The following is a 115,343-nucleotide window of genomic DNA, read 5'->3' as shown; positions in this document are numbered from 1 at the left end:
ACTCTAAAAGACATTGAAAGTCAGGACTCAAGGGAAAGGTTTTTAGCCTCTCTTCCTAAATGGCTCTTTGGTACTATAGGCTCCAATACATCCTGTGTTGAGGTTGAAACCGATGACGGTGAGCACCTTATTTTTGATGCAGGAACAGGAATAAGGGAGTTAGGAATCGATTTGATGAAGAGGCCGGACTACGGAAAAAATACGACCTACCATTTGTTTTTTTCTCATTTTCATTGGGATCATATTCAAGGTCTTCCTTTTTTTAATCCCGCCTATGACCCCAAAAACAAGATAATTGTTTACAGTACCCGAAAAAAAGCAAAAGAATTTTTAGAAGATCAAATGAAATACCCGTATTTTCCTATTTCGATGTTAGGCGAAGACGGCTTCGGCGCTTCTTTTGAGTTTAAATATATCGAGCCCGATCAAAAATATGTTGAGATAGGCGATACTAAGATAGGCTGGCACCGAGTACGCCATCCGGGAGGATGTACAGCCTATTCGGTAATCGAAAAAGGAAAAAAAATAATTTATTCTACAGACACGGAGCTTCGTCCTAGGGATTTTGAAAGGAATGAACAAAATGCCGAATTTTATACCGATGCCGAGATGCTGATAATTGATGCCCAATACACCCTTACCGATTCAATTTTAAAAGAAGGGTGGGGGCATTCGACTTTTTCTGTAGCCATAGACTTTGCAGCCGGCTGGAATATAAAAAGCATTGCTCTTTTTCATCATGAGCCTACATATCATGATAAAAAAGTATTTTCGCTCAAACAAACAGCCGACTGGTACAGGGATTGTTCCCGTTCTCCCGACATAGAAATTTTTATTGCTCAAGAAGGCAGGTCATTTTTAATATGAGTGAAACCGAATCAGTATCATACTTGTTTTCCGATAACGAATTAAAACAACTGGCTTTGTACCTCAGAAAAAATGCCGACTCGCTTCCCAGAGTTTTAGAACCACTATCCGATTTTGCGGAATCGTACGTTTATGGGAGGATGACTATAGGAGAAGCAGAGGCTTTTTTTGAACAAGCCGCCTTATAAGAAAAAAGGAATTTTTTACATGAAAAATAAATCAAAGATTGTCATAATAATATTGTGTATAGCCGGTATTCTTGTCGGTACTACATTTTTTGTTTTATCGCTTAATAATCCCCCTTTAGAATTTTCAGAGCCGATTGTAACATTTAAAATACCGCGCGGTACTGCTGCAAAAACGGTTATCGGCGATTTGAAGGCTAAAAATCTTATACGTTCAGAGCTTTATGCTTATGCCTATCTTAGGCTTAAAAAACTTAATTTAAAAGCCGGAACCTATCAAATAAAGCCCGAAATGACCACCCATGATATTTTACATAAACTTACCCAAGGTTCTCAAGCTCTTAAAAAACTTACAATCCCTGAAGGCTTAACTTTAAAAAAGACAGCTCAAATTTTTGAAAATGTCGGTCTTATAAAAGCTGAAGACTTTATTGCAATAACGTCAGATTCCGAATTTTTAGAAAAAAACGGAATTAAGGCAAAAACAGCCGAGGGCTTTTTATATCCCGATACCTATTTTTTCGGTGAGGAGGATACTCCTGAGATGATGGTAAAAATGATCATAAAAACTTTTTTTGAAAAAACTTCATCTATTCCGAATTTTTCTAAAGATTTTAACGAAATTTATAAAAAGGTGATTTTGGCCAGCATTATTGAAAGGGAGTATCAGCTTCCTGAAGAAGCTCCTATAATTTCAAGCGTTTTTACTAACCGGCTTAAAATAAATATGGGACTTCAATCATGTGCAACCGTTGAATACATAATTACCGAAATCAAAAATAAAAAGCATCCTACCAGACTTTTTTATGAAGACTTGGAAATTCAAAGTCCTTACAATACCTACATCCATGAAGGTCTTCCGCCGGGGCCTATTTCTAACCCCGGATTTACGGCCTTAAATGCTGCCTGTAATCCCGCAAATACGGATTATTTTTATTTTAGACTGATAGATCCGGATACGGGAAAACATGTGTTTACAAAAACCATAAGTGAGCATAATAAGGCCGGAGAAAGTCTTTTATTAAAAAAAGCTGCGGGCCAATAAAATAGGTACTTGTAGAATAAAATTCTCATTTGTGATATAATATTTCTGGTTCGGAGGAATTTGTTTTGAAAATTGGAGTAGATGCATTCGGATGTGATCACGGCCGCTCGGGCATAGGCTCTTATATACTGTCTATTGTAAAAAATTTGCCTAAAAATGATTACGAATTCGAGCTTTTCGGTCCCGAACTTGATAAGTATACATATACATCCGACATAGATTATGTTTCTTTTACAGGTATAGATATTTCCGATACAAAACTTTCGGAAAAAATTTGGCATTTTAAAAACTTAAACTCTTTTATAAAAAAACAAAGATATGATGCCGTAATTTACCCTGCAGGAGTAGAGCTTTTACCTCCTATTTTTACAGTGCCTTCTATTTTGGTTATTCAAAGTCTTTTGTCTGCAGACCTTGGAACTATTGCAAAGATGGGTTTAAAGCGTACGCTTAAAAATGCCTCAGGCCTTATAAGTCCTACAAAATATATTCAAAACGATTTATCACAGTTTGGGGTAAACTCATCCGATATAAAAGTAATATATAACGGTATTGACTGTTCTCTTTTTAAGCCTATTACAAATGATGAAGACAGGGTTTTAATACAGCCCTTTGCAATTCAAAGACCTTATATAATTTATGCCTCCCGAATGACTCATGAACAAAAATGCCATGTAGAATTAATAAAGGCTTTTGCCCTATTTAAAAAGCAAACAGGTTCTCCTCATCGTCTTGTTATTGCAGGTTCTGACGGAAATAATTCCGAAGCTGTTCATAATGCGGTAATACAATCGGGCTTTTCTTCGGATATTTTGCTTACAGGTTATTTTCCTCATGAAAGTCTTCCTCAACTTTATTCATCGGCAGACCTTTGCGTCTTTCCTTCGATGATAGAAGGAGTAGGCTTACCGGTTATTGAAGCCATGGCCTGCGGTGTTCCTGTTGCTTGCGCAAGGGCCGGAGCGCTTCCTGAAGTTGCAGGGGATTCGGCTCTGTTTTTTAATTCAAAAAAACCGGAGGAGATTGCAGAAGCTATTTCTTCTTTAGTCGATTGCGATAAAAATACGGCAAAAAGAAAAGAAATTATAGAAAAAGGTTTTGGCTGGGTAAAACAATATAATTGGGAGACCACAGCTCATCAAACTATCGAATACATAGATTCTTTGCTAAAAAAATAAAATAAAAAATATATTGAAAAATATGCCGTAAAATGATATAATCTTCTAATATCACGAGGATTTTATGAAAGAATTTTTAAATTACAATACGGTAAGAGACAACGGACTCATTCTCGCCAGAAAGATGTATGATGAAGGATACGTTCCCGATGTTATTTATGCCTCTATGAGAGGGGGTGCTTATCTGGCAAATGTAATAAGTGAATTTTTTAAAATAGCTTATAAAAATGAAAAGAAAATTCTGTATTCAACAGTTGTCGCACACTCTTATTCCGGAGTTCATAATAACTCGGAAATAGTATTGGACGGTTGGACCCTCCATCCAAGCAAACTGCCGACCGATGCTTCGGTTTTATTGGTCGATGATATTTTTGATTCCGGTGCTACAATAAATTATCTTGTCGATGAGTTAATTAAACAAGGATTAAAAAGAGAAAACATAAAAATTGCCGTTCATGATTATAAATATTTTCATGATAAAAAAGAACAATATGAGCATCATCCGGATTATTGGTGCCGAAAGCATGATATTTATACCGAAAAAGATAATTTATGGATTCATTATATGAGCCATGAATTAGTCGGTCTTTCTAATGAAGAACTCGAAGAAAACTATTATTCAAAAAATCCTGCTTTAAGAAATGTTTTTAAAGGAATACTAAATTGAAAAAACTTAAGATTTATAGCATTTTTAAAATAGGTTTCATTATAGCTGCTTTTAGCTTGTTTGCTTTGGATTTAAATTGCTATGAATTGGATGAACTCGAAATAAAACAAGATTACAAAAAAGACGGTGTAAATCTTGATATAAAATATCCTGAAAGCGAAGAGGATTTCGTTTTTTATAGATCTTTTAATCCCAATACTAATCTGTATAAAAGCGGTAAACTAAAAAAAGGAGAAAAGCCGTTTTTTAATTTTGGAACGGAGCTTTGTGTTTGGGTACAAACCTCATCTGGAAAGTTAAGTAAACCGGCTCATCTAATTGTTGAGCCCTTGGAAGAAAAAAAACTTTTAAATGTTTTAAGTCCTCAAGAGGGTACTTGGAATGATATACAAAAACTTATAATTCAACATCCTCCTAAAACACAAATTATATATTCCGTTGATGGAAGCGATCCATTGGACTTCGGTCTTTTATATACGGAACCTATCAACCTTGAAAAAGAAGGAAAAATAGAGCTTAGAATAAAAGCCGTACCCGAATCGGGGAATATTACAGAGAAGATAATAAACTATGAAGTATCTCCCTCAGGTCTTCCTTCCCCTAAAATACCTGAGACCGCTTTAAATGAAGAGCCCGATAAAGATTTAGAGTACAATATTTTAAATTGGTATTTTTTGGAATTTAATTCCGATGTGCCTGTTTATTATTTGACAAAAAAAACAAATGATAATTCAACAACCGATGCTTCCCAACTTTTAAATATTTATGACGGGCCGGTTTTTATTGATAGAACTCAAGATACCGTATTTTACTGGGTAAAAGCAAAAGAAGAAAATGTAAATAAAATATTTTTACCTAAAAAACCTGTTTTATCATCGGTACCCAAAACAGCAGTAAATAGAAATATTGAGCTTAAATTTGATGATGAGCGTTATACTTATTTTTTTGAAACAGGTGACGGTAATACTTATATTTATCCCGATAAAAATTCTTCCCAATTTAAAAAAGATGCATCCCATATATTCGATGTGGGGATAAAAGAAGAACGTTTTTTTGATGTTAAAATAAGAGCTTTCTATGAAGACCTTTTTCATGGCGAGTTTAAAACATCATTTACAATAGATAAGCTGCCTCCCGAAAAACCTGAAGTTTCTTTCACCCCGCCGGTATCGCCTACAAATTCGGATGTAAAAATAAAAATTAAATCGCTTTCAGCTGAGACAGTAGTTGAAATCGAACCTCCTATTTTTACTTCATCTTCAAAAGACGAAATTGTTTTAACCGGAGCTATGGGTGAAAAAACTATTTATTCCGTAAATATTTATAATAAGGATGAAGCAGGTAATAAGAGTGCAAATGTCAATAAGGAATTTATAATAGATAAAAATGCCGTATATGTAGATAATAATTATAAGATTAAAAATTCCGATGGAAATCCATCAAAACCTTTTTCCTCTATTTATGAAGCTGTTGATTATATAAATAAGGTATCTCTATTACAACAAAATAAGGTAAGTTCCGAAAAATGGAAAATATATGTAAGAGGGGATTGTATTTTAAATGAAGCCGTGCTTATTACAAGAAATATAAAAATTACCTCTGCAGGTCAAAAGGCCTCAATTCATTTTTCTAAAAATTCGGGTTTTGTTGTAATCGGTTCAAATTTCGAAATTGAAAACTTTAAGATTTTTAGAAGGGACAGAGCTGAAGAACCGCGTGAGGTTCCGATAATTTATGCAGATAAGGCAAGTATAAAACTTAATAATGTAAGCCTTCAAGCTTTTGAAGGCGGGCCTGTTTTAAGTTCTTTTTATTCTCATTTGGATATATCCGATACTAAGGTAATTTCGGAACAGACAAAGCACTGCCTTATATTTAACCTAAATAACTCTTCAGCCGTTTTTCAAAATACTGATTTTACAGGAAAAGGATTTTCGGTTGCAGCGATTTCCGCCTCAAATTCGATTATTGAGCTTGATAATCTAAATGCCTTTCTTAGTCCGAATTTTACTGCAAGGTTTTTGGAGGCTTGGAATTCCGAAATATCTTTAGGAAAACTTAACCTTATCCGTTTACCTGAATCGGCACAAAATAAAGATACCGCTGTTTGGTATAATAAGAATTCAAGAATGGATATTAAATTCAAACCCATTGTCAGAGGGTTTTTAAATTCAATTGAGAGAGAACCATAATGTTATGCGGTATAGATGAGGCGGGAAGAGGCCCCCTTGCAGGTCCTGTTACGGCAGCAGCCGTTATCCTTCCAAGCGGCTTTGATTTTTCAATTTTAAAAGATTCAAAAAAACTAAGCGAAAAAAAAAGAGAAGAAGTGCGTAAAACCATATATGCCGACCCAAATGTTCTTTGGTCTATCGGCTGGGCATCCAATTACGAAATAGATGAGATAAATATCTTGCAGGCAACTTTTTTGGCAATGGAAAGAGCTTATGAAAGCCTTTGTTTAAAACTTCAAGAATTCTGTAAATTAAACAATAATAAATTTATAGAACCGGATATTATTGTTGACGGTAACTTTATTCCCAATATTAAAAATTGTTCTTCGATTAAGGCTCTCGTAAAGGCTGATGATTCCGTTTATGAGGTTATGGCGGCTTCTATTTTAGCAAAGACTGCAAGGGATAAAATGATGATACGCTACTCTTGGATTTATCCGGAATACGGATATGAAAAACACAAGGGGTACGGAACCAAAAAACATATAGAGGCAATTAGATTTAACGGCTATAGTCCGATTCAGCGCAGATCTTTTTTTGTAAAAAATTTGTAAAAATATTTATAAATAGCTTACTTGTATTATTTATAAAAAAATGTTAATCTATTAATGGTATTATATAAAAAGTATTTGTGAGGAGTAACAAATTGAATCCTTTTGATATTATGAAAAATGCAAAAGAAATCCAAGCAAAAATTGCTAATATTAAATCCGACCTTGATCAAGAAGTTGTTGAAGGTGTATCAGGCGGAGGCCTTGTAAAAATCCGTTTAAAAGGCAGTTTTGAAGTTGAATCTATCTTCCTCGATCCTATAGCTGTAGATAATCGTGATGTTCCTATGCTTCAGGATTTAATCAGGGCTGCTCATAATGATGCAGTGGCAAAACTAAAAGAACTTTTACAAAATAAACTTGGGCCCCTTGCAAGTCTTGCAGGCGGTTTACCTTTTTAAAAAGAGGTATTAAATTAGTGAATGCTATTGATTCCGTTATAGATTCATTTTCCCGTCTTCCGGGGATCGGTCATAAGAGTGCTGCCCGCATCGCCTATCATCTTCTAAAACAGGGACCTGCGGATGCCTTGCGTTTAGCGGAAGCCGTTTCTACCTTACACGAAAAAATTCATCCTTGTACTATATGCGGTTCTTATACCGAAGATGAGATTTGTTCTATTTGTGCGGATGAAACAAGGGATAGAGCAACTATCTGTGTAGTAGGGTTTCCTCAGGATGTGAACACGATTTCTTCAATCCCCGAATATAGAGGTTTGTTCCATGTTCTGGGCGGACTTATAGCTCCTCTTGAAGGTATCGGTCCCGATCAATTACATATAAGCGAGCTTATCAGACGTATTCATGAAGGCGGAATTACCGAGGTTATTCTTGCAACCAACCCTACGATTGAAGGCGATACCACAGCCCTATACATTCAAAAAATATTGCAGGACTTGCCTGTTAATATAACGAGGCTTGCCTCAGGCTTACCTGTCGGAGGCGATTTGGAATATGCCGATCGTTTAACCCTTGCAAGGAGTTTAAACGGCCGCATTAAATTTTAATTTTTATGGGAGAATAAAAATGAATGAATCCACAATGCAGAGATTGCGCTATAATTACGAACCGAAAATCCCAAAAGTATTTGCGGAACCTTTGAGTTTGATTAAGCCGGAAATAGGAGAGGCTACACATGCACAATCTAATCAGGCGGAATTAAAAGAAATATTCCCACATACTTACGGAATGCCCATTATCAGATTTGTAAAGGGAAAATCGGAAGTAGAGCATAAGCCCTTAAAATTCGGTGTAATTCTTTCAGGGGGACAGGCTCCCGGAGGTCACAACGTAATTTCCGGTCTTTTTGATGCTCTAAAAAAAGGTAATGCAAATTCCAAACTTTACGGATTTTTAAGAGGCCCTGAAGGTTTGGTAAAAGGGCGTTATGTCGAAATAAAAAAAGCCTTAATCGATAAGTACAGAAATACGGGCGGCTTTGACATAATCGGCTCCGGAAGAACAAAGATCGAAACTGAGGAACAGGTTGCTAGTTCGATTCAAAACGTAAAAAAATTAAAGCTGGATGCCCTTATCATAATCGGAGGAGATGATTCTAATACAAATGCGGCTTTTTTGGCAAAATACTTTATTCAGGCAAAATTAGATACCAAGGTTATAGGCGTTCCAAAAACAATAGACGGCGACTTAAAAAATCAATACATCGAAACATCCTTCGGGTTTGATACTGCAACAAAACTCTATTCGGAGTTAATCGGAAACATTTGCCGAGACGTAAATTCCGCACGTAAATATTGGCATTTTATAAAACTCATGGGCCGTTCTGCAAGCCACATAGCCCTTGAATGTGCTTTAAAAACTCAGCCCAATGTCTGCTTAATCGGTGAAGAACTGGCCGAAAAAAAAGTTACCTTGAAGCAGGTTACGGATTACATTGTGGATATAATTGTAAAAAGATCTCAAAAAGGCGAAAACTTCGGGGTTGTTTTGGTTCCGGAAGGAATTATAGAATTTATTCCTGAAATGGATGAATTGATTGAAGAAATAAATGATATTATGGCTGAAAAGACTTCAGCCTTTTCAAAGCTAAAAACCTTTGCAGGAAAAAAATCTTGGCTTCAAAAACACTTGTCCAAAAAAGCTTTTGCTCTTTTTGACAGTCTCCCTGAAAACATTTCTTTACAGCTTTTAATGGATCGAGACCCCCACGGAAACGTTCAAGTTTCCCGCATTGAAACTGAAAAACTCTTAATAGATTTGGTCACCAGAAAAATAACCGAGATGAAAAAGGAAGGTACATATAACGGAAAATTCAGTACCTATGCTCATTTTTTCGGATATGAGGGGCGCTCTGCCTTTCCTTCAAACTTTGATTCGGACTATTGTTATACCTTGGGCTTTACAGCCTTTTTATTGGCACTTAACGGCTTTTCAGGCTATATAGCTTCGGTTAAAAATCTGACTGATGATGTAGAACATTGGCTTCCTTGCGGCGTGCCTCTTTCTATGATGATGAATATGGAAAGAAGAAAGGGTAAGATGACTCCGGTTATAAAAAAATCCGTAGTCGATCTAAAAGGCAAACCTTTTAAAACCTACGAAAAAAATAGGGATAAGTGGGCTGTCGAAACCCTTTACCGGTTCCCCGGAGCAATTCAATATTTCGGAGACCTTGAAGTATGCGACATACCGACTAAAACCCTCTTACTCGAAAAAGGAAATCTAAAAGAAAAGAGGAAGAAAAAATAAATATATAATTTTTTTTATTAAAATGTTGACAAATCAAAATCTGCATGCTAGAATTACTAAAGACTTGTTATTAAGTGCACATAGGAGGTGTATAATGAAAAAGTTTTTTGGTGTTTTTTTGATGGTGGTACTTTTATCATTCATCATTTCTTGCGGAGGAGGAGAAGCTGACCTTAGGTCACAGACATTGATTGTTGCTATGTCGAGTGATGCTATAACAATGGATCCAAGTGCCCAAAACGACGCATATTCCGCAAATGCAATGATGCAGATGTATGAAGGTTTAATAGCTATTACTCCTGATAATGAGGTTGTTCCGGCCTTGGCTGAAAAGTACGATATTTCCTCTGACGGAATGGAGTATACATTCTATTTGAAAAAGGGTGTAAAATTCCATAATGGAGAAGAACTTAAAGCCGGTGATGTAGTATTCAGCTATTTAAGAGCTTGTGCTTCTCCCGCTGTAGCCCATATATTTTCAGATATAGATCCCGATACCATCAAAGCTGTCGATGATTATACGGTAAAATTTAGAATGAAAGCTCCTTATGCTGGTATTTTGACCGCTTTATGTCATTCTTCAGCTCATATTGTAAACAAAAAAGCTGTTGAAGCAGCGGGTGATCAATATGCCAGAAACCCTATAGGAACCGGCCCTTATAAGTTTGTAAGCCATACAAAATCGGACAAAATAAAATTTGAAAGATATGAAGAATATCAAGGTAAAAAGCCTTATTACAAATACCTTGAATTCCGAATTATCCCCGAACCCACTAACCGCATTATTGAGCTAGAATCAGGCGGAGCGGATATTGTGTATGATGTTTCACCCAACGATTTGGACAGATTTACCGGAAACAATGAAATCAAACTTATCAGAAGTTTTGATTATTTAACCCAATACATGGGAATGAATTGCGGTAAACCTCCTCTTGACGATATCAGAGTAAGACAGGCTATAGCTTGTGCCGTTGATACCGATCAAATAGTAAAAGCCGTTTGGAAAGGTTTAGGACGCACTGCTTCCGGTCCTTATGCTCCGGCCATCCGCTATTCGATTGCAAATAAGTTAAAACCGATTCCCCGTGATGTTGAAAAGGCAAAAAAACTTTTAAAAGAAGCCGGATATGAAAGCGGATTAAAGATTAGGCTTTCTACAAATGAAAGAACCGAACGAATTGATATGGCTGTTATAATGAAAGAACAATTTAAGGATGTAGGTATTGATCTTTCTATCGAAGTTCTTGAATGGTCAAAATACATTGAAATGCTGGAAAAAGGAGAACAGCAGTTATTCGAAATAGGCTGGTCATCAGATACACCCGATCCCGATATGGTCGTTTATCCTTGTTTCCATTCAATTTCGAGAGGCCCGGGCGGAAACTATGTTTTCTTAAGCGACCCTGAACTTGACGAACTTATCATTAAAGGCCGCCGTGTTTTAGACGGTCCGGAAAGAGCTAATGTTTATGAGCAGATTCAAGAAAGAATTATGTATTTAACACCTGCTATTTTCCAATATAACGGTGAACAGGCCGCAGGAATCAGGAGCAATATCACAGGTTTACGTTTATCTCCATTAGGTCATCACTTTTTGGGAAATATCAAACCAGTCGATAAATAAATAAAAACATAAATGCCGGACTTCAAAATTTAATTTAAAGTCCGGCTTGTTTTGCTCTAAATGAAAAAATAGTTTTGAGCCAAGAGTATGTGATTCTTTTGCCTCAATTTTATCAGTGAGGTTGTAGTATGCTTAAATACATAATAAGGCGAATTCTTTTGTTGATTCCCGTAATGTTTGGGGTATCGGTTATAGTATTCTCGCTTTTATATTTTACACCGGGCGATCCTGTAAGAAATAAATTAGGAACAAATGCGTCGCCTGAGGAAGTTTTAAAGCTCAGAGAAAAAATGGGCTTAAACGATCCGTTTTTAGTCCAGTTCGGACGCTATTTAAAAAATATTGTTTTTAGAGGAAGTTTAGGAGATTCTTATATTACCGAACAGCCTGTAGTTTTGGAGATCGGATCCCGTGTCGGATCTACTATACGGCTTGCAATTTCTTCAACCATAGTTGCAATTTGTCTCGGCATACCCCTAGGTATTATATCTGCAATAAAACAATATTCGGTTTTTGATCATATCACAATGGTTTTTGCCTTAATCGGCTTATCGATGCCTGTTTTTTGGCTTGGACTTTTGATGATTCTTTTATTTTCCGTAAAATTGGGCTGGTTTCCCTCATCCGGATTTTCAGGCTTTAAACATATGGTCTTGCCGGCTTTGGCTTTGGGGGCTCAATCCGTTGCAGTCTTAACGCGAATGACCCGCTCAAGTATGCTTGAAACAATCCGTCAAGATTATATAAGAACGGCCAGAGCAAAGGGGCAAAAAGAGAAGATAGTTATTTTTAAACATGCCCTCGGTAATTCTCTTATACCTGTAATCACTGTAGTAGGTATTCAATTCGGACAGTTAATGGGCGGCGCAGTTATGACCGAAATTATCTTTTCAATTCCCGGAATAGGTCGTCTTATGATTGATTCCATTAAATTAAGAGATGCCCCTGTAGTTTTAGGCTGTGTTTTATTTGTTGCCGTAACCTTTGCCATCGTAAACTTAATTGTCGATATACTTTATACGTATGTCGATCCGAGAATTAAAACTCAGTATACATAGGAGATCGGCAAAATGAAAACAATAAAAGACAGAAAAAAACTAAACGGTTTTAGAGGCGTTTTTCATAGAATGAGTAAAAATAGGCTGGCAATGCTCGGCTTGTTTATAATTATAGTTTTGGTGTTAATGGCTGTGTTTGCAGACTTTGTAGCTCCATATACCTTTGACGGAACCGATTTGGCAAATCAATTTGCAGGCCCCAGTGCGGCTCATCCGTTTGGACAGGATGAATTCGGACGCGATATTTTAAGCCGAGTTATTTACGGTGCCAGAATTTCACTAAAGGTAGGTTTTATTTCCGTAGGTATAGCCCTTATAGTAGGTTCATTTATCGGAGCCGTTACAGGCTATTTTGGAGGAAGGGTAGATACGGCATTAATGCGCTTTATTGATGTTTTGCAGGCTATTCCTGACATTCTTCTTGCCATAGCCATCGTTGCTTCTTTAGGCCCCGGCCTTGGGAATCTGATGATTGCAGTAGGTATTGCAGGAATTCCCGGCTATGCTAAAATAGTCCGCTCGGCAGTTATGTCCATAGTAGATATGGAATTTATCGAAGCGGCTAGGGCAGGGGGCTCTTCCGATTTTAGAATTATCTTTAAACATATAATTCCCAACTGTATGGCCCCCATAATTGTTCAAGCAACCTTGGGCGTTGCCTATGCAATATTAAATGCTGCCGGTTTGAGCTTTATAGGTTTAGGCCTTGAACCTCCGACTCCAGAATGGGGGGCTATGCTTTCAGGCGGAAGAGCTTATATAAGAAGCTATTCTCATCTAACATTGTTCCCTGGGCTCGCCATCGTTATTACAATCTTTGCCCTAAACGTTTTGGGTGACGGTTTGCGCGATGCTCTTGATCCAAAACTAAAACGATAAGGACGGCTTTTATGGAAGAATTATTAAACATTGAAGATTTAAGTATTTACTATATCACTGAAGCAGGGGAAACAAAAGCCGTAAACAATTTAAACTTAAAACTGGGAAAAGGTGAAACTCTAGGCTTCGTAGGCGAAACCGGTGCCGGAAAAACTACTACGGCTCTTGGAATTATGCGGCTTGTACCTAACCCTCCGGGAAAAATAGTCAGCGGTAAAATTTCTTTTGATGGAGAAGATATCTTAAGCAAAACCGAAAAAGAAATGCAGGAAATACGCGGAAACAAAATTTCGATGATATTTCAGGATCCGATGACTTCTTTAAACCCTGTTATGACCGTAGGTGAGCAGATTGGCGAAGTTTTAGCTCTTCATCAAAATCTAAAAAAAGAAGAGCTAAAAGAAAAAACCGCTCAAATGCTTGAAACTGTAGGAATTAAGCGGGAAAGAATTAACGATTACCCTCACCAATTTTCAGGCGGAATGAAGCAGAGGGTAGTAATAGCTATGGCCCTTGCCTGCAATCCTATGTTAATCATAGCAGATGAGCCTACAACGGCTTTGGACGTTACAATTCAAGCTCAGGTTTTGGAACTTATGATTGAGCTTCAAAACAAGTACAATACCTCGATGATTATGATAACCCACGATTTGGGAATTGTTGCCGAAATCTGCGACCATGTTGCAATTATGTATGCAGGTTCGGTTATCGAATACGGTACCGTTGAAAAACTTTACACCGATCCGAAACATCCTTATACCAAGGGCTTGTTCGCTTCAATTCCGACACTGGATGCAGATGAAGAGAGCTTACATGTTATCAAGGGAACGCCTCCCAATCCGGTAGACCTTCCTACGGGCTGCAAATTTCATCCCAGATGCGAGTTTGCAACCGAAAGATGTAAATGTGAAGTTCCCAAGATGATCGATTTGGATGATTCCCATTGCGTTTCATGCTTTTTATTTGACAAAGGGGGTGAAAAATGAGCGGTACGATTCTTGAAGTTAAAAACTTAAAAAAATATTTTACCACAAAAAAGGGCCTCCTTCATGCTGTAGACGATATAAGTTTCAGTATAAACAAGGGAGAAACCTTAGGTCTCGTAGGCGAGTCAGGCTGCGGAAAATCTACGGCGGGCAGGGCAATCTTACGATTGCATGAGCCTACCTCAGGAGAGGTAATATTTGAAGGCAATAATACCCTTGAATATAAGAGCCGAAAGGATAAGAGGGCTATGAGACAGGATATGCAGATTGTTTTTCAAGACCCTTATTCTTCTTTAAACCCTCGCTTAAACACATTTGAGCTCATTGCAGACTACCTTTATGTAAACAAGGCCTATAAAACAAAGGCTGAAGTACAAAAAAGGGTAAAAGAAGTTATGAATATTGTAGGATTGGAAGAAAGGCTTGAGGATTCCTATCCTCATGAATTGGACGGAGGAAGAAGACAGCGTATCGGTATTGCCCGAGCTCTTTCTTTAAAACCTAAATTCATCGTTATGGACGAGCCTGTTTCAGCCTTAGATGTAAGTATTCAGGCTCAAATTTTGAACCTTTTAGCTGAGCTTCAAAAAGAATTGGGACTAACTTATTTGTTTATATCCCACAATTTGAGTGTAGTTAAACACATAAGCGACAGGATTGCCGTTATGTATTTGGGAAAAATAGTCGAAATAACCGATTATAAATCGATATTTTCAAATCCTATCCATCCTTACACAAAGGCTCTGCTTTCGGCAATCCCTATTCCGAAATACGGATTAAAGAGGGAAAGAATAATTCTCCCCGGAGATGTTCCAAGCCCGATTGATCCGCCAAAAGGCTGCGTATTTTGCGGAAGATGTGCCCACAAGATGCCCATCTGTACCGAAACTCGTCCCGACCTCGAAGATCGAGGAAACGGCCATTTTGTAGCATGTCATTTAAAATAAATTGATTTTAAAAAAAGCACCGATTAAAAACCGGTGCTTTTTTAATTTAAAAGTTTTTACTTAAAAAACATTCCGATAAAATCTTTTTTTTCCAGATTTCCGAAGTAGGGTGTTAGATCAGTGTTTCTAAGTTTTTCTGTTAAAACATTTTCGGAATACTCGCAGCCGTTTAAAAGTTCTTCCAGTTCTGCCTTATCGGCTGTACCGAAAAAATCCCCGTGAATTTTTAAAGAATTTATTTTCATATTTTCGACATTAAAAAATACTTCGATACTGCCTATTGGAAAACGCTCGTAGTGAGAATATTCTGCCTTTGGAGAGGCTCCGTAATTCCATTCTTTACGGGAAAATCTTTCCTCATAAATTTTCATAACGCCTTTAAGTTCTTCTTCCGAAAGTTTATACTCTACGGGCTCTTGGTTTTCAACTTCAAAGATTGCTTTTAAAAGTTCGTCTTTAAATTGGTCAACTGTAATATCCCGTTTTAAATATGGTTTTATATTTGTTACCCTTGAGCGGACACTTTTTACGCCTTTAGATTCCAGTTTTTCTTTTCGGACAGTCAAGGCTTTGGAAAGGGCTTCCATTTCCACATTAAAAAGAATGGATCCGTCACTTAAAACCCGTCCCTGCCAAACTGATTGAGAGGCACCGATACATTTTTGTCCTTCAATCGTAACATCGTTTCTGCCTGAAAGCTCTGCATCAACTCCAATTTTTTTTAAAGCATTTACAATCGGAATATAATATTTTTTAAAATCAATCTTTTCGTTTCCCTTTGTTTTTGTAACAAAAGAAAAGTTTAAGTTTTCGAGGTCTTGATAGATGGCTCCTCCGCCCGTAATGCGTCTGACAACCTTTATACCGTTTTTATTTATATATTTTTCGTTTATTTCCTGATAGGTATTTTGATTTTTACCTAAAAGAATAGTGGGGCTGTTACTCCATAAAAAAACATATTCCTCATTTTCCAAAGGAAGGTTTCTGAAGCAATACTCTTCAAAAGCCATATTATATTCCGGGTCATGCGAATTGTTAACTATGTATTTCATGGAAAGGTATTATAATAAAAAAATAATTTTATGCAAGAGCTTGACAACGAAATGTGATGTATGGTAAAGTTTAAATGTAGACCATTGATAAGACGGGTACTGATATGGCTATTTTAATTTTAGTATTATGTGTATTTTTAAATTTTCTTATATTAATAGGAATTTTTATAGTATCCAAGGTTCAAGTTTTTTATCAAAAAAGAATACCAGGATTAGATTACGATTCTCTTGTAGAAACAGCTTTTTTAGAAGGACATTATTACGGTAAATATTGGAATCATGAAAATAATAAAGGGAATTGGACATGGCTAATGCCTAATTCATACATTAAGAAAAAAACTTTGGAATTTAAGAAAGATGATAGCGAGAAGATAATACGATATAGAAAGAGACTTGTCAAAGCTTTGAATGTTGAAACATCATTACTTGTGATGATGGGTTTTGTGCAGGTAATTGCTTTCTTTATCTCGCTTATTTGTTTGACTTAAACTAAAAGATTTTTATATGATATTGGTATAGTAAATATAGGGTTATATTATATGATGAATGGCTTAGGCATGGAATGCCTGAAAAATATACATTTTTATTTTCAAAATAAATGTTTTGTAAAAAAGACCAGAATAATATGAAAAATGAAAACTAAAGGTGTATCGGGTCAAAAATCATAATAAAATTGAGGAGTAAGATTATGAAAAAATTTGGAATATGTATTATAATATTGACTATAATATTCACAATTTTGCTTAGAATAGATAAATATTGTGATTGTGAGAATTTCATTTTTAATACTACAATGATTATGAATGGTAATTATTATTTAGTTACTAAGGAAGATATGAAAATTGTTGAGGTGTCTGCTTTACAGTGGTATTATACAAATTTTATATCTTCTATTTCGTTAGTATTATGGGTTTTAACGGGGTTATTATTTTTATATGTAATGGGCCGACATGTATTGCCTTATTTTTGGTATAAAAAATACGATCATATGTTTGATGAAACTTGATTTTTGTGTGCTTTTAGAATAAACAGTTTGGCTATATATTATTGTAAATGATGGATGGAAAAGGGAATGCACAAGTTGAAGAGAATCTTAAAGATTTCCAGTAATACCAGTAAAATAGGTGGGGTGTATGCTTAAACTTGATATTGCAATTGTAGTAAGACATCCGATACTGCCTGCTCGTGATATAACACTTATTTTTGATATTAAAGCAGCTGCTGAACACTCTGTTAATGAAGTACGAGTTTCAGCCTCCGGTAAAAAATGCGGAATTTTCAGGGAATCTTATGTTCGCTATGATGTTGTTCCTGAAATACTAAAGGGGAATAATCATGATATTATCATTCATGATTTGAATACATATTTTAAATCGAAAGTGAAGGATAGACAAAAACTTGAATCATTTTTGCAAAGCGGCGGGAATATAACCTATGAAGTTTATCTGGATAAAATACATGATGAAAATATATTTGAATTGTCTCCATGGATTTTAGATGAATGTGCTGATTTAGGTATACCATTATGTTTGAGTATGTTGATGGCGAGTGAAAATATAGTCTCTAAAAATACAGATTATAAGGCTCTGGATTTTATAACCGTTTCCATTGAACAGCCAATACCAAATAATGGGGTAGTTTATTATGCACATGAGTTCCTTTTAACTGAGGATACTTATTTAGAGAATGAAATTAATATGGCTATTAGTTTTTATAAAAGACATATTGTTGCTATGTGTCTATCTATAAAAGAAAAGGTATGGTGTAAAATAACATTATGTCTAAAGACTTATTATCATTACGCTTTTGAACTTTCTTCCGAGATATGTAAGATGTGTGCTGAGTTGAATATTGGAGTCATGGTATGTTTTTAATTAATTTATGCAACAGGGAAAGCGGTATTAACTACCTGCGGAGAACTATGGACTTCTAAGTTAGAAAGTTGTGTGCTGTTTTGCCGACACTTGCTTATTTTTATATTTTATGCAATAATAAAAACTATAAGAAAGCTTCGGGATTCTTAAGGGCAAGGTGCTTGCTCCGCCCTTTTAAACAGCAGTTTTGAAGATATTGATAAAAGAGGAGATATGGGATGAATATTGATAAAAAATATATAATACTATGTCTAAATTTTTTTTTATTTATTTCGTGTATAAAAAAAGATATTGATATAGAACAATTACAATTTAACTCAGATATATATAAGTCATTAAAAGCTAAAATAATGAGTAACCATATTTTATTTTCAGATAATAAAGTAGTTGCATATGGTTTTAGAGAAAAAAAAGAATATATAGCAGATGCACAAAATATGGAAATATGTATAAACTCAAAATCTTGGTCGTATGATGAATTGAATGCCTTAGAAAGGAAACGTATTTTATTTAGACTGTATATAAATACTGATATGCTATCTCCCTTTTATGGTAAAATAATTGAAGTTGGATTAACGAGCAGTATTACTGCAGATTATCAAACTTCTGATTTTTTTTGTATAGGAGAATTTTCTTCTAGAAATATTTTAAAAAATCAATATAATTATCATTATGTAGGATGCGAATTTATATTTGGTGAAAAAGAATATATTGGGTTTGTGTTTATTGAAGGGGCTATATATTTAGAGAATGTAAATAAACTTGATGCTAGGCTAGGTGATATAACTTTTTACGATAAAATAAAAAGTTATCGGTAATGAAGAGTAAAATATAAATCATGTATTGGAAGATAAATTAATATAAAACTATGAAAACAGAACCTTATTTTTACCCACAGCCTAACCATCTCACCCCCCGGACAGCGATTGCAAGGGATAGCGATAGCGGAGCCCTGAAAAGCGCGGTGTTCAATTTTGTTTTCTTCGTAATGCTAAAAAACAAATTTGAACAGTCCGCCAAAACAAAACTATTACTAAATTTTTGGTATAAAAAATATGATCATATGTTTGATGAAACGTAATTTTTGTGTGCTGTTAGAATAAACAGTTTGGCTATGGTGCCGACACTTGTTTTTTTTTATATTTTATGCAATAATAAAAACTATAAGAAAGCTTATGAATTCTTAAGGGCAAGGTGCTTGCTCCGCCCTTTTAAACAGCAGCTTTGAAGATAGGAGGGGCATAGGGAAGGGTAACAACCAACAATGTTTCGTGGTAAAGAAAGTTTTATCTGGCAAAAGAACTTTTCCTTCCTTTATTTTTCGGGTTTTTAGGTCTGCACTTTTATGATAACGGTTCAGATTTAAAAGGGGCAAAATCAGAGCCTGTAGAAGGTTTTACAGAAAATGTTACACGATACAAGAAGAATGAAAAGTATATTGATATAGATTTTGATGGAAATATTATTTCGTTCGGATTATTGGAGTAGAAAGATGGCATTAGTTCATGATTTTTTTGTTATTGCAAATTTAAATGATGTTATTGACATTAATAATCAAATTGATTTAAATAAAATACATCAATATAGGCATGTTTCAATTAATGACAGTATAATTACATTCATTTCGAAAACATTGAAATGGATTATATCGAAAAACCATACAAGAACAAAAACTATTGATGGCCTTTTTTATTATGGTATCAGTTTAATAGAATCTAATAATTTAGATATCTTTTTAAATATAATTATTTTGTGGAAAAAATTATTTGAATTAGCTTCTGAAAGAAATATAATATCAGAATTTGACTATGATAAAAAATATATTTTGCAACAAATAGAAGATTTGATTCAAGTTTTAGAATATGCAATTGAAAATGATAAAATTGTTTTACACTGTGGAATTTGAAAAAACATTAAAAATATGATAAATAAACACATAATACTAGATATAAATATTTTTCTTTTTCGGACAGCGATTGCAAGGGACAGCGGAGCCCTGAAAAGCGCGGTGTCGGTATTTGTGTACTTTTATATTGTATTGATGGTACACAAGTGTCAGCAGTCCGCCGCTCAAAGCTGCTTAGGCACCTTTGAGCTTCGAGTTTTGCCATTCGGCAAAACATCGGGGACTAAACTTTTAAATTTACTAAACCGCCCCACTGACAGGACTTTTGAAAATAGGCGGAGCAGATACAAGGAGTTAGGCAAAAAAGTACCGCAGGCGTATCGGGTATACGTCGAGGAAACTTTTTTGCCGTGCGACGCAGGAGATGCCCGTATATTTTCAAAAGAGGAAGATGTATACGGAATAGATTACGGCTTCGGCCTTGACGCACCTAAAGAAACGGAACAGGCAAACCCGCAAGACCTTTTTGCGTATAGAAGAAATTATACCTGGAATGAACGGAACCTTTTAACAAAATCAAGCGACCGAAACTTTACCGTACACTACCGCTACGGAGACGACGGACAGCGAGCTCTCAAATATACCGACGAGGGCAGAAGTGAAACGCTTTATTTTAATAACTTTTTCACGATACATATCCCGACGCAAGACCAAAACAACCCGCAAGGACTACGAGTGCACAAACACATATTCGTAGGGAATTCAAGATTAGTAACCGCAATGACGCATACCGACAACTACGGCGACAACGAAGAGCAAAAAGTTAAAAGATATTATTACCACAGTGATCACCTCGGCAGTGCACAATTCGTAACCGACTGGAAAGGCAGACAGTACGAGCATATAGAATACACACCCTACGGAGAACTGTGGACTTACAAGTCAAAAACTGCTATGCTGTTTTTGACGACGTATAATAATTTCCTTGCAAAGCAGCCCGCAGGGCTGATTGAAGAAGTTGCTGCGGGATTGGACAAACTGCCGTTCAGGTTTACGGGAAAGGAGCTTGATGAAGAGACGGGACTGTATTATTATGGAGCTAGATACCTTGACCCGAAATACAGTAGATGGTTATCGGGAGACCCGGCATTAGGTGAGTACATTCCGCAAGCACCGGTAAATGATGAGGCTAAGAAGCATAATGAAAACCTGCCGGGTATGGGAGGAGTATTTAATACTGTCAATTTGCACGTGTATCATTATGCCGGGAATAATCCGGTGAAGTATACCGACCCAGATGGGAATTTTATTGCATCTTATTTTGCAAACACTAAATTCAATAATGCTTTTAATTTTTTTATTGAGAAATATCAAAAAAAATTAGATACAATAAATAGAGCCAGTCAACTTTATCAGCAAATATATGATATACCCAAAAACACAGCTTTGGAAGATGCCATCGTATTTGATAAAGAACAAGCTTACGATTATATTCTTACTACAGCCGGAATAAATGCAGAGCAGATGGGATATGAAAAGAATTCTGAAGAATATAATAATTATGTAAAACAAGAAACAAAATTATATTCAAAACTTCAAGAACTTAGAAAGCAAAAATATACTGATGGTACTTATAAAAATGGACTTGTAGATAAGATATTAAATACGGCTTTGAATCTATACAATAATAAATACCAAGAATGCATTTCGGAAGGCTTATCAGATATTGAAGCCATGAAACATGCGGACAGTGTCGCAAATGAGTATCTAAATAAAACTTTAGAGGATAATGAATTATGATAAAAAGATATATTTGTTTATTATTTATGTTGTTTCTCTTAACATCTGTATTTTCAGATAATGAATCAACAGTTTCATCCAGCTTTCCCATAAATAAATATAAATACGCTGATAGAAATTTTAAATTTGATAATATTATGTCTTTAGCTATAAGTTATTGGATAAAAGAAAATCCTTTTCCGAATTTGGATTATTCCGAATCGTATATTGAGTTTAATGAGGAATTTATCTTTCTTTCCGATTCTAAATTTCTTGTGATTGAAACTATGTGGACTGCATCATATTTAGAAACAATAAATGAATATATATTTGATCATAGTTTAAGCGGACTGTTTGGAGAATACTCTTATGAGCTAAATGAACAAGGAAATATAGAAAATAAATTTTATGTAATAAGGCTCAAAGATAATAAATTATTGGTATATAATAAAATAAAGGAAAAAGAAACAGTGTATGTATGTAGAAATAAAACTTTTTTCTAGACAATGTGGTATACCCCCGAACTATCGCTCATGATTTTGTTATGAATATTTTTTTAAGATTAAAAGGAGAGATTAAATGAAAAATTTATCCACTTTTTACCTCTTTCGGATAGCGATTGAAAGGGACAGCATAGCCCTGAAAAGCGCGGTGTTGACAGTTGTGTACTTTTACATAGTTATAATAGTACACAACTGTCAACAGGCCGCCAAAATAAAGTTATTATTAAACAAAAACAGCTTACTAGAGGTTTTTCCGCTTACGATAGGAAGCGGAAAAACAATTGCTTTTGAAAATAGGTGGAGCAGATACAGGAGCCTAGTAAAAATAAAGCGGAGGCGTATCGGGTATACGTCGAGCTCATTTTACGTAGCGACGCAGGAGGTGCCCGCCATTTCAAAAGAAATGACGCACACCGATAACCAAGGCGACAACGAAGAACAAAAAGCAAAGCGGTATTACTACCATAGTGACCACTTAGGCAGTGCACAGTTTGTAACCGACTGGAAAGGCAGACAGTACGAGAACATTGAATACACACCGTACGGAGAACTGTGGACTTACAAGTCAAAAACTGCTATAAGGTGCAAATGCAAGAGATAGAAAACAAATGGATTCAGTTTCAAAGAAATATAAAATAGATAGGCGTAAATTTGGAGACTTTATTGAGAATTGGAAGGATGATAATGGTTTAGGGCCTTCTGATACCATTCCATATAAGGATCTAGAAAAATTAGCTGAAGAATTTAAAGAACTATGAGGAGTTGAGAGATTATGTCTGTAAAAATATTGTTAAGATTTATTTATGAAAATGAGAAAAAATTTGATATTGCATCGTTAGAAGAAGCACTTCCTTTTTGCAGAATCTCTCAAAATATAAAAGGAACGTATTTATTGAAAGGTTTTAATTATGCCGTAAAAAAAAGTAATTTATGTATTTCTGATATTATAAAACGCGCTGAAATATATGATGAGGATAAAATTAAAGACTGTGTTAGGAAGGTTTTTAATTTTATTGATAAAAATGATGCAGAACTAAATAAAGAATTTTGTATAAGTTTTGTTTCCGATAATGATCAATTTGGCTTGAATGTTTCAAATGATTTGCTTAATTTTCTAAGCGGATATAATTTTGCAATAAGAATAAGCGGTGTTTTTGTATGATCCGTTATATTTTGTATGTTAAACAGTTAATCAATCTATCTTTCCGGGGTAAAGTATGGTTAAGAGTAAAGGATTTCTGGAGTTTATAATCATATGAAATATTTTACTAAAGAGTATATTAATGCAGAACTATCTGATGACGAATTTTATAAAAGAAATTTTGCCTATAAAAAAGAATTACTAAAGGTATTAAACATAGCATTACCCACTGTAAAAGAATTTATAGAGGGGGTTAATCTTCATGATGGAAAAATTAACAGTATAGAGAGTATAAAAGAAAAAATAGAAATCTTTTTTGAATATGGTGATAATCAAACCGGACATTATAGAATAGTTGTACAATTTTTTGATGCTGCCAGTGATTACAATCATAATATAAAATTACCATTTGAAATTTTATATTATGAATATTCTTATAATGAAAAATACTCTTTAAAATTTATTGATAAAAACTGTGTAGAATGGATGATACGGTTTTCAAATATAAATATTATTAGAATTTGGCAGAACTATTAAGAATAAAGTACTATGAAAACAAAACTTTACATTTATTCACAATCTAACCATCTCTTATTTCGGACAGCGATTGAAGCAGAAATTCTTTTTGCGGTGTGTTTAAGCAAAAAGCAAGCTCTGACCGGAGGGAAGAGCCTTGCCCGTGAAGATAAATACAGCAAAAAGATTGGAGCGGTATTGGTGCAGCAAGCCGATAGGCGCAGCTTCAAAGCAAGCGAGGGTCACACTTGTTTATTTTTATATTTTGTGCAATAATAAAAACTATAAGAAGGCTTATGAATTCTTAAGGGCAAGATGCTTGCTCTGCCCTTTTAAACAGCGGTTTTGAAGACAGGAGAGATAGGGAAGGGTAACAACCAACAACGTTTTGAGGTAAAGAAAGTTTTATCTGACAAAAGTGTCTTTCCTCCCTAACTATTTACGCCAACTATAGATAAATTTAAATTTTCACAGGAGTAAAAATGAAATGATTTCTAATATTTTGACTGTAATTATGTTTATTTATTTCATAGTTTCTGCAATCATATATGCAGTTCCGACATATAGATTTTGGAAACGTTCGTATGCTGAAATGCTGGAGTATTTATATTCAAAAAATATGGTAGAAGAGATAAAAATAATTGAAGATTGTGTATACGGTATATCTAGTCCTGCAACACATGAAACTTTAAATAATTTTTATGAAAAAATAACGCAGGATGAAGTTTTAAATAGTTTAAAACAAAAACATTTAAACGGAAAAAAATTGGGTATTAAAAGATTTATTGGATTCTGTATCTTCTTATTTATTAGTGTTATAATATTTACCGTTATTTTGTTTTTATTAGAGAAATTTAAGTAGGAATGCATATAGAGATTTTTAGAATTTTTTATAATAATTCTGCAAGTATCAAGTTAATAAACTGCGTATATACATAAAGATATAAGGAGAGAAAGATAAAATGATTGACCCTATAGTTTTAAAAAAACAGATTTTATTTTTAATTTTTACGGGTGTATTGTGCTTGATAAGTTGTAAAACAACTGATAGCCATGCACAAAACGAAATTAAGGTGGAAAAACTTTCTACACAACTTGAGGCGCTAACTCCGGAACGATTGATTGAATTAGGGAAAAAATATCGCGAAGATGGAGATAGTCTAAAGGCTTTGGATTGTTTTAATACCGCTATAAAAATAAATTCCTCTTATGCACCGGCCTATACGTATAGAGGAATGCTCTATATAAGAATAAAAGCATATACTAAGGCATTGGGAGATTTGGAAAAAGCAGTAAAATTAACCCCTGAGCCTAATCCCAGAAAGTCTGAAGATATGATGGCATATGTTCTGTACGGTTTTTGCCATTATGAGCTCGGTAACTATGAGCAGGTAATATTCGTTTTTTCACAAGCAATAGAAATAAACCCATATTATGCAGACGCTTATAATTTTTTGGGACTTGCCTATTTTAATCTGAGACAATACGAGCAAGCATTGAAAGAATATACATCAGCAATACATTTTGGTAAGATCGTGCAGGGATCGCAAGACGCATATTATCTTAATAGAGGTCGTACATATGGTGTTATGGGGGATTATGAAAAGGCAATTGATGACTTTACAAAATCTATAGAACTTAAAGCTGACATTGCCGAAGTGTATGCTGAACGAGGTAATGCCTATAATCTTTTAGAGAAATATGATAAAGCGCTCAATGATTTTACTCAGGCGTTAATATTGGAAAGTCGTCTTACAGCTGCATATATTGGCTGTGGGATGGTGTATTACAATATGGGAAAATATGAAGAATCGGTTTTTTCGTTTACAAAAGCCGAAAAAATATATCCGTCCGTTTATATCTATGTGGGACGTGGTATGGCATTAACTTACTTAGCAAAATATGAAGCAGCAATACAGGATTTTAATCAGGCATTAAAATTAAAACCGATGGATGAGAAGATCCATAAAATGCGTGGGATAGCGTATTTAAATTGGGGAAAATATCGAGAAGCGATAAATGATTTTGATGAAAGCATAAAATTAGAACCTAATGATTTGCAGACGCGGCAAGGCAGAGACGAAGCGTATAAGGCATTAAATTCAAATATGACAGACTATACATTTATCATGCCTCCGAGGAAATTGCATGAGAATCCGATTCAGCAAACTGTCAAGAATGCAAAAAAATTAGAAGGAAATGAAAAGTAGTTATTGTAGTGTACAGCCCAACTATCTCACCCTATGGACAGCGATTTAAAGGGATAGCGGAACTCTGAAAAATTAAACAAAATGATAAAACCTATTGAATATGTTATAAGTAGTTTTACTGATAAACTGTTACATAGTTTTTTCGATAAAATGTTAGGAGAATGATATATGGTTGTACAAGTTAATCCGTTTCTTGGAATTTCAATATTTATATATTTCATATCGGGCGCGATAATGAGATTTTATTTGCAGATAAAAGGAGGACGGCTGATCTCAAAAAAATTAAATTGCTTGGAATCCTTAGGCATCGATAAAATTTTATTGTTTATACCTGAATTCGTCCCTTTGTCGGTATTAAAACCAATATATGAAGGGCTTTCAATTTTCGATACCGAAAAATATGAATTGGAAGACTATATAAAAATGTTAAAAATATACCGCAGAATATATGTTGTACCGTGTTTTATAGGCGGTAGTATTACTTTGTTATATACGTTCATAAGAGCATTTTCATAGGAGGATTATGAATTACGAAAAAGTTAATGCGAAGGCTTGTCTTATTGCCTCCGTTTTCCTTGGAATAGTTTATGTTTTGATTTTTTATTTTTTCCCTTCCGCAAAAGAAAATATGAAATATAAGAATATTGATTTTTCGGAATTAGTTCATGCTTTAAAAATTCTTTACTTATGTTTATTTGGTTTGGGAGTTTCTTTTTATAAGTTCAGTTTTAAACTTTTAAGAACAAAAATTGAGAATATATATCCTAAACTTATAAAATTTTTACTGACGGTCTTTAAAATATTGCTTTATATAACTTCTTTTCTTTTATCAAAAACATATATTTCTATTTTTGATCCTAAACCAAAATGTATTTTTTTTGTTATTCATATTTTATTTTTAATTGTGGGTATTGTGCAAAATATTATAACGGAAGCTGTTTTTGATTTCCATTCGGATAACTATAATCATCCATATTTGCAGTTAATTTTAGGAAAATTTATTTTTATATTATGTGCTTTGCCTCTTTATGTTGACTTTCTTGGAGGTGTTTATTTATTATTATCTTTATTTTAAATTATTATGAATAGTTGGTGTGCTAAAGAAAAATTATGTTAGATTATAAATATAAACAGTTGTATATATACATCTTCTCGGACAGCGATTGAAGTGTTACATGCAGTGAGGCAAAGCCGAACTTCCAGCCAAATCATTTTTGCGGTGTGTTTAAGCAAAAAGCAAGCTCTGACCGGAGGGAAGAGCCTTGCCCGTGAAGACAAATGCAGCAAAAAGATTGGAGCGGTATTGGTGCAGCAAGCCGATAGGCGCAGCTTCAAAGCAAGCGCGGTGCCGATACTTGCTTATTTTTATATTTTGTGCAATAATAAAAACTACAAGAAAGCTTCGGAATTCTTAAGGGCAAGGTGCTATGAAAGAACAGGTTTTGATGAATTACAGTAGGAAAATAATTAAAATGAAGATTAGTTATTATTGTTTACAGAACATTAATTTCTTAATGGTGGCAAGATAGTTGCAGGTGCTGTAATAAACCCTAATGAGATAGTTCAAGGCAAGAATATCTTGATGATTTCAAAGATATAGGAATAGGAGAGATGGACAATAAGCATATATATCATCATAGAGGAATGCCGCTTGGAATCGATGAAATAGGATTAACTTATGAAAAAGAAAATGATTAGAATTATTTTATTATTATTTTTATTACCCTTCTCATGTACATTTTATTTTTTGGAATATAAAATATATCATACTATTGGAAATACTGCATTTACATTTTGGAATGTGCCAACCGGTTATTGCTATATTATACCCTATAAATATAAAAGAATATTATTACCTAAAAAAGATTATATTAGAGTGCGTATGGGAGATATAGTTAGTGTATTTGTTGGAGATGATACCGTGTATGTTTTTTCACATCATGTTAATATATTTCCGCATAACTATCTTAGTTCAGATGAAAGCAAATATAAAGTATTTGGCGATAAATCTCCTGATAATAATGGATAATGGCAGGGCCGAAGCCTGGGAATATTGTAAAAAGATGAACTATCCGAATATTGTAATAAATACATATGATATAAATACTTCTGAGATGAACTCAGATAAAATTGATTTTTAGTAATTATGGAATGATAAATGAAGAAGAAAATAGTTTTTAGAATTATTGGTTTACTATTGATTTTATTACCTTTCTCATGTACTTTTTATCTTTTGGAGTATAAATTTTATTATACAGTTGAAGATGTTACTTTTACATTTTGGAATACATCTAATGGTTGTTATATTATGCCATATAAGTATACAGGTTTATTATTTCCTAAAGATAACTATTTGATAGTATCTCCATTAGATTATATTGATATATTTGTCGGAGATGATATTATCTATGTTTTTTCACAAGATTCTTCTCACAACAGGAGCTATTTGACCTTTAGTTCAGATGAAGGCAAATATAAAGTATTTGCTGATAGTAATACTGATAATGATAGATTTGCAGCTTGGGAATACTGTAAAAAAATGAAATATCCGAATATTCAAATCTATATATTCGGAATGCGTATTAAAAATGATAAACCGGCTGAATTTGATTTTAATTTTTGTATTAGTTTTTTACAATTGCCGTTACATTTTTTTATTATAAGTATGAGAAAACCCAAAGTTTTTTTTGATTGGTTAATTATATCATATATTTTTTTTGGAAGAACCTTATTAGGCTATGTAAAACAAAACTATGAAAGCAAAACTTTACTTTTACCCACAACCCAACTATCTCCCCCGGACAGCGATTGAAAGGGAGCAAAAGCAATTTATAAAAATTGCTTTTGCTGTACATCTTTCCGCAGTAATTCCTGCGGAAAGATACCGAAGCGATAGCGGAGCCCTGAAAAGCACGGTGCCGATACTTGCTTATTTGTATATTTTGTGCAATAATAAAAGCTATGATAAAGCTTCGGAATTCTTAATGGCAAGATGTCTAAAATTATATGGAAGATTTTATGGGTAATTTTATATTATTTATGTTTATTTTTGTTATGGTGAATTTAGGATCGATTGCAAAATCGGCGCTTTTGCATAATGAATCTTGGAATGAAATAATAAGGACAAATATAATTCTAAGTATAATTATGATTTTATGGTATTGGCCTGCCGTATATGACATAGAACTGAATATTTTCTTATTTTTATTTTCTTGCTTTGTATTTGGTGTAATGATGATAGTACTATGTATTATTAAGAAAAAATATGAAAAACACCGAGAAGGAGTGAATGAAGATCTTTTTTTAGTTGGCGGTGTATTTATCTTTACAATTGTAAAGTATATATTTAAAATAAAATTAGTTGATTGTTTTTAATAAATATATTGTAAGTGGAATCATAAATGACTAGATGTATTAGATATTTTGATAAAATTTCTGAAGAATATGTAGGTATGTTAAGTAAATTTTTAAAGATAATATATTACCAAATCCTATTATTGAGGCTTGGTATAATGCTAGTGAAAAAACTGAGTCGATTAATGATTATGCAGCAAATCAGATAGAGCATTATTATAAAACAGGAGAAATTGAGTAAAAATGAAAAATTTTTTTTTAATTTTGTTTTTTATTTTAATAATTATGGAAGTTAATGCAATGTTTTCTGGAATTATTTTTTGGGATATATCTATTAAAGATTCTGATATTAAAAAATTAGATAAGAATGATATTGTTATGTGTTTAAAAGAGAAAATAAATATAATTTATGCAATAGAGGAATCAAAAATATTATCATATTTTTATGATAAGCATTGCATAGAAGTTAATTGTGATGTTAACCTCGAAGATTTGAAAGCTAATATGAAGGGATTTAATGACTTATTATTTTCATTTGTTGTTGATGATATGATTGTTTTTACTGGTATAAATAGAATTGGAAGACCACCATTAGCTGCAAAAAATATGTATGATGATGAATTTATTAAGTTATTTGAAGTTAGATATATAAATAAATATTATTTAGTTTTTTCTAATACTCCATATTCAGTATTATATAGTATTAAAAGTGTAGCTGATTCTGATAATGGTAAAATTAAAAAAGAATATGCTATATTATATAATTTCTTTATTAAGAGAAAAAAATTAAGAATGCATTTTTCGGAAAATTAGTGCTAAAGTAAAAAATTCTATTATTCAAATTTTATCTCAGAGTTTTTCTTAGGCAAAACTATACCTCAACAAGTTCACGAATTGAATGTTGCCCGGTTTCCATTTGAGTTTTAGAATGTTCCAAAGCTTTTATATTTTTTTCCGAATAAAAAGAATTATCTTGAACAATTTCAAATGGAATTTTACGCTGTATTAAAGTTTGTTTTAAAAATATACGTATCGCAGTTGTCGTATCCATTCCTATTGATTCAAAAAAAGCATCTGCATCCTGTTTTAGAGTTTTATCTACACGTGTCTGTAAAACTGCTGTTTTCATATTTACCTCTTATTATTAATATACTACAAAAGCAATAAAAAAGCAATACTTTTGCATAAATATTTTTCATTAAAAAGTATAAAGAAATTTACTGTGATACAGTGAGACTAATTATAATACCTAGACTTTTTTATAGTTTTAACCTATAATCAATAAAAATACATAAATTAAATACTATATGTACCAGCGGCAAATGTCCCAGTGAGGTATTTTTATGACGAGAAAAAAAATTGTTTTTTGTGTATTATGTTTGTATTGTCTTTTTACTTCTTTGACCTGCAAGAAAGAAGAAAAGCCTAAAACCATTCATGAACTTCAGAAATTAGATTTAAGCCCCAAAAAAAAAGATGAGGACTATGAATTCTTTTGGGGTTTTATAAAAGAAGGCTTTCCATTTACTGAAGTCTTGGAACGCAATGGGGTTGATTTAAAAAAAATAAAAGAAAAGTGGTATCCAAAATTAAAAGACATAGAAACCAAATCCCAATACTTAACATTTTATGACGAACTCTGTGCCGAAATAACTCAAAATAAACCTGTAGGGCATTTATGGGGAATTGCATACGAACAATATAATTCAGTATATAAAAAATTTTATCCATGTGTTAATGAAGACGGTAAAGAAAATGAACTCATTAAAAATTTTTATATGGCGAGACCAACTGGAGCATGGGTTCCTTACATTTGGCAAGATGTCCACGTTATTGATGGTATAATCACAAACATAATCGAGGAAGGTAAAATAGCCTGTCTTAGAATTGATTCATTTTCGATTACCGGTCAAAAAATCTTAAATGATGTAAAAGTTTTTTTAGAAAAAACAAAAGATTATAAGCATTTAATTATTGACATTACAAGAAACGGCGGCGGAAATAGCTATTTTTGGATGTACATTGCCGGTCTTCTTTTAAAAGATGATGCAGCGTTTTATCAGTATGGTTTGTATACCGAAAACAAATACACAAAAGAATTGCTCGAATACGCATTTAAGACCTATAATATAGAAATAATAAATAAAGATAAAATTCCAAATGTGAAAAATGCAAATACTACACATAAAAATGCCTGCAAAAGATGTGAAACTATAAAAAAAGTAGATGGCATTACTAATTCTATAGATGAACGAAAAATATGGCTTTTAGTAAGCAGTAAATCGCATTCTGCGGCAGATCAGTTTGCAGGCTTTTGCCGTCAAACCGGTTTTGCAACGGTGGTAGGAGAAAATACCGCAGGTGCAGGAATGTCTGTAATTGGTCCACTACCGATACCGCTTCCAAAAAGCGGAGCTTTAATTTTATTTGATTCCACTTATGCGCTTAATACGGAAGGAATGTCAAATGCAGAATTTGGTACGGCACCTGATATTCATGTCAAAGACGGACAGGTTCCTATGCAGGCGTGTATGGAAGCAATTCGAGAGTATGATGCGAAAGAAAAAAATTAGTAACATATTAGTAACATATATGGTAGATAAAATTTTAACCGCCTAGACTTTTTTATGATTTTAACCTATAATCAATAAAATTATGAATTTTAAGGCTGGGTTTATGACTTGTAATCAAAGAAAACCTGATTGGTTAAAAATAAAACTTCCTACCGGAGAACTTTCACAAGAAGTGTCGAATACAATAAAAATACATAAATTAAATACTATATGTACCAGCGGCAAATGTCCCAATCAGGGAGAATGTTGGAAGTGCGGAACTGCAACATTTATGATTTGCGGAAATATTTGTACGCGGGCATGTAAATTCTGCAATGTGCCTACCGGTTGCCCCTTGCCCTTAAATCCTAATGAGCCGATGGAAATAGCTCAATCGGTTGAAGCTTTAAAATTAAAACATGTAGTTTTAACCTCGGTAGATAGGGACGATATAAAAGATTTCGGAGCTTCCCACTGGGTAAAGGTTATAAGAGCCGTAAAACAAAAAACACCGAATGTTACTATGGAAGTTTTGATTCCCGATTTTCAAGGCCATGAAGATTTGGTATCGATGATTATCGAAGCAAAACCGGAGGTAATTTCTCATAATCTTGAAACGGTACGCAGGCTTTCTCCCCATGTCAGAAGCAGGGCTACATATAACACCTCTCTCAAAGTTTTAAAACAAATTGCAGACTCCGGCTTGGTATGCAAATCAGGTATTATGTTGGGGCTGGGTGAAACAAGGGCTGAAATTTTAGAAACGATGGACGATTTACGCAAAATAAACTGCAAAGTTATGACCATAGGCCAATACCTCAGACCCTCTGTAAAAAATATTGAGGTTAAAGAATATGTAAGGCCTGAAGTCTTTGAAGAATATAAACAAATAGGCTTGGAAAAAGGCTTTTCTTTTGTGGAAAGCGGCCCCCTTGTTCGTTCCAGTTATCATGCCGAAAAACATGTGTTGAGCTAAATATGACTTACTTTTTTGAAACATACGGCTGTCAGATGAATCAGGCTGAATCCTCATCAATGGAACAGATTCTGCTCGAAAAGGGGTGGACGAATTCATCCGATGCCGAACACTGCGATTTACTCATCATAAATACTTGTTCAGTACGCATAACTGCCGAAAACAGGGTTCTCGGAAGGCTGGGGCATTTTTCAGGCTTGAAAAAAAAGCGGAAATTTTTTGTGCTTTTAATAGGCTGTATGGCTGAAAGGCTTTATACAGAAATACAAAAAGAATTCCCGCTCATCGATTATGTTGTCGGAATGTTTGAACGCAATCTTCTTCCTCAAATTTTTGATGAAATTAAAGCCCGCCTTAAAGATGATAATTATATGGCGGAGTTTACTCATAACAATATCGAAGAAAAACCCGTATCTGGTTATTATTTCGCGCCTCTTTCTCATTCGCCCAAGTCCTTTCAAAGCTATGTGCCCATTATGAACGGATGCAATAATTTTTGCACTTATTGTATTGTGCCCTATGTTCGGGGCAGGGAAGTTTCGCGTCCCGTAAATGAAATATTGCAAGAAATTACCGAGCTTTCATCAAGGGGGGTAAGGGAAATTACCTTGCTCGGCCAAAATGTAAATTCCTATAAAGGAGAAGACGGGGAGGGGAGGGTAATCGATTTTCCAAAACTTTTAAGTCTTATAGCGAAAGAAGCGGATAAAACCGATATTATAAGATGGATACGCTTTATGTCGAGTCATCCTAAGGATATGTCCGATGCCTTAATCGACACAATCGCTGCCGAAAAAAGACTTTGCAAACTTGTTCATCTTCCGGTTCAGCACGGCTCCGATACAATTTTAAAAAGAATGAACAGGGTTTACACGGTTGAACATTATAAGAACAGAATAAAACGTCTAAAAGAAACCATACCCGATATAGCCTTGAGTACCGATATTCTGATGGGCTTCCCCGGTGAAACCGAAGATGATGTAAAGGCTACATTGGATTTGATGCAGGAAATAGAATTCGATTCGGCCTTTATGTATCATTATAATCCGCGTGAAGGAACAAAGGCTTTTAATTATCCTGACAGGATTCCTGAAGAAATAAAAATAGAAAGATTGGGCCGTGTAATCGACTTACAGCTAAAAATTACGGCAAAAAAAATGAAGGCTAAGCTCGGCAAAAAGGTAGACATCTTGGTTGAATCCCATTCGAGAAATGAAAAGTCTGAACTTTTCGGGCACACCGAACAAGGAGAGATGACCGTAATTCAGGGCAATCCTCCCGAATCCTTAATCGGAAATTTTGCCCATGCAGAACTAAAAGAACTAAAAGGAAAAACATTTAGAGCAAATCTTAGATAAAAAAAAGCATGGAGGTTAAATATGCGTAAATATTTTATATCGATTTTTTTTATTTTTTGTGTTTTTGGAATTTATTCTCAAAATTATTCTTTTGAAGTAGGAGATGACATAGTTACTTTTACACAAAAAAATCCGCCGGGATATTTTATCAGTAGAGTTCAACTTATAAAAATGCCTGACGGTTTTCAAGAAATGATCGGCTATAAGGAAGTTATAACAAAAGAAGATACGAAATTTTTGGTATCGGGAAATAAGTTGGTAGGTGTTACCCAATATGTAAACGGAAAAGAAATCTGCCTATATGATATGGTAGGTGACGGAAAAATAGATATTATTTCTCCTTATCCAATTGTACCGGCTTGGTTAATCACGGATTCGGAATACAATAAAAAAAGTTCTAAAAATAACATTGATAAATATTTGGAAGAATTTTATAAGCTTTTTAACGGTAACGAAAACCCATACACAAGTAAAAAGCTAAACAAATTAATCGATAAAACAATGCAAGCAAGTACAGATATAAAAAATGAAAACAGGGATCTTATTTACGGAATATTTTTGTATTATGGACTTCAATCAATAAAAAATCCCTTTCTGGATTTTGCAAATATGAATATGGTTGAAAACACATATAAAGAACGCTTTAATAAGGGAGTGCATCCCTTAATCTACTTATGGATGATAGAAGCTTTGATAAATGTTGGAGCCAATAAAAAAGACTTAGAACCGCTGCTTAATGATATCGTAAATTCATATCCTGATTTTATTCCTTTTCAAGTATATTCTTGGCAGCTGGAAAAGGATAAAAAAGTAAAAGAGAACAAATATAAAAACTTAAAAAATAAATATCCAAAGCATTGGATTGTAAAACAACTATAGAATTTTTATAAACTTGTATACATTTTTATACTAAATTATTAAATAGTGTAGAAATAATAATACATCTTAATAAAAAATATGGCTAACTCTCGACTAAATGGACTCTCACAAAACACCTCTATAAAACTTCCTATAATGTATGTTCTGTCTACTTATTCGAGGGTTTAATTGGAATTAGTATGGTTTTTAAACGTTTCATCTCCTCTTTTCTTTATCTTAAAATTTTGATATACTTTCTCATTATAAGCCCCTTTTTCATTAAAAGGAAAAATTGGAATTTTTATTATGAAGAAAAAGCTTTTATTTTTTTTGATTTTTATAAGTGTACTGCTCTCCGTCTTTATTGCTTCTTGCAGCAATAATAAAGAAAAAGAAATCGTTTATGAAAAAATAAAACCTAAAAGGATTATAAAAAATAATATCCTCATTGTTCTTGGAAAAGATTATTATGAGCGGAAAGATATTTTAAAATATCTTGAAGATGAATATGCTCTTGGGAGTTCCGATTCTCATGTTCAAGTTTTACCCTATTCCGATATGGTAAAAGCGGCTAAACAGCCCCGTCTTAGAATGATTAACGAAAAGATTGAAGAACAAAAAACCACAATACTTATTTCCATAGGTATACCTGAAGGCGGAGGCCGTTACCTGATTCAGGCTGCGGAGAATAATCCTAATATTTCAATAATAAGCCTTTTGCCCATGGACGAAATTCTCCCACTGGAGGCATCCTCGGATATTGTAGTTGATTTTCAAATTCCTAAAGAGATAATGAATGATGAAAAGGATTTTTTGATAAGCGATAATGAGGTTATGCTCTTACTTGTATCGGCAATTTTTGCCGGTGAGGATATAAACGCTCATAACAAAAACATAAAGATTTTTCCGATAGAGGAATTTCAACAGGCTTTTTTTACGGCACAAACAATTTTGGGCAAGGAGCTTTTTCCTAATCATTATACAATTAAACCGTATACTGATTCCGATACGGGACTTCAATCCCATAGATACCTTTTAATTTATAAGGATTTTGATGAAAGTCAGGAAACGGCGGAGGATGAAGAAAACTCAGGAGAAAATGAAACGGAGAATGACGGCATTATAAATCCGGATAAGCTTGAGGGAGGTGCTTAACCGGTGAATTCTTTGGAGTACTTTAATAAAGGGATTTTTGCATCTCCTGAAGCTCTTGAAAAACTAAAATCCGCCGAAAAAGCACGCCTTATTTTAATTTCGGACACACACGGTAATGTAGATACGATAATCGATATTTTAGGCCGCGAGGGAAAAAAATCCGATGCCGTTTTATTTTCGGGAGACGGCCTTGCAGATTTTTTAAATTATATAACGATTTCACAATATGAAAAAGAGCTGATGGAATGTATGCCTCCTGTAGCAGCCCTCGTTATGGGAAATTGCGATTCAAAAAAATATGTTCTAAATTTAGATGCCGGAAAAACGGGAGCGGATTTCGGCTTTAAAAAAAATCCCGAACAATATTTGGAATTTTTTGAATTTATCTTTTTAGAGGCTTGCCATAAAAAGATTCTTTTAACTCACGGGCATGAGTTCTATGTAGATTTTGAATTAAACACCCTTTTAAATTTTGCACGGCAGCAAGAGTGTTCACTTGCAGTTTTCGGCCATACTCATGTACCATTAACTAAAGAAGCAAACGGGATATTTTTGGTAAACCCCGGTTCTGCCACAAGACCGCGAATGGGCTCAAATAAAAGCTATGGAATTTTGACAATGAGCAAAAATGCAAAACCGTCAATGGAATTTAAAAATTTATAAAGCCGATATTTTTTCTTCTTCCAATTGTTTTAAGATTTTTTCATCCAGTTTTATGGAAAGATTTTTTTCATTGGCCGGAAGAACGGTTCCTTTGGGGGCGTTTTTTGCTCTGCGTAAATGTTTTACCTGAGTGGTATACAAATCTGCTTGTCCGTTTTTTCTCGCCTTTGAATAAAAGACTGCGAGGTTTCCGGCCTTAATCAAAACAGACAAAGGTATACTCTTCCCTGCTCTAGCCTTTATAAAAACATATCCGCCTGCATAATCCCTTGTGTGAAGCCAAAGGTCAGCCCCCTTAACAAAATGACGCAAAAGCTCATCATTTTCGGCTGCCGTTCGGCCTACTAAAATAGTCCAACCTTCCGAAAAGAATTTTAAGCCCGGAGCGGTTTTCGTATTTTTCGCTTTTTGTTGTACCGGAATTTTTTCCTTTTGAAGAATTTTTTGAATTAAATAAGGGTTTTCTTCCGTTTTAATTTTTTCTATCTTTTCTTTTAGTTTTTCTATTTCTTTTTCGGCCGATATAATATCTTCTTCCAAGGCCTCTAAACCAGAAACGGCTTTTTTATATTTTTCGTAATAGAGATTTGCATTTTCTTGGGGTGTTTTTAGAGGATCCAAAGTAATATTTATTTTTGCACCGTTTTTTGTGTAATCTTCAAGTTCTATAAATTTCATTCCCTTTTTTATCAGATGAAGGTTTGAAAAAAGCAAATCCCCTGCATTTTTTAAACTTTGAGCATTTAAAAATTCTTCCCTTTTTGTTTTAAGTTTTGATAGAGCTTTTTCGATTTTTAATATTTTAGTTCCGTAAAGGTTTTCGGCTTCGTCCAGCAGGGCTTCTTTTGAAACCTTTGGAGCATTATTAATATACCATTCTTCGACAGCCTCATTAAAAGTTTTTGCTTTGTCATACTCGCGAACACAATAATCTTGTTTTTTTATTTTTTGAGGTTCGGGAGTCACCCAAGTTCCGCCTGAGATTTCGCCCTTCTTGGGTCGGCGATAAAAAGCATCGATTATAAGGTTGTTTTCATCGGTTAAAACTATGTTTGCTGCCCCGCTCCACAGCCTTAAATATAAAAAAAAGCCCCCTGCTCCGCTTGCAATATGAAGTCGTATAATTCTGTCTTCGTTGAGTTGTTCCGCTTTTAGGATTTTCCCGCCCTTGATTCTGGATTTTAAAAGCTCCATAAAGCGCATAGGCTTATCGAATTTAGGAATTTTTTCATGTGTAGAATGAAGCCGGCATACTCCGGCATCAAGAGAAATAAAAAGAGTAAGAGGCTTATCCTTATATAAATAAAAGACCAAGGCTGTATAAGAGGGCTGAATTATTTTTTGAATAAAATAGCCCTCTAATTTTAGCTCTTCAAGAATCAGATCTATTTCTTTATTGTTTAAGGACATTAAAATCCGAATCCTTTTAAAAGATCTTTTACCTTGTTTTCTGCCTCTTTTTGCGCTTCTTTTATTTTTCCTGCGGCAATATCTTTTATACGTTTTTCGGCTTCAGCTTTCTTCTTATCCAATATTTTTTCGTAATTTTTTACGTCATTAAGAAGTTTTTTAGCCTTATTTGCTGCCGACATAAAGGTGTCAATTTCTTTTTTATAAGTTTCTTTTTGTTCATCAAGCCATTTTTGTCCTTGCTTTAAAAGCTCTGCTTTTACTTTTTCAACCTGACGGGCGAATTCTTTTTTTAAGGCTGCCGCTATTTGATTATCTACATCCGTATCTACATCAAGGCTAAACCTTTCTCCCTTATTGATTGTAAGAGTTGTTTTTACGTTTATCTTTTTTATATCGGATAAAATGTTTTGATAGATTTCAAAAACAAAGGCCGGTTCAAATTTTTGAACGGTAAGAACGCTTTTCATGATTTCCATATTTGCATTTATAACTACATCCTTATCTTTAGAAACCTTTACACCGCCTCCGGTTTTTAAGATACCTGTAAGAGAAGGAACGGCATCTGCAGGCGAAGGAATATCCATATCCAAGCCTTCAAATGTAAAATCGGTATCGACGAGCTCATTGGTATAAGAGCGTAAATCGATTATACCCTCTGCTGTTTCTTTTAATTTTCCGTGGGCTGCATTTAAATTAATTGTAAGAGGAATACCGAGTTTATCGTAATCATTAGTTATCGCCTTAGCTCTTCCTCCGATTTCAAAAACATCCTTTTCGGGATGATGACCTGAAAGCGAAATATTCCTTATCAAGAAAGTCGGAACCGAATCCTTACCGAAGATAAAGGTTTTGCCGGGAAGGCGTTCCATAGCCTTCGATTTTTGAGCCAATGTAAGTTCCTTTTCTTGTTTAGGCTGTTTTTGAGAGCTTTGTAAAAGTTCCATTCCTTGAACAAAATAAGGATAATATGTACCAAGAGTATTTACTATAAAAGTGTTTATAAGATCGGCAACCAGTTTTTTTCCGGTATCGATATTGATAGATTTTATTTGCCCTGCAATTTTGTTTAGGCGGTTTAAGTCATTTTTAATTGACTCGCCTGCTTCACGTGCCAGCCGGTCAACATCATTTATATCGTTTTGAACATCATTAAAAAGACGGTTTGCCAAATCAAAATCATCCTGCCCTGTTTTAACAACTTTTTGAATAATTTCGATTAATTCTTGAAGTTGTTTTACATCATTAATATTATTTATGTCTATGGCCATCAGTTTTTGAACAGACTCAACGGTATCTACAACCTGTTTTTCTACATCGTCCTTAGTCTTAATCCATTTTTGAGCCATCGGATCTACGGAATTTATAATTTTCTCGGTAATTTCCGGAGTTTTAAAAGCGGCTTTTTCGCGTTCAAGAATTTTTCTCGGATCTATTTGATCTTGAACGGCTTTTAAACCGCTGTCAACGGATACTTGGGATTGTACTTTTTTAAGTTCGGCATTTATAAGTTCCGTTATGGGGTTAGGCTTCTTATTGGGATCTACAGGTTTTTGTTTTTTTGGAGGCAAGGCTCCGGAAGTTGACCTTTCGGTATTCCATGTAAAACCTTCAATCGCCATATTTTCTGCAACAAATTTTCCTCGGCTTAATTCCAAAAGGTTAAAATAAAAGTCTATATTTTGGATTTCAAATAAATTGCGCATGGGCTCGTTTTTATTTGCAACCTTATATCCTTGGATTCTAAACCTAGTGTTAAACAAGTCGAAGTCTACAAGGCTTACCTCACATTTTGCACCGAAGGCAGCTTCGGAGCCTCCGACTACAATTTTTTTTGCCAATACATTTCTAAAAATATATACAAAGAATAGAACGGCAAAAATGCAGGCCAAAGCACCTAGCACTGCCGGAAAATTTACCCTTCCCTTTTGTCTGCCTATTTCCAAAGCTATTTTGTTTATTCGTTTTAATTGGGTTTTATCGTTTATCTTTGTTTTATCGAATTCGAAATACTCTTTGTTTGTTTTTTCATCAATACTTGAAACTATAAAACCTTGGATAAAATCTTTATCTGCCGGTATGAAAATCTTTTTATAGATTTTTCTATTAAGAGATCTTTTTGTATAACGCTTTTTAAAAAGTTTTTTTACCTTTTCAAGTTTTTTAGCTTCTTTAGCGGCCCTTTTGGCAGCTTTTATTTCATCTTTTTGTAATGATTCGTTATTTTTATCCGTCATATTAAAAATTGTCCTTTATATCAGATATTTTTGTTAAGTGGCGAAGAAGAGGTATCTTACCTAAAAGGCCGACACCCTTTACATTTACAGCAGGCTGCATATATTTTCTATATTTTGCTATTATAATTCTTGTTAAGATGTATACGGGAATATACAGTATAAGTCCCCAAATTATGCCTCCTAAGACCATTGTGTTTGAAAGCTTAAAAAGAGCTACAAAAGGTATGTTTTCTAAGGCGATAAAGATGGGGCGTAAAAATGATAATTGAACAGCCCAAAAACCTATATTGTTTATTAGTACATCCATAAATGGGGTTACAAACCCGAATAAAATAAAAGATATAAAAAAGGCTCCTTTATTTATGCGGATAAAAATAGACAAAAAAAACAAAAACGTAAATGTTAAATTATTTTTAGGTAATATTGCCAAAAAAAGGCCTAAGGCGACGGCATGAGCTATATCACCGGGATGAGCATTTGCATTAATGGCTCTAAAAAATGAAGTTACATATTTTATCATAGAAATACGGTTTTAAACCTCCTCCTTTTCATTTAGTCTATAACATGGAAGCTTTTTTTTCAATAGCATCGGCATATACTTTTAGATATTTTTCCGCAGCTATATTCCATCCGAATTTTTTACCCATGGCCTTGGTTCTCATCTTTTTTATGTGATCTTTTTTATTATACCAAGCATAAGCTGCCCAGCCGACCGTATCGTAAATACTTTGAGGACTTAAGTAATCGAGCACAAAACCCGTACCCTCGCCTGTTTCTTCATTATAGTTTTCTACCGTATCTGCGAGCCCTCCCGTCTTTCGGACTATGGGCAAGGTTCCATAAAGGAGGGAATACATTTGGTTTAAGCCGCATGGTTCATATCTTGAAGGCATCAAGAAAAAGTCGCTTCCGGCTTCGATTAGATGGCTTAATTCTTCATTATAGCCTATATAACATCTAAAATTAGGAAGCCTTTGTGAAAGAAAATTGAGCTCTTTTTCGCACCAAGATTCACCTGAGCCTAAAACAACCATTTGAAGCTTTATATCGGAACATATCTTAAAGGCCGAACCGTACATGGGACCGAACAGTTCTGAAATCCCCTTTTGATCAACCAATCGGCTTATCATGCCGAATACCGGAACTGAAGCATCTATTTCGAGACCGAATCTTTCCTGTAAAACAGCCTTATTTTTTTCTTTTTCTTCAAGGGTTTTAGAATTGTATCGGTAAGGAATATACTCGTCTTTTGACGGATTCCATATTGAGGTATCTACCCCGTTTAAAATTCCTGTCAGTTCTTTTTCCTTGTAACGCAAAATACCGTCCATCCTAAAGCCGAATTCGGGGCGTTTAATTTCTTCCGCATAAGAAGGTGAAACGGTTGTAAGCATATCGGAGGAAACAAGGGCTGCTTTTAAAAAGTTTATTCTATCCCAGTCTTCAAAGCCGGTAGCATAAAAATCGCTCCAATTAAGACCGGTATCGGGAAAGGTATGCTTTGAATAAACACCTTGGTAACCCATATTATGAATGGTAAAAACACTTGCCGTATTTTTAAATTCCGTATTTTTTTCTGTAAAGCGTAAAAGTACGGGTACCAAGCCCGCAGCCCAATCATGGGCATGTACAACGTCGGGAATCCATGCCTGTTTTCGGCAAACTTGAAAAGCTGCATGGGCTAAAAGAGAAAATCTTTTCGTATTATCGGAAAAATCAGGTTCAAAAGCTGAACCGTAAACGCCATCTCTGCCGAAGGCTTGTTCATGGTCTATAAAATAAACCTTTACCTTTGAAGAAGGCAGGTTCGACTCATAAACTCCTACCCAGTGTTCATAAGGACCTAGATGAATAGCCATTGCTCCCGGAATTTGTTTTAAATTTTTTCGATCAATTTTATAATAACGAGGCATTACAATCCTTACATCATGGCCTTTTTTTGCAAGAGCCATCGATAAAGCCGTAACGGCATCAGCCAAACCTCCTACCTTTGCAAAAGGAACAAGTTCGCTTGTAACCATCATTATTTTCATAATCTTCCTCCATAAAAACTTTTCCTACATATAATGATAACATAGTTTTATTGATTTTAAAAGACTATAACTAAAAAGTCGTAACTTTATAATGCAAAATTTTGTTGTTTTACTGACTTACACTTACAAAAGGTCTTTTTTGGGTTTTGTAAGTGCTTGATTTTTTTGGAGGCTTTTATGAAAGATTCTATTATTAAGGGCATAAAACTTATCGGCGTTTTATGTATCGGTTTTGTTTTATTTGGAGCATGCAGTCCTCAAGCAAGCGAAAAGCGTTTTGTAAGCGTTACAGGACGATCTTCTATTTCAAAATCTCCTGATCAGGTTTCAATTTCGTTTTCGGTTTTTTCTAAGGATAGGGACTTATCTGCAGCAAAAAAGAAAAATGATGCGGCAATTTTAAAATTAAAGGAGCTTTTTGAAAAATATAAAATCGAACAAAAAAATATAAGTATTGAACGCGTAAATATTACCCCTCGCTACAGATATAGGGACAACGGTGATGAATATTTTGACAGCTATGAGGTGGTACAAAACATAGCTATTCTTCTTACAAAGATTGAAGATTACGAAGTCTTTTTAACCGACCTTTTAAATACGGGGGTCGATAGAATCTACAATGTAGGCTTTTCGGTTGCCGATATGAGAAAACTAATGGATGAGGCAAGGGCTGAGGCCGTAAAAGCAGCTGAAGAAAAAGCTCTCCTTCTTTGTAAGGCAGCCCCCAACGGCGGAAAACCACTTTCTTTAGGAAAAATAATCAGCATAAGCGAGGAACCTACAGGTATGTTCCAACGAAACTATTATAATTATGCTGCCCAAAATATGAAAGAAGCCGCCGATTATGAGGCAGCAGGCGGAAATTTTTTTCCCATGGGACAGATTGAAGTTTCTGCGGAAATAAGCGTTGTTTTTGAATTAGAATAGTTATATGGGGAAGCTCTGTTGGAGCACAGCTATAAAATATCATCCCATGTCGGATGTATATATTTTTCTTCCGTGCTCATAACAAAGCTTCCCGTTTTGATCGGTATTTTTAGTTTATCGCTTCAAAAACATATCGTTCTTCGTTTGTATTAAAGCTGTAATTATAAGATTTTAAGCCTTCTACAGTAATTTCCTGTTTGCTCGGACCATAGGTAGTAGTAACACTCCTATAAATAATACCGGGCCTCGTTTTAGTAAACGAAGATTCGACGATATGGGTTCCCGGTGTAACATAAAATCCGTTTGAAAGTTTTTCTGTAAAAAATAGCGGGCGCTCTCCGTCAACGCTGTTGACGGAGATTTGCCGGGCAGCACTTGCCAGATAACCGGTTACCGAACTTGTTTTACCGATATACACTTTTACGGCATTGGGATGTTCATTCAGCCAGTTTGTAACCCGTTTCTTTTCATTCTTTGTTTTAAATATTGCAAAGGCAAAATAAGTAATTAAACCTATCGGGATAATGATAAAATAATAGATATTCGAAAAACTTGCATTACTCATGATTGTGTCCATATGTTTGCTCCTTTATGGTTTTCAGCTTAGCCGTTTTATCAGCTGTTGTGTTTTTCCGTTGTATTTTCGGTATCGAGCTTGGCTACGGAATCTCCGGTAATACCTAAGTTTTCCAAAAGCTCATTAAAGTGAGAAATACCGATAAGTTCGCAATCAACCAGCACTTCCTCTTCTCCCGGTCTCGTAAGATACAGTGAACATTCCGTATCGCTTCCGGCAGAAGATCGTCCGTATGTCGAGGTAACGATTTTAGCCCTGACAGCTGTTGTCGCAATATCATATACGTCCGTTTTTTTACCTTTTTTTATGGTCAGCGTTTTATCATCAACCTCTATCGTAATGATATTATTGATAATTACAAGCCAAACATACCCTGCCAAAACGGCAATAAAAACAAGCGCTCTTACTATATTGCTCGGTATAAAAAAACCGACAATAAAGCTTACAATTACGGCAAGAGCTAATCCCATAGCAGCATTTACAAGGACTCTGTAAATCCTTGTCTTATAGGTGTGTTTCATATAAACTCCTAAAAAAAATATTTTGTAATTATAATTATTTACCGGCTTTTGTCAATCTTTTTTTTAAGATGACATCCTTATTTTTTAAAGATAAAATCTCCACAATAAAATCTCCATGCACTCTTGCATAGCTTTTGTATTTTAACTATAATATTCAATTATGGAAAAAATGCAAAGAACCGTAACCTGCGGCGGCTTAAATAAGGATTTTGCAGGAAAAACTGTTGTTTTAAACGGCTGGATTCACCGAAAAAGGGATCACGGCGGTATTACTTTTTTAAATTTACGCGACCGTTACGGTTTGACTCAGGTGGTTGTGGACGATGATGCAAGCGAAGAATTAAAGACCCTTGCAGTAAGCCTCAAGCAGGAATTCTGTATTGCCGTTGAGGGGCTTGTAAGACCCCGCCCCGATTCTATGATAAACAAGGAAATGGCAACGGGAGAAATCGAAGTTAAGGCCTTAAAGATTGAAGTGCTTTCAAAAAGTGAGGTGCTTCCTTTTCAGATTGACGAAAAAACAAATGCAAACGAAGACTTACGGCTTAAATACAGGTATTTGGATCTACGCTCAAAGGCAATGCAGGACCATATTATGTTGCGCTCCAAGTTTACCTTTGCTGTACGCGAATTTTTAACTTCAAAAGATTTTTTGGAAATTGAAACCCCGACATTTATTAAGTCCACGCCGGAAGGAGCCCGCGACTATCTGGTTCCCTCCCGACTTTATCCGGGAAAATTCTATGCCCTACCCCAATCTCCGCAGATTTATAAGCAGATTTTAATGGTATCAGGTTTTGATAAATATTTTCAGATTGCACGCTGCTACCGCGACGAGGATGCCCGAGGCGACAGACAGCCCGAGTTCACTCAAATCGACCTTGAAATGAGCTTTGCTTCACGCGAAGATGTTTTAAGCTTAACCGAAGGGATGATGCAGTATGCTTTTAAAAGGAGCATAAATGTAGATCTTCCGAAAACATTTGAACGCATAAGCTACGATGAAGCTATCGATGTTTACGGCACCGATAAGCCCGATCTTCGTTTTGAAATGAAGATGCAGGATGCCGCCTTTATGGCCGAAATCGGAAACTTTGCAGTTTTCAAAGATGCCCTTTCTTCAGGCGGAGCCGTTAAGGCCTTGGTCGTAAAAGGACAGGCTGAAGCCTATAGCCGCAAAAAAATTGAAGAGCTTGAAGCCGCAGCCAAAATATACAAGGCAAAGGGCTTGGCTTGGATTAAGGTAACGGAAGGCGGTGCAAAACTTGAAGGCGGTATTTCCAAATTCTTTGAAGGAAAGGAAGCGGAAATTTGCTCAAAACTCGGAGCCGAAAAAGGCGACTTAATTCTTTTTGTAGCCGATAAGTACAAGATTGCCTGTACGGCCTTGGGCGCCGTCAGAAGCAAACTCGGAAAGGACTTAGGCCTTTTAAACCCTGCCGAATTTAAATTTGCTTGGATTGTGGACTTCCCACTCTTTGAATGGAACGAGGAAGAAAACAAATGGGATCCGGCTCATCACATGTTCTCGGCTCCTCAAGAAAAATATCTTGCAACAATGGAAGAAAATCCTGAACCCGTAAAAGGCGATCTTTATGATCTGGTCTTAAACGGATATGAGGTAGCCTCCGGCTCCATAAGAATCCATAATCCAGAACTGCAAAAGCGTATCTTTAAGATTGTCGGCTTTGACGAAAGCGAGGCGGAAAAGAAGTTCGGCTTTTTAACGGAAGCCTTTAAATACGGTGCCCCGCCACACGGCGGCATTGCTCCGGGACTTGACCGCATAGTGATGATCATGGCAGGCGAAACCTCGATAAAAGAAGTAATTGCCTTCCCGAAAAACTCCTTTGCAGTAAGCCCCATGGACGACAGCCCCAGCGAAGTAGACCAAAAGCAGCTGGATGAACTCCATTTGGCGATTAAGGGATAATGACTTTAGATGAATAAAAAAAACTGCATCGTTTTGTTTTCTATTTTTTTTATATACCTTAATTTGCATGCAAATGCGGGTGTACCGATGATAGCTATTGTTTTTCCGGAAATGATTTTATCGCTTGTTCCGGTAATTTTAATAGAAATTGCCGTACTTATAAAGAGGTTGAAGATAAATAAACAGAAAACAGTATTAGCTGTTGTTGCAGGCAACTTGTATTCTACATTATTCGGTATTCCCTTGACATGGATAATTCTTGTTGTTATTCAAGTGATTACAGGCGGCGATAGAGGGATATACAATATCGGAATTCTACTGAGAAATATTTTGTCAGTTACATGGCAGGCACCATGGCTTATGCCGTCTAATGCTTTGTATTGGCAGATTCCGGCAGCTGCACTGTTTTTGCTTATACCGTTTTTCTTTGCTTCATGGCTTATGGAAACTTGGCTTGAAATGATTATTTTGAAAAAAGAAATTTCGGACAAAAAATATTTTAAACGCAGTATTTTCTTTGCAAACCTTTTCAGCTATTTATTTCTTGCTGCCGCCTCAGTTGCCTTTTTGATTTGGAATATAAACACAAGATATTTTACATAAAGGACTTTAAATGAAAAACATTATTTTGACCGGGGATAGACCCACAGGAAAACTTCATATAGGGCACTATGTAGGCTCCTTAAAAAACAGGGTGGCCTTGCAGAATTCGGGTAAATACGATGAAATTTATATTATGATTGCCGATGCTCAGGCTACAACCGACAATGCGGATAATCTTGAAAAAGTGCGTACAAGCGTTATCGAAGTGGCTTTGGATTATCTTGCCTGCGGAATAGACCCTCAAAAATCGACAATCCTCGTGCAGACTCAAATACCGGAACTTTGCGAGCTTACCTTTTATTATATGAATCTTGTTACCCTGGCCCGCCTCGAACGAAACCCTACGGTAAAAAATGAGATTAAGCTGAGAGGTTTTAACACAGGTGCCAACGCCGGCGGAAACACCGGTATTCCTGTAGGATTTTTAACCTACCCTATAAGTCAGGCTGCCGATATTACGGCCTTTTTGGCAAATACGGTTCCTGTAGGCGAAGACCAGATGCCGATGATTGAGCAAACGCGCGAGATAGTCCGCTCCTTTAATTCTCTTTACGGGGAAACCTTGGTAGAGCCCAAGGAGCTTTTACCTGCAAACAAAACATGCGGACGGCTTCCCGGAACCGATGGAAGGGCTAAAATGAGTAAGTCGCTCGGCAACTGTATTTATATTTCGGACAGCCCCGAAGAAATCAAAAAGAAGGTAATGGGAATGTTTACAGACCCGAATCACCTCCGTGTTGAAGATCCCGGGAAGGTTGAAGGGAATCCGGTATTTACCTATCTCGATGCCTTTGCCCGAAATGAGTACTTCTCTGAGTTTTGGAGCGATTATTCATGCTTGAATGAGGTTAAGGAGCATTACCAAAAGGGCGGTCTAGGCGATGTAAAAATTAAAAAATTTTTGAACAATATTTTACAGGAAGAACTTAGGCCAATCAGGGAAAAAAGAGAGGCTTTTCAAAAAGACCTCCCTTCCGTTTATCAAATCCTGATTGAAGGCACCAAAAAAGCAAGGGAAAAAGCCGCAGCTACAACTCATTCTGTCCGCTCTGCAATGAAAATAAACTATTTTGAAGGAATGTGACACATAAGCAAAGCTGATGACAAGTTTTAATTAAATAAAACTAAAACATCTCCATTTTCCCCTTGAATTTTATGTGTTTGTATGATAATATCTTAAACATTGGAGGAAGGAAACTATATGGCAAATGCAGGAGGCCTTAATAAAAAGGCCAAGGTCGAAAATGATGACCTTTTAAAATTAGTTACATTCCAACTCGGAGAAGAACTTTACGGTGTAGAAATCATGGATGTTGACCAAATAGTCAGGGTTCAAGATGTAAGACCTATTCCAAATGCTCCGTATTATGTTGAAGGAATTTTTAACCTACGAAGCGAAATTATTCCGGTAATAAGTCTTCACAAGAGATTTCACATAAAAAAGGCTTCTTTGGATGAAGGCGATGAGTTTTTGGGCGGCTTTATAATCATAAAGGTTGAAAACAACAAAATCGGTATTATAATCGATAGAGTAGCCCGTGTTGTTGATGTAAAAAAAGATGAAGTACAGCCTCCGCCCCAAATGATTGCAGGTATCGGGGCCGAGTACATTAACGGCGTTGTCCGCCGAGATCCCGGTTACCTAATAATCTTGGATATTCACAGGCTCTTTAATCCGAAAGAATTACAGAAAATTACGAATTTATAAAAATTATGAAAATACCCGTTTACAGTTCCACTATAAGACGCTCCGAAATGGATGCTGTTCTTACATGTATGGTCGAGGAAAAAATAGGCCCCGGCGAGATGAACCAAAAACTTATCAAGCAGGTTTGCGAGGTCTTTCAAACAGCCGGAGCCGCTGCATTTAGAAGCCCGGCCATAGCTTTAAACTATGCTTTAAAGGCCTTAAACCTTGAAAACGAAGCATCGGTTATTATCTCAAGCCTTGCACCCTCTTGGCAATATGTAGAATTAAACCGCCAAGGATATAAGCCGATTGTGCTTGATGTAGAAGCCGATTCCGTTTTTCCTTCCTTTGAGAGCATTGAAAATGCGGTTCAGGCAGGCGGAAGAGTTCTTGTCCTACATGAAACCTTGGGCTTTTTACCTGATATGGAAAAGATATTAAGCTTAAACATTCCCGTAATAGAGGATATTTCTCAAAGTGCAGGAGCTGCCTACAAGGAAAAATATGCCGGCAGTATGGGAGTCTTTTCGATTTTGGGACTGGAAGAAAAGGATATTCTGACAGGCGGAGGAGGAGCCGTATTACTTGCTCCCGAAAGGCGGAATGCAGTAGTCTTAAAAAAACTTTATGACGAATCCCCCCTTACAGACCAATTACCCGACATAAATGCGTCCTTGGCCTTTGTTCAGTTGAAGCAGATGGCAAAAAACATGGAGCAGCGAAAGGAAATGCAAGAGTCCTATATCCGCTCTTTGATGCAGGGAAAACATAAAACGATAGCTCAAAAGGAAGATACGATAAATCCTGTTTATTCTTTTCCGGTTATTTTAAATTCGGGAGTTTCGGATGTACAAAAATATGCTGCAAAAAAGGATATAGACATAGAGCTTGCTTTTAAAAATTCTACCGTCGAATACTTAAAAGAAAGTCAAGAAGGTTTTATAAATGCATCTTCTCTTTTATTAAGATGTGTGCTTTTTCCTCTTTATCCGCGATTGGGTGCAAAAAAATCGGCCGAGATTGCAAGAGTTTTAGCTACCCTGCCCTAATTTCTTTTATAAAATTAGGCCGAGCTTTTAAGGAGGAATTTTGAAAAAAGCCCTTATAGTTTTAAGTATCGAAAAACCCAATGCAAAAAAGATTTGTAAAGAAATCGAAGCTTTTTTATCGGCAAAGGGAATCGATTCTTTTGTATATAAATATGACGGCATCTCCCATTCTCCCGAATTAAATGAAGACTATGACCTTGCAATAAGCCTTGGCGGAGACGGTACGGTTTTATTTACTGCCCGTTACAGTGCGCCGCGGCACATCCCCGTTTTTCCGATAAATTTAGGACGGTTCGGTTTTATAGCAAATATTGAACCTAAAGAATGGGAAGGAGAACTTTTACATCTCTTAAATGGCGAACAAGCCTTACATAAAAGAATGCTTCTTTCAGCTTCCATAAATCGGAAAAATAAAGAAATTGTAAAATATGAGGCTTTAAACGATGCCGTTGTTTCAGGTTCGGGCATAGCAAAGCTGATAAACTTGGATATTTCCTTTAACGGAATTTCTTTCGGTGTTTTTAGAGCTGACGGGGTAATCGTTTCCACTCCTACAGGCTCAACTGCCTACTCGGCAGCTTCAGGAGGGCCGATCTTAGATCCTGATGTATCGGCCTTTGTTTTAACCCCTATTTCTCCTTTTTCTTTATCGAACCGCCCCTTGGTTCTTCCATCGTCGGGTCAAATGAAGATAAAAATTCTTCCTGCAAGAGTGAAAGATATTATAGTTTCTATTGACGGACAGGAGATGGTTTCTTTACAAGAAGATGATGAGATTATAATAAGCGAATCTCCCAATAAGGTAAAAATGGCAGGCTGTTCTCCCGATAATTTTTACAAGGCCCTGCGCTCAAAGCTTGGCTGGTCGGGTTCTTCATCGCCCAAACTGAACTGATGCAAAAATTGAATTGATTGACATTTTCTCCCCTTTATTGTATTATCGTAGCTTATGATTACAGTAAGCGATTTAAGTTTAAAGTTCGGCGACAGGCCGCTTTTTAAGGATGTCAATTTAAAATTTACAAAAGGCAACTGCTACGGAATTATCGGCGCAAACGGAGCCGGAAAGTCTACTTTTTTAAAAGTGCTTTCGGGAGAATTGGAGCATGACTCAGGTGAGTTCAGCATTACCCCCGGAGAGCGAATGGCTGTTTTAAGGCAGGATCACTTTGCCTTTGATGAATACAGTGTAAAAGACACGGTTTTTATGGGCTATCCTAAGCTCTACAATGTTAGAAATGAAAGAGAAGCCATTTATGCAAAAGAAAATTTTAGCGAAGAAGACGGAATAAAGGCTTCGGAGTTGGAGGCCGAATTTGCAGATTTAAACGGCTGGGAAGCTGAAAATCAAATAGAGCAGATTCTTTCAGGTTTAGGCCTTGATGAAAACTACCATGACAGAATGATGAGCGAACTGGATGAGGGGCAGAAGGTGCGGGTTTTGCTGGCTCAGGCTATATTCGGCACCCCCGATATTCTTCTTTTAGACGAACCGACAAACGGTTTAGACCTTGAATCCATAGCATGGCTTGAAGAATTTTTAATCGACTTTCCCAATATTATAATTGTTGTTTCTCACGACAGACATTTTTTAAATACGGTTTGTACCCACGTCTGCGACATTGACTACGGAAAAATCCGCATGTATTCCGGTAACTACGATTTCTGGTACCAGATGAGCAGGATTATGCAAAGGCAGGCTAAGGACCAACAAAAGAAGAGAGAAGAAAAGATGAAGGATTTGAGGGAGTTTATCCTACGCTTTGCCTCAAATGCTGCAAAGAGCCGTCAGGCAACCAGCCGAAAAAAAGTGTACGATAAACTGGCCTTAGAAGAAATTGAAGTTACAAGCCGTAAATTCCCTTATGTCCATTTTAAGCCCAATAGGGAAATCGGAAACAATGTTGTCCGCACCGAAAAAATTTTTTATAAGACACCCGACTCGGCGGAAGAAAAGGGCATTCAGCTTTTAAGCGATTTTTCGTTTACGGTAAACAGAACCGATAAAATAGCCTTTGTAGGTCAAGAGCATAATTCAAAAACAGCCCTCTTCGATATTTTAACCGGAAAATTAAACCCCGATTCGGGAGATGTTTACTGGGGACAGACCGTATCCCATGCCTATCTTAATAAGGACAATGCCGAGTACTTTAATAACGATTTAAATATTACCGAATGGCTTAAACAATATTCCCCCGACCAAGATGATGCCTATGTAAGAGGCTTTTTAGGCCGAATGCTTTTTTCGGGTGATGAATCCTTAAAGCCCGTAAACGTTCTATCCGGAGGCGAAAAGGTACGCTGTATATTGAGTAAGCTCATGCTTTCGGGAGCAAATGTTTTAATATTGGATGAACCGACAAACCACCTCGACCTTGAAGCTATCACAAGTTTAAACGATGCCCTTGTGGAATTCCCCGGTGTTATTCTTTTTAACTCTCACGACCATGAATTTATTTCTTCAATCGCAAACAGAATTATCGAAATTACCCCTAACGGCGTAATCGACAGGATGATGAATTTCGACGACTATATAAAAGACGAACACGTCAAAAAACTGCGTGAAGAATTATACGGAAACACCAAAAAAATGCAGATTTAAAAATCTGTGCTATAATTACGATTGAAATCTCTCGTTTATAACATAGCCCTTTCGATCCCGCTTTGGACTTCTCGGCATTTCCCATATAAAATGGTCCGTATGCAAAAGACTGTGAGCTTTATGACTGTTCGGCTTTTCAAAGAAGTTATTATATAAATTCTTTATGTCCTCATTTTCATGCGAATACCTTAATTTTAAATTACTGTCGATAAAATAAAGATTTTGGCCTCGTTCAAAGGCCAATTCAAAGCCGTCATGTATGGGCTGACCTCCGCCTCCTACACAGCCGCCGGGACAAGCCATAATTTCTACAAAATCATAATGCTTTTCTCCGGCTTCTATAGAATCTATAAGCCGCCTTGTATTGGCAAGTCCGCTAGCCACGGCAACACTCAAATTATTCTCTTTTAGTGTAAAAGAAGCTTCAATAATTCCCGTCTCTTCTTGCGAAGAATGCCTTACAACTTTAAAAGCATCCGGCGGACAATTTTCTCCCATTATGGCATAATAGGCCGTACGCAAGGCCGCTTCCATAACACCGCCTGTAGCTCCGAAAATAATTCCCGCACCTGAAGCATCATGGAACAGCTTATCAGGTTCCGTTTCTTTAAGGGTTCCAGGAAGAATATGAGCAGACTTAATCATCCTTACAAATTCCCGCGTAGTCAAAACACAGTCCATATCATGTCCTGCATACTCGCCGTAGAAAAGCTCCATGTTAATCTCGCCTTTTTTTGCAACACAGGGCATAATTGCAACGGAAAAAATATCCTCAGGTTTTTTACCGATTGATTCAGCAAAATACGACTTCATAACCGCACCGAACATTTGCATGGGAGACTTAGCGGAAGATAAATGAGAAACCAAATGAGGATATTGGCTTTTTATAAAACGAACCCACCCCGGACAACAGGAGGTAAACATCGGTTTATCTTTTAGCTCTCCTTTAGAAAAACGCTCAAGGAATTCGTAGGCTTCTTCCATTATGGTTAAGTCGGCCGAAAAACTTGTATCAAAGACATAGTCGGCACCCATTCGTTTTAGGGCATCGAATATTTTGTTTACGGAAGCATCTTTTAAATCAAGCCCTAAGTGTTCTCCCCAAGCTGTACGGATTGCCGGAGCCACTTGCACAACAACAACCTTATCAGGATCGGCAACTGCCCGCCAGAATTTTTCCGTGTCATCTCTTTCCCTCAAGGCACCCACAGGACAATGGGTAATACACTGACCGCATAGTGAGCAATCTGAATCGGCTATAGTCCTAGAGCCTGAAACATTTATTGTAGTTCTGGCACCCGTTCCTTCCAATTCCCAAATATTCAGGCTTTGAACTTTATCGCAAACCTGAATACATCGCATACATTTAATACATTTTTTTGAATCCCGTATAAGAGGAAAATTCTTATCCCATGACTGATATTCAAGCTGTTCTTCATATAATACATCTTGAATATTAAGATCATTTGCAAGAGTTTGTAAGGAACAGTTTCCGCTTCTTACACAGGTTGCACATTTACAATCATGCTGAGACAAAATCATCTGAACGGTTCTTCTTCTGTCAAGCCTTACTTTCGGGCTATTGGTATACACAACCATCCCTTCTTCAACAGTGTTGTTACAAGCGGTTATAAGTTTTTCCTTTCCTTCCAGTTCAACAACACATACCCGGCAGGCAGCAATTTCATTAATTCCCTTTAAAAAACAAAGTCTAGGTATAGGAATACCTGCCTGTGCCGCAGCTTCCATAATTGTCATATCTTTATCAACATTTATTTTTATATTATCTATTGTTAAGTTTACCATAATCGTTCTCGCCCCCCCTTAAATATTCCAAAGCCGAAGTGATCGCATTTAAGACAACGGTTCGATTCCTGACAAGCCTCTTTTTTACTCATACAGAACTCTACACCTTCAAAATCCTTAATCCTTTCTGAGGCTTCTCTTTCTCCAAGCTCAACCCTTCCGCAGGCAAGGCGGTCATCTATATTGGGAATGGGGATTTCTATATCACAGCTTATAGTGTGGCTGTAACCTAAATATTCGTCTATATTTGCAGCCATAACCTTTCCGGCGGCAATAGCCTTTATAACTGTAGAAGGTCCTGAAGCACAATCCCCTCCTGAAAATAAGCCCGGAATTCCTTTAAAACTTGCGCTGGGCATCGTAAAAAGCTTGCCCCTATCAATCGGTATACCTGACTCTTCATAATGCTGAGTTTCGATATCCTGTCCTATTGCAACGACAAGCACTTCACATGGAATAAAAATATCAGGTTCCCCTGTAGATACAACGGAGGCTCGGCCGTCTTTTATTTTGGAAATCATCTGGGGAGTAACCCAAACGCCTGTGAGTTTTCCATTCTTTACTTCGAGTTTTGAAGGAGCTTTTAGGGTCATCATTTCTACCCCTTCGGCTAAGGCTCCTTCTATTTCGGCAGGAAGAGCCGTCATATCGGCTACACGCCTTCGGTAAAGACAGGTAACTTTTTCCGATTTTAGGCGGACAGCCGTCCGCACTGCATCCATGGCAACATTTCCGCCTCCTATTATTGCAGTTTTTTTACCTGTTAAATCCATGCCTTTATCCATTCCTACATCTCTAAGGAATTGAACGGCAGAAATAACGCCTTCGGCATCTTCTCCTTCAAGGCCTAGTTTTTTGTCGGTTGAGGCTCCAATTGCTATAATAGCCGCATCATTATCTTTTATAAGCTCATTGAGTTCTATGTCGGTTCCTATTTTTTTACCGTAAACAATCTTAACTCCGGTTTCGAGAATTGCATCTATATCTTCGTCCAATCTGTCCTTAGGAAGACGGTAATTAGGTATACCGTAACGGAGCATTCCTCCTAATTTGGGCAGCATTTCATATACGGTTGTCTGATGCCCCATGAGCTGTAAATAATAAGCCGCGGTGAGCCCTGCCGGCCCTCCTCCGACTATGGCTATAGTCTTTCCTGTAGAAGGAGCGCATGGAGGAGGAGGTACCTTACCGGAAAATTCAACGGCAACTCTTTTTAGTCCGCGGATATTTATGGCACTGTCTACCATGTTTCGCCGGCACCTATGCTCGCAAGGATGTTCACAGATAAAGGCACAGGTAGAAGGAAAAGGATTGTCCTTTCTGATAAGACGGACGGCATCGGCATATCTTTCATCCCTGACAAGGGCAATATAGCCCGGAATATCCACATTTGCAGGACAGAGGGCTACACAGGGTACGGGCTGAGTTGTAATGCAGCCGCATCTTCCGTGTTTTATATGCTCTTCAAAGTCATCACGGCAATAGATTATGCTTTTATAAACCATATCGGCAGCTTCATACCCCAGTGCACAGTCTGCTGTCTCTCTTATCGACTTTGCAGTTTCTTCAATAAGTTTGATGGTTTCCATTTCAGCATTTCCGTTTAGAACATCAGTTAAAATATGCTTTAACTGTAAAAGGCCGATACGGCACGGCACACATTTTCCGCAAGTTTGGGCATGACACATTTCGATAAAGGCACGTGTTATGTAAACGGGACAAAGTCCGGGAGGACTTGCTTCAATTCGATGTTGAAGATTCTCATACAGTTCTTCAATTATAATTTGAGATCGGTTTTGTGAAAATATCTCAAGTCGACTCATTTGCATACTCCTTATGTCATATATATTAACCTAAGTTAAATCCACTTACACCTTTAATTGTACACTATGTTTATCAAAATAGCAAGTTTTAATTTGATAACTTTAGAATTTTTTCTATAAATTGTTCATTCTACAAGGCCGTATTTCATCGAATAGATTAAGACCTTTATCGAAAGGCTTTCATCCTTGAGGTATTTTTTGATTCTTTCTTCGGCGCCTCTTTCCATGGCTTTGAGAATCATTTCCATCTTGTTTTCAACAAGATAGTTGAAGGCTTCTTCAGCCGTTAAAAAAGCATTTACGGTTTCGACTGTTTTTTTGTCTGCCCCATGCATGGCAAGGTAGTAGACAAAGGCTTCCATGCGCGTGTCGGCGGTGCGGTTATGGGTATTAAAAATACCTATGGAAAGTTTAGCGAATTTACCTATGTGTCCGAGTAAGGTCATGGTTTTAAAGCCTTTAGAATAGGCATAACTTAAACTATCCCCTATATAGTTTGAAATTTTTACGGTGGGAAGGTCTATTATAGTGTTTAGTTTTTCTTTAAGGCCTTCCCCGTAGTTTCCCGGCACCAAGAGTATTTCTTTTTTTTTCGAATTTTGTAATATTCCGTCTATTTCAAGATAGATGGTTTTTTTGATGGCATCTTCGCTCATAGGATAGACTATGCCCTTTGTGCCTATAATAGAGATGCCGCCTTCAACACCGATATTTTTATTAAAGGTTTTTTTTCCGATTTCGGCTCCTTGAGGACTGAAAATTTCTACATTGAAGCCCCTTTTTGAAACCTTTAAAACTTCTTTTTCTATCATTTGACGGGGTACGGGATTAATGGCAGCCTCCCCTACTTCTCCGAAAAGACCTTTTTTGGTAATTCTTCCTATACCCTCTCCACCGTCAATTAGAACCTTACCATCATTTCTATAAGAGACCTTGGCATGGATGTAGATGCCGTCAGTGCTGTCCGGGTCATCCCCCGCATCTTTTTGAACGGCGGCCTCTCCAATAGCTATTCCGTCTTTGTTTTTATAAAAGCGGCAATGCTCTACCGGAAGGTCAAGGACAAGTCCTGCAGGCGTATCGATTTTAACCGAGGTCATAGTTTCACCGCCCAAAATCAAAGCTGCCGCCTTAGCCGCCGCCGCCGCACAGCTCCCCGTCGTATATCCGCATCTTAGCTTTTGTCCGTCTTTGTCGATATATAAATCCAGTTTCATTTTATAGATAAGATTATAGCATTAAAAATGGGTTTAGAGAAGAGTCGAATATTGAGTTATATTGAAAGTTTCCCCATAAACCCAATAATTTCACCTTCATTTCCGTTTACCGGAATTTTCTTGTATGCGTTTTCACCAAGCAGGATGGCGGTGTTGCAGACTTTGAATAAGAGCTCCAAGTCGTGGGTGATGATGAGCACGGGGACTTCTTGAGCGCAGTGTAAGATGAGCTTTGCGATTTCGTCCATGCGTTTGTAGTCGAGACCGCTGGTTGGCTCATCTAAGATGATGATGCGCCGGCCGCTTAAAAAAGCCGTTGCAAGAGCGAGCCGCTGCTTTTGTCCGCCTGAAAGTTCCTGCGGATGGTCAAGCCTCTTTTCCCAAAGGTCAATTATGTGCAGGTACTCAGCCGCTTGTTGTAAGTGGGCTGTATCTTTCAGCTTTGAAGAAGGGATAAGCTCGTTTTCTACCGTATCGAAAAAAATCTGATAGTCAACATCCTGCATCATATAATACACTGTCTTTAAGCGCTGCCGCCGCCGCTTCCCGTAACCGATCTGCCCCTTGCAAGACACAAGCCCGCCTAAGGCCTTACCGAGCGTAGTCTTTCCTATACCGTTTTTTCCGATAACGGCGGTAATCTCTCCTGCGTGTACATCAAATGAAAGATTTTTGATAAGTTCCCGCCTGCCGATAGAAATGCTCAAGTCCTCGATATGCGTAACCGCTTGTTTCGGCACCGAAGGGTTTTCGCAGACAAGACTGTCATACCGTATTGCCCTCAGTCCGTATCGCCTGCAATCCTCTGTTGTCAATTCACCTTTCAAAAAGATTTTTTCGATAGTGCCGTCCTTCATGTAGATGAGCTTATCGTACAATTCATTTAAGAAAAATAAACGGTGCTCGGCAATGATAATCGTTTTTCCCATCGCCTTTAAATCCCGTATCATCGCTTGAAATTGCACAATACCTTCATAGTCGAGATTGGAAGAAGGCTCATCGAAAAACAGCAGCTTTGTGTCATAGATGAGTGTGGAAGCGATGGCGACCTTTTGTTTTTGCCCGCCGGAAAGCTCTGAAAGTTTTGCACCTTTAAGCGATTCTATCTGCATCGTTTGAAAAGCAGCATCGGTTTTTTCGCACAGGGTTTGAAAATCCATACCGAGATTTTCTCCGGCAAAGGCAACCTCTTCCTCTGCAATGGTAGCAAAAAACTGATCACTCGGATTTTGAAACACATTGCCGATGTACTTTGCCAATTCGCCCTTTTTATAATCCAAGATGTTCTTCCCTAAAATGCGCACCTCACCGTCAAGTATTCCGCCGTAATGATAGGGAATTAAGCCGTTTAATATCCGCGTTAAGGTAGTCTTCCCGCAGCCGGAAAAACCCGTAAGCACAACGAGCTCGCCTTCTTCAATGCTCAAATCAATGGCATGGAGCGTGGGACTTTCATCATTTTCATAGGTGAAGTTTTTTATTCTTGCTTCTACTATGCCCATACGGATATCCATAGTAAAAAAACAGCTGCTAATAAACCCACCGTATCATACCAGCCGAAGTGCACCGGTCTATAACTCGTCTTTTTTCCTTCGTACTCAATCCCCTTTGCGATTATCGAAGAGGTCAGCGTTTCACTTACATGAAGACATTTATAAATAAGGGGAATAAGATAGAGTTCAAACGAACGGATAGGATGTAACAGGCTCAAACGCAAACCCCGCATCTTCATACCGTTTTTTATTTCGTTTAACCGTGCCGTCATTTCGTCCAAAAAGCGTAAGGCGGTAACCAGTCCTATCGAAAGAGATTGCGGCGCTTTTACCGCACGCAATGCGCTCATAATTTTTAAGGGACTGGTTAAAATCAATATCCTTCCGATGTTAAAGATAGGATAGAGCCTTAAAAATAAGGCTATCAATCCTATCAATGCTCCAGTTGTCATTCCTAAATCGACATATGCCAAGAGCTTTATCAGCAAAAATAGGCCGATATAGACTACAGCCCTTTTTATACCTTCCGAGTATGAAAATAAAATCAAAAAGAGAAAGCTCATACCGAGCAGCACATAATACATGGTTTGATTGACAAGAAACACCAAGAATGATGTGAGCAGTATGAGTATAAAAAGCGTTATCGGATTCATTGACCATCCTTGAGTGTTTCTTGCCGGCTTCATTATAATACGCCCTTTTTACTGCTCTTTTCAAAGAACTTTTTGTTGATATAGGTACCGAATAAGCCTGCCAAAGATTCCAAGACGATGTTGCACGCTACCGCTATTGCGATGGCTTTTCCCGTATAAAACTGAATCATCCACTGAGCCTGTTCACTTGAAATAGACGGAGCGAACTTCGTAATTCCTTCCGCACCTAATACTTTGACAAATATAATCGGGTGCATTGCAACAACAAACATTGCAGCCGAAAAAGCGATTGAAACTTTTACATTGCTTGAATAATCGCCGATGATGAGCTCGGCAAGCACTGCCGAAACCAAACAAATCGGTATCATTATCCAATAGCCCATAAGGGTATATAACAATCCGTAGATAAGCCAAAATAAAAATGCCGTCCAGCGGTGTTTTACTTTTTTAGCCGTTATCACAAAAACAGGGCCGACTGCAAAAGCGGCAAATCCTGCAGAAGCGTATAAGGCTATGGCTCCCAGTGTTCCCGTCAGCATCGAAATTGCCATTCCGATTGCAAACCCGATAACCGTCAACACAGCTATCCGTACAATGTCTTTTAACTTCATAAAAAACCTCCAATATTTTCAATTATAACATTGTTATATTTGAATCTAAAAAAAATAGATTCACTTTCTTCATTAATAATTATAAATGAGTTTTAATTCATAATTGCAATTAACCTGTGCGCATTTTTTTCCAGCCTTCATTAAAGAAGTCCGCAATTAAATAGGCATTGTGTTCGGCTTCTTCTTTTGTTTCGCAATGAACGGCAACTTCGGATAGCGCATACAGGTACGCATGGTTCAGTAAGTGAATGCCTTTTTTGGTGATTACTTGGGCAGTCTTCTTTTTCCCGTGAATCATCTCCAAGATTTTCAGGTGGTTTTCATCTTCTTTTTCTATTATTTCATCTAAAAAATGCTCATGTTTTGTTCCGTATGAACAAAACGCCAAGAGCTCGAAAATATCTTTGTTATCAAAAAAATAGGACACCATACCGACGGCTCCCTTTAGTTTTAAATCAAGAATGGATTCGATTGTTTGTTTTGTAATTACCGTTTCTTTTTTATACATTGTAAAACTTTGTTGTTTGAGCAAGCTATAATGGTACTCTATATCGGTAATGACCGGCTGTACCAATTCGGAAAAAAGAGCTTCTTTGTCTTTAAAATGACCATAAAAGGCTCCGGTCGTAACACCTGCCTGCGCACAGATTTCCCGCAGATTGGCTTTTTCAAAGCCCTTCTCTTTGAAAATCTTTTTCCCGCATTCCAGAATTTTCTTATGCGTAAGGTCAAAATCTCCGTTTCCCATTAAAAGCACCTGTCAAATATAGCTTAGTTATATTATAAGGGTTTTTAGTTTTTTGTCAATAAGGGATTCTAGATATTTTTTTAAACGAGTGAGGTTGGTTGTGGGTATGAGAGAACTTCTTTAATTATAAGTTGGGTATTCAGTTTTTTTAGAAATCACTTATCAATTCTTTGGCTCTCATAAGTATCGGCAACTCTCTATTCGCAATGAGTTTTCCTAATCGGCTGTTTGAGTATTTAGTATATTTATCTATAGCTTCTTCATAAGTTAATTTTAAAGTAGATAAATGAAAATCTTCAACTTCTGTTTGTGTCATATTCTTATCACCGAAGGACTTTACTCTGCAAAGATAATAATTATTTAGATTATGCCTGTGAATTAAATTATAGTAATCACTGACAATTCCTATTTTATAAAGAATATCAACTTCTACACCTAATTCTTCTTTAAGTTCTCTCCTAATTGCATTTTCTAAATCTTCGTGCGGTTCAACTCCGCCGCCTGCTGTCTCAATCAGTGTTACTTTACCAAAATCATCATCTCTATGAACTTTAACAAAATAATAATTTTCATAATCATCAATTACAATAGCTCTTACAATTTCTCTATCATGATCAATATAAGTGAATTCCCACTCGGTATCTTGTAATTCAATTTCAAGTATATTATTCATAAGATTTTGATTATACTTATTATTCCGGCTTTTTCAACTATTTAAACTAAATTTATTAGGAAAAAATATAAAAGCTTTGGAACATTTTTCTCACAACCTCCTCAACACCCTCTGCTGCATGATAAAGCCGATGAGTATCATTGTAAAATCAACGGCAGGTTCCGCCCACCATACGGTGAGGCTTCCGAACAAGAGCGGCAAAATCAGCATGGCGGGAACAAAGAGGATGAGCTGACGCAATAGGACAATCATTCCGGCTTTTTTGGCGTCTCCGATAGATTGGAAAAAGGTAAGCGTCATAATCATAATTCCGTATAAAATAAATGTAGAATAAAACAGTTTGAAATTGATAAGGCCTGCTGCAATTATTTCCGGGCGTACATTGAAGATTGATAAAAGGTTTTCGGAAAAAAGCATTGCCGGAACCCACGAGAGAGCCGCAAGAAGCGTTGCCCCGTACATAAAAAGCTTCATCGTTTCCCGCACTCTTTCGTATTGCTTGGCTCCGTAGTTTGCACCGATAACCGGCTGTAAGCCCTGACTCATACCCCACAGCGGAATAAACGAAAACATGTATAGCCGCATTGTAGCGGACATTAAAATCCCCCAGTTATCGCCGCCGAAGGTAAACGCCTGTTTGAACAAAACCGTTTGCTGCACTGCAAACAAAAGCTGCATGAGCATAGCCGAGCTTCCGATGCCGAACATTTCACGGTAAATTTCTTTATACTTTTTAATTTTGTGTATTTTGACAAAGGGACTTTTTTTCGCAAAATACCGCAGGGTTAAAACCGCCTGCACCATTTGCGACAGTACCGTAGCAATCGCCGCTCCCTCAATTGCGTACTCTCCCATCAAGAACATAAAAATCGGATCCAGCACGATATTGAGTAATGCCCCCGCTCCCATAATGAACATGGATTGTTTTAGAGCACCCTCGCCTCTCATGGTCATATTTCCGGCTTGAGCAAAGTTTACAAATACCGAACCTAAAAATACAATCCGCAAATACCGCGCGCCTAAATCTTTAATTGCTCCTTTTGCTCCCACCATTTCCAAAAAGTACGGAGCTGAAAGCACACCTGCCGCCGTAATCACTACCGAGAAAAGCAGCACCCAATAACAAACATTGCCGAAGATTTTATCTACCGTTTCCGTATCACCCTTGCCGATTGCCCGTGACAGGATTGAAGCACTTCCGACACCGAGCAAGGCCGACACTGCTCCGTTTATCAGCGTCAGCGACATAGAGATGCTGATTGCGGACATTGCATAATCGCCGATAATTCTTCCTGCAAATACACCGTCCATAAACGGATACAACCCGATAACCACCATTCCGATTATCCCGGGAATTGCCAGCTTAAAAAGCAGCTCCCTCGGACTTTTTGTTAATAACTGTGTTTTCATATCTTGGTTCATTGTAATTCTCCTATAATTTAATTTGTAATTCGTAATGCTTAATTAGGAATTGTTTTTAATCGTTCTAATTCCTAATTCTTAATTAAGAATTGACAACACTGTATGCTAACATTGTTATCTAAAATATGAAAAAAGTCAAGGGGATGATGTGGATTTTATATAAAAGAAGTATTTTTTTTTGCTAAAATTAATGGGAAGAGGCTTATCGATATAGAGAATATGATAATCTTCTTTTACCTTGTCTGTCTAATCATACATTTAATCGTTTCATCAATATTGAAAACCGTATCCTTTATATTTATCTCAAAAATCGATGGTTAACTTTTAGGTTCTTTGGTAGGTTTATCCAATAGAATTTTAGTAGATGATTTAATTGAATCTCTTATAAATATAACAATCATATCATTGCGAATCCTAAGCAAAACATCTATTGTTATATTTATCATATTTAAATCGATCAGTTTTTTAAACAATTTTTTATAAGAAACTTATCATCTATTTATTCACTTCCAATTATCAACAGTTCTTGAATCTTGCCTGTATTTTTAATAAACGATGCTCCAGCCGAAAGTATAGTACCAATTTTATTTGGAATTTCAACTGATTTGCTAATCGCAGGCTGTACAACATAAACTTTTACTTGTAAAAGTTTTGAGCTTTGCAGTATTTCTTTTAAGGTTCTAAATTCTCCTCTTAAAAATTTATCATTTTTAGCACCCAATACTCTATCATTAATTTTCTTAAGAAGCATCGCCTTAGATGAAACCCAAATAGAACTTTTTATAGCCTGTTGAGTTACTTCATATACATCATCGACCGATGAATTGAATGTTTTGCCTTTCATTGCTTTACAATGATACATTTCAACATATATAAAATCACCATTTTCTTCAAATGTAATAAAGTCCGCAATCTCACCAGTTCCATGGTCAAATATAATATGTGAAAATTTTAATTCTTGTTTTAAGTAGTTTCTAAGTCCATCTTGAATGGAAATCATTCCATTAATTCCAATTCCGCACTCTAAGCTTGTATCCACATTCATATCATCCCAGTTAAATGAGCAAATACGGTTTTGATCGTATTTTTCCAATTCTAAATTACCTTTTAATACTTCTTGCCCATAATAAACTGTATCATCAGTCGTCTTGAACGAAAGGGGATTATTAGAAAAATATTCAGCCAATGAATATTCTTCTTTTCCATTTTTGCAAATAAATTCTTCTTTTTCTGAATTATATTTTCCCGTTACATCACAAGTTAAAACTTCAGTTACATCAAATAACTGAACTCCAAATTTAATCTTATTTTTATTTACCTCTATAACTTTAAGCGTAATATCTGTAATTAATGCTTTCGCATCTAAATTTTCTCTATACACTATAGTACAAGGAGATATAAAGGCCTTTCTATCTAAAAAGCAAAATAGTATATCTGTTTCATATTCTAAAATCCTAACAGGTATTGGCAATTTATCATAGTTTGTATTTGTTTTTACTTTTAATTTATTATTAGAAATTTTTTCTCCAAATAAATCACACCATTTAATATATTCAGGAATATTTAAGTATGAGCTGCTCCAAAATTTTGATCCACTACTATAACCAATAGTAGATGTTGAACCATCTTTTTTAACCTTACAAAATGCATGTCCCGCAGACAGCATTTTCCCTGTTGTCTCATCAATTGATGAAGCAGTATTTGAACCTGCATAAATCCTATATGATTCTCCGCTTTCTGAATATCTATTCTGCATTCCAGTGTTAAAAAACTCGTAATCAGAAAACTCTGCCAGCACTCTATTCATCTCATCGCGTGGAATTTTATCATAATGTTCTGCAAAAGATTCTGCTATTAATTCATATACTGCTTCTGTCTTATTTTGTGAATATATAAACATTAGCTTTGTGTTTGGTTGGTAATGAACAATATATAACCCGAACTCATTATTTAATACACTATCTCCATCTAACCATAATGGTGTACTACTTATCTGTGAAATTCCTAAAATGGAATTCATTTCTTTACTTCTATATATATTTTCTCCAACTTTTAACTCTTCTGGGAAATCCCCGTATATGTTAAAATTCGAAACTTTATAAACTTTTGCATGACAATTTGGTCTGATATTGTTTAATGATATCAACTCATCTTTATTTTCAGGCTTGGTGAACTGGCTTAGAATTTCGTTAACTTCTAAGTCTCCCTCTATTTTTTCTTCTGACATACTAATTATCATATCCTGCCATGCAGCATCACTAGAATATAATTTATTATTTTCAATTTTTAGATTATCATCATTCATAGCAATAAACTTTGCAGTACCTATTTTTTCAGCATTAGTTCTTGCAAAGCGCCCAATAAATTGAAGAGTACTAGCAAGCGATTTATGCGGTTCATGTATTGCAGCAATTTTTAAATTAGGAAAATCAAAGCCCTCACCCAACATATCTACACAAATAATACCATCAAGTTTTTTTTCTTTGAGTAACTTAATAGTTTTTTCAACAGTTTTTGTCGACATAGTGCTATCAATTCGTTCCAATTTTAGTTTTGTAACATCTTTGTATAATTCTTCTAATTTCTTTGCTTTATCTTTTGTATCAGTTCTAATCATCAAAAAATGATCATATCCACTTTCTCTATCATTAAACAGGATTCTTTCTGCCTCTAAAGCAATGCGTTTGTCCTTTTCAGGACCTTCTTCTATGGGATTAAACATGATCTCCCCAAAAATTCCGTCTTTATATGCTCTAGATAATGGATAGTTATAAACAGTCTTTCCTTTTATTTCTTTTTTATCTAATCTAAATGGAGTTGCAGTAACAAGTAAAGATGGTATGTCTATCATATTTTTTATTATTCGTTGCCATGTCGGTGCAGGAACGTGATGTGCTTCATCAATAATAATATAATCAAAATTTTGTCTAATTTGTGATTCAGAAATTGATAAGGCAACCTGATGAGTAGCTATTACTACATCTGCTCTTAAAATATTCTCATTATAGTCTGTACTATATAGGTGCTTAGCTTCATATATGATTGGAGCATTAGTCTGTTTTGAAAACACACCCACATATTTTAATGTTCTTAAATATGCATAGTCATTTGCAATTTGATTCCTTACCATAGCACTAGGAGTCACAATCAAAACTTTATTTTTTTTCAAAAGGTATGGTGCCATCATAACAACAGTTGTTTTACCTGATCCTGTTGGCATAACAATAACTGCTGCATCTTTTGAATTTAGTGTTGCATAAGAAGCAACAGCATATATTGCCCCTATTTGAGCATTTCGAAGCCCGGGTTTATCTGCGTTTGTAATTGGAAATCTCACTTCATCATATAAATCACTAAAATAGCTAATAAGAACTCCCTCCTTAGATCATTTTTATTATATCACAAAAAATTCTAGTTTTAGCAAACCGACTTAATAAACAATCGTCACAGTCTAAAAACAGGTAAAAGAGTAAATTAAAATTCCGCTTCCCCCTTTTTCTCTTCATCCTCCAGCCCAAAAACCTTCCTCCAGCCGGCGGAAAAAAAATCGGCGAGGGTTTTCATTGAGTTCAAAGCGTCTTTTTTTTTGAAATTATGCAGTACGGTTTCAAATATGCAGGAAAAATATGCATGGGTCAGCATGTGGAGTTCTTTCGGCGGAAGGCGGCGGACGGTAATGCCTTTTTTTCCAAGCAGTTCGCAGGTTTTATACATATCCTTAATTTCCCGCTCTACCATCCAATCGGTAAATTCGGCATATTTTGTACCTGAGGCGCAGCAGAGAATCAGCTTAAAGGCTTCAAGATGATCAAAAATATAAGAGACAAAATCTTCAAGAGCTTCTGCCGAGACTTTCCATATTTTATCGATACCGCTGTTTTCAAGCACGGTAAAACATAGTTTTTCGGAGGCGGAATACTGTGCTTGCAATCCCTGAATTGCAGGTTCCACCAATGCGGAAAAAAGGTCGGCCTTATCCTTAAAGTGCCGGTAAAATCCGCCTGTGGTAACGCCTGAAAGCCTGCATATTTCACGCAAATTGGCACGCTCAAAGCCTTCTTTTAAAAAAAGTTCTTTACCGTTTTTGAGAATCGTTTCGTGTGTTTGTGCGTAAGTTCCGGTATTCATATTTTCCGCCTTGATAACTATGTTACCAGTATATTTAAAGAAAAAACTTTGTCAATAGGAAAAATTTTTACCACTTGATAATCATAGCACTTAACCATATACTAAAGCCTAGATATTTTACAAAAAAACTATTACCAATGCTGATTACTTTATAAGGAACAACTATGAATGTATATGATTTAATTGCAGAACATTACAGCGAACTTTTTCCGCTTGAAACGGAAAAACTTGAATTTATACAACACATTTGTCCGTTGCCGGGCAGATTGTGCGATGCAGGCTGTGCAACCGGTGAACTTGCAATGGGTTTATATCAAAAGGGATATGATATATGCGGACTCGACTTAAATGAAAAGATGATTGGAATTGCAGAAAAGAAAGCTTCGTGTATCCGCAAAACAGGTGAGCTTATGTTCTATCATGCAGATATCGCCGATATTATGCAGTTCGGTAAATGTAAGGGCGTACTGTGTTTCGGTAATACGCTTCCGCATTTGCATGATGAAGAGGCTCTCCGCCGTTTTTTCGGTTCCGTGTATCGGTCATTAGAGGAGCACGGCATCTTTATTGTTGAAGTACTCAATTATGACCGCATCCTTACCGAGAAAAAAATGGATTTTAAAGATAAAGAAACAAAAGATTTTATTTTTAAGCGGCACTATGATTTTTTACCTGACGGGGATATCAGATTTACTATAGAATTTACCGATAAGCAGCGCAGTACCGTCGGTTCGGATTTTACGGTATTACATCCACTTAAGAGGCAAATGCTTTTAGCCTTATTTAAGCAGGCAGGATTCAAATCCGTTTCAGCCTATTCTGATTACAGCTTTACGGAAAGCCGTGCAGAAGATTATGCCGTAGTATACACAGCAAATAAATAAGAGATATAATATTCTCATTTTGATAAGGAGCAGTTTATGAAAAACATAAAATATCTTTACATGGTCTTTATTTTTTTTTCGGTTATTGTAATAAAAGGCATGGCGGCAGAAAACAACAAACAGTACAAAGTACTGATAGGTATGGCCCCAGACAAAGCGGTAAATCTTAAAGGAATAAAAACACTGGTAATTGATGCGGAATTTTTTTCTAAAGAGGAGATAGCACAGCTTCACAAAAACGGAAATATTAATATATTTTCTTATTTAAACATCGGCTCTATCGAAACATTCCGCGATGATTATGAAGCATTTAAAGATATAGCTTTAGGCGACTATGAAAATTGGGATGAAGAAAAATGGATAAATGTTGCGGACAAAAGATGGCAAAAAAGAATTAAGGATAAAGCACGGCTCTTATCTCAAAAAGGCATAGACGGTTTTTTTATTGATAATGCTGATGTATATTATCATTATCAAATACCCGAAATATATCGGGGACTTATGACCCTTTTACATGAAATACATAAAGAAAATAAACCTATTATAATAAACGGCGGAGATACTTTTATAAGTCAGGCAATGAAGGAAAATGCTCTTAAAGGAATCGTAAACGGAATCAATCAGGAAAGCGTATTTACCGAAATCAATTTTAAGGATAACACCTTTGGAGTAAAACCCATAGAAGATAGAGAGTATTTTCTTGCCTATTTGGATCAATGTAAAACCTATGGATTTACCGTCTATTTACTGGAATACGGCCCAAGCAAAAAAATTGAAAAAGATATAAAGGCTTATTGTCAAAGCAACGGATTTATCTACGACATATCCCATTCATTGCAGCTCGATAAACTTTTTTAAGTTTGCACTTTGTCATTTTTATAGCAGTCTTGACATCTTGCAGTTTTTAGAGTATTGTCTTTATATGATTAGCCAATAATCAAACTGCCCTTATAAAACTTTCCGCAATTTATAGGGGCAATCGCAAAAAGCGGAAAAATTATATTTTAATGAAAATTTTATGAACAACAAAAACAATTCTGCTTCAAATAGCAGCACAGAACATATACACCCGTTTGAGCCCTTCGTTTCTAAAAACACAAAGACACTAATATTGGGTACCTTTCCGGGGAAAGATTTTACGGATCCTAATAAAGAGAATGACAAAGAAGATTGGTATTACGGCAATAAGCGTAACGAATTTTGGGAATTAATAGAATATGCTTTATGCTGTAAAGAAAATTCATTAAAGACAATAAAAGAAAAAAAAGGACTCTTGGAAAAACACAATATAGGCATAACAGACATTATCAAAAAAGCAAAACGAAAAGAAGATAATAACTCAGACAAAAATCTTAAAGTTATTGAAACTAACGATCTTAACTCCCTTCTTGATAAATATAAGGACATTGATACAATTGTACTTACTTCCAAAGACATGTACAAAAGATTTTTTAAAAAATATTATGTAAAAACTGACGATGCCATTTTAAAACAAGATAAAAACAAGAAAATAGAAACTTATGAAGAGCAAGGTAAAAAAATAAATATCTATTATTATACTTTTAAAGGAAGGCCAATCCGTGTTGTTCAATTGCACAGCCCTGCAAGAAAAAATGTATCAATAGATATAAAAAAAGCACTATATAAATATATATTAAAAAATAATAAGTAATCTTACCATGCTGAAAAATCGGACACGGATGTACATTCCCGAGCCGGCACGGATGCCGGTGGTTCCCAAATTCAAGAGTTTGCGCTTGCCGCAAACTCTAAGCTAAAAATCGGACACGGACGTCCGATTTTCAGCGAACTACTTGAATTTTTACATATTTTTAATCTCAGATTCAGGAAGTCCGGTAACATGCATAATTTTCTGAATTGAATCACCTAATTGTTTTAAGATTTTAGCTGTTTCCTTCTTAACTCTATACTCTGTTTTATCCGTAATATCCATTTCAAAAGTAGACATTAACCTGTATTCTTGCCTTGCCTGTTCATTATTTTTTACTGCTTGTATCATAGTTTCTATCTCCCTTGTAAATTCATTTTTTGCATTACCTGTTTTAAGGTATTCTAAAAATCCTTTTAATTCTTTGTCTTCAGTGTTATTAAATGCCTCTGAATTTATTATAACCTCTAAAAGGGGAAGTGACAACCCCCGTTCAGAGCGGTGGTTTTTCCCTTCCCCTTTGACCCCATCCCTTTTCCTCGCGCTGCCAAAGGTCTTGCAGCCCTTTGGAATCCCGCATTGTTATAAAGTTTCTGGCCAATTCTTTGGTTGAGTTAAAAAACAAAGGTTCTGAGCGAAATTTAAAGGTTGTCTATGCAAAGATAATTATAGGATAAGATATTAAAAGTCCGCCATGGATGGCGGTGGTTCCTGCTTCGAGAGTTTTGCACAGGCAAAACTCTTAGATTAAAAATGTACAAGGAGGTACATTTTTAATCAATAGTCTTGCAATGTTAAATCTTCAAATTTCTTAATCATTTGCTTTCTCCTAATTTTTTTCACATTTTCCCCTCCTCATTATATTTATAGAAATTATTTGAAAAAAATAGTAATTTATAAAAAAATGATTGAATTTATTAAGAATAAGAAACCGCAAGGGATGCAAAGGGTAAATTTAAGAATGTATCATTAAAACACCATTTTAAAATTCTTCGCGCTCTTTGTATCTTTGCGGTTTAAAAAACACCCCTTGAATTTTTACCGATTTTCTTTTATACTTCCCTGATTTTAACTAAGGAGATGTGATAAACAGTTCGGCAGAAATTCAGCCTCACTGTTTATCTGTCGAGTTTGCCTTTCGGCAAACATCGCATTATTGTATGCAGTTTGTAAACAAACTGCGTGAAAAAACTTTTTTCGGAAGCTGAGTCTTCCTGCAAAAAGTTTTTCTGGGAGTAGATATGGGTAAGGTAATTATGGGGGCGGAAGCTCTTGATGGGTATTTAACTGAGGACGATCTGAAGCATCTTAACGAAATGAATACTCTTTATCAGGAAGCTATTGAAAATTTTACCGTTTTAGAAAAGGAAAACGGCGAAAAAAAGAAAAAGGCCAAGGATGAGATTATAAGGCTTTATACCGAGATGGGGCATCTTATGCAAAATATATGCAAAGAAATACCTCAACTTAAAGTTTTCTCTTTTGATACCGAACATGAAAATCATGCCGAAGCTTCAAGGGTTATTGCAAAACTACGCTCCATAAAAACCGAGCACAGCGAATTCTTATACTATACCCAGCGTTCTTTTGAAATGCTTTTTAAACTTGCTTATAAAGGACACCAAAAAGACAAGAAAAACTATCTTGTAGTAAAAACTCCGGTAAAGGTTCCTGTTCAAAACTATGCGGTTCACAAGATAACCGACATTGACCATAAAATTGAAAATACCGTTATGTGTGTTATGTTGAGAGGAGCCCTCCTCCCCTCTATGATTCTTTCAAAAGAAATTGAAGAGTATTCTTCACATGGCTATGTAACACCCTTTGCCCTCTTTAAGATTAAAAGAGATGATTCCCGCAAGGAAGACGATATGCAGTACATCCTTGATTTGGATAAGTCTTATTTTAACCTAAAAGATTTGGACGGAAAGGACCTTATCTTTGCCGACCCTATGAATGCGACCGGAGGAAGCCTCGTAACCGTTGTAAAACACCTAAAAAAACTGGGCGTAAAGCCGAAATCGATAAGCTGTTTTCATGTAATTTCTGCCTTGAAGGGAGCCCTGCGAATTGTGCGTGCTTTGGATAACTGCACACTTTACACCCTTTGGATGGACCCTGCCCTAAATGCTTCAGCCTATATCATGCCGGGCCTCGGCGATGCAGGAGACAGGATAAACGGAACCGATACCGATGAAACACCCCGAAACATTATTCAGCTCCTTGCAGACTACGGCTCAAATATTGCGGGGCTCTACCGCTCTCAGCTGCGGCAGATAGAAAAAACCGTTTTAGGAAATTAAAACTTTTTTATGGGAGAAAAAAGGTGAGAAAAAATATTTTTATAGTTTTTTTGGGATTCTTGTTTTTTCTTTGTTTTACAAAAGCTTTTGCAAAAGGGGCTGTTGAAGAAGACCTTGCAGGAGAGTATTTTTCAATTGCTCAAGGCTATGCAGAAATAAAAAACTATTCTAAGGCTGCTGATTATTACCTTAAAGCCGAAAAGTCTGAAAAATATAAAAATGCAGCTCAATATAATTTGGCACAAGTTTATGCCCTTCAAAATGAATGGGATAATTGTCTAAAATATATTGAACCCCTCTATAAACAAGCTCCCGAAAACATAAAACTGTCTACAGCCTACGCCTATGCTCTAGCCTCATCGGGAAAAGAAGAAAAAGCCTTTTTAATTTATGAAAAGATTTATTTGGAAAATAAAGAAACTCCCGAATATTTTTTTAACTATGTTAGAATCCTAATTATAGTAAAAAAATACGAAAGGGCAAAAGAACTTATTAACGAATCCAAGGAAAAATTTACACAAGAAGATGATAAAAAAACTATTAATGAACTTGAAAAAGAAATAGAAAAACTTTTAAATCCGCCTGAACTAAAAAAAGAAGATAAAACAACAGAAAAAAAAGATTCAATGCAAGATGATAAAAAGTCTAAAGAAAAAAAGTAAGAAAGCTAATCAAAAATCGGAACGGCTTCATAGCCTTCACTTTTTAGCCGGATAACTATATCTCCTTTGCAGTCATCCTTTACTAAAACCGAAAAGAAAGCATCTTCCCCTCGCTCTTCTTTTTTTATTGTTACCGTAAAGCCCTTCTTTTTAAGCTCATCTGCAAGCCCTTTTGCAAAATTTTCGGTTTTAAAAAAACCGGTTTGATAAAATTTTGCAGCCGGCAATTCATTATTTTGTGCTAAAGTTTCGCTTTGACTTAATGAAATGGATTCGGAAGCTGAATCTGCAAGAGATTCTTTAAATCCTCTATTTTGAGGCATTAAATACCAAAATGTTTTAGGGCTCAAAAAAGCCTCACCTCGGACGACAGATGCCTCAATGCTGTTAGGGAATTTTTTTATGAGAGTGTTTTCAGCCTTCTTATCTCCATCGACCCACCAAAGAGTCAAAAGCATGGCAGGATGAAATTCTGAGAATTTTGAATCGGTAACATATTTTTTTATATTTTCAAGAGAGCTCTTTTCATCCGATTTTAATTTAAGCCATTCAAAAAGAACAAGAACTTTTATATCTTCTTTAGAAAATGGGGTCTCAATGATAGGCAGCAAGCGGTTGCGGCAAAGCTCGGAGGACTCGCTTATATTATCGGCTAAAAGAAAGGCTCCAAGGGCTTTGGTTAAAAGAGTTTTTTTTTCTTTCTCGGGAGAAAGTTCCGCAGCTTCAAGATAGTGTCTTCCGGCTCGTAAAAATAAATCGAACCTTTCTTCATAGTCGGCCAAAACGGATAGAGCTATAATTTTTTCTTCATTTGAAGAAATCTTTTTTATTTCTGCTTCAATAAACGAAGATGCCTCAAAAGGAGTTTTTTTTGTAAAACCGTTTTTGATAATCTTTTGAACATTCGGAGGTAAGGAATTTTGAGCAGTCAGGCTATGCAAAAAAAAGAGAAACAATAAAAAAAATAGTATTTTTTTTATCTTAAATTCCATAAACCTTTTTATCTCTTACCTCATTTGATCTCAGAATTACTTTCAGAAATTGAAGTCTTAGATTCTTTTTTACGTTTAAACCATGATTTTTTAGGCTTTTTTAAGTCCACAGTGTCTATTCCGACACCATCGCTTGCCGTAAATGTTTCTTTTTTCTCATTTACAGGCTTATTTTTTTTCTTTTTACTTCCAAATAAAAAAGGAATGGTTAAGATAAGTCCGATTAAAAACGAAAAAATATTGCTTACATAAACAGGTACATTTTCAAATGTATAAAAAATCAAAGAAATATCGCAAGAGTTTTTCATATTAAAGCCTGCAAACAAGCCTAAAAACAATACTATAAATAAAAAATAAATCAGTTTCCAGTTCATATAGTTCCTTTTAAGAGCATTTCCAATACTCAAAAGAATAGTATACATAAAATGTAAAAAAGAACAACAGGGGTAATAAAATCTACTTAACCGCCTAATTAATCCTGTTTATTTCTTTTCCGGCTATAAAGGCTTTTACGTTAGCGGCGGCTGTTTTTATAAGTCTCTCTCTGGCCTCAAAGGTTTGCCACGCTATGTGGGGCGTAATAATACAGTTAGGAGCTTTAAGCAAGGGATTATCCTTAGCCGGAGGTTCTACACTGAGAACATCGCAGGCAAGACCTGCAAGTCTTTTTTCCTTTAAAGCCTCTGCTGCATCCTTTTCGTTTATAAGAGGCCCCCGTCCCGTATTGATTATGATAGAAGTTTTCTTTATCTTTTTTAAGGACTCGGCATTTACAATTTCTTTTGTTTCCGGAGTCAAAGGACAGTTTAAGCTTATTATATCTGAAGAAGAAAAAAGCTCATCTAAAGAAACTTGTTTTGCTTCTTCTAAGCCCTTAATATTTTTTTTAGAACGGTTAAAATAGATTACCTTCATATTCATGGCAAGGGCAATTTTTGCAACGGTTTGGCCTATGTTCCCGAAACCGACTATACCCATAGTCTTATCGGAAAGCTCCCTTATATCAAAGCTGTGATAGCAAAAATGAGGAGAAGCCGACCATTTTCCGCCCATAACCTCATCGCTATGCTCTTTTACATGCCAATAAAAGTGAAAAATAAGGGCAAATACAAGTTGAGCCACGCTGTCGGTGCTGTAAGAGGGAATATTCGTTACGCAAATATTTTTAGCTCTTGCAGCCTCAACATCGACAACATTATATCCCGTAGCTAAAACTCCTATATATTTAAGACGCGGCAAAGAATCCATTATTTCTTTAGAAAAAACTACCTTATTGGTAAGAACGGCATCTGCCTCCTTACACCTTTCAAGAAGTTCATCTGCACTTGTTTTATCATATATTGTAAGATTTGAAATGGCTTTTAACTCATCCCAAGAAAGGTCTCCGGGATTGGAAGTAAACCCGTCAAGAATAACCAAATTTAATTTTTCACTCATAAAAATACCTCTGTATGTTTATCATTTCATATTTTTTCGAATTCGTCAAGGGCTCGTTTTGTCGTCTTGCCGAAGAAATATCTTACAAAAAATTCTAATCTATGCTATAATACAAGTAGTTGGGAGGTTGATATGAGTACTTCAAACAGAAAATACAAAGATTCAGTGTTCGTTGACCTTTTTAGTGAAGATGAAAAGGCAAAAGAGAATTTTTTATCGCTATACAATGCTTTGCATGGAACAAATTTGCAAATGTCTTGTCCGGTAGAAAATATAAAACTTGAAAACGTTATGTATATGAACATAATTAATGATGTTTCCTGCCTTATAGATGGTAAAATTATCGTATTGGCCGAACACCAGTCAACCATAAATGAGAATATGCCTTTACGTTTTTTAGAATATATAGCAAGGCTTTATGAGAAAATTCAATCCCCTACAGACAGGTATTTAAGAAAATTGTCAAAAATACCAACACCTGAATTTTATGTTTTTTACAACGGTATTAAAGACTATCCTGAAACTACCGTTTTAAAACTCTCCGATGCATTTATTACAAAATCTGAACTAATACCGCTGGAGCTTACAGTAAAAGTATATAACATAAATAAAAACAAAGGAGCAGAAGTGTTAAGCCGATGTAAACCGCTTGAAGAATACAGTCTTTTTGTTGAGGAAGTGAGAGTCCAAACACAACTCGACCCAGAAAGCGGCTTTACCAATGCGGTAAAGATATGTATAGAAAAAGGAATCTTAAAAGAATACTTACTAAGAAAATCAAGGGAGGTAATCAACATGTTAGTAGCTGAATATGATTATGATACAGACATTGCAGTACAAAGAGAAGAAGCTGGCAGAATCGCCTTTGCTGAGGGAATTGAACAAGGTATTGAAAGAGGCATTGAACAAGGCTCATACCAAAAAGCTCTTGAAACGGCAACAGCATTTAAAAAGCTTGGCTTTGATATTGCTAAAATAGCTGAAGGAACAGGCTTAAGCTTAAAAGAAGTAGAAGCATTATAAAATCAATTTTCTTATAAAAACGAAAGTCGTAATTTCGAAGCCATATTCATATCGTTACATTATTTCACGAGGCCGCCTCGTGTAGTACTGTAACATGTGCCCTATTGCAGCCGTAATAGGTTATCGATTGTAGTACTACACGAGACCGTCTAGTGTAGTGCTGAAACAGGTCATCGATTACGGCCGTAATAGGTGCTCTATTGTAGCCGTAATAGGCGGCCTATTGCAGCCGTACGAGATCGTCTGTTATGGACATAATAGCGGCATGGGCTTTGACCAAAACCTGCGGCATAGTATCGGGGTCGTATAAATCGGCATTGGTGATTTATCAAATAATACTCTTTTCTTTTAAATAATTTTCAAATTTATCATCTGTAATTACTTTATCATAAGTACTTTTTACTTTTCCTAAAGCAATATCTTCAGTTAAGTCTGATATAAATTTATTAAAATCAGGATTATCTTCTGAAAGTCTTTCCAAAGTATCCCAATCTATATTTTCATTATATCTAGCATTACAAATTATTTCTGACTCACTTATACTTTCCGGATTCAGTTTTATAATTCCAATTCCAAAAGCATTAGATAATCTTTGAAGCTCATTTTTAAAATTGGGGTCTTCATCGATTTTCAAGCAAACTAAATATCCCTCATTAGCCCAGCTTGAATTTGAAACAGCCTGAAAAAAATACTGTCTTAAAGTAGAATAATCTATATTCTTTTTCATTTCAAAGGAAAACAGTTTTATTGAATTGACATTCAATGAAGTTTGAAGTTTCATTGTTTCTTTTGAATAATCTTTAAACGGAAAATATACACCTACTAAATCAGGATGCAGCCATTCATTAGCGCCTTTTACTCTTTTTACAGAATTTTCCTGATAAATAGTTTTTGTGTAACAATTAAAATGCGGGTTTGAATAAACATATTTTACTAAAAGCGGATGTAAATCTCTTTCATTAAAATTACTTTCATTATTTTGTTTTAATTCTGCATTTTCTTTTTTCTCGATTTCCCGTTTTATTTCATTTCCGCTTATATTTAAACTTCTTAAAATAAATCTTGAAGGACGTTTTGAGACTTGAACAAAAGTGCTTTTTTCAGCCTTTTCTTTGACATCTACATATAATCTTGCACCTACTGTAGCGGCCGGAGTTTTGCCCGAGCTTCCTAGTTTTTTATCAAAAGAAAACTCAAGCGCTTTTTCCCAAACTTCTTCAGGAGTCATTGGCTTTTTTACTTTTTCAAAAACTTCTATAATCAAATCAAAAAAAGTATATTGTTTCTCCATCTTATTCCTTTTACATAATCAAATAAAGTTAAGCTTTCAAAAATCCCCCTCTAAAAACATCAGTCTTTAGAGGGGGGCATCAAAGCTGTTCAAAAATTTAAAGCTGTTTATTTACAGCAGCAGCAAGCCTTGTACCTTAAAACAGGTTCACGGGCAGCTTTTGTTTCATCTACTCGTCCGATTGGGCGTGTGTAGGGATAGCCGTGAAGCTTTTCGGGATTTGAATAAGCTTCTTTTTTGAGTTTGATCATAACTTCGGCGGTAAAGTCCAATGTGGACTTGCTTTCCGTTTCCGTAGGCTCAAACATCAAGGCTTCGTGTACGATGAGCGGGAAGTACATCGTCGGCGGATGGATGCCGTCATCGATTAAGCCCTTAGCTATGTCAAGAGCACTTACGCCTGTTTCTTCCTTGATCTTATCAAGGGTAAGAACAAATTCGTGCATACAGATTCTGTCAAAGGCAACATCATATTCTTTTTCAAGCTTTTTCTTTAGATAGTTTGCATTTAAGACAGCATAGCCTGAGCTTTCCCTTATGCCCTCGCTTCCGAGTGTAAGAATATAGGCATAGGCACGCAAGAAGACAAGGAAGTTTCCGTAGAAGTTTCTAACCCTTCCGATTGAATCCGGGCGGTTATAATCGAGCTTATAGCTTCCGTCCGATCCTGTAACTACAGGAACAGGTAAGAATTCTTCAAGGATTTTTTTACAACCGATTGGGCCGCTTCCGGGACCTCCGCCTCCGTGAGGAGTCGAAAAGGTCTTATGCAAGTTAAGGTGAACTATATCATAGCCCATATCTCCGGGTCTGAGTCTTCCCATAATTGCATTAAGGTTAGCACCGTCATAATACAATAAGCCGCCTGCTTTGTGAACGATTTCGGCAATTTCTTTGATATGGGTTTCAAAGAGACCGAGGGTGTTCGGGTTTGTAAGCATGAGGGCAGCAGTATCGTTTCCTACAGTCTTTTTTAATTCTTCGATATCTACGTTTCCGTCCTTATCGGAAGGAATGTTTACGATTTCGCATCCGACCATTGCGGCACTGGCAGGGTTTGTACCGTGTGCCGAATCGGGAACCAAAATCTTGTTTCGGGCATGGTCGCCGCGTTTTTCGTGATAGGCTCTGATTACCAAAAGGGCTGTGAACTCTCCGTGAGCACCTGCTGATGGCTGGAGGGAGAAAGCATCCATTCCGGTAATTTCACCGAGTTTTTTACCTAAATCGCCCATAGCCTCGATACAACCTTTCATTGTATGTTCAGGCTGCAATGGGTGAATATTGGTAAAGTTCGGAAGAGCCGCAACTTCTTCGTTGAGTTTGGGATTGTACTTCATCGTACAAGAACCTAAGGGATAGAAACCGTTATCTACACCGTGAGTACGCTTGCTCAATTCCATATAGTGGCGTACAAATTCAAGTTCCGAAACTTCAGGAAGTTTTGCATCGCTTGCTCTTAAATATTTTGAATCAAGCTTATATTCGGGTACTGTCAATTTTGCTTCGGCAAATTTATGACCCTTTACGGATTTTTCAAAAATCAATTCGCTCATTACAATACCTCCTTAATGATTTTTACGGCCTTATCAAGGTCGCATTTGCAAAGAACATCGGTTGCACACCAAAGAATGGCATCATCACAAATCTTTAAACCGCCTAAAATGCCGTTTTTTTCAAGATTTGAAAGAATTGCATCGGCCTTTCCTTTTCCGTCAGTTACGAATTCATGGAAGAATTCTCCGTTATTTTTTACGGTTAAGCCGATCTTTTTAAGCTCATCTGCAAGATAATGTGCATTGCTTACGGAAACATTTGCAACGGTTTTTAAGCCTTCTTTTCCGTAGGCTGTCATAAACATAGAAGCTCTTAATGCACAAAGAGCCTGGTTAGAACAGATACTGGAGCTTGCTTTTTCGCGCCTGATATGCTGTTCGCGGGCTTGAAGAGTTAGAACAAAGGCTCTTCTGCCGTCATGGTCTGTTGACTGACCGATGATTCGTCCCGGGATTTTTCGCATATTGGCTTCGATTGTAGAAAGGAAACCGAGATAGGGGCCGCCTGCACCTAGAGGAAGTCCTAATGCCTGGCCTTCGCCTAAGGCTATCGAAGCACCGCATTCTTTCGGTGTTTTTAAGACAGCCAAAGAAATAGGATTGCAGCTCATTACAAACTGGGTTTTGGTACCTTCTACAAGTTTACCGACAGCTTCGCAGTCTTCGATTGTACCGAAACGGTTCGGCTGTTGCATAACAACGGCTCCGACACTTTCATCTAAAAGGCCCTTAATCTTTGAAACATCCGTTTTATAGCCGTCACGGGGAATCATTACGAATTCTACGCCGCTATGCTTTAAATAGGTTTTAGCAATTTCAATTGAGCTGGGCTCAACACATTCCGAAATCAAAACCTTGTTTTGTTTTCGTCCTAAGGACATAACTATGGCATCTGCAACTGCCGTGCCTCCGTCATAAACGCTGGCATTGGAAACATCCATTCCCGTAAGCTCGCAAATCATTGACTGATATTCAAAACCTGCTTGTAGTTCGCCCTGATTCATTTCGGGCTGATAGGGTGTGTAGGCAGTTAAAAACTCCTCTCTGGAAGCCATGTGCCTTACAGCGGCAGGTGCATAGTGGTTATAAGCACCGGCACCTCTTAATATCGATTTAAAGACAGTGTTTTCACTGCTTAAATTTTGAAAAAACTTTTCAACTTGTGCTTGAGTTTTCCCCTCGCCTATATCAACTTTTTTACAGCCCTTGTTATCAAAGCTGTATAAATCATCAATCGATTTTACGCCGATGAGATCAAGCATCTCTTTTGTTTCCTCAGCGGAGTGAGGAATATAATTTGACATACTACCTCCAATAAAAATATTTTGCAGGAAACATCAGTTTCCGAAAAATATTTTTTCAAGCAGTTTTGCAAAAGCAAAACTGCATACAATAAAGCGACGTTTGCAGAAAGGCAAACTCGGCAGATAAACAGTGAGGCACCAACTGTGCCGAACTGTTTATCACACCTCCAATAAGCTTATTTTTAATTACTTGCAGAGACCTTTGTATGCACCTGCATCCATTAATTTTGAAGATTCTCCTGAAAGTTCTACCTTAAAGAACCAAGAACCGAAGGCATCTTCATTGATTTTTTCGGGAGCATCTAAAAGCTCTTCGTTTATTTCAACAACCTTTCCTGTCATGGGGCTGATGATTTCGAAAACGGCCTTTACAGATTCTACTGTAGCACAGGCCTTATCGGCTGTAACTTCATCGCCTACTTCAGGAAGCTCGATGAATACGACATCTCCCATTTCACCTTGAGCATAATCGCTGATTCCGATAATACCGATGTTTCCTTCTTTTTTGAACCATTCGTGTGATTCCAAGTATTTTACATCTTCTTTAATTTCCATATCTAACTCCTATATTTTATTTTTAAGTTTTTACCAAAAACTTATAAAACCTTTTTAATTAGCCCTTAATTTCTTTTAAGAAACTTGTGGGCACGATTTTAGCCTTGAGCTTTTTACCGCGTACTTCGATAAAGACTTCTTCATCTTTAATGCCTCTATCGATTCTCATGTGTCCGATACCGACCTTTAATGAGGGTGAAGAAGTTCCGGTTGTAACATAACCGATTTCCTTGTCGCCTAAGAAAACTTTGTCATGATCGCGGGCAATACCTCTGTCAATCATTTTAAAGCCTTTTCGGATTTTTTTGGCTTCGTTGGTTTCGAGAGCTTTTTTACCGATAAAGTCTTCTTTTTCGAGTTTGATAAAGGGTTTTAATGTTACTTCGGTTGCCAAAGTTTCTTCGGTCATTTCATGGCCGTACAGGGGCATTCCGGCTTCAAGACGCAATGTGTCTCGGCAGCCTAAACCGCAAAGCTCTATTCCGAATTCTTCTCCGGCCTTCATAACTTGATTGAAAAGCTCAAGAGCCCATTCTTTAGGGCAGTAGATTTCGTAACCGTCTTCACCGGTATAACCTGTCTGAGAAACGATTACCTCTCCCTTGGGGCACTGGAAGGTCTTAAATGTGTAGTAAGCGGAGGGCATTGCAGAAGGATCAATAAACTTTTTTACCACAGCAGGAGCATTGGGGCCTTGAATTGCAAGCTGGGCAATTTCGGAAGATCGGTCAGTAAAGGTAACGCTCTTATCCAAATGCTTTTTTACCCAGTCATAGTCCTTGTCATGGTTTCCGGCATTTACAACCAAAAGGAATTTCTTTTGATTATAGCGGTAAACGAGGAAATCATCTACAATTCCGCCTTTTTCATTACACATAAGGGTGTAGCGTACATCTCCGTCAGCCATTCCGCGAATGTCGTTTGTAATAAGGGCATTTACGGCAGCTTCGGCATTGTCGCCTTCAATATAAAACTCGCCCATGTGCGAAACATCGAAAAGTCCTACATTATTGCGAACTGCAAGATGCTCTTTTAAGATACCGGCAAACTGAATGGGCATTTCATATCCGCCGAACTCAACAAACTTGCCGCCTTTAGCGAGCAAGGTTTCATAATAGGGTGTTCTTTTCATCTCATCCTCCTAAATTTATTTTAATTTGTAATGGATAATGTGTAATGTTTTGATTACAAATTATTAATTACAAATTATCTTGCAGCTTATTATAAAGCTCTTCATTTTTTTCCTTGCCTAAGCCTATAAGAATTTTTTGTTCATCGGTTGTAACCAATATATATGGAGCTTCGTTTTTTAGTATACATAATTTTACAGGGCCTAATTCCTTATATCTAAAATAGCCTATCTTAATCGGTCCCAGACCTATGCCGTTTACCCGCCTTACTCCTAAAGAAGGCAGGGTTTCAAGCTTTTTGACCTCTCTGATTTCGGAAATCGGTATGCTGACACCATAAATTCCTTTAACTTTTAATAATCCGTCTTCTACAGACGCATCTGCAGTTTTTATAACAACAAAGGCTCCGATAAAAATTAAGAGCAACAATCCTATTGTAAAAAACATTTTAAAACTGCTTTTTTGTTCTTTCAAAACATGCCTCCCAGTTAACCATATTGTACACCAGATATAAAAGAAAAGCAATAGCAAATAGATAAAAAAATATTGCTTTGATTACAAAATCAAAAACGGCAAAGCTAAAATCAGCCTTGCCGTCAGGTTATTTTTAAAAATCTTATTGATTTTTAAAAATAACCGACGAGTTTTTCATAAGTCTTTACTTATCAATGACTTATGAAAAACATCGCAAAGCTATTATCATGGAAAGCCTTTACAAAACTGAAGTTTTGAAAGGCTCTCTTATAATTATTTTTTATAGATCATGTGGGTAGCCGACTTTTCGACGTCTTCTACAGCCTCATAAAAGGCTTCTACTACTGTGGGATGAGGATACATGGATTTTAAGATGTTTTCCCTCTTAGCCTTGTTTGTTACAAGAGTTCCGATAGCACCTATCATATCGGTAGCCGAATCGCACATCATCTGACAGCCTACAAGATTGTCTTCTTCATTAAATAGAACCTTAATAAAGCCTACATCCAAGCCTGAAAGCACCGACTTTCCGTTTGAACCCATTGGAACTTTTCCAATTTTTACGGCAATTCCCTTGGCTTCAGCCTCTTTTTCGGAAAGACCGACACCTGCAATCTCCGGTGTGGAATATACACAAGAAGGAATAACGTCTTGTTTTTCGTGTTTAGTATTGTTTACAAGGTTTTCGACAACCAGATGCCCCTGATTTTCGGCATTGTGGGCAAGCATTACGTTTCCCTTTACTGCATCCCCAATAGCGTAAATACCTTCGACATTTGTTTTCATGCAGGCATCGGTAATTATGCCCCGTTTATCGTATTGTATTCCGGCAGAATCAAGACCGATATCTTTTATTTCGGCAATTCGGCCGATGCAGACGATTACGGCATCGGCTGTAATGCTTTCTTCTTTTTCTTTAAGAGTAAAGGTACAGCCCGTTTTTTCAATTTTGGTTACCATGGCTCCGTTTATTATCTTTACTCCCCTCTTTTTTAGAACAAGGGCTTGCTGCATTGCAATGTCCCTGTCAAAGGGAGGAAGAATTGTTTTTTCGAGTTCGACGATGGTTACTTCCTTACCTAAATTTGCATAGACTGTGGCAAACTCAATGCCGATAACGCCGCCGCCTATGATGATAACGCTCTTAAAATCGACAGGCTCTTTTCCTAAAATATCGTCAGAGGTCATAGCAGTTTCGATTCCGGCTATCGGAGGGGCAAAAACAGAAGACCCCGTTGCGATGATGAGGTTTTTAAATTCAAGTTCTTTTCCATTTACACTTACGGAAGATTTTGAAGTGATTTTGCCTTCCCCATTATAAAAATCAACTCCGGCGTTTTCGATGAGTTTTTCGATACCGCCTACAAGTTTATCCACAACAGCATTTTTTTTCTCGTAGATGGCATTAATGTCGTATTTTAAGTTTTCACCTGAAAGACCGAGATCGTTTTCGGCAAAGCTTCCGAAAACCTCGGCTGTGTGAAGAAGGTATTTTGTCGGAATACAGCCCTTGTTCAAACAAGTTCCTCCAAGCCTGTTTTTTTCGATAAGAGCGGTTTTTAGCCCTGCCCTTCCAGCTTTTATGGCAGCAACATAGCCGCCCGGGCCTCCGCCCAAAACGATTAAATCATACATACTAATCTCCTAAAAAACAGCTTAAAATTTTAAGCATTATAATGTTTGTTTTCCAAAGTATACACGATGATCTTAATAAAAGCAAGGGGAGAAAATTGTATCTCTATAACATTGAAATTTTCAGCTGTCTTCCAAACACATTTGCTATTTTCTCTAATGTTGAAAGCCGAACATCTTCAGCATGATTCTCCATCCTAGAAATAACACTTTTTTTTGTTTCCAATTTTTCTGCCAACTGTTCCTGTGTCATTCCCTGTTCAAGTCTCATCTCTTTGATAATAGCACCTATTTTAAACCGCTCATATCCTATTTCAAAATCTTCAGCAAATTCGACATCTCTTTTTTTCCTTTCTGCAATATATTCTTCTAAATCACTCATACTTTACCCCTCTTTCAATCTGATCTGCCATTCTTTTATTACACAATTCTATTTCATTTTTAGGTGTTTTTTGTGTTTTTTTCTGAAATCCATTTGTCAATAAAAGAAAATAACCTTGATAAAACTGGCCTAAAATTCTATATATATTTCCTCCAAATTCTATTCTGCATTCATATATTTTTGTACCACTCAAATTCTTAAAATAAGTTCTAGGCACCTTTTCTTGTGTTTCAATTAATCTTAAAACCCATGTTATTTTTTGAGCAATCTTTCCAGGCTGAGTATCTATAAATTCTTTTACAGGACATTTTCCATCCTTTGTTTTATAAAATTTTATTTCTCTTTTCACATATAAATGTTAGCATTAATGTTTACTTTTGTCAAGTCTTAATATTTTTTGCAATCACAATGCATCAAATCTTTTAAAAACTTCCTCCTCCTCTTTGCGCTCTCCGCGCTCCTTGCGGTTTCATTAAAATTTTCAATGATTTAGCTAATTGTTTATGATATAGAAAGGAAAAAACTATTTAGAAATAAAAAAAAGCCAACTCTCGGACTTGAACCGAGTACCTGCACGTTACGAGGGTGCTGCTCTGCCGGGTGAGCTAAGTTGGCAAGTTGATTTTTGATAAAGAAACTTTATCAAAAATCAACAAAAAAGTCAATAGGAAGAATTTTTCTTAAACCTTATTTATGACATCCAAAACGGTGCCGTCACGGTAGGTGCTTATTCCCACCACTTCGCCGGAACGGGGCTTAACTTGGGGTTTTCCCGTAAAGGATTCCGCAATTTCCTTTAATTCTTCGATGGTTTTAATTTCAAGATTTGTTTCAGCCTTCAGCTTTTTGATTAAATCTGCATGGCGAGGATTAATTGCAATACCTCTGTCAGTAACAAAAACATCGATTGTTTCTCCCGGAGTGGTTACGGTACGGACCTTATCTACAAGGCAAGAAATACGGGCATTAAATAGCTTTGAAACGATTATCGAAAGTTTTGCTCCTGCTGCCGTATCGGCATGTCCTCCCGAACCTCCCAATATTATACCGTCGGAACCGGTGGTTACGTTTACGTTATAGTCCAAATCTATTTCGCTCGCACCGAGGATAACGACATCAAGCTTTCCTGCAACATGGCCGGGATTGTTAGGGTTTGCATAAAGGTCGGCTGAAATCTTGTGATGGTTTGTATTTTTTTCGGTAGAATCTACGGCCGAAAGGTCAAAGCACTGAACATCGTAAAGATCTTCAAAAAGGCCTTCTTCAAGCATTTTTACAAAATAGCCTGTAATTCCGCCGCAGCCGAAACTTCCCTTTATGTTTTTTTCTTTCATTGCTCGATGCATTTCGTCTGCAACAGCAAGGGAAATACCTCCTGCTCCGGTCTGCATACTAAAGCCGTTCTTAAAAAGACCTGAGTGTTCAATAAGAGTGCGGCAGTCGCGTGCTATCTTTAAGCCGATAGGATCTTTTGTAATCTGAGTTGTTCCGCTTACAATACCTGCAGGGTCTCCTATTTTATCTACCTCTACCACCATGTCTACAAAACGGCCTTCAATGTCTGCTCTTTTAACCTTTGAAACCCTTGTATCGGTAATGGCTATAGTTTTTTTTGCCATTTGAGCATCGGCTACGGCATAACCTAAGGAACCGCAAAATGACCTTCCTTCGGAGCCCGAAATATTTCCTTGATCGTCTACACAGGGCGAGGCTAAAAAGGCAGCATCTATCGTAACCTCTTTTTCTAAAATCATTCTGGGCCGTCCGCCGTGGGTAGTCATAATTACGGGCTTTTTACACTTACCGTAACTTACAGCCTTTGCAACAGGCCCTGACATATAGGAGGTCATAAGTTGGGTAACCGTTCCGTCTTCCATAAGTTCAACCAAAATCTCATGGCAGGGGAAAATTGAAGAAGCCATTACTGTCAAATCTTTGATTCCTCTTTTTTTAATTTCCCTCATTACCATATCAAGAACATAGTCCCCGTTTCTAAGGTGATGATGAAAACTTATAACCATTCCGTCATGGAGTTTAAGCTCATCAAGGGCTTGGGCTAATGTTTTCCCGAAGGCGGGCTTTACATTTTTTGTAAGCTCATATTTTGCATTTTTTTTATTTACAAAGGCTCCCTTAAAAGGATTGTCCAAGCCTTCTCTTCCAAGTATGTTATTCATATCTCTTCCTCCCTATTTTATCAAGCCCCAGTTTTTGGCAGAATCATAAAGAGCTTGGGCCCTCTTGATAACCGGTAAGTCGACCATCTTTCCCTTAAAGCTGAATACGCCTAAGCCCTTTTGTTTGGCTTCTTCTGCGGCCTGTAAAATAGCCTCGGCTCTTTCAATTTCGGCACTTGAAGGAGAAAATATTTTATGAATCTCTTCGACCTGACGCGGATTGATAACCAAGCGGCCTGAAAATCCTATGCTTTTACTAAAGGCCGTATCGAGCCTTAGGCCCTCAAAGTCTTCTACATCCGTAAAGGGGGTATCAAGGGAGTCCAAACCGTATGCATGGGCGGCTGTCGTCAAACTAAAGCGGGCATATTCCAGTTCTTTTGAAAGACGGGTACGCTGAATTCCCATATCTACCGAATAATCTTCGCCGCCTAAAAGAAGGCCTTGAATCAGCGATGAGGCCTTGGCTATCGAATTTACATCCATAATTCCGCGGGCTGATTCTACCAGCATAAGAAAGCTGAAATTCTTAGTGATATTGTGAGCCTTTTTTATCTCGTTTATTTTTTGCTCGACCGAGTGAACGGCATCGACCGAAGCCTTAGGAATTACGATTCCGTCAGGGAGAACGGGGATAATTGCCTCCAAGTCCTTTTCCCAATAAGGGGAGTCGATGGGGTTTATTCTTACAGTGATTTCGGAATGGGTAAACTTTAAAAAGGAAAGAGCATTCCGCACCAGAGTACGGGCCGAGTCTTTTTCATCAAGGGAGACGGCATCTTCCAAATCGTAAATGATGGAATCCGCTCCCAAAATATCGGCCGATACCAACATTCCCGGATTATTACCGGGCATAAAAAGCATACTTCTTCTATTTTTCATTTGCGCGCCTCAATGCTGTTTCTACACGGGCCTTGATTGTACAATCTAAGGCACCCTTGTCTTCGATAAAGAGTTTGGCATTTTTTACTTCAAACTCATCCAATACTTCCTGCACCGTTTTTTTAATTTGTGCACCGAATTCGTTTAAAACAGAGCTTTTTAAGTCAAGTTCAAGTTTTTCGGAAGGAACAATACGGACAAGGCAATCATTTGATTGGAGTGTTCCGCAAACCGCTTCTCGTTTTATTTGCATAGATACCCCTTAAAAATTTGATATGAAAAGATTATATCAATATAAAAAGAATAAGTCAATCTTGGGGAAGGAAAACGGTTTTAATATAAAAAATCAGCCGAACGCGTAAGAGCGTAAAACAGCATTGATTTTTGTTTTATAGCCTTTACCCTGAGCTTTAAACCATTCCAATACATCAGCATCTATTTTAATACTGGTTTCACTTTTTTGATGCACTTCATACCATGGTCTGAATTTAGCAAGCTCCTCTTTAGATTGTTTGGGGCAGTCATCAGTAGGTATAGACTTTGCCTTTCGGATAGTTTGTTTTTCTTCTTCGGTGAGCGGAGTTTTCTTTAAATCATCTAATGTCATAGTTACTATAGTATTCATTTATTTCCTCTTGCTGTAAACACAACAAAAAGCACATCTTCAACAAGACCAATTGCATTCCAACGCTGTTCTTCAAGGGTTGAATGCTGCTCATCATATTTTTCTATACGTTTACTGTCAAGAAATACACGAGCAGCTATTTTGAATGAAATACCGTCATGCTTTTTTATGTTAGTTTCATTTTTGATCTCATCCCATTCAAAAATCATCCCTAACTCCCTTATAATTTATAGTATATATACTATTGTATACATAGTCAAGAATTACGGGGCTTTTCTAAGAAAAAAACGAAACACTATAATTTCCTTATTTTAAAGGTCAAGAATCGAATTTAACCGCAAGGAACGCTAAGACCGCAACGATTTTTTATGCAGTCTTAGCTGAATTTACCTTAGCGGTTTAATTTTACTCTACTCCCACTTAAAGCCATTTGTGGCATCATAGGTCAACTCCCGTGAAAATGTTGCATTGGTATTTGTAGGTGTAACAGTCCAAGTAGTTGAAGTCGTGATGTCAAAACTCAAGACCTTGTTTTTATTTTGAGCTTCATTACCGGTGCTGCTCTTATCCCCATAATAGCCGTCGGAGGCGATTATTAGTTTATTGGGAACCGTACCTATGAACCTGTATGGGGCGTAGCCGTCAGTTGGAGATGATGATGACCAAAGAGATGTTACAACTGTTGAACTTAAAAATGAAGAATCAAGAGCTTCTATCTTAAATAATTCTCCTGATGTAGACACCTTAGAAGTTGTTCCATTTTTTAGTTTACCTGTTTTTTTAGTTTTTATGCCGTATAAAACCCCGCCTTTTATTTGTAAATCACAAATGTCTTCTAAAGTATAGTTATTTTCTGAAAGAGTATTTACTGAAGTTGATGGTATAATGCTTACCTCTCCATCACTATAATCAGAATCTCCTGCATTTTTTTGATGTTTATATTTTTTTATATTGGAACCGTATGTATCAGGGTTTTCTATATCACTTCCTAAAATGCTTTTTACTGCTGCAAATATACCGTTCTCATTTACAGCCAATGCAGTACAAAAAGATTTTGAACCTCCGGTGTCTTGAATTTTCTGTTCAAAAGAATTATCTTTCGAAGCCGCTGAGAAATTACCATCCCACTTCAATCTTAATAAAAATATATTACTATTTTGTTTATAAGTATAGTACAAATACTTATTTGTTTCTGATATATTAACAGCAATTGAATCCGGGTGAATAGTTAAAGTATTAGTTCCATTTTTAAAATATAAATTAGCCTCTTTTTCATAAGTATAACTAGCAGTACTACCATTCCATAAATATCGCCTAACAACATACTTATGTGTGGGAGAGCCTTCAATTTTCCAAACAACATATAAGTTTCCAAGATTGTCATACGAAAAAACATCTGTAGGTATATGTTTATATGGTGTCAATGAACTTGAATCACCCCCTTCAATAAAAGCCGTAGTCAAGCTGTTATACCCGCCCTCATCAACCTGATAATACACCATACCTAAATTCGGATCACTATTCTTCTGCCACAATAAGACCTTGCCCGTACCGGGAGGAGGCGTAGCGGTTTCTTCGTGTTCCTTAAACCATTTATTTTCGGTTGCGTAAGAATAAAGGCTCTTGATTGAGGTATTAAACGAGAATACTCGGTTTACGTTTTTATCGATTCTTACACTGCCGCCTACCTTTTTAAACGTACAACCGTCATCGGCAATCGAGATGCTTTGCTCATCATAGCCGATAAAACAAGCAGGGCCGTAAAAGTTAGCTTCACCGGCAGTAACGATGTCGTCCCCAGCCGTTACCGTATCATTAAACCCATATTTTTGAGGATTATCTATTACTCCGGAAGAATTGTATGTATATTCAAGCATACCGCCTAAGGAGTAATAAGGAGAAGGCGTAGAAGATATAGGCAGACTATTTTTTGCAAATAGGATATATATCTTATCGTTTTTTACAAGGATATCTTTAAAGTCTACTTGAATTGGTGTTCCTGATCCTGATATGATTATTTGTCCTGTTGATACGGTGGTGCTGCCGGCCTGAGTGAATGTAAGCCCGCTTCCTCCTTCCGTAATAGTGAACATTTTTAAATCAGTACTAGCAGGAATGTTTAATGCAAATAAATTATTATTATAAACTGCAATGGGGCAGGCAGGGATCGTGGGATTTCCGGCAATTACAGAACCGTCGTCTTTTATTCGATATAGTACGACGTTATTTGATGAATCCTTTATTAAGACATAAACCTTTCCGGTTATGGGATCGGAAGCAAGTTTTACACTTGAAGCACCGGTAATCGTAGTTAATATTGTGGAACCGGAGACAAAATTATTCGGTGTTCCGTCGCTTTCATAGCGGTTCAGCCTCCAACCGGAGCTTTCTTTATAGGCAATGTAGAGGCGGCCTCGGCTGTCTCTGGTAAAAACAGGCAGTGTATTTGAGCTAATATCAATTGTTTTTCCGGCTATATTAAATTCATATGTATTTGCAGCCTTTGTCGAAAAGCCCATGTTTGCCAATGAAGAGGCGTTTTTGTTTAAAAGAAGCTGTATATCGTTATTACCTTCTTTTACGGTATGGTTATTGTAAGCCGACCAAGAAGAAGATGGGCCGTTTAATTTTACGGTTATTTCTAACCTTGATCCTACAGGAAAATCGGCTTGAAAAAATTTAGGTTCGGAGGCAAGAATTTTTTTATAAATGGAGCTGTTCCCATCCGTTACAATATCTATTTCAAGTTCCGAGTCTGCAAGATCTGGAAGACCCGTCGAAGAATTTATTGAGCGGGCTCTACCGCCTTCCAAATCGATTGTAATGGTTCCGTATTCTTCTTGAAAAAACAACGAACATGAAGTAAAAATCAAAACAAAAAACAATATAGGGAATAATATCCTTTTCATAAAAACCTCTAACATTGATATTTTTTATCTATAATTTTAAATACATCCATTTTATAATAGCATAAAAATATAAAAATAACAATATAGCTTGCATTTAATGCTTGCATTTAAAGCCTCTTACATAGTATAATCCTTTCCCGAACGGAGGTCATTTTATGAAAGATACAATCTATGTTTTGGATGCCTACGGGCTTATTTACCGCTCTTATTTTGCCTTTATTTCAAGACCTCTTACAAACTCTAAGGGCGAAAATGTTTCGGCTATCTTCGGCTTTTTTAAAAGCCTTCATTCCATATTTACCGAATATAATCCTAAGCTCTTTGTTACTGCCCTCGATTCCCTTACACCCACTTTTAGACATGAGATGTACAAAGAATACAAGGCTACAAGGGATAAAACGCCCGATGACCTCCATGCTCAAATCGACAAAATAGAAGAAATTTTAAAAACATTTAAACTGCCTGCAGTCCGCTGTAACGGCTTTGAGGCCGATGACGTAATAGCTTCCATAGCCGCCCTTGCAGAAAAGGAAGGCAGGGAATGTGTGGTTATTTCGGGCGACAAGGATTTAATGCAGCTTGTTTCAAAAACCACGACAATGCTTAAACCGGGGAAGATTAAGGCTTGGGAAGGCTTCGATGCCGAAAATGTAAAAGAAGAATGGGGCGTTTATCCCGCCGGAATGTTAGACCTTCTTTCCCTCATAGGCGACAGTGCAGACAATGTTCCCGGCATAAAAGGGGTCGGCCCAAAAACGGCCGTAAAGCTCCTTGAAGAGTACAAAAGCCTCGACGGCATTTACGCAAATACAGGGAACTTAAAGGGGGCTTTAAAAACAAAAATAGAAGAAGGAAAGGAGTCGGCTTATTTTTCTAAAGAGCTTATAAGGCTCCGCTTCGATGTTCCTGTCGAAAAAGACTTAAACGCCTACTCCACTTCGCAAATGGACTATGAGGCGGCCGCCCGTCTTTTTATAAGCGAAGAGCTTCCCAATATTGCAAAGCTATATTCCGAAAAAATAATTGCCGAAAAAGCCCTATTCAAACATGAAAAAAATGAGACTTCTTCAAAAGAAAACTTAAAACAAAAAACCGGTCTTTTTGAAAATTCTGAACAAACTTCTCCAGAAATGCTCCCGCAAGAATTAGGAACAGGAGAAGAAATCTCCCTTCCTCAAAACAAGGGCGATTACAAACTTGTAGACGAAGCGGAAGAACTTTTTAAAATAGTAGACGAGGCCTTAAAACAGGGGCTTGCAGCCTATGACTGTGAAACCACAAGTGAAGATCCCCTAAATGCGGAAGTCTGCGGATTCTCCCTTGCCCTAAAAGAAGGAGAGGCCTATTATTTCCCCTTAAAGGCACCGAGCCCTGAACTGGGAGAGGAAGCTCCAAGCCTCATAGCCTTTAAGGATGCTAAAAAGGCCGTAACAAAGCTCTTTGACTCGAAGATGACCCTCATAATGCATAACGGCAAATTCGATATTCAGGCAGCCCTTTCATCAAAACTTGCAAGCAGAATTTCGGCAAGTCTTTTTGATACAATGATAGCGGCATGGCTTTTGGACCCTGCCCGCTCTTCTTACGGAATGGATAAACTTGCAGAAAGTATTTTAGGCGTAAAAACCATAAGGTTTAAAGACCTTGTAAAGACGGGACAAAACTTTTCGGATATTCCATTAAAAGAAGCCTGTCCTTATGCTGCAGAAGATGCCGACATAACATTCCGATTTTATAAAAAATTTTTACCCCTCTTAAAAAAGAATAATTTGGAAAAACTTTTCTTTGACCTTGAAATGCCCATCACAAAACTTTTAACCGAGATGGAAATAAAGGGCATCTTTTTAAAAGGCGAAGAACTTACTGCCTACTCAAAAGAATTGGGAAAAGAACTTGAAGATTGCGAAAAGGATATTTACAGACTCGTAGGCCATGAGTTTAATATAGCCTCGCCTAAACAGCTTCAAGAAGTCTTATTTGAAGAAAGAAAACTGACTCCCGGCAAAAAAACTAAGACGGGTTATTCTACGGATACTTCGGTCCTTGAAACCCTTGCTTCGGAGGATCCGGTGCCTGCAAAAATATTGGATTACAGGGCTCTTGCAAAATTAAAATCCACATACACCGATACCCTTCCCAAGATGACGGACAAAAACGGAAGAATCCATACAAGTTTTATTCAAACGGGAACAGCTACAGGCCGCCTTTCAAGCCGAGACCCCAATTTGCAAAATATTCCCATACGCGGAAACGAGGGCCGGAAGATAAGGGAAGCCTTTCAGGCAGAAAAGGGACGGGTTCTTATTTCTGCAGATTATTCGCAGATTGAGCTTGTAATCCTTGCTCATCTTTCAAAGGATCAAAACCTAGTAGAAGCCTTTAATAAGGGAATAGACGTTCACGCCAAGACTGCAAGCCTAATCTTTGCCGTAGACATAAAAGATGTAAGTCAGGATATGAGACGCATAGCAAAGACCATAAACTTCGGAGTAATGTACGGAATGAGTGCCTTCCGCCTCGCTTCTTCTTTAAGAATTCCACGCAAAAGGGCTGATGAGTTTATAAAGGCTTATTTTGCCACCTATTCCGGCGTATCCGGCTTTATGGCAAATATTTGTCAAGAAGCCGAACAAAGAGGCTATGTAGAAACTATAATGGGAAGAAGGCGTTATCTTCCGGCTATAAACAGCAAAAACAAGGTAGAAAAGGCCGGAGCCGAACGCATTGCGGTAAACACCCCGATTCAGGGCACAGCCGCCGATATAGTAAAACTTGCAATGCTCGAAGTCGATAAGGTCTTAAAAAAACAAAAACTTGATGCCTCCATACTTTTACAGGTTCATGATGAGCTTATAATAGAGGCCGCCGAATCTGAAAGAGAAAAAGTCATGTCCCTCGTAAAAGAAAAAATGGAAAGCGTAACAAAACTTTCGGTACCCTTAAGGGTAAGTATAGAATCGGGAATGAGCTGGGGAGAGTTCCACTAATGGATAGTGTGCCAAACAGCAGACAGAGCCGGCAAAGCCTCGGTGCACCCTCAGAACCGATTTTAATAGGGCTTTCAGGGCCTTCTTGTTCGGGTAAAAACACGGCAAGTGCTATTTTACAAGACTACGGTTTTTATTGTATTGATGCCGATGTAGTTTCAAGAAAAGTTTTTGCAGAGCATGAAAAAGAAATTTTAAATCTCTTTCAAGCCGAGGCCGAAAAACTAGGCATAAATTTAAAAAATGAAAAGGGCATCGACAAAAAAGCATTTGCCCTCTTGGTCTTTTCGGACGAAGAACTCTTAAAAAAACATGAAGCCTTTATTCTCCCCATAATCGAAGAAAAAATATGGGAGGAAATTAAAATGGCATTTACAGAAAAACCTGAGCGCCCCATTCTTTTAAACGCCCCTACCCTTCAAAAGACGAGTCTCATAAAAAAATGCCTCTTTATATTGTACATAGATGCACCTTTTATTTTAAGGCTTATAAGGGCAAAAAAAAGGGACAGGCTGCCCTTAAAAAATATATGGTTAAGATTTTCAAAACAAAAGAAATTCTTTTCTCAATACTTTTTTTTAAATGCCGATACAATAGTAGTAAAGAACTTTTGGTCTTCTGCAAGTTTAAAAAGAAAACTATTGCAGGAAGTTCAAAAAAGAGGTTTTTGAGGTTGATTTATGGAACAGAAAAAAATTTTATGGATAGTACTTTTTATTTCGTTGTTTGCTCTGATTATCTTCGGTGTCGGCTTATACCTGTATGCCCCATTCCGTAATAAAAGCACCATGACTGCGGCACAAATATCCGATTTAGGCAGAATAGAAGCAGACAAAACGGATACAAGCGTAGATCCTCTTCAATGGACTCGAAATCCCGAATCAATTCCTCCGCTTGAGCCGGATTCTACGACACTTGTAAATATTGCCAACAATATAACCGTTGTAAACGGTGAAGGCCAAACCGGAACAACAGAAACCTCTATCAATGTAAGCGATTTAACTAATACTCAAAAGGACGAAAAAACTGCAAGTTTACCGGAAAATCTTGCTGCAAATTTAAACACAAACCAAGAAGGCGAGAAAAAAACTTCCGATACCGAAACACAAACTACTCCTGCAAAGGAAGCTAATCAAAATACAGGCGTTGCTTCGGTAAAAGGAGTAAGCTCAAATACGGTTCAAAAACCTAAAACAGAAAAGAAGACTCCGCAAAAAACGGAAAAGCCTGCTGTCAAAACAAGTCCTGCTCAAAAAACGGTTTCCACACTGTACTGGGTTCAAACAGCTTCTTTGACAAGCCGCTTAAATGCAGAGGCGGCAAGAGATACCCTCACCTCAAAACATATGAAGGCGGAAATCTTTACCAAAGAAACAGCGGCGGGGCTTACCCACCGAGTCAGAGTCGGCCCGTTTAAAAACAAGACCGAGGCAGAATATTGGCTTAAAAAAATAAAAGAAATTAAGGGCTTTGAAGGAAGTTATGTAACCCAAGACCGAAAAAAAAGCTGATTATGTCTACAAAGGTCTGTCTTGTTTTAACGGAAAAAACAATAGAAAAAAATCTTTCCGCACTGGAAAAGTATAAGAAGTTTATTGATATTGCAGAGCTTCGCGTAGATTATCTCAATCAAAGCGAAATACTCTATTTAAGAACTTTCCCTGAGCGGGCCGGAATCCCTTGTATCTTAACCGTCAGGAGAAAGTCTGACGGCGGAAACTTTACGGGAGGAGAAGGTGCAAGGATGACAATCTTTGCCCGAGGCCTTGCCTTTGCAAGCTCCGACCCGATAAAAAATTTTGCTTATATAGATTTGGAAAGCGACTTTGATTCATCGGGAATCGAAGAAGCGGCAAGAGCCTTTGATATTAAAATAATAAGAAGCCTCCACAGTAAGGTTCCTGTAAAAAATATTGTAAAGACTATTGAAGGCCTAAGCCGTTTTGAAACCGACATTCCCAAGTTGGCTTTTACGGCAAATTGCTTAAACGATGTTTCCGAGCTTTTTAAGGCCTCAAAACTGATAAAAAATCAAGAATACATTGTGTCGGTTATGGGACAGTATGGTTTAAGCTCCCGTATTCTATCAAAGCAATTAAATTCCCAAATTGTCTATACCTTTACTCCCGAATACATAAAGAAAAATAAACTTGAACAAGAACTTATAGATCCCGAAACTTTAGAAGACTTATACAACTTTTCAAAAATAAATAATAAGACAAGGCTTTACGGAGTTATAGGCAAGGATGTAAACACAAGTTTGAGCCCCAAAATTCACAATGAAGGTTTTAAAATAAAAGACCTTAATTCCGTTTATATCCCCATATCGGCGGTATCATCAAAGGAAGCCTTGGACTTTGCCAATATTCTTAATATAAAAGGCCTTTCTGTTACGGCTCCTTTAAAAAGTGAAATTATACCTCAAATAAATTCCATATCCGAAGCCTCTAAATTTATCGGAGCCGTAAATACTCTGATAAACGAAAACAAAAAATGGTTCGGCTATAATACGGATGTTGACGGCTTTGAACAGGCTTTAATAGAATTCTTAAACGAAGAAGACTTACGTAAATATAAGGTTGCCATTATAGGCGCCGGAGGAGCCGCCAGAGCCGTTGCAGAAGTAATAAGCTCTCTCCATGGAAAAGCCTGTATCTTTAACCGTACGGCTGAAAAAGCTAAAAACATAGCAGAAAAATATAAATTTAAATGGGCTCTTCTGGATCCTATAAATATAAAACAGCTTCATACTTTTTCGGAACTGATAATTCAGACCACAAATGCAGGTATGGAGCCCGACATAGATATGGACCCTCTTAATTTTTATACCTTTACAGGAAAAGAGAAAGTATTTGACTTAATCTACAGGCCTGAAACCACTAAGATGTTAAAGCGGGCAAGGACAGCCGGCTGTCAGGTTTGTAACGGCTATAAAATGCTGGAATATCAAGCCTATCATCAATTTAAAGCCTTTGCAGGAAAGGAGTATTTATAATGGATACGACACAATTAAAAGAAAGGGTTGCCTATCATGCAATAGACACTCTTTTTTCGGAAGGAAAAATTTTTGACGGAATGAAAATAGGACTCGGCACCGGCTCTACAGCTATGCCGGCTGTACACCGTCTAGCACAATTATTATCGTCAGACAAGTTAAAAAAGATATACGCCGTACCTACAAGTTTTCAAACCTCAATCGAATGTGAAAAACTAGGTATCCCTATTTATTCTTTAAGCTCCCGGCAAATAGGAGGAAGCTTAGACCTTGCTATAGATGGAGCAGACGAAATCGACCCCGATAAAAACCTAATCAAGGGAGGCGGAGCCGCCCTCCTCAGAGAAAAAATAACAGCATATAACTCAAAAGAATTTGTCGTCATTGCAGATGAAAGAAAAAAAGTTAAATCTATGGGAAAAGGCTTTGCCCTTCCTATTGAAATTATACCTGAAGCACGTTTAAGCATTACACAAATTCTTGAAGCCCAAGGCATCGAAGTAGTTCTGCGTGAAGGTGTAAAAAAAATGGGGCCTGTTGTTACCGACAACGGCAACTTTATAATTGATGTAAGATGGCCTGATAATTCTGTTGTCAACCCCAAAGCCTTGGAAGAAAGTTTAAACAATATTACAGGTGTAGTAGAAAACGGTTTTTTTACTAAAAACACTCCAAGAGTATTTATCGTACACCAAGACGGAAATATAGAAGATCTATAAAAAGGAACGCAAAGAATAATTGATTAAAAAACATCCTAAAAAATTCTTTGCGTTCTTTGTGGTTTTTGCGGTTTATTTTATGTTAAAAACCGTCGTAGTTTACTTTATCATCTTCCGAATTTTCTTTGTTGCCGCTTTCAGTTTTATTTGAAGGCTCAAACCGATCAAAGTCTTTTTGCATATCTTCTACAATTTTAAGAAGATTCTCTTGTTTTAAAAGCTCAATAAAATCTTCACATTGAGCAGGAGAAAATGCCAATCTTAAAGCCGGACAGCTTGCATCATCTTTTTCCCCTATAGCCTTTGTAGTAGCATTACCTAATATAAAATAAGGTTTATTTTCAGATAATAATTGATATTCAGCTCTTAATGTCGGTTCTGCCTCATGTGCGCCACCGCCGAAAAGTCCCCAAGTCATAAAGACCTTTGTCTTACCGAAAAAAGCTTTTCTTTTTGCATTAGCAGCACTTAAATTTCTATCGTTATAAGAAGACAGATAGGTTTCCATTGCCTTAATCAATATTTCCCTATCAGCTTTATCCAAAAATATTTCAACCTTATCAATCATAAATTTATGCTCAATAGATACAATATTTGTGCGTGGATAAAAAGTAAATTTAAATTCTGTAGGTTTTATCTCATCTTTTGTTCTTTTAACGGAACCTCCGATAAGGGTTCCTAAATCTACAGGAGAAAAGTCGCCTAAAAAATTAGGATCATTTTTGGGCACTGTTTTACATGAACCCAAAACAATCAAAAACATAAATGTACTTAAAATACTTAAAACTTTTCTATTCATTCTATGTCTCCTTAATTTATTTATATAGAATACTCAAGCTTAAACAATATGAATTCTATCTTAGTTACAAAACCTATTGTTTTACTTCAAACATCTGAACCTGTTTGTTTAATACGGTGAGAACAAGGACCGTACCTTGAGGAAGACCATAAGGAATACTGCATTTTCCGCCTTGATGGTTAAAACTTACAAGTTCCGTTCTTTTTCCGTCCGGATATACGGCATCAACCGTAACTTTTACCGGATAAGGATATTTGGGTAGAATAGGCGAATAAACACCGTAAATCATTTTTTCGGTAGAGTCGGGAAATTGCATACCTAACTCTATTTGAGAGTAAGCATCTACAGAGGAATCTGCCGCCTGACTTTGACTGACAACTACCGGGGCTTCAAGAGAAGAATTGACTTCGGCTTTTATTACAAACGAAATTTTACTTTGAGCTATTGCAGAATAAATATCGTCAAGTTTAAATCCTTCCATGTTAGGAACGGAAACTTTTTCGTTTTCAGGTCCCTTGCTCACTATGAATTCTATTAAAATTTCTTCCGAAATCTTAGTATCGGGAGAAGGATTTTGCTCCAAAATCGTACCGGCAGGAATTGAACTTGCTTTATACATAATCGGTTCTTTTATGGAAATCAGCTGTTTACGCCCTGAAGTAAAAAGAGAAGCAAAATGCTGTTGAACCTCCGATAAGGTTTTTCCAACATAATTTTCTACCCTGTCAAGAACAGCTCCGCTGCTTACAGTAATATTTATTCTTTTTCCGGCTTTAACGATAGTTCCTGCAGGAGGACTTTGCTCTAAAACCTTTCCTGCGTCTTCGGGATTATCCGAAAATCTTAATTGAAGACGGGGATATAGTTCTTTAACCTGTAGTTTAAGAACCGCATCTTCAAATTTTTCGCCTTCAATATTAGGAACCAAAACTTGATCGGCAGTTTTTACCGACATAAAAAACACGATTGTAGAAATAAGAATAAAAAATACAAGCATTACCAAAGAGGTAACAACTATCACTTTTCCGTTACTTTCTATGTTGTCTGAAATATCACCAAGTCCCATTGATTACACCATCCATATTTAAAAATTTATGTTTCAAAACTGCCTTCCAAAAAATCAGGAGAGCCGTTTAAAAAATCTTTCCATTCAAGCTTCTTTTTTGCCTGCTTTTGTAATACCGAAACCGCAAGTACTCCATTTCCCGTTTGAATTAAAATACCGTATTTTTTATCGGTACCCAGTATTGTACCAAATTTTTTATCTTTTGTCATTTCATTTGAAGCATCTTCATATAAATTAGCTTCAATTATGCTTATTTTTTCGCCCTTTTTAAAGGTAAAGCAGCCCGGCCAGGGGGTAAATGCCCTTATTTTTCTTTCAATTTCTTCAGCCGGTTTTGACCAATCTATGAGGCCATCCTCTTTTTTTAGCATCGAGCAATAAAGAGCTTTTGCTTCTTCCTGAGGTCTTGCCTGCTTTAATTTATTTTCAAAATCAGAAAGAACCTCACGCAAAAGCGGGCAGCACTTATCGGCACAATCGGCCAAAAGGCTTTCAGTAGTTTCGAAATTATTTAAGGGAATTTCAAGCTGTCCCAAAATACTCCCGCAATCCGTTTTTTCAGCAAGGGTCTGAATCGTAATTCCCGTAAGCTTATCTCCTGCCAATATGGCCGCAGGAACCGGAGCACAGCCCCTCCACCTTGGTAAAAGAGAGGGATGAATATTTATTCCGCCCAGAGGGAAAAGAGCCATCGTCTTAGGTCCGAAAATTTTACCGTAGGCAAAACAAACCAAAAGATCAGGGTTTAAAGCCTCAAGTTCTTTTCTAAAATTATCATCAAGTTTTTGAGGCGTCAAAACAGGAAAATCTTCCGGCAGAACTCCTTCTTTTATAAGCTCCTTTACTGCAAGAGCTGCATCAGAATCCTGCATCTTTTTGTTCCGCCCCGCCGGAGCCGGAGGATTGGTCAAGACTCCGCAAAGGTCAAATTCGCGAGCTATTAGGTTTAAGGCCGGTACGGCACAGGAAGGGGTTCCCGCAAAAAGGATTCTCATCTCAGGCGGATCCTCTTTTTTGAAAAAAGAGCCTTTTTATGTTCAAACTTTTCGATAGCCTCGGCCTTTTTTTCTTCACTTAAACGGTCTATAAAAAGCACACCGTTTAAGTGGTCATTTTCATGCTGAATGACTCTGGCAAGAAGTCCGGATGCCTCTATGGTTTTTATTTTGCCGTCAATGTTTAAAAACTGCACTTTTACGGCTGAAGGCCTCATAACTTCATCATAGACCTTAGGTATGCTCAAACAGCCCTCTTCCATCAAGCACATTTCCTGAGAGGTTTCGATAATTTCAGGGTTTATAAAAACATATTTTTGTTCGTTTATAAATACTATAAAAAGCCTTATGTTTTCTCCTACTTGCGGAGCCGCCAAGCCTATACCGTTTTCTTTTTTTACGGTAACAAACATTTCGTCGATTAAGCTTTTAATATTTTCATCTATTTTTTCAACAGGTTTGGATACTTTCCTCAAAGTTTCTTCGCCTAAATATAATACTTTCATATGACACAATTATACAAAATAAGGGCTGTACCGTCAACTATGGAGCCTGCTTATTTCTCAGTGCATACATCAGCTTTTGCCCCTTATAAAGGGCTTCGGAAATAAAAATCGGAAAAAGTTTAAAAATTTTTAAAAGACTTTTTTTTCTTCCCCTTGCCTTCCAAGAGTAATCCAGCTTTGTCCAAATAGAAAACAAGATAGGAATAAAAAACAAAAAAAGGGAAAACAAAACGGCAACTTTAAAGGGTAAGATTTTTTCCAGAGCCTCTTTTAATTGGAGAGAGCTTGTGGTATTAAAAAAAAGGGAGCTTATCTGCATAAGGCATACAAGTTTTAAAATAAGAAAGACCAAATCTTTTATACCGCTTTCCGTTTTTATAAGAACCGAAAAAACATGGAGGCTTACAAGAAGCAGGCAATAAGGCAGAATCGGTTTTAAATCCTGTAATTGCTCTAAAAACGAAAAACCTATAAAACGGGCAAAAAAAACAAAAAATACCGAATAAAAGAAAACATAATTAGGAAAGAAAAAAATCAGGGCTGTAAACCCGAAAAGAAAGAACAATTTTAAAAGGGGGGACATCCTATGTAAAAAGCTCGTTCCTCTACGGTAAGAAAATAAGGGCCTTATATCCAAATTAAATCCTCCATCTTTGTGTATGAAGTAAGCGGATGCCTTATGCTCCATTCTTTTAGGTTTTGTCTTAAGCCCTCTTCAGCAGTCCCGTCAAAAACTTTTTTCCCCCTATGGAGAACTAAAAACCTATCGGCAAGGGCATAGCATTTTTCAAGCTCATGGCTTAAAATAAGAAGGGTATAGTTTTCGGCCTTTAATTCTTTAATAAGGGAATTAACCTGCACTACCCCCTCATAATCCAAATTTGTATATGGCTCATCAAAGATGATTACCGGAAACTTCATCGCCAAAATTCCTGCAACGCAAAGCCGCCTCTTTTCTCCTCCCGATAAGGAACGGGAAGAATAATACCGCTTATCCTTTAAGCCTGTTTTTTCCAAGGCTTCATCCAATCTTTTTTTTCTTTTTTCCGGCGGAAGTTTTATATTTTTTAGCCCAAACAAAATATCTTCTTCAAGGGTTTCGCCCAATATCTGCAAGCCGGAATCCTGAAAAACTATGCCGCATCTTTCTTTTACATCTACAAGCCCCGATGAGGGCCTTATAAGCCCTGCAATAATCGACATAAGAAGGGTCTTTCCCGAACCGTTTGCACCCGAAATAAGAATGCTCTCTCCCTTAGAAACAGTCAAAGAAATTTCGTCCAAGGCCTTAAAATTAACCGTTCCGTCAAAAGAGCTTTGAACAAAGGTCTTACTTATATTTTTTAAACTTATAATTTCTTCTTTCATAGTTTAAGAAGAAGCCTCTAAAAAATATTTTGCCGTAACGGGACGCAGCTTATAAATTAAAGCGGAAACCAATATCATCTTGATAAAATCCCCCGGCAAATAAGGAATACAGGCAAGGCTCAAGGATTCAAAAAGCCCCCTGTTTGTAAGCTGCATAAATCTTGCTATTCCAAAAACATAAATAAGAGCAAAGCCCGAAAAAGAGGCTGCAATTATTTTTAAATAGTTTATTAACTTAATGCTCTTATTTTTACCTGAAGAAACTAAGGTAAGGTCCTTTGCTCCGGGCTTTCTAAAAAAAATAATCAAAAAAGCTGCTGCCGCAAGATAGCCGATTAAAAAGCCTCCCGTCGGCCCCAAAAGATGGGCAAGCCCCCCTCTTCCGCCCGAAAAAACGGGAAGGCCGAGCAAACCGGCAATCAAAAAAAGAGCTGTTGAAACCGTCCCGTAAAGCCCCCCTAAAAGCCCCGATGCCAAAATAGGCATCATATTTTGAAGCACTATGGGAACGGGAGTTCCGGGAAGAGGGAATGCTATAAACCCGCTTACTGCAATAAGGGCTGCAAAAAGCGGAACAAAAATCGGCATAATCGATAGTTTAAAATTTGAGCTCATATTCTTCTCCAAATCAAATTGATAACCATAATAATAAACCAGGTTAACAATTTAAGAAGCCTATGTCAAGCCCTGACAACAAAATTTATTTCCTATGCGCTATATTGACATCTTCTATTTTTTAGAGTAAAGTGAACTTATGTTAAAAAAAGCTATTTTCGGCAGACAATTTATTTTTTTTCATCCTCCATTTTCATATAATGGGAATGGGAAAAAAATGTTAGTCATAGCTTACCCCCCCCATTTTCTCTATTAACTAAAATATCTCTAACAGGTGTTTTTTTTAAAAATTATTTTTCTCATATAGACATTTTCTCAAATTTAAACCGCATAGTAAATTTATTCCGGCTCTGCGGTTTTTTGTATAAATTAAATATTTATAAGGAGGTTTAATGTGGAATTAAACAAAGCTGACAGCGGAAAGTCCTTAGAAGGCTTTTCGAGGGACTTATTTGAAGAATTACAAAAACATCCTTTCGGCAGTATGCCCAAAAGGGACTTGGATTGTTTGCTCTTTTTTCTTTTTGAAAAACACGGCCTTTTAAAAGGAAAAACTAACAGAGAAAAGGCTCAAAATCTTCAGATAAACGAAACAAGGTTAAAATCCTACATTCTTGATGCAAATGCAAAGTACGGTACGGATAAAAAGACGGAAAATCTTGCTAAATTATTAAAGAAGATGGGAGACGATACTAAAGTTGCAATCGACGGCGATTATTTGGTATTCCTCGAAGAAGATCCTGTTGTAAAGGCGGACTTTGTTCAAAGTTTAAAAGATGAGGGCTTTTACACCGATTCAAGTTTTAATAATGAGCTTATAAAGGTAAAACTTTCAAGCTTTTTGTGTTTTGCCAAAAATAAGAATCTTTTAAACAATAAAAAACTTCTTGATATCGTAAAAAGCGATGAAAAAAGCACAAAACTGATCAAGAAATTTATTGATGAAGATACAAACCTAAAAGAAATGGCTTTAGGTATATTAAAAATCATACAAGCACAAAACGGCTTTGGCATAAGTACATTCATAAGTCTTTTTGAATACGGAAAAGATATATTCACAGCTAAAATAAGTGGTGAAAAGTAAAAATGAAAAATGTACATTAATCCTAAAGCAGGTTCTTAGGGCGGCAGCCCTAAGCAGACGGAAAAGAAGGGAGGGGTTATAGGGGAGGGAAGAAAACCTGTTCTGTCGGGTTGTCTTCCCTCCCCTAAAAATGGGGATTTTTAAGGGGGCTACCCCTTAAATCAAATAAAAATAAATTAAAGGAGTTTTTATGAAAACATCAAAATCGATAAAAAGAATTTTAATGGGAGCAGCACTCTTTATGCTATTTACAGGCCTTTTTACAGGCTGCCCTCAAAAGATTAAGGACAAAAAAATTTCGGTAGATGGTATAAGTCTTGATAAAAATGAGCTTGACCTTGGGATAGGAGAAAGCTCTAAGTTAAGTGCAGCAATCAGCCCTGCAAACGCAAGCAACAAAAAAATAACTTGGACTTCGGATAAGCCTGAAATTGCAGAAGTAGACCAAAACGGTAATGTAACAGGCAAAGCCGATGGTAATGCTGTAATTACTGCAACCACAGAAGATGGAGGCAAAACCGCAACTTGCACTGTAAAGGTAAAGTTTATACACATAGATACTATAAGTCTTGATAAAAATGAGCTCGACCTTGGGATAGGAGAAAGCTCTAAGTTAAGTATAACAATCACCCCTGCAAACGCAAGCAACAAAAAAATAACTTGGACTTCGGATAAGCCTGAAATTGCAGAAGTAGACCAAAACGGCAATGTAACATGTAAAGCCGTGGGTAATGCCGTAATTACCGTAACTACAGAAGACGGTAATAAAACCGCAAACTGCAATGTAACGGTAAAGTTCATACACATAGAGAGCATAAGTCTTGATAAAAATGAGCTTGAACTTGGGATAGGAGAAAGCTATGCGTTAAGTGCAGCAATCAGCCCTGCAAACGCAAGCAACAAAAAAATAACTTGGACTTCGGACAACTCCGGAATTGCAGAAGTAGACCAAAACGGCAATGTAACAGGCAAAGCCGATGGTAATGCCGTAATTACCGTAACTACAGAAGACGGTAACAAAACTGCAACTTGTACTGTAAAGGTAGAAAAAGGAGCGATCCTTATTCTAAGCCCCGATAAAAAAGATATTAAAATTATAGCTATAACTTCAAGCGGTAATATAACTGTTATAGGCTGTACCCAAACGGAACTTACCGGTAACAGCATGACGGCAACCACCTTAAATGCGACAAGCGATAGGGTTATCTTAAAAGGAGATATTATACATCTATCCTGCTACAACAATAAACTTACAAATCTCTATGTACAGGGTTTAAATGACTTGAAAGAGCTGTACTGTTACGAAAATCAGCTTACAAGCCTCAATGTTCAGGGTTTGAACAACTTGGAAGAGTTGTCCTGCTCCGAAAATCAGCTTACAAGCCTTAATTTGCATGGATTGAACAACTTGAAGAAACTGAATTGCTCCGGAAATCAGCTTACGAGCCTTAATGTTCAGGGTTTGAACAATTTAGAATCGCTGAATTGCGACAGAAATCAGCTTACAAGCCTTAATGTTCAGGGTTTGAATAACTTAAAATCTCTGAATTGCTCCGGAAATCAGCTTACAAGCCTTGATGTGCAGGGTTTGAACAACTTAGAATTGCTGTACTGTTACGAAAATCAGCTTACAAGCCTTGATGTTCAGGGTTTGAATAACTTAAAATCGCTGTGTTGCTTCGGAAATCAGCTTACAAATCTTGATGTTCAGGGTTTGAATAACTTAAAAAATCTGGAATGTTACGGAAATCAGCTTACAAGCCTTGATGTAGATGGTTTGAATAACTTAAAATCTCTGAATTGCTACGTAAATCAGCTTACAAGCCTCAATGTTCAGGGTTTGAACAACTTAGAATCTCTGAATTGCTTCGGAAATCAGCTTACAAGCCTTAATGTTCAGAGTTTGAACAACTTAAAATCGCTGTACTGCTCCGGAAATCAGCTTACAAGCCTTGATGTTCAGGGTTTAAATAACTTAGAATCGCTGAATTGCGACAGAAATCAGCTTACAAAAGAGGTTTTTAGAAAACTCTTTGATGATTTACCTGCCCGTACCGCTGAACATAAGGGAATATGCTTTCTTTATGCCGAAATAACCGGTATTACCGAAGGCAACTATACGGGCTTTACCATGGAGGAGCTTAAAGCAATAAAAGATAAAAACTGGAATACATATAAAGTCAATTCAAGCGGTGATTGGGAAGAAATATAAATAATTTGTAATTAAACGGGCAATGTATAACTTTAGTTCTTACACATTGCCCGTTTTTTTTAACATTGGTCTCTACCTATTCAAAAATCTTACAAAATAAGCTATAATGAATTAAATTCAGGAAGTATGATAAACAGTTCGGCAGAAATTCAGCCTCACTGTTTATCAATTTCAGGAGGTAGAAGATGTCAGATATCCGAAGATTGCCTATAGGCCTTCAAAGTTTTGAGGTTATGCGTAATGAAGGCTTTGTTTATGTAGATAAAACCGAATATGTAGTAAAGCTTGCAGCTGAAAGCCGTGTGTTTTTTTTAAGCCGACCTCGCCGTTTCGGAAAAAGCCTTTTTCTTTCTACCTTAAAGGCTTATTTTTTAGGTAAAAAAGAGCTTTTTAAAGGGCTTTATATCGAAGATGCCGAGCAAAAACAGGCAGAACTTGAAGGCCGTGAAGCTTGGATTAAATATCCTGTTCTATATTTGGATTTTAATGGGGGGATTTATGATACAAGTGAGGGTCTTTTAAACCGTTTTTTTTCATTTTTTAACGAATATGAAGAAATCTACAAAAGCACCGGTCTTGATATCCCTGACCGCTTTAAAAACTTAATAAAAAAAATGTACGAAACAACAGGCAAGCAGGTTGTTATCCTTGTCGACGAATATGATAAACCCCTTCTTGAAACTATGATTATAAATGAGCCTCTAAATGAAGAATACCGCCGTATCTTAAAGGGCTTTTACGGAGTTATCAAAGCTTGTGATGAGTATATCCGCTTTGCCTTTTTAACGGGTGTTACTAAATTCAGCAAGGTCAGCATCTTCAGCGATTTAAACAATTTGAGGGATATAAGTATGCTGCCCGAATACGATGCGGTCTGCGGTATTACGCAAAAAGAAATGGAAGAAGTTTTTAAGCCTGAAATCATTGAACTTGGAAAGGCTCAAAATTTGACCGAAGCTGAAACCCTCGCAAAACTAAAACAAAAATATGACGGCTATCATTTTTCCGAAAGCTCTATAAATGTTTATAATCCGTTCAGTCTTTTAAATGTCTTTGCAGGAAAGGTATTCCGCAGTTTTTGGTTTTCGACAGGAACACCTACCTTTTTGGTCAGAACTTTACAACATCAAAAAGAAATATACATCCGCGATATTTTAGAAAATGCCGAAATGAGTGAAAACGCCTTACAGGATTACCGCCCGGATATGAATAACCCTATACCGATTTTATTCCAGTCGGGTTATCTTACATTAAAAGATTATGACGAAAGACTTGGCTTGTACAAACTGGGTTTTCCGAATGATGAGGTAAAGTACGGCTTTTTAGATAATCTTATTCCCTCTTACACTTCAATCGCAAAGGATGCAAGCGGTTTATTTATAGGGAATTTTGTCAGAGCCATCGAGAAGGGCGATACCGAATCTTTTATGAAAAGAATGTACACGGCCTGTGCCGGGCTTCCTTACAGTTTGGCTTCAAAGGAAAATGTTCAGATGAGGGAAAGAGATTATCAGATAGCCTTTTATATAATCTTTAGCTTGATGGGGCAGTTTGTTCAAACTGAAGTAGTAAGCTCAAAAGGCAGGGCAGATTGCGTGGTTCACACTGATGATACGGTCTACATCTTTGAGTTTAAGCTGATGGGTTCCGGCACGCCTAAAGAAGCTATTCAACAGATAAAAGAAAAAGGCTATGCCGAACCCTACAAGACGAGCGGAAAAAAGATAGTCCTAATAGGTGCGGTTTTTGCCGACGGTATTGATGAGGATACCGCCGATACATGGGAGTCTTGTGAGTTACCCTAAATCCCCATACTTGAAGCCTCATACAAAATAAGCTATAATGCTCAATATATGAAATATAAAAATCTACCGGTATACGAACAAAAAGACAGAATATTGGAAATGCTTGAGCACAATCAGGTAATCGTTGTAGAAAGCCCTACGGGTTCAGGCAAGACTACCCAGCTGCCGGTTATTTTACATGAAGCAGGCTACAGCCGTTCCGGCATGATAGGCGTTACCCAGCCGAGGCGTATTGCAGCCCTTTCGGTGAGCGAATTTATTTCAAAACAGCTTAAAGAGCCGATGCCCGGTCTTGTCGGATATAAGATGCGCTTTGAAGATAAGACTTCAAACGATACGAAAATAAAAATAATGACCGACGGCATTCTTTTACAAGAACTGAAACTTGATCCTTGGCTCAGTAAGTACTCCGTAATCTTGGTCGATGAGGCTCATGAGCGTAGCTTAAACATAGACTTTATCTTGGGACTTTTAAAACGGATAATAACGGAACGCAAGGATTTTAAGGTTATAATTTCGTCGGCCACAATAAATACCGATCTATTTTCGATGTACTTTGACGGATGCCCCGTAATCAAAATAGATGCCATCACCTACCCCGTTACCCTGATCTTTGACCCGCCTGCGGTTAAGGCTTCTACCGATACCCAAGAAGCGGAAACGGCCTTGATGGACAAGATAGCCTCGATTGTAGGCCGCATTTTAAGTGAAGGACGGAGCGGTGCCATTTTGGTTTTTCTTCCCGGGGAAAGAGCTATCAAGGATTGCATTGAAAGGCTTTCAAAAGAACCGTGGTACAGAAAACTTTTTATCCTCCCCCTCTACGGCCGTTTAAGCAAGGAAGAACAAGAAAGAGTTTTTAAATCCCCGCCCTTCGGGAAAAAAAAGATTGTTATATCGACAAACATAGCGGAAACCTCCATAACTATAAACGACATTGCTGCCGTTATAGACTCGGGGCTTGCAAAACTTAACTTTTATAATCCCTTTACATTTACTTCAAGTTTGGATGAAACCCTCATATCTAAGGCCTCATGTAATCAAAGACGAGGCAGAGCCGGAAGAACTCAGGAAGGCGTATGCTACCGTCTTTACACACGCAAGGACTTTGAAACAAGGCAGCTTTATACCCTCGAAGAAATCTACCGTACAGACCTATCCGAGGTTGTTATGCGTATGGCGGAACTGGGAATTCTCGACTTTGAAAATTTCGATTTTATTTCGCCTCCGGGAAAAAAGGGCATAATAGGAGCCATAGACACCTTAAACATGCTCGATGCCCTAGAAAGCGACCGCTCTTTAAGCAGCATAGGAAAAATGATGTGTCTTTTCCCTTTGGCTCCAAGGCAATCACGAATCATAGTTGAAGCAATTACAAGATACCCCGACCTTGTAGAAGAGGTTTTAATCGCTGCGGCCTTTTTATCGGCACGGAGCCCCGTCATCTTCCCTGAAGGCGAAGAAATTGAAGCCCGCAAGGCTCACGCCCTTTTTGATGAACCCCTCGGAGACTTTGCCTCGTTTTTAAAGGTTTTTAGAATGTACTCTCAAGCCCTCGATAAAGAAAGGTTTTGTAAAATTCACTATCTCGATGACAGAGTAATGGCCGAAATAGCCAACATAAAAGAACAGCTTGAACTCATAGTTTCGGATATGGGCGTTCCGATTCTTTCGGGCGGAAAAATGGAACACTACCTTACGGCTATAGCCAAGGGAATGATTCAGTTTGTATGCTCGGCTCAGGGAAGGGACTCTTACCGCTCTCTCACAACAGAAAAGATTTTTATTCACCCCGGCTCCTGCATGTACAAGGAAAAAGAACAGTTTATAGTTGCAGGCGAAATAGTTAGAACTTCGCGCATGTATGCCATGTCGGTTTCTCCTCTTTCAAAAAAGATAATTGAAGAGGTTGCCCCTGCCCTTTTAGAAAGAAAGGATAACAGGTCAAAGAAAGAAAAAGACGAACACAGGGCAGAACAAAAAGAAGAAAAGAAAAAGCCGGAAGAAGAAAGCGTTCTTATCGAAGGAACTCGCTATCTTATCAAAAAAATAAAGGGCAAAAAGCATCTCATTCTTCCATGGAAAGAATTTAAACTTACGGCCGAGTCTCTCCGCAAAAAATACAGTGAAGAAAATCAAAACGGAGCCTTGGAGCAATTAAAGGGCTTAAGGGGAAAAATAGAAATCAATAAAAGCGAGCTCCTCTCAGGCGAAAAGATGGATTTAATTTTAAATGTGGTAAATAATTTTAATATCGAACAGATAGAAAAAACCGAAGATGAAAAGCACTTTGACAAAAATAAAAATTATTTTATTGAAGAAGATTTGGAAGCCCTTGTAAATTCCTTGAACCTCTTATTTCGAACTACAATAGCAAAAAAAACTACAAAGCAGCTGGGCTTTATAACCCTCTTTTGTGACGGAACAGGACATTTTTGGTTTAAAACTTCAAGAGGTTTTCATACGGCCTTACACGAAAGCCTTATATCCCTTCAAAGCCTGATTGACCTTGCAGGAGAAAATTTTAACGAAGACCAAAAAATAATAGTCCGCAATATCTACGGAAAAATGAATAAGATGATTTAATGAAACCCTCTAAAAACTGAAGTTTTTTGAGGCCTGATTGGAGGTTTTATGTGGTGGTTAGTTGCTGTTTTGAGCGGTATTTTTGTGTTTTTATTTTTAAAAAAATCGTGGAAAGAAAATTCGGAAGGGGTTAAATTAAACGATGGAACAGCTGCAGAAGATGAAGCCTTAGATGATGTAGTTGAAATGGAAGATGCTTTTTTTGAAGCTGTCCAATCGGGAAAAAAGGCCGTCAAATTTATGCACTTGTTCTATCAAGAAGACTTGATGATGATAAAATCATTATTTCAAAGCGAACATATTCCATACCGTGTTGAAAATGAACATGTAGCTTCGGTTCTTGTAGGATACGGAGTTACAGGCTTTAACCATACCGACTTTTATATTCTTCGTGAAGATTATGATGATGCGTTTAAAATCGTAAAAGAATATGCAGAAAACAAGCGTTTATCCGGAAAAGTTTCAGGAATGGCGGATAAGATGGGGGCTGTAATTACCGTTTTATTTGCATCAAGTTTTATACCGGAAAAACATGAAAGCTCAGGGATAGTGATTTTTAAACTTGAAGAAGATTAATCCTTCAAACTCAAAAACGATTAATTGAGCTCTTTTACTTTTTTTAAGAGAGATGCTGCCTGATAGTTTTTAGGATTTAATTCCAATGCATAGCCTAAGACACTTATAGCCCTATCATAAGCCTTTCTTTCATAAAAGATTGAGGCAATCTCATAGTGCAGCATACTTTGTCTTTTTTTATCCTGTGTCATTGATGCGGCAAGGCTGTAGGCATTTACAGCATCTTCGGTTTTACCGGACATATAATACATATAGGCGGAATTTACCGTAGAAGCATAAGCATAGGCAGGAACTTGTGCAGAAGCCGCAAAAGAAGATACGGCATTTTCAAAGTCTCCGCTCAAAGCCGAATTTATCCCTGCGTAAAAAGAATCTTCATATCGTTTTCCTATTTCACCGACGCTAAGACAAGCATTAAAATCTCCTGATTGAGCGAAGTACCATTTTGCATATTCTCTGATAATGGACTCCTTGCCGTATTTTTCAAGAATCTTCCACATATCTGCCTTGCCCCTTGCTTTGGAAGCATAGGTTTTATCCATTATTTGATTGTATCTAAATTCTTCTAAAATAAACCTTTGGTCAAAATCCGGAGTCTTCATAGCCCTTGCTAAAAGGTCTTCAGGCTTATATGTCATCTTGGGAGAGGTAAAATAAGTTTCTTCCATCTTCATTGAATAAAAGCCCTTAGATTCAAGATAGGCTGCGAGCTCGTCTTGCGAATTTAATTCGCGTAAGGCAATATCTTCCCTAGCGTAACGGGCTATAACGGGATAAAAGCCGGGATATAAATCGATACATTCTATTAAAAGATCTACACGCTCTTTTTCGTCGGGAGCCGTAAGAGCCAAATCATAAAATACTATAGGAGAAGATTCGGGACTTCTATCGGCCGCAGCCTGCCAAAAGGCCCTAGCCCTTTCCGTATCTCCTTGCCCGAAAGCTGCATCGGCAGCAAGCATAAGATGAAGCCGTGCATTTTCAGCCGTTTTACCTTCGCCTCCGTCTTTATCCGCATAAACAAGAGAAAAATATAAATCGCCGAAAATAGAATCGAAAACGCCTAAGTCGTAAACAATACAGCTCCAAAAAAAAGGATGCTCAGGAGCAACATCATTCGGAATATTATAGCGTAAATGAGAAGCCTCCCTTAAACGGCCCTTAGCTGCCAAAACAATAGCGGCATTCTTTAAAAAAACTTGATTTTCAGTTTTATCGTAAGCAGCTTTTAAAAGACCAAAATCCGAATTAAAGGAATTAAAGGCAATATCGGACAAAATTGAGGCTTCGGCACCCAATGAAGCATAAGGTGTATCTTTTAAGTTTTCACAATAAGGCAGGGCTTCAGCCGGCTTTCCTGAATCAATAAGAATCGAAGTTAATAAGGCAGAAAGCTCCGGTGAATCAGGATACTTCTTTATGCCCGTTTGAAGAGAAATCAAGGCATCGGGAATAGAATTAAGTTTTAGTTGCCGTTTTACAATACTTACATAATTTGTAGAATTAACGGCCTTTTTTTGAAGGCGTTTTAAACTCTTCAAAGCCTTAGTCTGACGGCCTTCCGCTATTTGCACATCAACATTGGAAAGCCCATCTAAAAAAGCTTGTTCATTAGTTTTGCCCGAACAAGAAAAAAATAAAAAAACTATAAAAAGAATTAAAAATATCTTTTGCCGCTGCATTTTTAAATTTTAAGACTTATTTTTAATACTGTCAAGTACCGCATTTACAAATTTATAGGAATCATCGGTACCGAAATCTTTGGCCAAATTTATAGCCTCATCTATCACAATGGGCGGAGGGGTATCTTTTTGATAAAGAAGAGAATAGACACTCAATCTTAAAATAGCCTTATCAACCGAATTAAGCCGATCCATAACCCAGTTATCCAGATTTTCCTGAATTATCTTATCTATTTCGGTTATATTTTCGATTGTACCCAAGACCATCATCTTAGGAAAGAGATACTTATCGGGCTCAAGCTCGGATTCCAATTTCTCGGTTTGCTGCCAAGAAAATGTCAATAAATCATCAAGGACGGATACCCCCATATCCCAAGCAACAAGAGCTTGAAAAGCGAGAATCCGTCCTCTGCGTCTGCCTACACTCATCAGAACCTATCAATTACCACTTAAGAAGTTTATCAAGTTCCGCATCGCTTTTTAATATTTTGCAATTATCATCGGTGCGTAAAGTTTCGTACGTAGTCTGAATAAGAGATTGAACGGCATTCAGTGCAAGTCCCTGAGAAAGAAGGCTCTTTATCTGATCATAAAGAGTAATTTTAGATGAGGGATCAGGGATATCGCTTAAAGTCAAAATTTTAGCATCAAGCTTTTCCGTTATAACAAAAAACTGTCTGCTGTCTACCCTATCCTGTATGTCAAATATATAGTTTACATCTTTTGAGAAAATTTCCATTAAGGCTTCAGGAGTAGTATTTAACACCTGAGCGCCCGCTGCTGTTTTAGGTATATAACCTTCTTGGGCTACATAATTACCGGCTTCTGCATTTTTCTTGATGTTTGCAATCTCTTTTATGTTCTTTTTAACCTTTTTGTGTAATTCATTAATTTTATCGATTTCTTCCTTGTCTTTACCTTCTTTTTTTACGGCGACAAAAAGCATTTTGACCATATCGGGACGAACCAATTCACCTTTTTTCATTTCATAGTATGAACGTATCTGAGCATCTGTAGGTGTTGCCATTTTTATAATTTCTGCTTGATGTTTTGAATTTATATAGGTTTGAATTATAATATTATCTTTGATAATTTTTTTGAGTTCTTCAACAGTACAACCTGTTTGCTTTTTCATAAACTCGTCAAGCGATATATTTTCTTTTTGTTTTATTAATTTTGCGAATTCGCTTTCCGTTATCGGGGAATTTACTATTGTTGAAAGAGCATCGTTAAAAGCATTATCTACTTGGGAATTTGAAATCTTAATATTTTCTTTTTCGGCAGCCTGAACCAAAAGCTTGGTACGCATTAAACTTTCCAAAACAAGCTTTTTATCATCATTTGTAGCTACACTTCCGCCTTGAGATTCGGCAAATCTTACAAGCTTTTTAAGCTGCCCGAGAGTTATAGGTTCCTTTTTTGACAGGTTCACCTGTGCAATAACCTGTAAATCATTTTGGGCAGACAAAACACCCAAAAAACCAATCAACATCACTACAATAAAAACTTTCTTTTTCATTTTATCCTCATCTATCCCGTTTACACACACGGACTATATTTTCAAAAGAAGGCAAAGCCGAACTTTTCATTATTAACAAATTGTACAGCAATAGGTTACATTTAAATTTACGTACAATTTATTACATTTAATGTTCAAGTACTGCCCTTATGCGCCTGACCCCCGACGAAGAAGACTGTTCTTTTTTTATCACAAAATTTCCCAAAACGCCGGTTCTTTCGACATGGGGGCCACCGCAAACCTCGGTAGAAAAGTCTCCTATTTTGTATACCTTAACAACATCTTCATATTTTTCGCCGAAAAGAGCCATCGCTCCTATTTTTTTTGCTTCTTCCAATGGCATAACTTCCATAGTTACGGGTAAATCGGCCTTGATAGCCTCATTTACAAGCCTTTCAACCTCTTTTTTTTCGGCATCCGTCATGGGTTCGGGATGAGAAAAGTCAAAACGGAGCCTTTCAGCCGTTATATTCGAGCCCTTTTGCTGAACATGATCGCCTAAAACCATTCTTAAAGCCTTGTGCAAAAGATGGGTTGCCGTATGATAGGCCGTTGTCTGCTCCGAATGGTCGGCAAGACCGCCCTTAAATACCTGTTCGCTTCCGGCTCTGGACAGCTCCTGATGCTTTTTAAAAGCTTCATCAAATTCTTCCCTGTTTACGGTCAGCCCCGATTCGGAGGCAAGTTCTTCCGTTAATTCGATAGGAAAGCCGTAGGTATCATAGAGTTTAAAGGCCATTCTTCCAGGAATAATCTTTTTAGGATTTTTTAAAAGGTTCGGAAGCATTTTTTCGAATTCTGCCTCGCCTTTTTTTAAGGTTTCAAGGAATTTATCCTCTTCGGCCTTAAGCTCCGTTAAAATCAGAGTTTCATTTTCTTTTAGTTCGGTATAAAAACCGGCATTTTGAGCGATAACGGCAGAAGCCGGAACGGATAAAAAGTTGCCGTCTATGCCGAGTTTTTTGCCGTGCCTTACAGCCCGCCTGATAAGCCTTCTTAAAACATAGCCTGCTCCGATAT

The 115,343-nt window shown here is 36.8% G+C and carries 108 protein-coding genes, 1 tRNA gene and 5 pseudogenes (2 of these 114 only partly in view); 64 read left to right on the top strand and 50 right to left on the bottom strand.

The annotated features are described in order from the left end of the window. From HO345_RS05760 to HO345_RS05690, 15 genes are all read left to right on the top strand, one after another. On the top strand, positions 1 to 867 hold the 3' portion of the coding sequence (locus HO345_RS05760; RefSeq protein ID WP_010697327.1) for an MBL fold metallo-hydrolase. Its footprint begins 96 nt before the window's first position; only the last 867 of its 963 coding nucleotides appear in the window; its start codon lies off the left edge, out of view; the stop codon is at positions 865 to 867. Beyond that, positions 864 to 1,055, top strand: a complete 192-nt coding sequence (locus tag HO345_RS05755) for a hypothetical protein (RefSeq protein ID WP_010690800.1) — start codon at positions 864 to 866, stop codon at positions 1,053 to 1,055. Before HO345_RS05760 ends, HO345_RS05755 begins: the two co-directional genes overlap by 4 nt. A 19-nt stretch (positions 1,056 to 1,074) precedes the next feature. Then, a complete protein-coding gene (gene mltG / locus HO345_RS05750; protein ID WP_253684446.1) occupies positions 1,075 to 2,097 on the top strand; it encodes an endolytic transglycosylase MltG in 1,023 nt (340 codons plus the stop codon). Positions 2,098 to 2,162: 65 nt separating this feature from the next. After that, complete coding sequence (locus HO345_RS05745; protein WP_253684445.1) at positions 2,163 to 3,275, top strand: glycosyltransferase family 4 protein; 1,113 nt, start codon at positions 2,163 to 2,165, stop codon at positions 3,273 to 3,275. Positions 3,276 to 3,339: 64 nt separating this feature from the next. Beyond that, the gene (locus HO345_RS05740) at positions 3,340 to 3,942 is read left to right on the top strand and encodes a phosphoribosyltransferase (RefSeq protein WP_253684444.1); all 603 of its coding nucleotides are present in this window, start codon (positions 3,340 to 3,342) and stop codon (positions 3,940 to 3,942) included. Then, positions 3,939 to 6,134 carry a chitobiase/beta-hexosaminidase C-terminal domain-containing protein gene (locus tag HO345_RS05735; RefSeq protein WP_253684443.1) on the top strand — a complete coding sequence of 732 codons (2,196 nt, stop codon included), beginning with the start codon at positions 3,939 to 3,941 and terminating at the stop codon, positions 6,132 to 6,134. Before HO345_RS05740 ends, HO345_RS05735 begins: the two co-directional genes overlap by 4 nt. Next, on the top strand, positions 6,134 to 6,730 hold the full coding sequence (gene rnhB / locus HO345_RS05730; RefSeq protein ID WP_253684442.1) for a ribonuclease HII: 597 nt from the start codon (positions 6,134 to 6,136) through the stop codon (positions 6,728 to 6,730). The genes HO345_RS05735 and rnhB overlap by 1 nt, the downstream gene beginning before the upstream one ends. Before the next feature lie 92 nt (positions 6,731 to 6,822). Next, on the top strand, positions 6,823 to 7,128 hold the full coding sequence (locus HO345_RS05725; RefSeq protein WP_010697334.1) for a YbaB/EbfC family nucleoid-associated protein: 306 nt from the start codon (positions 6,823 to 6,825) through the stop codon (positions 7,126 to 7,128). Positions 7,129 to 7,145: 17 nt separating this feature from the next. Beyond that, the gene (gene recR / locus HO345_RS05720) at positions 7,146 to 7,733 is read left to right on the top strand and encodes a recombination mediator RecR (RefSeq protein WP_002678237.1); all 588 of its coding nucleotides are present in this window, start codon (positions 7,146 to 7,148) and stop codon (positions 7,731 to 7,733) included. Between the two features lie 19 nt (positions 7,734 to 7,752). Beyond that, positions 7,753 to 9,435 (top strand): diphosphate--fructose-6-phosphate 1-phosphotransferase, encoded by a 1,683-nt coding sequence (locus tag HO345_RS05715; RefSeq protein ID WP_253684441.1) that lies wholly within the window; start codon positions 7,753 to 7,755, stop codon positions 9,433 to 9,435. Between the two features lie 94 nt (positions 9,436 to 9,529). Further along, complete coding sequence (locus HO345_RS05710; RefSeq protein WP_010697337.1) at positions 9,530 to 11,059, top strand: ABC transporter substrate-binding protein; 1,530 nt, start codon at positions 9,530 to 9,532, stop codon at positions 11,057 to 11,059. A gap of 128 nt (positions 11,060 to 11,187) precedes the next feature. Further along, positions 11,188 to 12,117, top strand: a complete 930-nt coding sequence (nikB, locus tag HO345_RS05705; protein ID WP_010697338.1) for a nickel ABC transporter permease — start codon at positions 11,188 to 11,190, stop codon at positions 12,115 to 12,117. Between the two features lie 12 nt (positions 12,118 to 12,129). Then, positions 12,130 to 12,996, top strand: a complete 867-nt coding sequence (locus HO345_RS05700; RefSeq protein ID WP_010697339.1) for an ABC transporter permease — start codon at positions 12,130 to 12,132, stop codon at positions 12,994 to 12,996. 11 nt (positions 12,997 to 13,007) lie between these two features. After that, positions 13,008 to 13,982, top strand: coding sequence for an ABC transporter ATP-binding protein (locus HO345_RS05695; protein ID WP_010697340.1), 975 nt, complete (start codon positions 13,008 to 13,010; stop codon positions 13,980 to 13,982). After that, positions 13,979 to 14,929, top strand: a complete 951-nt coding sequence (locus HO345_RS05690; protein ID WP_010697341.1) for an ABC transporter ATP-binding protein — start codon at positions 13,979 to 13,981, stop codon at positions 14,927 to 14,929. Before HO345_RS05695 ends, HO345_RS05690 begins: the two co-directional genes overlap by 4 nt. A 56-nt stretch (positions 14,930 to 14,985) precedes the next feature. Here HO345_RS05690 and lplA read toward each other — a convergent pair whose 3' ends face one another. Beyond that, complete coding sequence (lplA, locus tag HO345_RS05685; protein WP_253684440.1) at positions 14,986 to 15,981, bottom strand: lipoate--protein ligase; 996 nt, start codon at positions 15,979 to 15,981, stop codon at positions 14,986 to 14,988. 104 nt (positions 15,982 to 16,085) lie between these two features. Here lplA and HO345_RS05680 point away from each other — a divergent pair, with 104 nt between their 5' ends. The 19 genes and pseudogenes from HO345_RS05680 to HO345_RS05590 all read left to right on the top strand — a co-directional run bounded on the left by HO345_RS05680 (position 16,086) and on the right by HO345_RS05590 (position 30,017). Next, complete coding sequence (locus HO345_RS05680; protein ID WP_253684439.1) at positions 16,086 to 16,469, top strand: hypothetical protein; 384 nt, start codon at positions 16,086 to 16,088, stop codon at positions 16,467 to 16,469. A gap of 200 nt (positions 16,470 to 16,669) precedes the next feature. After that, entirely contained in the window at positions 16,670 to 16,987 is a 318-nt protein-coding gene (locus HO345_RS05675; RefSeq protein WP_253684438.1) for a hypothetical protein, read from the top strand. 127 nt (positions 16,988 to 17,114) lie between these two features. Beyond that, positions 17,115 to 17,855 (top strand): hypothetical protein, encoded by a 741-nt coding sequence (locus HO345_RS05670; protein ID WP_253684437.1) that lies wholly within the window; start codon positions 17,115 to 17,117, stop codon positions 17,853 to 17,855. 218 nt (positions 17,856 to 18,073) lie between these two features. Then, positions 18,074 to 18,673 carry a hypothetical protein gene (locus HO345_RS05665; protein WP_002669092.1) on the top strand — a complete coding sequence of 200 codons (600 nt, stop codon included), beginning with the start codon at positions 18,074 to 18,076 and terminating at the stop codon, positions 18,671 to 18,673. A gap of 674 nt (positions 18,674 to 19,347) precedes the next feature. Next, positions 19,348 to 19,761 (top strand): hypothetical protein, encoded by a 414-nt coding sequence (locus HO345_RS05660; RefSeq protein WP_253684436.1) that lies wholly within the window; start codon positions 19,348 to 19,350, stop codon positions 19,759 to 19,761. A gap of 135 nt (positions 19,762 to 19,896) precedes the next feature. Next, positions 19,897 to 21,012: pseudogene (locus HO345_RS05655) on the top strand (RHS repeat domain-containing protein); the annotation flags it as partial. Positions 21,013 to 21,497: 485 nt separating this feature from the next. Continuing rightward, complete coding sequence (locus HO345_RS05650; RefSeq protein WP_253684435.1) at positions 21,498 to 21,983, top strand: hypothetical protein; 486 nt, start codon at positions 21,498 to 21,500, stop codon at positions 21,981 to 21,983. A 403-nt stretch (positions 21,984 to 22,386) separates the two neighbouring features. After that, positions 22,387 to 22,539, top strand: a pseudogene (locus HO345_RS13210) (RHS repeat domain-containing protein); the annotation flags it as partial. Between the two features lie 52 nt (positions 22,540 to 22,591). Then, positions 22,592 to 22,741 (top strand): hypothetical protein, encoded by a 150-nt coding sequence (locus tag HO345_RS05640; RefSeq protein WP_253684433.1) that lies wholly within the window; start codon positions 22,592 to 22,594, stop codon positions 22,739 to 22,741. A gap of 14 nt (positions 22,742 to 22,755) precedes the next feature. Further along, on the top strand, positions 22,756 to 23,145 hold the full coding sequence (locus HO345_RS05635; RefSeq protein ID WP_253684432.1) for a hypothetical protein: 390 nt from the start codon (positions 22,756 to 22,758) through the stop codon (positions 23,143 to 23,145). 93 nt (positions 23,146 to 23,238) lie between these two features. Continuing rightward, the gene (locus tag HO345_RS05630; protein ID WP_253684431.1) at positions 23,239 to 23,661 is read left to right on the top strand and encodes a hypothetical protein; all 423 of its coding nucleotides are present in this window, start codon (positions 23,239 to 23,241) and stop codon (positions 23,659 to 23,661) included. Positions 23,662 to 23,673: 12 nt separating this feature from the next. Beyond that, positions 23,674 to 23,916 (top strand): hypothetical protein, encoded by a 243-nt coding sequence (locus HO345_RS05625; RefSeq protein ID WP_253684430.1) that lies wholly within the window; start codon positions 23,674 to 23,676, stop codon positions 23,914 to 23,916. 211 nt (positions 23,917 to 24,127) lie between these two features. Continuing rightward, a complete protein-coding gene (locus tag HO345_RS05620; protein WP_253684429.1) occupies positions 24,128 to 24,502 on the top strand; it encodes a hypothetical protein in 375 nt (124 codons plus the stop codon). 100 nt (positions 24,503 to 24,602) lie between these two features. Further along, positions 24,603 to 25,850 carry a tetratricopeptide repeat protein gene (locus HO345_RS05615; RefSeq protein WP_253684428.1) on the top strand — a complete coding sequence of 416 codons (1,248 nt, stop codon included), beginning with the start codon at positions 24,603 to 24,605 and terminating at the stop codon, positions 25,848 to 25,850. A gap of 523 nt (positions 25,851 to 26,373) precedes the next feature. Next, complete coding sequence (locus HO345_RS05610) at positions 26,374 to 26,925, top strand: hypothetical protein (RefSeq protein WP_253684427.1); 552 nt, start codon at positions 26,374 to 26,376, stop codon at positions 26,923 to 26,925. A gap of 603 nt (positions 26,926 to 27,528) precedes the next feature. Next, a complete protein-coding gene (locus HO345_RS05605) occupies positions 27,529 to 27,879 on the top strand; it encodes a hypothetical protein (protein ID WP_253684426.1) in 351 nt (116 codons plus the stop codon). Between the two features lie 129 nt (positions 27,880 to 28,008). Continuing rightward, positions 28,009 to 28,662, top strand: coding sequence for a hypothetical protein (locus tag HO345_RS05600; protein ID WP_253684425.1), 654 nt, complete (start codon positions 28,009 to 28,011; stop codon positions 28,660 to 28,662). A 194-nt stretch (positions 28,663 to 28,856) separates the two neighbouring features. Continuing rightward, positions 28,857 to 29,225, top strand: a complete 369-nt coding sequence (locus HO345_RS05595) for a hypothetical protein (RefSeq protein ID WP_252508026.1) — start codon at positions 28,857 to 28,859, stop codon at positions 29,223 to 29,225. 222 nt (positions 29,226 to 29,447) lie between these two features. Further along, the gene (locus tag HO345_RS05590) at positions 29,448 to 30,017 is read left to right on the top strand and encodes a hypothetical protein (RefSeq protein WP_002671147.1); all 570 of its coding nucleotides are present in this window, start codon (positions 29,448 to 29,450) and stop codon (positions 30,015 to 30,017) included. Positions 30,018 to 30,075: 58 nt separating this feature from the next. Here the strand turns inward: HO345_RS05590 and HO345_RS05585 are convergent, their stop codons facing one another. Then, a complete protein-coding gene (locus tag HO345_RS05585; protein WP_002669190.1) occupies positions 30,076 to 30,333 on the bottom strand; it encodes a type II toxin-antitoxin system RelB/DinJ family antitoxin in 258 nt (85 codons plus the stop codon). 214 nt (positions 30,334 to 30,547) lie between these two features. On the opposite strand from HO345_RS05585, the gene HO345_RS05580 reads away from it, so the two are divergent. From HO345_RS05580 to HO345_RS05555, 6 genes are all read left to right on the top strand, one after another. Further along, positions 30,548 to 31,777, top strand: a complete 1,230-nt coding sequence (locus HO345_RS05580; RefSeq protein WP_253684424.1) for a S41 family peptidase — start codon at positions 30,548 to 30,550, stop codon at positions 31,775 to 31,777. A gap of 103 nt (positions 31,778 to 31,880) precedes the next feature. Further along, on the top strand, positions 31,881 to 32,732 hold the full coding sequence (lipA, locus tag HO345_RS05575) for a lipoyl synthase (RefSeq protein WP_253684423.1): 852 nt from the start codon (positions 31,881 to 31,883) through the stop codon (positions 32,730 to 32,732). Between the two features lie 2 nt (positions 32,733 to 32,734). Beyond that, positions 32,735 to 34,090, top strand: a complete 1,356-nt coding sequence (miaB, locus tag HO345_RS05570; RefSeq protein WP_253684422.1) for a tRNA (N6-isopentenyl adenosine(37)-C2)-methylthiotransferase MiaB — start codon at positions 32,735 to 32,737, stop codon at positions 34,088 to 34,090. Between the two features lie 21 nt (positions 34,091 to 34,111). Then, positions 34,112 to 34,969, top strand: a complete 858-nt coding sequence (locus tag HO345_RS05565) for a hypothetical protein (protein WP_253684421.1) — start codon at positions 34,112 to 34,114, stop codon at positions 34,967 to 34,969. A 285-nt stretch (positions 34,970 to 35,254) separates the two neighbouring features. Further along, positions 35,255 to 36,103: a hypothetical protein gene (locus HO345_RS05560; protein ID WP_253684420.1), complete on the top strand. Its 849-nt coding sequence runs from the start codon at positions 35,255 to 35,257 to the stop codon at positions 36,101 to 36,103. Between the two features lie 3 nt (positions 36,104 to 36,106). Next, entirely contained in the window at positions 36,107 to 36,766 is a 660-nt protein-coding gene (locus HO345_RS05555) for a metallophosphoesterase (protein WP_253684419.1), read from the top strand. Here the strand turns inward: HO345_RS05555 and HO345_RS05550 are convergent. Genes HO345_RS05550 through glgA form a run of 4 tightly spaced genes read right to left on the bottom strand, consistent with a single transcriptional unit; the run spans position 36,761 to position 42,446 of the window. Beyond that, the gene (locus tag HO345_RS05550) at positions 36,761 to 38,176 is read right to left on the bottom strand and encodes an NFACT RNA binding domain-containing protein (protein ID WP_253684418.1); all 1,416 of its coding nucleotides are present in this window, start codon (positions 38,174 to 38,176) and stop codon (positions 36,761 to 36,763) included. The two genes, HO345_RS05555 and HO345_RS05550, sit on opposite strands and share 6 nt — an antisense overlap. Beyond that, a complete protein-coding gene (locus tag HO345_RS05545; RefSeq protein WP_253684417.1) occupies positions 38,176 to 40,413 on the bottom strand; it encodes a TIGR03545 family protein in 2,238 nt (745 codons plus the stop codon). The genes HO345_RS05550 and HO345_RS05545 overlap by 1 nt, the downstream gene beginning before the upstream one ends. 1 nt (position 40,414) lies before the next feature. After that, positions 40,415 to 40,933, bottom strand: coding sequence for a DUF2062 domain-containing protein (locus HO345_RS05540; RefSeq protein ID WP_253684416.1), 519 nt, complete (start codon positions 40,931 to 40,933; stop codon positions 40,415 to 40,417). 37 nt (positions 40,934 to 40,970) lie between these two features. Then, a complete protein-coding gene (gene glgA / locus HO345_RS05535) occupies positions 40,971 to 42,446 on the bottom strand; it encodes a glycogen synthase GlgA (protein ID WP_253684415.1) in 1,476 nt (491 codons plus the stop codon). A gap of 177 nt (positions 42,447 to 42,623) precedes the next feature. Between glgA and HO345_RS05530 the strand changes: the two genes are divergently transcribed. After that, on the top strand, positions 42,624 to 43,373 hold the full coding sequence (locus tag HO345_RS05530; protein WP_253684414.1) for an SIMPL domain-containing protein: 750 nt from the start codon (positions 42,624 to 42,626) through the stop codon (positions 43,371 to 43,373). A 109-nt stretch (positions 43,374 to 43,482) separates the two neighbouring features. Here the strand turns inward: HO345_RS05530 and HO345_RS05525 are convergent, their stop codons facing one another. Beyond that, positions 43,483 to 43,950, bottom strand: a complete 468-nt coding sequence (locus tag HO345_RS05525; RefSeq protein WP_253684413.1) for a hypothetical protein — start codon at positions 43,948 to 43,950, stop codon at positions 43,483 to 43,485. 38 nt (positions 43,951 to 43,988) lie between these two features. Next, a complete protein-coding gene (locus tag HO345_RS05520) occupies positions 43,989 to 44,471 on the bottom strand; it encodes a hypothetical protein (protein ID WP_253684412.1) in 483 nt (160 codons plus the stop codon). 169 nt (positions 44,472 to 44,640) lie between these two features. On the opposite strand from HO345_RS05520, the gene aspS reads away from it, so the two are divergent. The 7 genes from aspS (at position 44,641) to HO345_RS05485 (ending at position 52,348) form a co-directional block, all read left to right on the top strand. Beyond that, entirely contained in the window at positions 44,641 to 46,404 is a 1,764-nt protein-coding gene (aspS, locus tag HO345_RS05515; protein WP_253684589.1) for an aspartate--tRNA ligase, read from the top strand. 9 nt (positions 46,405 to 46,413) lie between these two features. Next, the gene (locus HO345_RS05510) at positions 46,414 to 47,007 is read left to right on the top strand and encodes a hypothetical protein (RefSeq protein WP_253684411.1); all 594 of its coding nucleotides are present in this window, start codon (positions 46,414 to 46,416) and stop codon (positions 47,005 to 47,007) included. 10 nt (positions 47,008 to 47,017) lie between these two features. Further along, positions 47,018 to 48,091, top strand: coding sequence for a tryptophan--tRNA ligase (gene trpS, locus HO345_RS05505; protein ID WP_253684410.1), 1,074 nt, complete (start codon positions 47,018 to 47,020; stop codon positions 48,089 to 48,091). A 117-nt stretch (positions 48,092 to 48,208) separates the two neighbouring features. Beyond that, on the top strand, positions 48,209 to 48,715 hold the full coding sequence (locus HO345_RS05500) for a chemotaxis protein CheW (RefSeq protein ID WP_253684409.1): 507 nt from the start codon (positions 48,209 to 48,211) through the stop codon (positions 48,713 to 48,715). A 5-nt stretch (positions 48,716 to 48,720) separates the two neighbouring features. Next, positions 48,721 to 49,746, top strand: a complete 1,026-nt coding sequence (locus tag HO345_RS05495; protein ID WP_253684408.1) for a DegT/DnrJ/EryC1/StrS family aminotransferase — start codon at positions 48,721 to 48,723, stop codon at positions 49,744 to 49,746. A 40-nt stretch (positions 49,747 to 49,786) separates the two neighbouring features. Further along, a complete protein-coding gene (locus HO345_RS05490; protein ID WP_253684407.1) occupies positions 49,787 to 50,641 on the top strand; it encodes an NAD(+)/NADH kinase in 855 nt (284 codons plus the stop codon). A gap of 54 nt (positions 50,642 to 50,695) precedes the next feature. Then, a complete protein-coding gene (locus tag HO345_RS05485; RefSeq protein ID WP_253684406.1) occupies positions 50,696 to 52,348 on the top strand; it encodes an ABC-F family ATP-binding cassette domain-containing protein in 1,653 nt (550 codons plus the stop codon). A 15-nt stretch (positions 52,349 to 52,363) separates the two neighbouring features. Here HO345_RS05485 and HO345_RS05480 read toward each other — a convergent pair whose 3' ends face one another. The 11 genes from HO345_RS05480 to HO345_RS05430 form a co-directional block, all read right to left on the bottom strand. Further along, on the bottom strand, positions 52,364 to 54,154 hold the full coding sequence (locus HO345_RS05480; RefSeq protein WP_253684405.1) for a [FeFe] hydrogenase, group A: 1,791 nt from the start codon (positions 54,152 to 54,154) through the stop codon (positions 52,364 to 52,366). Beyond that, positions 54,148 to 55,977: an NAD(P)-binding protein gene (locus HO345_RS05475; RefSeq protein ID WP_253684404.1), complete on the bottom strand. Its 1,830-nt coding sequence runs from the start codon at positions 55,975 to 55,977 to the stop codon at positions 54,148 to 54,150. The genes HO345_RS05480 and HO345_RS05475 overlap by 7 nt, the downstream gene beginning before the upstream one ends. Before the next feature lie 125 nt (positions 55,978 to 56,102). Next, on the bottom strand, positions 56,103 to 57,194 hold the full coding sequence (gene cbiD / locus HO345_RS05470) for a cobalt-precorrin-5B (C(1))-methyltransferase CbiD (RefSeq protein ID WP_253684403.1): 1,092 nt from the start codon (positions 57,192 to 57,194) through the stop codon (positions 56,103 to 56,105). 56 nt (positions 57,195 to 57,250) lie between these two features. Next, the gene (locus tag HO345_RS05465) at positions 57,251 to 58,696 is read right to left on the bottom strand and encodes an ABC transporter ATP-binding protein (RefSeq protein WP_253684402.1); all 1,446 of its coding nucleotides are present in this window, start codon (positions 58,694 to 58,696) and stop codon (positions 57,251 to 57,253) included. Next, positions 58,687 to 59,373: an energy-coupling factor transporter transmembrane component T family protein gene (locus HO345_RS05460; protein WP_253684401.1), complete on the bottom strand. Its 687-nt coding sequence runs from the start codon at positions 59,371 to 59,373 to the stop codon at positions 58,687 to 58,689. The genes HO345_RS05465 and HO345_RS05460 overlap by 10 nt, the downstream gene beginning before the upstream one ends. After that, positions 59,373 to 59,951 carry an MptD family putative ECF transporter S component gene (locus tag HO345_RS05455; protein WP_253684400.1) on the bottom strand — a complete coding sequence of 193 codons (579 nt, stop codon included), beginning with the start codon at positions 59,949 to 59,951 and terminating at the stop codon, positions 59,373 to 59,375. Before HO345_RS05455 ends, HO345_RS05460 begins: the two co-directional genes overlap by 1 nt. Positions 59,952 to 60,060: 109 nt before the next feature. After that, entirely contained in the window at positions 60,061 to 60,699 is a 639-nt protein-coding gene (locus HO345_RS05450) for a TetR/AcrR family transcriptional regulator (protein WP_253684399.1), read from the bottom strand. A 148-nt stretch (positions 60,700 to 60,847) separates the two neighbouring features. Then, positions 60,848 to 61,372, bottom strand: a complete 525-nt coding sequence (locus HO345_RS05445; RefSeq protein ID WP_253684398.1) for an NUDIX domain-containing protein — start codon at positions 61,370 to 61,372, stop codon at positions 60,848 to 60,850. A gap of 90 nt (positions 61,373 to 61,462) precedes the next feature. After that, positions 61,463 to 62,794: an MATE family efflux transporter gene (locus HO345_RS05440; RefSeq protein ID WP_253684397.1), complete on the bottom strand. Its 1,332-nt coding sequence runs from the start codon at positions 62,792 to 62,794 to the stop codon at positions 61,463 to 61,465. A 499-nt stretch (positions 62,795 to 63,293) separates the two neighbouring features. After that, complete coding sequence (locus HO345_RS05435) at positions 63,294 to 66,131, bottom strand: DEAD/DEAH box helicase (RefSeq protein WP_002689261.1); 2,838 nt, start codon at positions 66,129 to 66,131, stop codon at positions 63,294 to 63,296. Positions 66,132 to 66,268: 137 nt separating this feature from the next. Further along, a complete protein-coding gene (locus tag HO345_RS05430; protein WP_253684396.1) occupies positions 66,269 to 66,922 on the bottom strand; it encodes a TetR/AcrR family transcriptional regulator in 654 nt (217 codons plus the stop codon). A 164-nt stretch (positions 66,923 to 67,086) separates the two neighbouring features. On the opposite strand from HO345_RS05430, the gene HO345_RS05425 reads away from it, so the two are divergent. The 3 genes from HO345_RS05425 to HO345_RS05415 all read left to right on the top strand — a co-directional run bounded on the left by HO345_RS05425 (position 67,087) and on the right by HO345_RS05415 (position 69,478). Then, on the top strand, positions 67,087 to 67,806 hold the full coding sequence (locus HO345_RS05425; RefSeq protein WP_253684395.1) for a class I SAM-dependent methyltransferase: 720 nt from the start codon (positions 67,087 to 67,089) through the stop codon (positions 67,804 to 67,806). A gap of 36 nt (positions 67,807 to 67,842) precedes the next feature. Then, positions 67,843 to 68,664: a glycoside hydrolase family 191 protein gene (locus tag HO345_RS05420; RefSeq protein ID WP_010697385.1), complete on the top strand. Its 822-nt coding sequence runs from the start codon at positions 67,843 to 67,845 to the stop codon at positions 68,662 to 68,664. A 160-nt stretch (positions 68,665 to 68,824) separates the two neighbouring features. Beyond that, positions 68,825 to 69,478, top strand: coding sequence for a uracil-DNA glycosylase family protein (locus HO345_RS05415; protein WP_253684394.1), 654 nt, complete (start codon positions 68,825 to 68,827; stop codon positions 69,476 to 69,478). Positions 69,479 to 69,628: 150 nt separating this feature from the next. Here the strand turns inward: HO345_RS05415 and HO345_RS05410 are convergent. Next, positions 69,629 to 70,005: pseudogene (locus HO345_RS05410) on the bottom strand (nuclease/transposase family protein). A gap of 894 nt (positions 70,006 to 70,899) precedes the next feature. Here HO345_RS05410 and HO345_RS05405 point away from each other — a divergent pair. Together HO345_RS05405 and HO345_RS05400 are read left to right on the top strand one after the other, a co-directional pair. After that, positions 70,900 to 71,778 (top strand): annotated as a pseudogene (locus tag HO345_RS05405) (uracil phosphoribosyltransferase); the annotation flags it as partial. Between the two features lie 23 nt (positions 71,779 to 71,801). Continuing rightward, positions 71,802 to 72,440 (top strand): tetratricopeptide repeat protein, encoded by a 639-nt coding sequence (locus HO345_RS05400; RefSeq protein ID WP_253684391.1) that lies wholly within the window; start codon positions 71,802 to 71,804, stop codon positions 72,438 to 72,440. Between the two features lie 5 nt (positions 72,441 to 72,445). Here the strand turns inward: HO345_RS05400 and HO345_RS05395 are convergent, their stop codons facing one another. The 3 genes from HO345_RS05395 to HO345_RS05385 form a co-directional block, all read right to left on the bottom strand. Further along, positions 72,446 to 73,432, bottom strand: a complete 987-nt coding sequence (locus HO345_RS05395) for an SPOR domain-containing protein (RefSeq protein ID WP_253684390.1) — start codon at positions 73,430 to 73,432, stop codon at positions 72,446 to 72,448. Between the two features lie 20 nt (positions 73,433 to 73,452). After that, positions 73,453 to 73,806, bottom strand: a complete 354-nt coding sequence (locus tag HO345_RS05390) for a hypothetical protein (protein ID WP_253684389.1) — start codon at positions 73,804 to 73,806, stop codon at positions 73,453 to 73,455. 94 nt (positions 73,807 to 73,900) lie between these two features. Then, positions 73,901 to 74,869: a D-2-hydroxyacid dehydrogenase gene (locus HO345_RS05385; protein ID WP_253684388.1), complete on the bottom strand. Its 969-nt coding sequence runs from the start codon at positions 74,867 to 74,869 to the stop codon at positions 73,901 to 73,903. A gap of 132 nt (positions 74,870 to 75,001) precedes the next feature. On the opposite strand from HO345_RS05385, the gene HO345_RS05380 reads away from it, so the two are divergent. Next, positions 75,002 to 75,892 carry an Rpn family recombination-promoting nuclease/putative transposase gene (locus HO345_RS05380; protein ID WP_253684387.1) on the top strand — a complete coding sequence of 297 codons (891 nt, stop codon included), beginning with the start codon at positions 75,002 to 75,004 and terminating at the stop codon, positions 75,890 to 75,892. Positions 75,893 to 76,220: 328 nt separating this feature from the next. Here the strand turns inward: HO345_RS05380 and HO345_RS05375 are convergent, their stop codons facing one another. The 16 genes and pseudogenes from HO345_RS05375 to HO345_RS05300 all read right to left on the bottom strand — a co-directional run bounded on the left by HO345_RS05375 (position 76,221) and on the right by HO345_RS05300 (position 90,809). Next, positions 76,221 to 77,183, bottom strand: a complete 963-nt coding sequence (locus tag HO345_RS05375) for a COG2958 family protein (RefSeq protein ID WP_253684386.1) — start codon at positions 77,181 to 77,183, stop codon at positions 76,221 to 76,223. A 107-nt stretch (positions 77,184 to 77,290) separates the two neighbouring features. Beyond that, positions 77,291 to 78,739, bottom strand: a complete 1,449-nt coding sequence (gene gcvPB / locus HO345_RS05370; RefSeq protein WP_253684385.1) for an aminomethyl-transferring glycine dehydrogenase subunit GcvPB — start codon at positions 78,737 to 78,739, stop codon at positions 77,291 to 77,293. After that, positions 78,739 to 80,043 carry an aminomethyl-transferring glycine dehydrogenase subunit GcvPA gene (gene gcvPA / locus HO345_RS05365; protein ID WP_253684384.1) on the bottom strand — a complete coding sequence of 435 codons (1,305 nt, stop codon included), beginning with the start codon at positions 80,041 to 80,043 and terminating at the stop codon, positions 78,739 to 78,741. The genes gcvPB and gcvPA overlap by 1 nt, the downstream gene beginning before the upstream one ends. Before the next feature lie 186 nt (positions 80,044 to 80,229). Further along, positions 80,230 to 80,598: a glycine cleavage system protein GcvH gene (gcvH, locus tag HO345_RS05360; RefSeq protein WP_253684383.1), complete on the bottom strand. Its 369-nt coding sequence runs from the start codon at positions 80,596 to 80,598 to the stop codon at positions 80,230 to 80,232. Positions 80,599 to 80,656: 58 nt separating this feature from the next. Then, positions 80,657 to 81,730 carry a glycine cleavage system aminomethyltransferase GcvT gene (gene gcvT, locus HO345_RS05355; protein ID WP_253684382.1) on the bottom strand — a complete coding sequence of 358 codons (1,074 nt, stop codon included), beginning with the start codon at positions 81,728 to 81,730 and terminating at the stop codon, positions 80,657 to 80,659. A 67-nt stretch (positions 81,731 to 81,797) separates the two neighbouring features. After that, a complete protein-coding gene (locus HO345_RS05350) occupies positions 81,798 to 82,202 on the bottom strand; it encodes a PH domain-containing protein (protein WP_253684381.1) in 405 nt (134 codons plus the stop codon). Between the two features lie 273 nt (positions 82,203 to 82,475). Then, positions 82,476 to 83,837, bottom strand: coding sequence for a dihydrolipoyl dehydrogenase (gene lpdA, locus HO345_RS05345; RefSeq protein WP_253684380.1), 1,362 nt, complete (start codon positions 83,835 to 83,837; stop codon positions 82,476 to 82,478). A gap of 103 nt (positions 83,838 to 83,940) precedes the next feature. Beyond that, positions 83,941 to 84,216 carry a helix-turn-helix domain-containing protein gene (locus HO345_RS05340; RefSeq protein WP_253684379.1) on the bottom strand — a complete coding sequence of 92 codons (276 nt, stop codon included), beginning with the start codon at positions 84,214 to 84,216 and terminating at the stop codon, positions 83,941 to 83,943. Further along, the gene (locus HO345_RS05335) at positions 84,209 to 84,565 is read right to left on the bottom strand and encodes a type II toxin-antitoxin system RelE/ParE family toxin (protein WP_253684378.1); all 357 of its coding nucleotides are present in this window, start codon (positions 84,563 to 84,565) and stop codon (positions 84,209 to 84,211) included. The genes HO345_RS05340 and HO345_RS05335 overlap by 8 nt, the downstream gene beginning before the upstream one ends. Positions 84,566 to 84,758: 193 nt before the next feature. After that, a tRNA-Thr gene (locus tag HO345_RS05330) sits at positions 84,759 to 84,831 on the bottom strand. Between the two features lie 65 nt (positions 84,832 to 84,896). Further along, positions 84,897 to 86,393 (bottom strand): citrate lyase subunit alpha, encoded by a 1,497-nt coding sequence (gene citF / locus HO345_RS05325; protein WP_253684377.1) that lies wholly within the window; start codon positions 86,391 to 86,393, stop codon positions 84,897 to 84,899. A gap of 12 nt (positions 86,394 to 86,405) precedes the next feature. Continuing rightward, positions 86,406 to 87,275, bottom strand: coding sequence for an HpcH/HpaI aldolase/citrate lyase family protein (locus HO345_RS05320; protein ID WP_002679317.1), 870 nt, complete (start codon positions 87,273 to 87,275; stop codon positions 86,406 to 86,408). Next, complete coding sequence (citD, locus tag HO345_RS05315) at positions 87,265 to 87,528, bottom strand: citrate lyase acyl carrier protein (protein WP_002669237.1); 264 nt, start codon at positions 87,526 to 87,528, stop codon at positions 87,265 to 87,267. The genes HO345_RS05320 and citD overlap by 11 nt, the downstream gene beginning before the upstream one ends. A 93-nt stretch (positions 87,529 to 87,621) precedes the next feature. After that, positions 87,622 to 87,900, bottom strand: coding sequence for a BrnA antitoxin family protein (locus HO345_RS05310; RefSeq protein WP_002679318.1), 279 nt, complete (start codon positions 87,898 to 87,900; stop codon positions 87,622 to 87,624). Beyond that, positions 87,869 to 88,109: pseudogene (locus tag HO345_RS05305) on the bottom strand (BrnT family toxin). The gene HO345_RS05310 and the pseudogene HO345_RS05305 overlap by 32 nt, the downstream one beginning before the upstream one ends. 201 nt (positions 88,110 to 88,310) lie before the next feature. Next, a complete protein-coding gene (locus HO345_RS05300) occupies positions 88,311 to 90,809 on the bottom strand; it encodes a hypothetical protein (protein ID WP_253684375.1) in 2,499 nt (832 codons plus the stop codon). Between the two features lie 155 nt (positions 90,810 to 90,964). On the opposite strand from HO345_RS05300, the gene polA reads away from it, so the two are divergent. From polA to rpiA, 5 genes are read left to right on the top strand one after another with little or no spacing between them, the layout of a single operon-like run. Further along, complete coding sequence (gene polA / locus HO345_RS05295) at positions 90,965 to 93,796, top strand: DNA polymerase I (protein ID WP_253684374.1); 2,832 nt, start codon at positions 90,965 to 90,967, stop codon at positions 93,794 to 93,796. After that, on the top strand, positions 93,796 to 94,467 hold the full coding sequence (gene coaE / locus HO345_RS05290; protein WP_253684373.1) for a dephospho-CoA kinase: 672 nt from the start codon (positions 93,796 to 93,798) through the stop codon (positions 94,465 to 94,467). The genes polA and coaE overlap by 1 nt, the downstream gene beginning before the upstream one ends. A gap of 9 nt (positions 94,468 to 94,476) precedes the next feature. After that, a complete protein-coding gene (locus HO345_RS05285) occupies positions 94,477 to 95,307 on the top strand; it encodes an SPOR domain-containing protein (protein WP_253684372.1) in 831 nt (276 codons plus the stop codon). Positions 95,308 to 95,309: 2 nt separating this feature from the next. Further along, entirely contained in the window at positions 95,310 to 96,791 is a 1,482-nt protein-coding gene (locus HO345_RS05280) for a type I 3-dehydroquinate dehydratase (RefSeq protein ID WP_253684371.1), read from the top strand. Next, positions 96,791 to 97,510, top strand: a complete 720-nt coding sequence (rpiA, locus tag HO345_RS05275; RefSeq protein WP_253684370.1) for a ribose-5-phosphate isomerase RpiA — start codon at positions 96,791 to 96,793, stop codon at positions 97,508 to 97,510. Before HO345_RS05280 ends, rpiA begins: the two co-directional genes overlap by 1 nt. 82 nt (positions 97,511 to 97,592) lie before the next feature. Here rpiA and HO345_RS05270 read toward each other — a convergent pair whose 3' ends face one another. The 7 genes from HO345_RS05270 to HO345_RS05240 form a co-directional block, all read right to left on the bottom strand. Continuing rightward, entirely contained in the window at positions 97,593 to 98,309 is a 717-nt protein-coding gene (locus tag HO345_RS05270; protein WP_253684369.1) for a hypothetical protein, read from the bottom strand. Positions 98,310 to 98,382: 73 nt separating this feature from the next. After that, a complete protein-coding gene (locus HO345_RS05265; RefSeq protein WP_253684368.1) occupies positions 98,383 to 99,375 on the bottom strand; it encodes a PASTA domain-containing protein in 993 nt (330 codons plus the stop codon). 26 nt (positions 99,376 to 99,401) lie between these two features. Further along, complete coding sequence (gene fmt, locus HO345_RS05260) at positions 99,402 to 100,370, bottom strand: methionyl-tRNA formyltransferase (RefSeq protein WP_253684367.1); 969 nt, start codon at positions 100,368 to 100,370, stop codon at positions 99,402 to 99,404. After that, positions 100,367 to 100,876: a peptide deformylase gene (gene def / locus HO345_RS05255; RefSeq protein WP_253684366.1), complete on the bottom strand. Its 510-nt coding sequence runs from the start codon at positions 100,874 to 100,876 to the stop codon at positions 100,367 to 100,369. The genes fmt and def overlap by 4 nt, the downstream gene beginning before the upstream one ends. A gap of 37 nt (positions 100,877 to 100,913) precedes the next feature. After that, positions 100,914 to 101,513 carry a CbiQ family ECF transporter T component gene (locus HO345_RS05250; RefSeq protein ID WP_253684365.1) on the bottom strand — a complete coding sequence of 200 codons (600 nt, stop codon included), beginning with the start codon at positions 101,511 to 101,513 and terminating at the stop codon, positions 100,914 to 100,916. Next, on the bottom strand, positions 101,504 to 102,244 hold the full coding sequence (locus HO345_RS05245; RefSeq protein WP_253684364.1) for an energy-coupling factor ABC transporter ATP-binding protein: 741 nt from the start codon (positions 102,242 to 102,244) through the stop codon (positions 101,504 to 101,506). The genes HO345_RS05250 and HO345_RS05245 overlap by 10 nt, the downstream gene beginning before the upstream one ends. A 3-nt stretch (positions 102,245 to 102,247) precedes the next feature. Then, the gene (locus HO345_RS05240) at positions 102,248 to 102,859 is read right to left on the bottom strand and encodes a biotin transporter BioY (protein ID WP_253684363.1); all 612 of its coding nucleotides are present in this window, start codon (positions 102,857 to 102,859) and stop codon (positions 102,248 to 102,250) included. Positions 102,860 to 103,253: 394 nt separating this feature from the next. On the opposite strand from HO345_RS05240, the gene HO345_RS05235 reads away from it, so the two are divergent. From HO345_RS05235 to HO345_RS05215, 5 genes are all read left to right on the top strand, one after another. Further along, on the top strand, positions 103,254 to 103,943 hold the full coding sequence (locus HO345_RS05235) for a hypothetical protein (protein ID WP_253684362.1): 690 nt from the start codon (positions 103,254 to 103,256) through the stop codon (positions 103,941 to 103,943). Between the two features lie 190 nt (positions 103,944 to 104,133). Next, positions 104,134 to 106,155: an Ig-like domain-containing protein gene (locus HO345_RS05230; RefSeq protein WP_253684361.1), complete on the top strand. Its 2,022-nt coding sequence runs from the start codon at positions 104,134 to 104,136 to the stop codon at positions 106,153 to 106,155. Positions 106,156 to 106,340: 185 nt separating this feature from the next. Beyond that, positions 106,341 to 107,960 (top strand): ATP-binding protein, encoded by a 1,620-nt coding sequence (locus HO345_RS05225; protein WP_253684360.1) that lies wholly within the window; start codon positions 106,341 to 106,343, stop codon positions 107,958 to 107,960. Positions 107,961 to 108,008: 48 nt separating this feature from the next. Continuing rightward, positions 108,009 to 110,546, top strand: coding sequence for a helicase-related protein (locus tag HO345_RS05220; RefSeq protein ID WP_253684359.1), 2,538 nt, complete (start codon positions 108,009 to 108,011; stop codon positions 110,544 to 110,546). Between the two features lie 48 nt (positions 110,547 to 110,594). Further along, positions 110,595 to 111,122 carry a putative signal transducing protein gene (locus HO345_RS05215; RefSeq protein ID WP_253684358.1) on the top strand — a complete coding sequence of 176 codons (528 nt, stop codon included), beginning with the start codon at positions 110,595 to 110,597 and terminating at the stop codon, positions 111,120 to 111,122. 20 nt (positions 111,123 to 111,142) lie between these two features. Here the strand turns inward: HO345_RS05215 and HO345_RS05210 are convergent, their stop codons facing one another. The 4 genes from HO345_RS05210 to HO345_RS05195 all read right to left on the bottom strand — a co-directional run. Next, a complete protein-coding gene (locus HO345_RS05210; RefSeq protein ID WP_253684357.1) occupies positions 111,143 to 112,804 on the bottom strand; it encodes a tetratricopeptide repeat protein in 1,662 nt (553 codons plus the stop codon). A gap of 9 nt (positions 112,805 to 112,813) precedes the next feature. Continuing rightward, positions 112,814 to 113,233 (bottom strand): transcription antitermination factor NusB, encoded by a 420-nt coding sequence (gene nusB, locus HO345_RS05205; protein ID WP_253684356.1) that lies wholly within the window; start codon positions 113,231 to 113,233, stop codon positions 112,814 to 112,816. 13 nt (positions 113,234 to 113,246) lie between these two features. Next, entirely contained in the window at positions 113,247 to 114,323 is a 1,077-nt protein-coding gene (locus HO345_RS05200; RefSeq protein WP_253684355.1) for an MOSP complex formation periplasmic protein, TDE1658 family, read from the bottom strand. Positions 114,324 to 114,450: 127 nt separating this feature from the next. Next, a protein-coding gene (locus tag HO345_RS05195; RefSeq protein ID WP_253684354.1) for an alanine--tRNA ligase crosses the window boundary here: on the bottom strand, positions 114,451 to 115,343 show its 3' end. The gene runs 910 nt beyond the window's last position; the window shows 893 of its 1,803 coding nt (coding positions 911-1,803); its start codon lies beyond the right edge, outside the window; the stop codon is at positions 114,451 to 114,453.

The organism is Treponema denticola (assembly GCF_024181645.1).
GTDB lineage: Bacteria > Spirochaetota > Spirochaetia > Treponematales > Treponemataceae > Treponema_B > Treponema_B denticola_A.
The sequence above is the reverse complement of the archived record's forward strand: the minus strand, read 5'-3'. Positions and strand labels throughout refer to the sequence as shown.

Bases quoted from the DNA above. Each gene is read 5' to 3' on its own strand.
- HO345_RS05270 (WP_253684369.1), bottom strand. From the start codon at position 98,309: ATGAATAGAAAAGTTTTAAGTATTTTAAGTACATTTATGTTTTTGATT.
- glgA (WP_253684415.1), bottom strand. From the start codon at position 42,446: ATGAAAATAATGATGGTTACAAGCGAACTTGTTCCTTTTGCAAAGGTA.
- HO345_RS05560 (WP_253684420.1), top strand. From the start codon at position 35,255: ATGAAGAAAAAGCTTTTATTTTTTTTGATTTTTATAAGTGTACTGCTC.
- HO345_RS05375 (WP_253684386.1), bottom strand. From the start codon at position 77,183: ATGGAGAAACAATATACTTTTTTTGATTTGATTATAGAAGTTTTTGAA.
- HO345_RS05605 (WP_253684426.1), top strand. From the start codon at position 27,529: ATGAAAAAGAAAATGATTAGAATTATTTTATTATTATTTTTATTACCC.
- fmt (WP_253684367.1), bottom strand. From the start codon at position 100,370: ATGAGAATCCTTTTTGCGGGAACCCCTTCCTGTGCCGTACCGGCCTTA.
- HO345_RS05420 (WP_010697385.1), top strand. From the start codon at position 67,843: ATGAAAAACATAAAATATCTTTACATGGTCTTTATTTTTTTTTCGGTT.
- HO345_RS05740 (WP_253684444.1), top strand. From the start codon at position 3,340: ATGAAAGAATTTTTAAATTACAATACGGTAAGAGACAACGGACTCATT.
- HO345_RS05590 (WP_002671147.1), top strand. From the start codon at position 29,448: ATGAAAAATTTTTTTTTAATTTTGTTTTTTATTTTAATAATTATGGAA.
- HO345_RS05565 (WP_253684421.1), top strand. From the start codon at position 34,112: ATGCGTAAATATTTTATATCGATTTTTTTTATTTTTTGTGTTTTTGGA.
- lipA (WP_253684423.1), top strand. From the start codon at position 31,881: ATGACTTGTAATCAAAGAAAACCTGATTGGTTAAAAATAAAACTTCCT.
- HO345_RS05285 (WP_253684372.1), top strand. From the start codon at position 94,477: ATGGAACAGAAAAAAATTTTATGGATAGTACTTTTTATTTCGTTGTTT.
- HO345_RS05710 (WP_010697337.1), top strand. From the start codon at position 9,530: ATGAAAAAGTTTTTTGGTGTTTTTTTGATGGTGGTACTTTTATCATTC.
- HO345_RS05225 (WP_253684360.1), top strand. From the start codon at position 106,341: ATGTCAGATATCCGAAGATTGCCTATAGGCCTTCAAAGTTTTGAGGTT.
- HO345_RS05265 (WP_253684368.1), bottom strand. From the start codon at position 99,375: ATGGGACTTGGTGATATTTCAGACAACATAGAAAGTAACGGAAAAGTG.
- HO345_RS05500 (WP_253684409.1), top strand. From the start codon at position 48,209: ATGGCAAATGCAGGAGGCCTTAATAAAAAGGCCAAGGTCGAAAATGAT.
- HO345_RS05540 (WP_253684416.1), bottom strand. From the start codon at position 40,933: ATGATAAAATATGTAACTTCATTTTTTAGAGCCATTAATGCAAATGCT.
- HO345_RS05415 (WP_253684394.1), top strand. From the start codon at position 68,825: ATGAACAACAAAAACAATTCTGCTTCAAATAGCAGCACAGAACATATA.
- HO345_RS05525 (WP_253684413.1), bottom strand. From the start codon at position 43,950: ATGGACACAATCATGAGTAATGCAAGTTTTTCGAATATCTATTATTTT.
- HO345_RS05620 (WP_253684429.1), top strand. From the start codon at position 24,128: ATGATTTCTAATATTTTGACTGTAATTATGTTTATTTATTTCATAGTT.
- HO345_RS05450 (WP_253684399.1), bottom strand. From the start codon at position 60,699: ATGGGAAACGGAGATTTTGACCTTACGCATAAGAAAATTCTGGAATGC.
- HO345_RS05695 (WP_010697340.1), top strand. From the start codon at position 13,008: ATGGAAGAATTATTAAACATTGAAGATTTAAGTATTTACTATATCACT.
- gcvPB (WP_253684385.1), bottom strand. From the start codon at position 78,739: ATGAGCGAATTGATTTTTGAAAAATCCGTAAAGGGTCATAAATTTGCC.
- HO345_RS05585 (WP_002669190.1), bottom strand. From the start codon at position 30,333: ATGAAAACAGCAGTTTTACAGACACGTGTAGATAAAACTCTAAAACAG.
- HO345_RS05615 (WP_253684428.1), top strand. From the start codon at position 24,603: ATGATTGACCCTATAGTTTTAAAAAAACAGATTTTATTTTTAATTTTT.
- HO345_RS05595 (WP_252508026.1), top strand. From the start codon at position 28,857: ATGGAAGATTTTATGGGTAATTTTATATTATTTATGTTTATTTTTGTT.
- HO345_RS05340 (WP_253684379.1), bottom strand. From the start codon at position 84,216: ATGAGTGATTTAGAAGAATATATTGCAGAAAGGAAAAAAAGAGATGTC.
- HO345_RS05545 (WP_253684417.1), bottom strand. From the start codon at position 40,413: ATGACGGATAAAAATAACGAATCATTACAAAAAGATGAAATAAAAGCT.
- HO345_RS05715 (WP_253684441.1), top strand. From the start codon at position 7,753: ATGAATGAATCCACAATGCAGAGATTGCGCTATAATTACGAACCGAAA.
- HO345_RS05670 (WP_253684437.1), top strand. From the start codon at position 17,115: ATGCTTAAACTTGATATTGCAATTGTAGTAAGACATCCGATACTGCCT.
- HO345_RS05465 (WP_253684402.1), bottom strand. From the start codon at position 58,696: ATGGGCATAGTAGAAGCAAGAATAAAAAACTTCACCTATGAAAATGAT.
- HO345_RS05425 (WP_253684395.1), top strand. From the start codon at position 67,087: ATGAATGTATATGATTTAATTGCAGAACATTACAGCGAACTTTTTCCG.
- trpS (WP_253684410.1), top strand. From the start codon at position 47,018: ATGAAAAACATTATTTTGACCGGGGATAGACCCACAGGAAAACTTCAT.
- miaB (WP_253684422.1), top strand. From the start codon at position 32,735: ATGACTTACTTTTTTGAAACATACGGCTGTCAGATGAATCAGGCTGAA.
- polA (WP_253684374.1), top strand. From the start codon at position 90,965: ATGAAAGATACAATCTATGTTTTGGATGCCTACGGGCTTATTTACCGC.
- citF (WP_253684377.1), bottom strand. From the start codon at position 86,393: ATGAATAACATACTTGGAAGAGAAGGCTTGGACAATCCTTTTAAGGGA.
- HO345_RS05665 (WP_002669092.1), top strand. From the start codon at position 18,074: ATGAATATTGATAAAAAATATATAATACTATGTCTAAATTTTTTTTTA.
- HO345_RS05530 (WP_253684414.1), top strand. From the start codon at position 42,624: ATGAAAGATTCTATTATTAAGGGCATAAAACTTATCGGCGTTTTATGT.
- nusB (WP_253684356.1), bottom strand. From the start codon at position 113,233: ATGAGTGTAGGCAGACGCAGAGGACGGATTCTCGCTTTTCAAGCTCTT.
- lpdA (WP_253684380.1), bottom strand. From the start codon at position 83,837: ATGTATGATTTAATCGTTTTGGGCGGAGGCCCGGGCGGCTATGTTGCT.
- HO345_RS05440 (WP_253684397.1), bottom strand. From the start codon at position 62,794: ATGAACCAAGATATGAAAACACAGTTATTAACAAAAAGTCCGAGGGAG.
- HO345_RS05675 (WP_253684438.1), top strand. From the start codon at position 16,670: ATGAAAAAATTTGGAATATGTATTATAATATTGACTATAATATTCACA.
- gcvH (WP_253684383.1), bottom strand. From the start codon at position 80,598: ATGGAAATTAAAGAAGATGTAAAATACTTGGAATCACACGAATGGTTC.
- HO345_RS05660 (WP_253684436.1), top strand. From the start codon at position 19,348: ATGGCATTAGTTCATGATTTTTTTGTTATTGCAAATTTAAATGATGTT.
- HO345_RS05320 (WP_002679317.1), bottom strand. From the start codon at position 87,275: ATGAAAAATAGAAGAAGTATGCTTTTTATGCCCGGTAATAATCCGGGA.
- HO345_RS05230 (WP_253684361.1), top strand. From the start codon at position 104,134: ATGAAAACATCAAAATCGATAAAAAGAATTTTAATGGGAGCAGCACTC.
- HO345_RS05395 (WP_253684390.1), bottom strand. From the start codon at position 73,432: ATGGAATTTAAGATAAAAAAAATACTATTTTTTTTATTGTTTCTCTTT.
- HO345_RS05210 (WP_253684357.1), bottom strand. From the start codon at position 112,804: ATGCAGCGGCAAAAGATATTTTTAATTCTTTTTATAGTTTTTTTATTT.
- citD (WP_002669237.1), bottom strand. From the start codon at position 87,528: ATGCAAATAAAACGAGAAGCGGTTTGCGGAACACTCCAATCAAATGAT.
- coaE (WP_253684373.1), top strand. From the start codon at position 93,796: ATGGATAGTGTGCCAAACAGCAGACAGAGCCGGCAAAGCCTCGGTGCA.
- HO345_RS05445 (WP_253684398.1), bottom strand. From the start codon at position 61,372: ATGAATAATATACTTGAAATTGAATTACAAGATACCGAGTGGGAATTC.
- HO345_RS05200 (WP_253684355.1), bottom strand. From the start codon at position 114,323: ATGAAAAAGAAAGTTTTTATTGTAGTGATGTTGATTGGTTTTTTGGGT.
- HO345_RS05455 (WP_253684400.1), bottom strand. From the start codon at position 59,951: ATGAAGTTAAAAGACATTGTACGGATAGCTGTGTTGACGGTTATCGGG.
- lplA (WP_253684440.1), bottom strand. From the start codon at position 15,981: ATGAAATACATAGTTAACAATTCGCATGACCCGGAATATAATATGGCT.
- HO345_RS05475 (WP_253684404.1), bottom strand. From the start codon at position 55,977: ATGAGTCGACTTGAGATATTTTCACAAAACCGATCTCAAATTATAATT.
- HO345_RS05220 (WP_253684359.1), top strand. From the start codon at position 108,009: ATGAAATATAAAAATCTACCGGTATACGAACAAAAAGACAGAATATTG.
- cbiD (WP_253684403.1), bottom strand. From the start codon at position 57,194: ATGAAACTGGATTTATATATCGACAAAGACGGACAAAAGCTAAGATGC.
- HO345_RS05610 (WP_253684427.1), top strand. From the start codon at position 26,374: ATGAATTACGAAAAAGTTAATGCGAAGGCTTGTCTTATTGCCTCCGTT.
- HO345_RS05690 (WP_010697341.1), top strand. From the start codon at position 13,979: ATGAGCGGTACGATTCTTGAAGTTAAAAACTTAAAAAAATATTTTACC.
- nikB (WP_010697338.1), top strand. From the start codon at position 11,188: ATGCTTAAATACATAATAAGGCGAATTCTTTTGTTGATTCCCGTAATG.
- mltG (WP_253684446.1), top strand. From the start codon at position 1,075: ATGAAAAATAAATCAAAGATTGTCATAATAATATTGTGTATAGCCGGT.
- HO345_RS05245 (WP_253684364.1), bottom strand. From the start codon at position 102,244: ATGAAAGAAGAAATTATAAGTTTAAAAAATATAAGTAAGACCTTTGTT.
- HO345_RS05380 (WP_253684387.1), top strand. From the start codon at position 75,002: ATGAGTACTTCAAACAGAAAATACAAAGATTCAGTGTTCGTTGACCTT.
- aspS (WP_253684589.1), top strand. From the start codon at position 44,641: ATGCAAAGAACCGTAACCTGCGGCGGCTTAAATAAGGATTTTGCAGGA.
- HO345_RS05385 (WP_253684388.1), bottom strand. From the start codon at position 74,869: ATGAGTGAAAAATTAAATTTGGTTATTCTTGACGGGTTTACTTCCAAT.
- HO345_RS05215 (WP_253684358.1), top strand. From the start codon at position 110,595: ATGTGGTGGTTAGTTGCTGTTTTGAGCGGTATTTTTGTGTTTTTATTT.
- HO345_RS05390 (WP_253684389.1), bottom strand. From the start codon at position 73,806: ATGAACTGGAAACTGATTTATTTTTTATTTATAGTATTGTTTTTAGGC.
- HO345_RS05495 (WP_253684408.1), top strand. From the start codon at position 48,721: ATGAAAATACCCGTTTACAGTTCCACTATAAGACGCTCCGAAATGGAT.
- HO345_RS05580 (WP_253684424.1), top strand. From the start codon at position 30,548: ATGACGAGAAAAAAAATTGTTTTTTGTGTATTATGTTTGTATTGTCTT.
- HO345_RS05680 (WP_253684439.1), top strand. From the start codon at position 16,086: ATGGCTATTTTAATTTTAGTATTATGTGTATTTTTAAATTTTCTTATA.
- def (WP_253684366.1), bottom strand. From the start codon at position 100,876: ATGAAAGTATTATATTTAGGCGAAGAAACTTTGAGGAAAGTATCCAAA.
- HO345_RS05310 (WP_002679318.1), bottom strand. From the start codon at position 87,900: ATGAATACTATAGTAACTATGACATTAGATGATTTAAAGAAAACTCCG.
- HO345_RS05280 (WP_253684371.1), top strand. From the start codon at position 95,310: ATGTCTACAAAGGTCTGTCTTGTTTTAACGGAAAAAACAATAGAAAAA.
- gcvT (WP_253684382.1), bottom strand. From the start codon at position 81,730: ATGAAAAGAACACCCTATTATGAAACCTTGCTCGCTAAAGGCGGCAAG.
- rpiA (WP_253684370.1), top strand. From the start codon at position 96,791: ATGGATACGACACAATTAAAAGAAAGGGTTGCCTATCATGCAATAGAC.
- HO345_RS05635 (WP_253684432.1), top strand. From the start codon at position 22,756: ATGTCTGTAAAAATATTGTTAAGATTTATTTATGAAAATGAGAAAAAA.
- HO345_RS05640 (WP_253684433.1), top strand. From the start codon at position 22,592: ATGGATTCAGTTTCAAAGAAATATAAAATAGATAGGCGTAAATTTGGA.
- HO345_RS05480 (WP_253684405.1), bottom strand. From the start codon at position 54,154: ATGGTAAACTTAACAATAGATAATATAAAAATAAATGTTGATAAAGAT.
- HO345_RS05460 (WP_253684401.1), bottom strand. From the start codon at position 59,373: ATGAAGCCGGCAAGAAACACTCAAGGATGGTCAATGAATCCGATAACG.
- HO345_RS05550 (WP_253684418.1), bottom strand. From the start codon at position 38,176: ATGTCCTTAAACAATAAAGAAATAGATCTGATTCTTGAAGAGCTAAAA.
- HO345_RS05650 (WP_253684435.1), top strand. From the start codon at position 21,498: ATGATAAAAAGATATATTTGTTTATTATTTATGTTGTTTCTCTTAACA.
- HO345_RS05625 (WP_253684430.1), top strand. From the start codon at position 23,674: ATGAAAACAAAACTTTACATTTATTCACAATCTAACCATCTCTTATTT.
- HO345_RS05430 (WP_253684396.1), bottom strand. From the start codon at position 66,922: ATGAATACCGGAACTTACGCACAAACACACGAAACGATTCTCAAAAAC.
- HO345_RS05700 (WP_010697339.1), top strand. From the start codon at position 12,130: ATGAAAACAATAAAAGACAGAAAAAAACTAAACGGTTTTAGAGGCGTT.
- HO345_RS05755 (WP_010690800.1), top strand. From the start codon at position 864: ATGAGTGAAACCGAATCAGTATCATACTTGTTTTCCGATAACGAATTA.
- rnhB (WP_253684442.1), top strand. From the start codon at position 6,134: ATGTTATGCGGTATAGATGAGGCGGGAAGAGGCCCCCTTGCAGGTCCT.
- HO345_RS05600 (WP_253684425.1), top strand. From the start codon at position 28,009: ATGAAGAAGAAAATAGTTTTTAGAATTATTGGTTTACTATTGATTTTA.
- HO345_RS05300 (WP_253684375.1), bottom strand. From the start codon at position 90,809: ATGAAAAGGATATTATTCCCTATATTGTTTTTTGTTTTGATTTTTACT.
- HO345_RS05510 (WP_253684411.1), top strand. From the start codon at position 46,414: ATGAATAAAAAAAACTGCATCGTTTTGTTTTCTATTTTTTTTATATAC.
- HO345_RS05485 (WP_253684406.1), top strand. From the start codon at position 50,696: ATGATTACAGTAAGCGATTTAAGTTTAAAGTTCGGCGACAGGCCGCTT.
- HO345_RS05520 (WP_253684412.1), bottom strand. From the start codon at position 44,471: ATGAAACACACCTATAAGACAAGGATTTACAGAGTCCTTGTAAATGCT.
- gcvPA (WP_253684384.1), bottom strand. From the start codon at position 80,043: ATGTCAAATTATATTCCTCACTCCGCTGAGGAAACAAAAGAGATGCTT.
- HO345_RS05240 (WP_253684363.1), bottom strand. From the start codon at position 102,859: ATGAGCTCAAATTTTAAACTATCGATTATGCCGATTTTTGTTCCGCTT.
- HO345_RS05630 (WP_253684431.1), top strand. From the start codon at position 23,239: ATGAAATATTTTACTAAAGAGTATATTAATGCAGAACTATCTGATGAC.